A 115343-nucleotide genomic window follows, 5' to 3' on the forward strand; every position below is an offset into this window, starting at 1 on the left:
AGGCGCGTGACTATCACATCAACCCGTTCGATCTGACCAAGATCTGGCCGCATGCCGACTTCCCGCTGATGGAAATTGGTCAGCTTGAGCTCAATCGCAACCCCGACAACTATTTTGCAGAGGTCGAGCAGCTGGCGTTCAGTCCGTCGAACTTCGTGCCAGGCGTGAGTGCCTCACCCGATCGCGTACTGCAGTCGCGTCTTTGGTCGTATGCCGATGCGCACCGCTATCGTCTGACGGTCAACTATCAACAGATTCCGGTGAACCAGCCGCGCTGCCCGGTCAACAACTACCAGCGCGACGGTTTCATGGCCGGTACCCTGCGTGACAATGGCCAGGGCGGGCAGTACTCGACGACCAACTTCTATCCCAATGACCGTGTGGCCCAGGGCGCACCGGCACCGGACGTGCGCGTAGGCGAGCCGCCGATGCCGCTGGAAGCGGATGCGTGGGTGGGATACTACGACAACACTGATGAAGACAACTTCTCTCAGGCCGGCAACCTGTATCGCCTGTTTGATGAGGGCGAGCGTGATCGTCTGACCAGCACGATCGCTGCCGATCTGACCGAGGTGGATCAGCGTGTTCGCGAACGCATTGTCGCGCAGTGTCATGCTGCCGATCATGATTACGGTGAACGTGTCGAGAACCGTCTCAAGGCACTGCTGGGCGAATAACCGCCATCCAGCAGGCAGGATTAAAAGGCTGTAGGGCATTGCCCGACAGCCTTTTTTACTGCCCATGGTTCGTCAGGGAAAAAGGGCTTACATCAGTAAGCCCTTTTTTATCAGTGGCTTGAGAGAAAACAATTATCAGAACGATCAGGGATTCTCTTTTGGCGTGAGAAAAAAAATACACCTACGCTAATTAACGGCTAGCGGCCAGTAATTCATTTGACCAGTGCCCTGACAATCACTGATCAAGCAGGATGTCGAGCGTTTTCGTGAGAGGCGCCGCCAATGGATAGGCAGGTCGGCCATTGAAGATTGCCGAATTCGATAAGGAGAATACCGTGGCGAACAATCCCTACAGTGCATCCAATACAGATGGTCCGCACGATACCGATTTCAAAACGAGCGAGCAGAGCAAGGACGAGAGCCTTGAGCAGTTCCGCAATGATGCCGAAGGCCATGATCTGCGCACCAACAACGGTGTGCGCATTGCCGACAACCATAACTCGCTGAAGGCCGGTGAGCGTGGTCCGACGCTGATGGAGGATTTCATCTTCCGCGAGAAGATGAACCACTTTGACCATGAGCGTATTCCCGAGCGCATCGTGCATGCCCGTGGTGCTGCCGCTCACGGCGTGTTCGAAGCCTATCCCGAGGCTGAAAAGTACTCAAAGGCGGCTGTTTTCAGATCCGGTCAGCAAACCCCGACCTTTGTGCGCTTTTCTACCGTGCAGGGCTCGCGTGGTTCCAACGACACCGTGCGTGACGTGCGCGGGTTTGCGACCAAGTTTTATACCGAAGAGGGCAACTGGGATCTGGTCGGCAACGACATGCCGGTCTTCTTTATCCAGGATGCCATCAAGTTTCCCGACTTCGTGCATGCCGTAAAGCCCGAGCCGCACAACGAGATTCCGCAGGGACAGTCTGCGCACGATACCTTCTGGGATTTTGTCTCCCTGATGCCGGAGTCGGCACACATGGTGCTCTGGACCATGTCGGATCGCGCCTTCCCGCGTAGTTATCGTTCCATGGAAGGTTTTGGCGTGCATACCTTCCGTCTGGTCGACAAGCAGGGCAAGTCACGTTTTGTGAAGTTTCACTGGAAGCCAATGGCCGGTACCTGGTCCTTGATCTGGGACGAAGCGCAGCTGCTGTGGGGGCGTGATCCGGACTTTAACCGCCGCGAGATGGCTACCGACATCAGCAACGGCGACTACCTCGAGTGGGAACTGGGTGCACAGATCATTGAGGAAGAAGACGAGCACAAGTTCGACTTCGATATTCTGGATGCCACAAAGATCATCCCTGAAGAGCAGGTGCCGGTCACGCCGCTGGGCAAGATGACGCTCAACCGCAATCCGGACAACTACTTCGCTGAAACCGAGCAGGTGGCCTTTAACCCGGGCCATATCGTACCGGGGATCGACTTTACCAACGACCCGCTGCTTCAGGGCCGTCTGTTCTCCTATCTCGATACCCAGATGCTGCGTCTGGGCGGGCCCAACTTCAAGGAAATTCCGATCAACCGTCCGGTCACGCCGGTCCATAACAACCAGCGTGACAGCTTCCATCGCATGACCATCAACAAGGGTCAGGCCTCCTACGAGCCCAACTCGATTGATGATGGCTGGCCGCGTGAAACGCCGCCGGCGGCGGAAAATGGCGGTTTTGAATCGGTCAATGAGCGCGTTGATGCGCACAAGGTTCGCGGTCGCAGCGCTTCCTTTGCCGATCACTACTCGCAGGCCACGCTGTTTTGGAACAGCCAGACAGACGTGGAAAAGGAGCACATCGTTCAGGCGTATGCGTTTGAGCTTTCCAAGGTCGAACGCCCCTGGATCCGTGAACGCATGATCCAGCAGATCCTGCCCAACATTGACCTGGACCTGGCCCGCCGCGTTGGCGAGATTCATGGCATTGAAACGCCCAACGAGAAGCCGGCCTCGGCCGAGGAACTGGGCAAGAGCAGCCAGACCGAGTCGCCCGCGCTGAGCCTGATGGCGCGTCTGCCCGGCAATATCAAATACCGCAAGGTGGCCATTCTGGTCGCAGATGGGGTAGATCTTGATCAGGTCACGGCGCTGCAGTCGAAGCTCAAGGCCGAAGGCGCCCAGGGCATGGTCATTGCGCCGACCATGGCACCGGTCAAGGCGAGCAATGGCAATACCATTACGCCGGACGCCATGCTTAATGGTCTGCCGTCAGTCACGATGGATGCCGTGCTGATCGCCGGCGGTGCCCAGAGTATCGAAACGCTCAAGGCCAGCGGGCAGGGCCGTTACTATCCGCAGGAAGCCTGGAAGCATCTGAAGGTGATTGCCGCAGTTGGAGAAGGCAAGGGCCTGCTGGAAGCGGCCAACATCAAGATGGATGAAGGCGTACTGACCGGTGACAGCGTCGATGCCATCTTTGATGACTTCAAAAAGGCACTGGGGCAGCACCGGGTATGGAGCCGCAACCCGGAGGCCAATACTCAGCCAGCCTGATGATGGCCATTGAGCCTATCGTTTGATGATCAACAACCCCGGCCCTGCCGGGGTTTTTCATATCCGGCGATGGTTAACATAATATGACCATTCGATGTAGACGCATGCTCAAGAGCTGCGTATGTTGCTTGCCAAACCGGCAGCGATCAGTCATCTGCCAAAAGGCATGGCGGGTTTGCCTCGCTTACGTCAGTGCTTTGAGTGAATATCATGGCCTCTTCCAAAGAGCGATTTATTGGACTTGAGTGGCTGAGATTCTTTCTCGGTCTCTATATCGTTATTTTCCATACCCTGCATAACTATCCGTCCATCAGAAGCTGGTCGGGCTATGTCACGGATCTGGGATTTTTCTCGACCAGCACCTTTTTTATCCTGTCAGGCTTTTTGCTGGCGCACGTATATCTCAACGATCAACACGAGATGCGTGAGCCGGCCAAAAGCTTCCTGACCAAGCGTTTTGCCAATCTTTATCCGATTCATATCGGCTCATGCCTTCTGGCCATGGCGGTCTCGGCAGGCGTTGGCTATCTGGCCCTGACGGCGCAGGATGCCGGCACGTCGCTGCGCTTTGTCCTGTATGACGTCAACAATGACACCGGTATTGTCAATCCCGAGGCCCTGCGCCACACCATGGGTGACGTGGAGCTCTGGTTCAATGTCGTGCTCAATGTGTTCATGCTGCACGCATGGAATCCCTACTACCTGACGTTCAATCCGCCGTCCTGGTCCATTTCGGCGCTGTTTTTCTTTTATCTGACCTTTCCCTTCATTGCGCCTCGGCTCATGAAGATCAAAAGGACGCGTCTGGCCCTCCTTGCCACCAACCTGATTTATCTGGTGCCGCCGCTGCTGGTTGTGGCCTTTACGCCCTATGACATGCCGGAAACAGGGATTCTGCATCGCAACCCGATCATTCGACTGCCGGAATTTGTGGCCGGTATTTTGCTATGCGCCTTCTATATGCAGCAGAAAAATGCCGGCAGGCTGCTGGCGCTGCGCGGCAAGCTGGCGCTGGTGTTCTACATTGTGGTGTGCTGTCTGGTGGCCATCTGGCTGCTCGAACAGGGCAGGGCCTGGTACTATCTACTGCATAACGGACTGCTGCTGACCGCCGAAATGGCGCTCATCTATCTATGTGTGCACATCTCCACGCCTGACAGTGCGCGGCTGACGAAATTTGCCGGGCGTCTGGGCGGTGCCTCGCTGCCCATGTTTGCCCTGCATGTGCCGCTTTATGTCATATTTACGCGCAGTGAACAGATCCTGAAGGGCGAGCCTTCCTTGTGTGCTGATAACCTGCGCCTGTGTCTGGCGGCGGCCGGCGAGAGTTCCATATGGCTCTATCCGGTCTATCTGCTGATGACTGTCATCCTTTGTATTCTCTTTCAGGAACAGTTCGTTGTTCGGATACGTCGCTGGATTCTGAGCTGGATGCTGCCCGCCGCCCCGGCCCGCAACAAGACGCATGCCGAGCGAATGGCGGATCCGCAGGAACCCCGCTGAGAAAGAAGGGCGGTCCGGGTTACAATGGGCCGCCCCCCGCGATGGCGTGACCGAATATTTTCCCATGAGGTATTTTTTGAAAGAGAGCCTGCAGAACTGGTGCGCCCAGCGTCTGGCCAGCCATGGCTGGCACCGTGAGGTGCCCCCCCAGCGTGCCATGAGCGTCTCGCGCGCACTTTCTCGCCTGCGCAGCATGGATATCGAGGAGCCCGGCGCGCTGGGCTGGCAGATGGTGGGACGTCTTGATCAGGCGCAGCGTGATGAAGCCGTCACCATGCTGGTACTGGCCTTCAATGCCCAGTGGCTCGATGAACACGCACTGTCACAGTGGTTGAGCTGGCTTCAGGACGCCGACACACAGCCGCCCTGGCCTGATCAGGGAGATAGTGCCATATGGCGTGCTCGCGCCCCCTTTGCTCCCATCATGATCGACACCATGGCGGCAGCTGCGCTGGAGCGCGAGCGCACCGAACATTTCCTGCGCCAGGTCTGGTCTGTACATGAGCGCGATGAGCTGATCCGCATGCTGCTATGGCTGGCGGGTCAGGGGCACCGGCATGGATGGGAGCTTGATCATCTGCGTTTCAGGGCCATGACCACGGCACAGCGCCTGCAATGGCACGCGCGCATGGCGCCACAGGCGACCTATGCTGCCACGCTCGAGGCCTTTGTCGTGCAGGATCAGCCCCGGGATGTGGCCGCATGGGACTGGTTGCGTGTGGTGGATCTGGCCTGGGCCGGGATGGCCATGGGGTGGCTTGATCAGGATGAAGCCAGAGGCTTTGCTGCTCACGGTGTTGATCTTCTCACGCGCCGATATGACAGCTGGCATGAGGTGGCACTGGCCTGGCAGCGTGGCCGCAGTCTGCATGAAGGGCTCGATCTCATGGAGAACTTCACGATTGACTGGCAATTGCTGCTGGAGGCGCCCGACAGTCCATGGCGGCGGCCATTGCATCAGCTGCTTGATGATGATCTTCGTGAACGCTCGCGGGCAATGATCCGCAGGCTTCGCAGCAGCCCACGTCACTGGGCGCTTGCGGTGGCCTCGATCAGGGAATCGGATCTTTTGTATCGTCAGTCAGTACCGCCTGGCGTTGACAGCGAGCAGCGCCGACAGAGTCGGGAATATCTCCATGACGTGCTGGACTGGCGCCCGGAAGAGGGCGTGGCAGGACTATCACGCTTCTGGATGCCGGGTCAGGTGCACCACCTCAATCAGCTGGCATCCGATGCGCTGCATGGGCGGCTACCGGAGGCGGCTACTCCCTTTGGTACGCCGTCGCCCGAACTGCTGGCATATCGCCAGCAGCTGGCAAGCTGCGCCTCGGTTTCTGCCACGATCATCATGGCTGAAAAATACGCCTTTCATCTTCAGATGTTTGAAAACGCCGACCATGGAGAAAGCGAGCTGCTGGCGCGTTATTACACAAGACTGGCGGCGACCCTGGATCGTCACTATCTCTGTGTGGATACCATGCTGGAAGCCTGGGTGCGATGGGAGCAAACCCTGCCCGAGGACAGCACGCAGGAGTCTCTGGTCGAGGATATTGAATGGCATCGTCATGATCCCGGTAGCCCTTTTCACTGGCTGACTGCTCCTGTCGGGTTTCAAAGGGAGCCGGGCAGGCGGCCTTCGCTGTCGCGCTTTACTGCACTGTCATTGTCAGGGCCGCTCAATACTGTCCTGTGGGGTGAGCCTGAAAGGCAGTATGGCGTGCAGGCCACCGAAATTCGTGAATGGCTTGATAGCCATTACGGGCTTGGGGGAACAGCGGCGCTGATACGCTTTCTCGACTTTCTGGTCGAAGCCGGTGACCGCCAGGAGTACCTGATCAACTACGCCCCCTACACGCTGAATCAACGACGCCTCCAGCAGGAAATTGCCGTGCTCGAGTCCGCTGATTGCAGCGAGGATGAAAGGGTGCACCTGGAAAGATTGCGTCGCGTGCTGAAAAACGATCATCAATGTAACGATATCGATATGGCGGCGTGGGATATCGCACAGCTGGTGGACCTTGCTGCCGCGGGGCGTCAGCTGGGCTGGCTGAGCGCGGACAAGCTCCATTACTATCTGGATCAGGCCCTGGTGCTGGCATCCCGGCACTACAGCGACTGGTGGGCCTACGGAAAGGGAATGCTGGCAGGCTACAGTTTTTTCATGGTGGATACGCCCGAACGAGACCATTTTCTGGCCGAGTTCAATCAAGCCATGACAGCCTGGCAAACGGGGCTGCCGCCGCTGGCAGGCAGCTGGGCCAGCCTCGATTTTCCGGGTGCTCAGGCGCGCCGCTGGCCGCCCCTGCATGCCGATACACTACCGGGCGATGCCCGCGTGCTGCACTAACGCAACGTCAGGTAGTGAAGGGTATCTTTTTGTTACCTTTGAATGACTTTCGATTAATACTTTGGTCATAACAAGAGTGGTTTGATTAATTTTTAATACTCGCCACGCTTGATCAAATTCCTTAACATCCTGAAGGCGTTGTGTTCGACGCCTCGACTTCAACTGTTACCTGCCAATTTCAGGATGCTTCCAGTGTTTGATCAACAAAAAGGGCCGTATGCATGCGGCGAATAATCATTGGTAGTCTGGTATGTCTTGCGTTGGGAGGGTGTGCGGCTTCGCAACCCGGTTCACAGGATGGTGCTCAGGACATGGCGATGCTTTCGCTTTCGACGATGAAAACGTCGAAAGCGAAAGCAGGCAGAAATACTCGCTCGGCATCGGAATATGACTATACCTCTCCCGAGAATGCCTACCCGGTTGATATCGAGGCGACCCTGATGGCCGAATACGATACCTGGCAGGGGACACCCTACAGGTTCGGCGGCGAGAGCAGCAGCGGTATCGACTGCTCGGCACTGGTACAACAGATCTTTCGGGACAGCTTCAACTTTGATCTGCCGCGAACCACGGCCGGCCAGGTGCTGATCGGCCGCCGCATCGACAAGACGTCGCTCAAGGCCGGTGATCTGGTCTTTTTCAGGCCCTGGCGCGGTGATCGCCATGTTGGCATCTATGTCGGCGATGGCCGCTTCATGCATGCCTCAAGCTCGCGCGGTGTCAAGATTTCCCGGCTGGATAACCCCTACTGGAGCCGCCACTACTGGCAGTCGCGTCGAACGCTGGACACCAACGCACTTGCCATGCGTACCCCCTGACAAACACGCTGTCTCAAGACCTGAACATCAGAATGGGCCGATATTGTAACAATATCGGCCCGTTTTCATGCTGGTCTGTCCCCCTGATCACGATGGCAGCACGCGCTTGCCCGTGGGCTTCTTTTTATATTGCTAACGCCTGATGATTCGCGTTCGGCCACTTTGGCGCACTTTTTTTGGTGACTGTTGATTTGCCATTTCTTGTACAATACATGTAGAAATGTTGTACGATTGAATGAGCAAGCGGCTGGCAGGATGCCGGCCTGAATGTTGACTTCAGGATTTGTCAGGTATGGATACCCAATATTTCCGGTCTTCAGCGCACTCCGCTGAAACAATTCCCCCCTCGTTGGCTGCGGCCGCGCTTGATGGCGTGTCGCCGTCTCGCTCGGCATGCGAGCTATCGCATGGTCATGGAATATCACTTCTGGATATGGCGCCTCATCATCGTGTGCTGGACATGTATGGCTCCAGTCAGGCGCGCATGCATTTGATGGCCAGTGAACTTGATGAACGAGGCGAGCTGGTCGCCAATATCATGGGCGCGCTTTCACTGGAAAGTGTTGGCCTTCGGCAAACACCCGACAATGTGATCATGACGCGGCTTGGCGATGATCGGCTGTCCCGGGAAGAGATGGGGTCCTTTGATCGCGTGCTGTTGGATATTCCAGCCCTGATCGGGCGGCATCTGACGGCGCGGCAGCGTTCCGAACGGCTTGTGTCACTGCTTCTTCGCGCTATCGAGCTATGCCGTGACGGTGGCCGTGTGGTGTACATGACCCATGATCATCTGGCGCAGAACAATGAAATGGTGATCGATCAGGTAATCAATGATGCCCACAAGGGCATTGCCCTTCGCGGTATCGCGCTTGCCGATATCGTCAGCAGTCCGGGTAATACCGCCTGCAGCGGCCAGCAGCTGGATCCCAGGATTGCCAGAACCCTTCACGTCAATGACAGCACGGGCAGCGATCATCGTTTCCTGGCGGTTTTCGAGTGCGGCCATTCGTAAATCTGACACTGTCAGAAAATACCGGCATCGACGTCGACACAACCCATCACTACAATGATGTCTCTCATGCTGCCGGTGCCGAGGATGTCTCACCTGACCTTTCGCTTGCGCCGTGCCTGCAGCATTGCCATGGCATGGACGGCGCATCAGCTTGTCGTCTGGCGTATCTCGCCGGCCGGACTTGCCCTTGTAGCCACCGCGCTGGCGCTGGCCACAGTGCCACTGTTGTATGTGCATCAACATCTGCTGGCAGTGCTGTCTGTCATTCTGTACCGACTGCTGAGCATGCTGTCCGGCTGGGTCTCCAGAGCGCTGGGGCATCATGGCGACCGACAGCGCTATCTGCGCCCCTTCATGGAAATGATCCTCATGCTTTCAGTCATGGGCGGGCTGTCGCTTTATTCGCCCGAACGGCTTTTCTGGCCGGCCTTCACCCTGATCATTGTGGTGTTTGTGCTTGACCTTGAAAGACGACTGGCCGGGCAGTTTCAAAAGGCCGGGGAGATTGGCACAACATCGGGAACTATCGGGCGTCTGGTGGATACCGCGACGGGCAGGGCAGGGCGCACCATTGTTCTGATGGCAGCCTGTTACTGGTCTGGGGCCTTTTTCTGGAGCGGATTCACCTTTGCAGGTATTTGCCTGCTGGCGCTGCTCTGGCGGTTGGTCGCCAATTATCGGCAGCTGGGCGTGCGATCAGGGCAGGCCGTGTCGACGATGTCTGTCAGGCAGACCGCCTCTGGCATGATCTGACATAAACGTCGGGCACAAAAAAGGCAGCTCAATGGCTGCCTTTTGAAGCGCTGGGCATTGTCCATCAGTGTTGATGGCCGCCTTCGCCGTGTACATGACCATGCTCGATTTCTTCGGCACTGGCTTCGCGTACGGATTCAACGCTGACGTCAAAGTTCAGGGTTTCGCCGGCCAGCGGATGGTTGCCATCGACAGTAACCGTATCACCTTCCAGCTTGGTGACCGTTACCAGCAGCGGGCCGCCTTCAGTCTGCGCCTGGAACTGCATGCCGGGCTGAATGTCTTCAACGCCCTGGAATGCATCACGCGGTACTTCCTGCACCAGAGAGGGCTGGACTTCACCATAGCCTTCACCGGGTTCAACGCGCGCCTGAAGGGTATCGCCTGTGGTCTTGCCAGACAGTTCCTTTTCAAGGCCGGGAATAATGTTGCCTGAACCGTGCAGATAGGAAAGCGGATCACGACCTTCAGAGCTGTCGAGGACTTCCCCGGCATCGTTTTTCAGAGTGTAATGAAACGCTACTACCGTGTTCTCTGCGATCTGCATGATAAGGATCCTTTTGCGTCGGTACGTGTTGGTTGCTCTATAACTGTCGGGGCATTGTCTCCATGGATGGCCTCCATGAATGCGTGCCGACGTGCTAACTCATCAAGATGGCGACGGCCATGTTTTTTTCAACCCCGGGCAGTCCATCAATTGCGCTTTTTTTGCGATATCATGCCAGCATGGTGCTGCCCTGCGTGCGGGCCGGCGTCATGAAGGCCCTGTGGCACGGGCATTGTGTCCGGGGTCAGACTAGATTATAGACATTCAAATATTCGCGCAGGAGAGCTTATGACCATTGCTGTCATCTGGATTGTTGTCTTTGCCATCGTTGCGGCGCTGGCCTGGAAAAGCTGGGAAAACGGCTTTGGCAAAATGGTCAAGCGCTGGGTGCCTGTCATATTGCGCCTTGATGATGACCGGGGAGACCGTATTACCTGGTGCGTCGTGGCAGGTGTACTGGTTGCCACGCTGATGACCAACCCCGCTTCCATGCTGCTGACCCTGTTGCTGATCGGTCTGATCGTTTTGATCGTCCTTGCCGTTGTGCGCTTTGTGCTCAGCAAGGTCCACTGAAGTAGCGTAAGGTCGCTCAGCAGGGCCCGGCGGATAGTCAATCCATCCGGGTCGCTGACGAGACGCCATTTCGCAAGCGTTACAAAAAAAGGGCTCCCGAAGGAGCCCTTTGTATATCCAGCATGCGTGAGCGTGCTTTTAATGCGAGATTTTTCTGTACTCGCCCGCGTCACTGGTCGCCATGCTGACCACCACGATGGCGATAAAGGAGGCGATGAAGCCGGGAATGATTTCATAGATCCCGGGCCCCCCCATGAATTCGCCGCTCCAGCCCAGCGAAATCCAGATCATGACGGTGGCCGCACCCACGATCATTCCTGCAATGGCGCCGGCACCGTTGGTGCGCGACCACATCAGGGACAGCAAAATCAATGGACCAAACGCTGCACCAAAACCTGCCCAGGCGTTACTTACCAGTCCCAGCACCTGTGAACCCGGGTCGGAGGCAATAACGGCGGCCACAATACCCACCAGCAAAACGCTGAATCGACCGACAGTGACGACTTCCTTCTCCGTGGCCTCCTTGCGCAGGAACAGCCGGTAGAAGTCTTCGGTCAGCGAGGAAGAGGCCACCAGCAGCTGGCTGGAAATGGTACTCATGATGGCTGCCAGCAGTGCCGCATAGAGGAAACCGGTCACCAGCGGATGGAACAGCAGGTTCGCCAGAATGATAAAGATCGTTTCCGGGTCCTGAACATCCATGCCGTTGCGAATGGCATAGGCCCGGCCGAACAGACCCAGCGAGACCGCACCGATCATGGAAATGAGCATCCAGCTCATGCCGATGTTGCGGGCCACGGGCACATCCTTCAGGGATCGAATGGCCATGAAGCGCACGATGATATGTGGCTGGCCAAAATACCCCAGCCCCCAGGTGATGGCAGAGAGCCAGCCGATAAAGGTCAGCCCACTTGTCCAGGACAGCAGCGTGGGGTCGACTTCGTTGAGCGTCTGTGACGCCTGGGAAAAGCCACCGCCGCCTTCGCCGAACAGCACCACCGCCGGCATGATCACCAGTGCCAGCATCATGATGCAGCCCTGAACGAAGTCCGTCAGGCTCACCGCCAGAAAGCCGCCAACGATCGTATAGACCAGTACCACCCCCAGGGTGATGATCACGCCTGTGGCGTAATCGCTGAGCCCGCCAATGTTGACCATGCCCGAAAAGGCGCTGTCAAACAGCTTGCCACCGGCTACCAGGCCAGAAGCCGTGTAGATGGAAAAGAAGACCACGATGACGATGGCAGACACCACTCGTAACGACATTGCCCGGGTGGGGAACCGGTTGGCCAGAAACGCAGGAATGGTGATGGCATTGCCATAGTGAACCGTTTGTTCACGAAGGCGCGGGGCGACCAGTACCCAGTTGAAGAAGGCGCCCAGAAGAAGGCCGATACCGATCCAGGCCGATCCAAGACCGGAAATAAACATTGCCCCGGGCAGGCCCAGCAGCAACCAGCCGCTCATGTCCGACGCCCCGGCCGACAGGGCCGCCACCTGCGGGCTGAGCGTTCGGCCACCCAGCATGTAATCCTCGGATGTAGAGGTAGACGTGCGCATGGCATACAAACCAATGCCGATCATGAGCGCAAAATAAGCAAAAAGGCTGATCCAGACACCGATAGCCATAAACCTCTCCTGTTTTCTGATTGTTGGACCGGCATGTTACCTGCAAGCATCATGAGCAGGGCGCAGGAATGGGAAACCCTTTTTGATGTTGTTTTCAATCACAAATGGTTTCCCGGCCCGTGTTGGCCTCATGACGCAGGGATCAATCGTCGCCCATGGCCAGCAGGGACGCATTGCCCCCCAGGGCTGCGGTGTTGATCGTACGTGTTTTTTCGTTGGCAAAGCGCAGCAGATAGTGAGGGCCGCCGGCCTTGGGGCCGGTGCCTGAAAATCCTTGCCCACCAAAGGGTTGTACGCCCACCACGGCGCCTATGATATTACGATTGACGTAGACATTGCCGACTCTGATGCGACTGGCCACATGGTTGGTGAAGGTCTCGTTACGACTGTGTACGCCAAAGGTCAGACCGTAACCGCGCTCGTTGATGATATCGATGACCTGATCGATCTCATTGGCCTTGAAGGTAGCCACATGCAGAATGGGCCCGAACTGTTCGGTGTCCAGCGCATCAATGCCATCGATCCTGAAGGCCGTCGGGGCAATAAAGGTGCCGCTGGCGGCTGTATCGGCGTCAATGGCGGTTTCGGCAATCAGACGGCCTTCACTCTTGAGTCGGTCGATGTGCGCTTGCAGCCCCTTTCGTGCCTCCTCATCAATGACCGGGCCCACATCGGTGGCCAGACGGGTCGGGTCGCCAATGTTGAGCTCGACCATGGCCCCCTTGAGGGTCTCGATCACGCGCTCGGCAATGTCTTCCTGAACATAAAGTACGCGCAGCGCCGAGCAGCGCTGGCCGGCACTCTGATAGCTTGACTCCACCACATCGGCCACGACCTGTTCGGGCAGGGCGGTGGAGTCCACGATCATGGCGTTCAGGCCACCGGTTTCTGCAATCAATGTCGGCAGGGCGGCATTGTCACGCGCGGCGAGCGAGCGGTTGATCAACTGCGCCGTCTGGGTTGAACCGGTAAAGGCGACCCCGGTAATACGACGGTCACTGGAAAGCACCGACCCCACGGTGGCGCCATCGCCCGGCAACAGCTGTACCACTTCCCGCGGCATGCCCGCTTCATATAACAGCTCGATGACGCGATGAGCGATCAATGAGGTCTGCTCGGCCGGCTTGGCCAGTACGGTGTTGCCTGCCACGGCGGCGGCCACGGTCTGGCCGCAGAAGATCGCGATCGGGAAGTTCCACGGACTGATGGTGGTAAACACACCCTTGCCCTGCATGATGAGTTCGTTGGACTCACCGGTCGGCCCGGGCAGGGGCGTCGGTGCGCCGAAGATTTCCCGTGCACGGGCAGCGTAGTAACGACAGAAATCCACCGCTTCACGCACCTCGGCCACACCGTCGGGCAGCAGCTTGCCACCTTCCATGCAGCACATGGCCATCAGCTCCGCCATGTGTTTTTCCATCAAATCGGCAAAGCGTTCCAGAATGGCGGCGCGCTTTTCCACCGGCGTGTCGTTCCAGTCCGGAAAGGCCTTCCAGGCTACATCGATCGCACGTGAGGTTTCCTCGGCACTGCTCCAGCGCACGCTTCCGATCGTACGCCCATGATCCCAGGGGCAGATGACGTCATGACGCTCGCTGCTCTCATGATCAAGCTCAAACCCGACCAGCGGCCCCGCGCTATAGGTGCGCTCGAGAAAGGGCTTCATCTCATTGAGCAGTGGCTGGAACTGACTGTTGATGTTGAGGTTGATCCCTTTTGAATTGCGGCGACCATCGGTATAGATCTCGCTCGGCATCGGGATGTTGGCGTTGAAGTATTGGCCGACGCCAATGAGATTCTCGACCGGGTGAACGCACAGGGATTCCACCGGTACACGCGGGTCAACCAGCTGATGCACGAATGAGGAGTTGGCGCCGTTTTCCAGCAGGCGGCGTACCAGGTAGGGCAGCAGATCCTTGTGTGCGCCTACAGGTGCGTAGATACGACACCAGGTCCCTGTCGGGGCCTGCTTGAGCGCGGCCTCATAGAGCGCCTCGCCCATGCCATGCAGACGCTGGAATTCAAAAGCGCGATCGCCCTGTTGGGCCAGATCGATAAGGGTCGAGATGGTATGGGCATTATGCGTCGCAAACTGGGGAAAAAGGCGGCCGCGCGTATTGTCCGACAGCAGATAGGTCGCACAGGCCAGATAGGAGACATCGGTGCAGGCCTTGCGGGTGAAGACCGGATAGCCGTCCACGCCGAGCTGCTGCGATTCCTTGATCTCGCTGTCCCAATAGGCGCCCTTGACCAGACGCACCGGAATTTCATCGCTCTGATCGTCCGCAATGCGTGTCAGCCACTGAAGCGCCGGCAGGGCGCGCTTGGAGTAGGCCTGGATGACCAGACCGAATTTCCCCCAGCCCCGGCAGGCACTGGAGGTATATACCGCCTTGAAGACTTCAAGGGACAGTTCGAGTCGATCCACCTCTTCGGCATCAATGGTCAGGGCGACATCGAGCCCGCGTGCCAGCTCGACAAGCTGGCAGACCGTATCGACCAGCTCCTTCAACACCTGGTCACGCCGCCCTGATTCATAGCGCGGATGCAGGGCCGAAAGCTTGATGGAGATCGACGGCGCCGGCGTACTTGAAGAGAGCTTCTGGCTGGTTTTGCCCACGGCGCGAATGGCGCTGGCGTAGTCATCGAAGTAGCGCGTGGCGTCCTGACGGGTCAGCGCGGCCTCGCCCAGCATGTCATACGAGTAGGTGTAGCCCTTGTCAAAAAGCGGTTTTGATCGCTTGAGCGCCTCATCGATGTCACGACCCAGCACGAACTGGCGGCCCATGATTTTCATGGCCTGGCGCATGGCCTGGCGAATCACCGGTTCACCCATGCGGTTGACCATTCGGTTGATAAAGCCGGCCGGACGGCCATCGCGGGGCTGATCCAGCTTGATCACACGGCCTGTGGTCAAAAGCCCCCAGGTGGAGGCATTCACGAACCAGGATTCGCTCTGGCCGGCGTATCTTTCCCATTCACCCACGCTCAGGCGATCCTCGATCAAGGCATCGGTCGTGGCGCTATCGGGCACCCGCAGCAGGGCTTCTGCCAGGCACATGAGCATCAGGCCTTCCTGGGTACCCAGGCTGTACTGCTGCAACAGCTCATCGATGGAATCCACCGCGGTATCCATTGCGCGCACTTCTCGTACCAGGGCCGCCGTCTTGTCAGCGATACGCTTGAAATCCTTGTCATCGGTCTGCAGCAGATCGATGAATTCACGCACCATGTCGTTTTCATTGACGATGTAGTGATCGCTGATGCGGTCAAAGAGGGTTTCAGGGTTCTGCTGCCAGGTGTTGGCATCCAGTATCTGTTGGCTGTTGAGCATGTTGAATTTCCTTGCCGCAATGGACGGCCAGCGCCGCTTTCAAACGCGTACACGAATGATGCACCGATGGCGGGCGGTTAAGAGAGGATGGTCATTTTTTCGACTGTAGGCCGTGACATACGACGCCGTCTTGTCGATTTAACGGGAAGGATTGTCAGATTGGCGGGAGTTGCAGGTACCGGTGGCCAGGGCAAAAAGCAGGCGTTCGGGCAATACACCTTTGGTCTTGAGGGGCTGTCAGAAAAATGACGTTACGGCTGATCCGATCCGGCCGTGCTGACGGCGCTTTGCCGCAATGCACCGGGGGAGTGACCAAAATGGCGTCGGAAGGCATGAGACAGCGCGCTTTGATTGGCAAAGCCCGACCGCTCGGCAATGGTAATCAGCGGCAGCCGCGTCTCCAGCAGCAGGGTTCTGGCTGCCCGAAGCCGCTTGCGCAGTATGTACTGGTAGGGCGGCAGGCCCGTACGGATGCGAAAAAGCTCGGTGAAGTGGGCGCTGGACAGATGCGCCAGTCCGGCCAGGTCTTCCACGCGGATGCCCCGAGCCAGATGTTGCTCGATGTAGTGATCAAGCATGACCAGGTCGAGCCGCGACTGTGGTGTCGTCTGACGGTCGAGCAGGCGATGGGACAAAATCGAGAGCAGGGTAGTCACCAGAAGGTCGCGGTCTACCTCTGGCTGATGCGTGATCTCATCCACCATGAAGTTGAGGTAGGCACGCGCTGCGCTGTCGAGCGCAAAGTGCAGGGGCAGGGAGAAAAGCTGAAAGTGATGGCGATAGATACCGGAAAGGCCCGGCGCGTCATCGAAAAGATCCAGCAGCAGTTGCGAGTTGTCACCGATGCCTCGGTAACAGTGTTCCCGATCGCCTGGAATGGTACAGCCGTGAAAGGGGGAAATATGCAGCGGACGGCCATCAATGATGATTTCGGCCTCGCCTGCCAGACCAATCACGATCTGATGAAAGGGATGGGAATGTGCCTGGGAGATTTCCTCCAGCGGTGCGCGGCGGATGACATTGGTACTGGTCAGCGCGATGGTCATGGCAAGTTGATATCCAGACGGGAAATGCTCATCGGCCTGTATCAGAAGGTACGTCTGTCATCGAGTGACAGACGCGCCGTCAGGTGCTGGCGCAGTGCATGTATTTCTTCCAGCCCCGGCTTTGAAAACAGGGCACCGCCCTGCTCAAAACGCCAGGGCTGACCGTACTCATCCATGATGGCCTGGCAGCGCCGGCGCACATTTTCCAGATAAGGGTCGTGGCGGATCGGATAGCCGATGACGGTATGCCAGCGCGCTTCGGAGACACGGTTTTCCAGCGTCTCATCCAGCAGGGTCAGCAGATCGTTGGCGCTGGTGCGGTATCGCGGGGTTCGCGACAGCATCAGGGCCACTACCATGAAAGAGCAGATCAGCAGACAGACGGCAAAGGTCAGCAAAAAGGTAGCCATGGGGGTCATCGGTTGCCGGGTCAGGCCGTCATTCTAGCATGCCCTGTCAGATGACCGAGAGCGTCAACGACCGGATGGCATGTCGTTAATGGCGGCTTCTCGGCTGTGGCGAATGCGTTTGAGCCATAGCTGTCTGGCGTGGTGCCTGAGGTTGGAGACATCATCGGTTTCATCCACGATGTCCTGTCCCAGAATGGTTTCAAGAATGTCTTCCATGGTCAGTACGCCTACCCAGGTGCCGTGGTCGTCATGGACCACACACAGATGGTGGTGATCACTGAGCATGCGAATGAATACCTGCTCGACACTGTCCTTGCCATTGACCGACTCGATGGGGTGCATGATCGATGCAAGGGTAGCGCCATCGTCGGCGTGATAGGCGTCCATCTTGTGCACATAGCCTACGGTCTGCTCCGGCGGTGCCATGACAGGGTAGCGGGTAAAGGGCAGGTGGCTGCAGTCGGCATCGAACTCGGCCACGGTCATGTCGGGTGTCACCGTCTGACAGACCGTGCGCGGCGTCATGACATCGCGCACGTTAATATCATGCAGGTTGAGGATATTAACGATGGTTCTGCTTTCATCAACATCCACGACACCTCTTTCCTGACCCAGCCTCGCCAGCGCCTTGATCTCTTCACGAACATCGACATCATCTTCCTTGCTGCCCCCGATGCGGCGCGTGATCTGCTCTGACAGCCATATAAAGGGCAGCAGCATCCAGATCATGACCTTGAGCGTTGGTGCCAGTAGCGGTGCCAGTTCGCGCCAGTAACGTGCGCCGATGGTCTTGGGCAGGATTTCCGATAGCACCAGAATCAGCAGTGTCATGACCGCCGAGGCTACACCGATCCATGTGTCGCCGAAGACAACGGACACCTGAGCGCCCACGCCTGTTGCTCCGGCCGTATGAGCAATGGTGTTGAGGGTCAGGATGGCGGCCAGAGGACGGTCGACATTGTCCTTGAGATGACTCAGGGAACGATGCAGCGCCGGGCGTGATTCATGCAGACGTGCGATATAACTGGGGGTCAGGGAGAGTAGTGCGGCTTCAAGCACCGAACAGATAAAGGAAATGCCAATGGCAGCAAGTGCAAAGGCGATTAGAAGGATCATGGGCGCTCAATATGGCTTCAAGAGGCTTATTAATGACATTTCTACTGAGGTGATTGATTAAGAAAGGGTTAAAAAAGAAAAAAAGATGTGAGCGCTCGGAAATATTAAGTCTGAACACAAGATGCGGACTTCATGACAGTAACGCCGACGTTAACAGATGGTGTCGCCATTTTGCGACACATATTAATTATGCTTAATATGAATGCCAACAAAATAAAATAAAATGATCACAAGATTTATATTTTTAATACTTTAGTCACCAATAGTGATGGGTATAATCCCCGCCGGTAGCAAAACCTTAATCCATGTAATGTTAAAAAGGCTTACGCGCTCGGCATGCAATCCCTTGATTCACTTGAACTGACCATTTTGACTCGCCTGCTCAACACAGGCCGATACCAGTGTGTCTATGTCAAGGCAATCGAATTTGGCGTACCGAGTAACGAATTTGCGCGTGCCATACGCTATCTCGACAGGCGGGGGCTCATTGACGTGGTCTGGCAGGATCAGACATCACCTCACCTGCTGCACCGTCTTTTTCGAAAACCCTGTTTTGATCAGTGTTTTGGACGTATTACCGAATACGGCCTGCAGGTCGTCATGACCGGTTGAAAGGGCATGTCGTTATTGACTGCATCCTGCCTGTCTTTTGTATCCAGTGTTTGAAGCGCCATGCCGATACGGCGCCCATCACGGGCATAAAAAAACCGCCACAACGAGGTGGCGGCCATGCAAGGAACAGTTAAACCAAAACGCATTCCTCAGCGACTGAAGAAGAACGTCTTGCTTACTATGACCACCGTGTTGCCGGTTTGATTCCCTGAAATCAAAATTTTTTTTACTCAATGCCTTTTTGCCACAAAAACAGCGCTTTGGATGGCGATGCTTGTGTTTGCCGATGGGGGCTTTTATGATGAGCGCCATGCGGGTATAGCTCAGTTGGTAGAGCGTCAGCTTCCCAAGCTGAATGTCGTGGGTTCGAGTCCCATTGCCCGCTCCATTTCTTCCTGTTGTCCTTCCTGCTGTATCACCCGACATGCCCCCCGGCTAACATGGGCCGGCCTGTAGACTGCCATGTATCTTGCTGGCTCGACTTCTGCGCTGTCCGGTATCAGACATGACTGAAAAACTGAAGTACCTGATTCACACCCAGGCTATCTGACCAGGCCGCCGGTGTCTGGATCGTGGCAATGAACATCTGATCGTCCCTGTCCACATACTGTTCGAGATCGGCGAGTATGCGGTCAGGCGTGGCGGTCGTTCTGACCAGCCAGGTCGTTTCAAGGACATGCAGGCTATCGGGATACAGTGCCAGTGCCCTGAGAAGATGACGATACTCCTGGCCCGGACGCTTCAGATCACAGGTAATCATGTAGTCAGCCATGCCTGACTCCTGAGGTGCTGCCAGGCCTTTGGCCTGACAGGTGGCAAGGACTGTTGCGAAAGATCATGCGCCAGCCCGTGCCGGAATGAGGGGTGAGCCGGCATTAACTGCCCGGTCCGGATTCCATCCCATGACGGGATATCATGGGCCCCTGTTTGAGAGCCGTATTGAGATCACGCAGTGCACTGCGCAGTCCCTCTTCGATGCAGGGGTGATAGAAGGGCATGTCGAGCATCTGTGTCACCGTCATGCGCTGCTGGTGACACCATGCCAGTAAATGGGCCAGGTGCTCGACGCGCGGGCCGAATATTTCAGCGCCCAGAAAAAGCCCTGAACCCTGTTCGCCATACACGCGCATCAGACCATGGTTCTGGCGCATGACGCGAGCGCGGCCCTGGTCTTCGAAACTGGCCTCTCCAGTGGCGTAGCTGTCGTGATGGTGTTTTTCGACCTCGGACCACGTCTTTCCGACCGTGGCAATCTGTGGTTCGGTAAAGACCACCAGAAGCATGGAGCGACGATGGCTGGCGCGAATATCCGGATAGCGCCCGGCGTTATCACCGGCAATACGTCCTTCATCGGAAGCTTCATGCAGCAGCGGCAGCTCGGCGCTGGCATCGCCTGCGATAAAGACAGGCGCAGGTGTGCCGTCCTGGTGCTGGCACTGCATGGTGTAGCGATCAAAGACCGGCACGCCTTCATTCATCGCAAGATGGGCCTGATCAATCTCAAGCCCTTCAATGTTGGGAGGACGCCCCGTGGTGGCAAGCAGGTAGTCGAACTGTTCGGTTACCTCATGCTCACTGCCGCGCTCGACAAAGGTCACTTCGACCCGATCATTGACGAGTGCCACGTTACGCGTATCGGCTTCGGGATCGAGATGGAACTCCGTATTGAAATGCTGATCGGCATATTCAAGAACGCTGGGGTCGGTAATGGGGCCGATCGCGCCGTCCACGCCAAACATGCGAACCCGAACCCCCAGGCGTGATAAAGCCTGCCCCACCTCCAGACCGACCACGCCGGGCCCAAACAGGGCGACCGACTCGGGCAGGTCTTCCCAGTAAAAGATATCGTCGCTGGTCACCAGACGATGGCCGGCGGCCTTTAGAAAATCGGGCTGATCGGGGCTTGAACCGGTTGCAATGACAATGCGCTCGGCATGGATGCGGGTATGGTCATCGACGAGCAGGGTGTTGGGACCCTCAAATATTGCATGACCCCGAATGCGTTGTTCAGCATCGATGTCTTCCACCGATTCAATGACATTATCGACAAACCGGTCACGCTCCTGCCTGACACGCGCCATGACGTCGCGTCCATTGATCTCGATGCGGCCATCAACATGTATGCCAAAGGCACTGGCATCACGGACGCTGTGCGCGGTTTCAGCCGCCGCAATCAATAGCTTGCCGGGCATGCAACCTACCCGCGCGCAGGTTGTTCCGTAGGGACCGCCCTCGATCATGACGATACTGTCGGTATGTGCACGGGCCGCACTATAGGCGCTCAGACCGGCGCTTCCTGCGCCAATGATGGCAACATCTACACGTCTTTCCTGCATGTCGGTTCTCCAGTATCAGGGCGTACGGTTGGGTCGTGCACGTACAAAAACGGCCACCCTGAGGTGGCCGCTATCATCAATCAGGCGATGAACGCGTCAGGCAACAGCCTTGTCGAGATGAGCCTTCAAATCTTCGGCGCCGCCGATATGCCGGCCATCGATCCAGACCTGCGGCACGGTGGCCTGCCCGGTCATGGCGCGCAGTGAGCGACTGGTAATGTCACGGTTGCCAATGGCGATATCTTCATAGGCAATGCGATTGTCTGCCAGTGCCTGTTTGGCGCGTGCACAGTGCGGGCAGCCGGGCTTGCTGATAATGGTAGCAAAGCTGGGGCGTTCTGCCTGGGGATTGAGGTAATCGAGCATGGTGTCGGCGTCAGACACCTCGAAGGGGTCGCCCGGGTTTTGCGGCTCGATGAACATTTTTTCGATTTTGCCGTCCCGTACCACCATCGAATAGCGCCAGCTTCGCTTGCCAAAGCCCAGATCCGACTTGTCCACCAGCATACCCATGCCTTGCGTGAACTCACCGTTGCCGTCAGCCAGCAGTGTCAGGTTTTCGGCTTCCTGGTGCTCGCCCCAGGCTTCCATGACAAAGGCGTCATTGACAGACAGGCAAACGATTTCATCGATGCCGCTGGTGAAAAGCTGTTCTGCCAGTTCGTTGTAGCGCGGCAGGTGGGTGGAAGAACAGGTTGGCGTGTAGGCGCCCGGAAGCGAGAAAACGGCAACGGTGCGATTGCTGAAGATATCCTTGGTCTGGACATCAACCAGCTCACCACCCTTGCGCTGTTTAAGGGTCACGTTCGGGACATGCTGTCCTTCACGGTTTTGCAGCTCCATTATGTACTCCATCTATTATTGAAATATCGCGGTGTCGAGCACCGCTGCCAGAAACCACCCTCCAGTATACGTATTTGGCGTTTGCCATGGTATTTGAATCATCCAAAGGTCGTAATAGCAAAGGATAATTGAAAAGCCGTGGCTAATATGAAGCGTTGACTAAAATGCCAGTGTGCTTACCGATAGCAGTAGTGAATGTGTTCCTGCTTGCGTGGCCCGTTAACGGTCCAGGTCAGATCAAACCCATCGTCTTTCATGATCAGTTCGCCACTATAAAGATCCCTCACGCACAGGTGAGGAGACAGGCTCTTGAGGCGATGTTCTTCCACGACAATCAGGGGAAACAGAAAGACGGCATCCTCGGGCCCCCGGCGCTCGTGATAAAGCTCAACGCGATCTTCCATCACTTCAAAACGATAAACGTTGTTGAAGGCCATCCTGCGACCATTGGCATGGGTAAAGTGGCCCTGTTCATGAAATCGAAGAACGGGGTAGTCATCGCTGACAAGGACTTCTCCATTGCCCTGGCCTGCCCAGTCGCTGGAGGACCGGGGGCCGGGGGTGGCGGTAAAGGTGAGTTGCCGGGTTGCCTTGAGGCACTCGGTCAGGCGTATAATTGTTGTTAACCTTAAAAATCTATCTGGTTGACAAAGCATATGGGCTATCTACTCGGGGTCACACTCTTGTGGTCCTTCTCGTTCAGTCTGATCGGTGTCTATCTGGCCGGTCAGGTTGACAGCTATTTTGCCGTATTAACGCGCGTTTCGCTTGCCTGCCTGGTATTTCTGCCCTGGCTTCGTCCGCGGCTTCTGGATCGACGCCGAACGCTTGGATTGATGGGCGTGGGTGCCATACAGCTTGGGCTGATGTATGTGTGCTACTACCAGTCCTTTGTACTGCTCAGCGTGCCCGAGATTTTGCTCTTTACCATTTTTACGCCGATCTATATTGCGCTGCTGGATAACCTCATGTGTCGACGGCTGGATCTCTTTCAACTGGCGATGGCGCTGCTTGCCGTGGTAGGGGCGGCACTGATTCGTTATCAGGCGGTCGGCGAGGCTTTCTGGACCGGTTTTCTCATGGTGCAGGGCGCCAATCTGTGCTTTGCCATTGGGCAGGTGGGCTACAGGCACCTCATGCGCGGCTTGGAAGGCACGTTTCCGGCTCTTAACGTCTTTGGTTGGTTCTACATCGGCGCGCTGCTGGTGGCTGTGCCCGCCTGGTGGTGGCTGGGTGATGCCACGCGCCTGCCTACCACGTCGGTGCAGTGGGGGGTGCTGGCGTGGCTGGGCATGGTGGCCTCGGGGGCGGGCTACTTTTTCTGGAACCAGGGCGCGCGACGCGTCGACGCCGGAACGCTTGCTGTCATGAACAATCTTTTGATTCCCACAGGGCTTCTGGTGAATCTGTTGATCTGGAATCGCGAGGCGGATCTGTCACGCATTGCCCTGGGGGGGACTGTCATGCTGCTGGCCCTTCTGGGCAGTGAGTGGTGGCGCCGGCGTTTGATACATCGCTCGGACGCGTCAGCCCAATTTTCCTGATGGCGTGGTTTACCCCCCTGCATGGCTGAACGCATAATGCCGGCTCGATGAAACAGTCTGGACACGGCATGACACAGTTCAACCGGGTAGGGTTGGTGGGGCGACCTGACAGTGACAAGGTCGTTGAAACACTTGAGCGTCTGACGGTGTTTCTGGAATCGCGCGGCCTTGAGGTGCATCTCGAGGCCGAAACGGCCAGAACCTGTTCCATCCGACAGGGCCTGGGGATTACGCTTGAGGAAATCGGTCGACAGTGTGATCTGGCCATTGTGGTGGGCGGTGACGGCAGCCTGCTGGGCGCCGGACGCATGCTGTGTCGCTTCAATACGCCGGTACTGGGTGTCAATCGCGGCCGGCTGGGATTTTTGACCGACATTACGCCCGATGAGGTTGAGCATCGTATCGATGAGGTACTCAACGGGCACTACGAGGTGGAACGGCGCTTTCTGCTCGATACCGAGGTCAGTCGCGATGGCGTCGTCATCGGGACGGCCTCCAGCCTCAATGATGTCGTGCTGCATCCGGCCGCTGCCGTGCGCATGATCGAGTTTGAACTTTATATCGATCAGCAGTTTGTCTACCGTCAGCGCTCTGATGGGCTGATCGTGGCGACCCCCACTGGCTCCACCGCCTATGCGCTCTCCGGGGGTGGCCCCATCCTGCACCCGCGGCTGGAAGCCATTGTGCTGGTGCCAATGTTCCCTCATACCCTGTCGAGTCGACCCATTGTGGTCGATGCCGCCAGCGATATCCTGCTGGAAGTGGTGGACAGCCATGATGCCGAGCTGCAGGTCAGCTGTGACGGGCAGATGAAGGTGGTCGTACAGCCTGGCGACATGATCTCCATTCGACGCAAGCCCGAGCAGTTGAAGCTGCTCCACCCCCCCGGGTACAGCTATTTCGAGGCTTGCCGCAGCAAGCTGGGCTGGAGCAGTGGCCTTGTCGGTTAATGCAGCGCCTGTCTCAAGGGCATCCCGCAATGATGGGGAAGGCTTCGATCTGATCGGTGATGTGCATGGCTGCGGTGACATGCTCGAATGCCTGCTTGAAAAAATGGGGTATGAGTCGCGTGCCGGGGTGTACGCTCACGCAACCCGACGCGCCATATTTCTGGGGGATCTGATCGATCGCGGCCCTCATGTTCAAAAGGCGCTTGAGATCGTGCGGCGCATGGTGGAGGCGGGCACCGCACTGGTGGTCATGGGCAATCATGAGGCGCATGCCCTGAAGCAGTGCCTGGGGCAAGGGGGGCGCAGCTTTACCATGCCGCGCGCTGGCGGGCGCAGTGAACGGGTGATGCATGAAACGCTGGCCCAGTTCGAGCGGGCGCCGGCGCTTTGGGCATCGTATCTTGAGTGGTTTCTCGAGATGCCGCTATGTCTTGAGTTCGAGCATTTTCGCGTGGCGCATGCCTGCTGGGACGAGTCGCTGCTGCGCCCCTTTCTGGCGGATCGTCCGGATGGCCGGATCGATCGGGCATTCCTGGCGGCTGCCGAGGTGCAGGGCAGTCCGGAGCATCGTGTGCTGGATCGCACCACGCGTGGTACACAGTTGCGTCTTCCTCATGGGAAGGTCATCCGCTCACTCGATGGCGCCAGACGCAGCGTGTTTCGTACCCATTTCTGGGCGCGCTCGCCGCAGACCCACGGTGATGTAGTCTTCCAGCCCGACCCGTTGCCTCCCGAGCTCGAAGATTACCCGCTTCGCGACGACGAGCGGCGCAAACTGGTACATTATCCACTGTCACAGCGACCGCTTTTTGTAGGTCACTACTGGTGTGAGGGGATCCCGAGTCTGCCGGCTGCCAATATTGCCTGTCTTGATTATAGTGCTGTCAGAGGGGGGCGGCTGGTCGCCTATCGCTTTGATGGAGAAGCAACGCTTGATGCCGAGCGTTTTTGCTGGGTCCGCGCCTAGTTGGTGAAGGTACGAAAGCGATCATGAAATAAAATTCGGGTTTTTTTGAATGCGTCCGGAACTTTTGCGTCACGCTGTCGTCAGAGTAAGTGTTCCCTTGAATGATCCCTTGCTCTTGTCCGGCGGACCCTCTCCGCCGGACTTCTTTTTTTGTGGCGTATTCAACACCCGATCCCATGAGCATGACCGGCTGGCAGGTCCCAGCCTCAAATGGAGTCAGCATGCCTCAGGCGCTGCGTTTTCCTCTTGATGCCGATATCGATGGGCTGCGTCACGCACTCTGGAAACATCGTATCGGTCATCATTACTCGCGCGACCATGAAGGACAGGTGCTCTGGTTGATCGAGGATGTCCAGCTCGACCGGGCGCATGAACTTGTCGAGCAGTGGCGCCAGGGGGAGTCCATGGTGCTGGATGAGTCTCAAACGCCGGTAGTGCGTGCAGGATCGCCATGGGGCGCCCTGCGTGCGGCACCGGTGACCACCCTGATCATTGTCATGTGCCTGGCGGTTTTTGCCTGGCAGGGCGTCGACGATATTCAGGCGCTCACGGCGCTGGCCATTGCTCCCATTGCCATTGAAGGGCAGCAGCTTTATGCCGCAACGCTTGGGTATGCGCTGTCGCAGGCGGAAATCTGGCGTCTGTTCTCGCCGGCCTTTTTGCATTTCAGCCTGATGCATCTGGTCTTCAACCTGCTCTGGCTCTGGTATTTTGGCCGTCAGGTTGAAGCGTTGCAGGGGCGCTGGCGGCTGTTGGCACTTCTGATATCGGCCATGCTGGTCTCCAATCTGGCCCAGTACGCCACCGGCACGGTGCTGTTTGGCGGTATGTCCGGCGTGGTTTATGCACTGGTCGGCTTTGTCTGGCTCTACTCACGGCTGGTGCCGGACAGCGGTTTTCAGTTTCCCACTATGCTGATGGTGTTCATGGTGGGCTGGCTGGTGCTGTGCATGACGCCGGCAGCCGGCTGGCTTGGCTTTGGCAACGTCGCCAACGAGGCACATCTGGGCGGGCTGCTGTTGGGGCTGGCAGCCGGACTGCTGGGGTCTCGCTTTCATCCGCATCAAACAGTGGCTGAAGACAGACACGAGGATATCGACAGGTAAACCATGAGCGATATGAACTTTGAACGCATGATCGAACAGTTGACCCCGCAGATGTATGAAGGTCTCAAGCGGGGCGTTGAGTTGGGGAAGTGGCCCGATGGTCGGGCGTTGAGCGCTGAGCAGCGCGAGCTGTGCCTTGAGGCGATACTGCGTTTTGAGGCAAGGCATAACGTTGCGCCCGAGCAGCGCACCGGGCACATCGACCGGCACGGCTGCGGCAGTGACCAGCATGGCGAGGCCAGCGGCGACACCATCAAATGGGTCAACTAGACCTCGAGCAGCTCTGGTGTATGGAAAGGGCCCCCGAAGCGACATTGATGCGCGCCGGGGGCCTTTCCCGAATGGCCATTACGGCAGATGCCTCGGGCAACGCGCACTATCATCTGCGTATCGGGGAGCACAGCGAACCGCTCAACGCCTGGCTGGGCCACAACATTGCACTGCAGTTTGCCGGCAGCATCCACTGTGTTCACTGTCAGCGTCTGACGCGCAAGAGCTTTGGTCAGGGGCACTGCTACGCCTGCTTTCGACGCCTGGCGCGCTGCGATACCTGCATGATGGCGCCCGAGCGCTGTCACTATTTTCAGGGCACCTGCCGCGAGCCCGAGTGGGGTGAACGCCACTGCTTTGCGCCTCACGTGGTGTATCTGGCCAGCAGCTCCGGGGCCAAGGTCGGCATTACCAAACCCTCGCAGATGCCCACGCGCTGGCTGGATCAGGGTGCCGTTCAGGCGCTGCCGATCCTGTCGGTGGCGTCGCGTCGCCAATCCGGCATGGTGGAGGCGCTGTTTCGCAGTGAAATCAGCGATCGTACCCACTGGCAGCGCATGCTCAAGGGGGAAACGTCTGATGTCGATCTCATCGAGCTGCGCGATGAGTTGATGACGCGGCTGGCTCCAGGGCTTGCCGCCCTCAGGGCAGAGTTTGGCGAGGACAACATTCAGGCGCATGCCGAGCAAAGGGTCGCCCGCTTTGACTACCCGGTGCTGGCCTGGCCCACCCGGGTCAGCGCCTTCAATCTGGATCGCACTGCGAAGGTTGAAGGGCGTCTGATGGGCCTCAAGGGCCAGTACCTGATCCTGGACAGCGGTGTGATCAACCTGCGCAAATACGCAGGCTATCAGGTCAGCGTGACGCTTTCGGCGCACTCATGACGCTGGGGGCTGGCGCGTACTCGTTTGTCTGGGCTGGCGTTTGCGTTCCATCTGCGCCAGAAACCAGGCCATGACGCGCCGATAAAGCTCGGGCCCCAGCACGACGTCTTCCACGCCCACATCCAGATTGGGATTGTCGTTGACCTCGATGACCACCACTCGCTCACCGCTTTGCTTGAGATCCACCCCATAAAGCCCATTGCCGATCAGGCGTGTTGCCTTGAGCGCCGTCCTGATCACCTTCTCGGGCGCCTTCGCTGGATCCATTGTTTCAAACCCGCCGCTGCGCACCCGTCCGCCGCTATGGTCATAGATCTGCCAGTGGCCGCGGGCCATGTAGTAGCGGCTGGCAAACAGCACCTGGCCATCCAGAATGCCGATGCGCCAGTCATACTCGGTGGGCATCCACTCCTGTAACAGCAAAAGCGCCGAATCCTCGAACAGCCGTCTTGCTTCTTCGATCAACTGCGCTTTGGAACTGATCTTGACCACCCCGCGTGAAAAGGCGCCATCGGGAATTTTCAATACCTGCGGGAAGGTAAGGGTGTCGGCCAGTGAATCCAGTCGATCAAGATCGCCCCGGTTCAGCAAATGCCCTTCGGGCGCCGGGATCCCCCTGGCGCGCAACAAGGCATGCAGATAGACCTTGTTGGTGCAGCGCAGAATCGATTGAGGGTCATCAATAACCACCAGCCCCTCGTGCTCGGCGCGACGCGCCATACGCCAGGTATGGTGATCAAGCTGGGTGGTTTCACGAATGAACAGGGCATCGAATTCGGCCAGCCTGCCTTCATCGCGTCGGGTGATCAGACTGACGTCGATGCCCATTGAACGGCCGGCACGGATGAACTGCTTGATCGCACTCTTGTTGCTCGGTGGCATCGCCTCTGCGGGGTCGACCAGAATGGCCAGATCAAAGCGATAGCGTCGTTTGGCTGCCGGCGTGCGCCATACCTGACGGGAATGACCGTTAAGGGCACGCGCAAAACGATCTTCTTCCTCCGGGGCGATATCCCTGAGTGAGAGCGCTTTCAGGCGCGCCAGCCGCCAGTCGCCGTGGCGTCTGGTGAAGCGCGCTTCCATGATCGGACAGGGCAGGTGGGAAAAGAGTCGGCGCCCGAGTTTCGCCAGCGCCTCGCTGCCGGTATCACCAAAGAAAAGCCGCAGATCAAGGCGCTCACCCTGCAGAGCGCCGCGTCGGTCAAGCTCGGCCATCATGTCGTTGAGGCCATCAAGCTGCAGATCGATCAGTGCCTTGCGCTTGAGCTGATTGAGTGTTTCCACATCCGGCTGTACACGCTGGCCGCGCGCCTGGGCCAGCAGCGAGACGTAGTAGCCGGTTTCCAGGTAATCGAGGCCGCTGCACAGATTGATGACATGGGTCGCCCGATCCTGATCGGCATTTTCTTCCAGCGCCAGAAAGTCATCGGCGCTGACAAGATCATCGCTGGGATAGTAGGGGCGCCAGTCGCTGGGGTGATCCACAACAATACGCAAACGTGACATGGCGCGCTCCGCAGCCCGAGGGGAAATATGCGCATCATAGGACGCCATCGGGCATCGTGGAATAGCGCCGAGTGTTCATGAACGGCTGTCGTCATCCTGATGGCGCGCATAGGCCCGGGCCGACACGATACTGGAGCTGCCATGGATTACCACCGAGGCCACCACGACCAGCGTGACGAACGGCCAGGCCATGTCGAGATCGGCCTTATCGCGCACCTCCAGGGCATACAGCAGGGCCGCCACGCCCAGTGGGCCGATCCATCCCAGCCATGCTGCAGTCCTGATGCCCTTGAGTGGCCCCAGCAACGGTGACAGCAGCAGCAGGGCCGGCAGGCGCCGCAAAAACACGATCAAAACGGCGGCCAGCAGTGCCAGCCAGCCCAGCGATAGCCACCCCTGCCAGGGCAGGACGATCCCCAGCAGGAAAAACACCGGAATGGTGAAAAGACGCTCAAGGGTAGACTGCATCTCCTCCTGCTTCAGATCCTCATTTTCGGTCACCGTATGAGACAGGCCCAGATTACCGATGAAGACACCGATAATGGCGTTCATGCCGGCCATATGCAGGGCGAAGAGCAGCAGCAGGGTAAAGGCCAGCGAAAAAGGCAGCAGGGTACTCTGCGACATCCAGCCGGCGCTGTGAGCCTTTTGCAGTGCCCGCCCGGCGAGAAGCCCGAGCGCATACGACAGGACCGCACACAGCACGTTTTCATACCCGACCGTCATCAAGAGCCAGTGCATGCTTTCCAGCGGCGCGCCCTGGGTCAGGCTCAGCCAGAGCGCCATCGCCAGCATGACCATGGGTGAGGCCAGGCCATCGTTGATGCCGGATTCGTAGGTAATGGCGTGACGCATGGGTGCGGGAATCAGCTTTTGGGCCTGATTGCCCTGTACGACGGTTGCTGTCACGACCGGGTCGGTGGGGGTGAGTATCCAGCCCAGCAGAAAGGCCAGCGCCCAGCCTGTGGCCATGGTGATCTGGATCAGTACGGTGGTGAACGTGGCCATCAACACCATGCCACCGATCACAATGACGACAAGCGCTCGCCAGTAGGTTTCAAGAAAGCGCCGCTCCATCTGCAGGGCCGCCGAACTCAGGGCCATGGCCATCGTGATCCGGCAGGCCCACTCCATGAGCGTGGTGACATCGCCCAGCGAGTCGATCGTCACCAGGTGGGTGACAGGACCCACCATGACGCCGCCCAGCAGGGCAAACTGGACTTCCGTGGCATACCACTGGCGAATTTTCTGGATCATCAGGCCATTGATGAGCCACAGACAGGAGATGCAAACGGCAATGATCAAAACGGTGTGAGTCATGCAGGTAATACCGAACGGGTTCACAAGAGGGAAAATGCGTTCCAAGTGTAGTCACTGCACGGGTTTCCTGCGGTGGATGCACTACATGGCAGAGTCCCGGGCGCAAGGAAATGATAGGATTGCGGCCTTTTTTATCCTGACCTGGAGAAGATCGCATGGCTTTCACGCTGCGTGCAGCACAGGGTGGGGATGCAGCAGCACTCAACGCCCTGGAGCGCACCTGTTTCGGTGACGATGAAGACAGTTTCAGCCCTTCGCAGCTGAAGTATCTGGTCACGAAGGCCAACGCACAGACGCGGCTGGTCGTGGATGATGACGGTGCCCTGATGGGATACGGCACGCTATTGTTTCGTCGCAACGAGAAAAAGGCACGCCTTTACTCCTTTTGCCTGCATCCCGAGGTGCGCGGGCAGGGGCTGGGCCAGCGGCTATTGCTGGCGCTGGAGGCCGTGGCCCTGGCGCGCGGCTGCGACAGCATCTATCTGGAGGTGCGGGCCGATAATCGTTCGGCCATATCGCTGTATCGGCGCATGGGTTATGAGGTGCTGCACTGGATGGAAGATTATTATCACGATGGCTGTGCGGCCTGGAAAATGATTCGTTCGCTGGGGGAGAGTGCCAGCACGGCGCCATAGTCGTTCATCGGCCTGAAGGCCTGTCGCTCAGGGTTGGTGGCAGGCGTCTCGGGCGCTATGATCGGCAGTTCACGTTTTCGCGGGAGTGTGGCATGTCGAGTCTTCCTCCGGATCCTGCCACGGATGATCGCGTGCGCTCTCCGGTCAAGCGTGCCTTCTGGATCGTACTGGCAGCGCTTTGTTTCGGAATCGGAATCGTGGGTATTTTCCTGCCCCTGCTGCCGGCGACCGATTTCATGCTGCTGGCGGTCATCTGCGCCTCAAAGGGTTCAAAACGCTTCGAGCGCTGGATTCGGCGCAACCGCTTCGCAGGGCCGTTGATTCGGGCCTGGGAAGAGGAGCGCGCCATTCCCTTGCCTGCCAAGATCATCTCGATCGGCATGATGTTTTTCAGTGCCTGGGTGATCTGGGTGCATACCGGATTCAACTGGATTTTCTGGGCGCTATTGATGGTGTTAATCATTGTGGGCACCTTCGTGGCCACGCGGCCGTTACCGTCCGGCAAGGCCCGCACCTCAAACGAATGATCGTTCGGGTGCTCCATACGCCTTCATGACCATCGACAGGCGTCGTATCACCCCGGAGCGCATGGCTGCCGCCACTCTGCTGACCGGAAAAGACACTCGGGAGAGGCGCCATGCGCTACATCTGGATGGGCCTTGCCGGGCTCTGCTTCGTGCTGGGGGCAATAGGCGTCATCGTTCCTCTGTTACCGACCACACCCTTCATGCTGGCTGCCGTGGCACTGGCCTCGAAAGGTTCTCCGCGATTTGCCCGCTGGATTCGACAGCACCGGCTGGCGGGTCCCGCCATACAAGACTGGGAGCACGAGCGTGCCATTTCACCGCGCGCCAAGGTGCTGGCAGTGGCTACCCTGATCTTCAGTGTTGTGGTGATCTGGCTGACCATCCCTGCCCTGGCCGTGCGCATTGGCGTCACCGTGCTATTGATCGGGATCGGCAGCTGGATCGTGACCCGGGCCACCCCCTCGCAGGGTCAGAAACCATAACCCCCCTGGTGGTAAGCGTGCGCTTTGAGCTGCTAATGACTTGCGGCGTACACTAAGGCCACGATCGATCAATTTCAGGAGCCCTTCATGGCCGAGCCGCAAGCCATTTATTTAAGCGATTACCGCCCCCCGGCCTACACCGTGGACAAAACCGAGCTGACCTTTGATCTTGATCCCGCTGCCACACGGGTCAGGGCGCGCCTTCACATGCAGCGCCACCCAGAGCATGACGCGCAGTCGGCACTGACACTTTACGGTCACGGACTCACCACCGAACGTATTGCCATCGATGGCCAGACGCTGCTGGAAAGCGAATATCGTATTGAAGACGAACAGCTGGTGATCGATCGGGTGCCGGCAGCCTTTGTGCTGGATACTGAAGTGGTCATCGATCCTTCAAACAACACCGCGCTGGAAGGGCTTTACGTCTCGGGGCCGATATTTTGCACCCAGTGCGAGCCTGAAGGTTTTCGTCGCATTACCTGGTATCCCGATCGGCCCGATGTGATGGCCGTGTTTACCACGACGGTCATTGGCGACCAGCAAAGCCAGCCGGTGCTGCTTTCCAACGGCAATCCCACCGAGCGCGGCGAGTTGCCCAATGGCCGTCACTTCGTCACCTGGGAAGACCCGCACCCGAAGCCTTCCTATCTCTTTGCGCTGGTGGCCGGCTCGCTTGAATGCGTGCGTGACAGCTTTACCACCATGAGCGGGCGTGAAGTGGCGCTTGAACTATGGGTCGAGGCGCAGAATCTGGAAAAGACCGACTGGGCGATGGCCTCGCTCAAGCGCGCCATGACGTGGGATGAGCAGGCCTACGGGCGCGAGTACGATCTGGATCTGTTCATGATTGTGGCCGTGGATGACTTCAACATGGGCGCCATGGAAAACAAGGGGCTCAACATCTTCAATAGTGCGGCGGTACTGGCCAACCCGCAGACCACCACGGACGCTGCCTTCCAGCGCATCGAGGGGATCGTTGCACACGAGTATTTTCACAACTGGTCGGGCAATCGCGTCACCTGCCGCGACTGGTTCCAGCTGGCACTCAAGGAAGGCTTCACTGTCTTTCGCGATCAGAGTTTCTCATCAGACATCAATTCGGCGCCGGTCAAGCGCATCGAGGATGCGGCGCTAATGCGTACGCTGCAGTTTGCCGAGGATGCCGGTCCTACCGCACATCCGGTGCGTCCTGACCACTTTATCGAGATCTCGAACTTTTACACCCTGACCATCTATGAAAAGGGTGCCGAGATCGTGCGTATGCTCAGCAACCTGCTGGGCGAGGAAACGTTCCGTCGTGGCAGCGACCTCTACTTTGAGCGCTTTGACGGTCAGGCGGTGCGGGTCGAGGACTTTGTCGATGTGATGGCAGAGGTATCCGGTGAGGATCTGACCCAGTTCATGCGCTGGTACGCTCAGGCGGGCACGCCGCAGCTCACGGCACGCAGTGACTACAGCGACGAACAGCGCCAGCTGACCCTGACCGTCACCCAGCAGACGCCACCCACGCTGGGGCAGGAGGACAAGCAGCCGTTGCATGTACCGGTGCGAATGGGCCTTCTGAGCGCTGAAGGGCAGCCGATTGAACTGGTGATCAACGGCGAAGCGCTGGGCACGGACACTGTGCTGCACCTGCGCGAGGCCGAGCAGCGCTGGGTGTTCGACAACGTCGATGAGGGCGCGGTGCCGTCGCTGTTGCGCGGCTTCTCGGCGCCGGTACGTCTTGATTACCCCTGGTCGCGCGATGAGCTCTCGCACCTGATGCGCTTTGATGAGGATGGCTTCAACCGTTGGGACGCCACCCAGCGTCTGGCGCTGATCGCGATCGAAGAGATGATGGTGGCCCATCAGCGCGGTGAACTCATGGCGCTCGATGCGCGCCTGATCGAGGCCTTTCGTCATCTGCTGCGTGAGCCCACGGATGACAAGGCCGTGCTGGCCGAAATGCTGCGCCTGCCCAGCGAGGCGTGGATTGCCGAACAGCAGAGTCGGGTCGATATCGACGCCATTCATGGTGCAAGACGCGCGGCGATCGAGCAGCTGGCGGATAATCTTTTTGCCGAGTTTGAAAGCGTCTATCACGCCAATCAGCAGACCGATGCATACGCTCCGACGCCGGAACAGATTGCCTCGCGCAGCCTGAAGAACGTGGCGCTCTCCTATCTGGTCGCCAACGGCGAGCCCGAGGCGCTCAACATGGCCCGCGCCCAGTATGAGGCCGATCACAACATGACGGACGTGCGCGCAGCACTGACGCTGCTGGCGCATTCCGATCGTGCCGATCTGGGGGATCCGGCCATTCGCGCCTTTGGCGAGCGCTGGGCCCATGATTCACTGGTGATGGATCAGTGGTTTGCCACCCAGGTGACGCGTCCGCAGGCGGATGCGCTGGAGCGTGTGCGCTTTCTGATGCAGCATCCGGCCTTTTCGATCAAAAATCCCAACCGGGTGCGCGCGTTGATCGGTGCCTTCACCCAGCAGAACCGGGTCAATTTTCACCGTCTGGATGGCGAGGGATACCGACTGCTGGCGGATGTGGTGATCGAGCTCAACCGGCTCAATCCGGAAATTGCCGCACGCATGATCGTGCCGCTGACGCGCTATCACCGCCTGGACGAGCAGCGACAAAAGCTGATGCGCGGCGAGCTTGAACGCATTCGCGGCGAGAAGCTCTCGCGTAACGTGTATGAGGTGGTGGAAAAGGCGCTGGCCTGAGCCCGGTCTGATCCCCACGCAAAACGGCGCCCGATGGGGCGCCGTTTTTTTTGATGCCAACCATCAGGCCTGGCCGGGTATCACAACAGGTTGCCTGTACGCCTCAGGGGGCGATGGCACGCGTGGCATCAGTGAAGCCCAGCAGCGAAATATTGGTATCCAGGCGCTGGCCGTTGGGATCAAAGAGACTCAGCGTTGCCTTTGAGCCGCCACGCAGTTTGCTGAGCAGCTGGCCCTGCAGGGGCAGGTCGGCGCGACAGGCATCTTCCATGCAGACCTGGTAGGGGAAGGGAATCTCTTCGCCATTGTCGACCTGTAGCTGCAGGCCCGGCGCAAGGCGTACGCCCAGCGGCAGCAAAAAGACCATGACCGGATCACTGCTTTGTGGTGGGTAGGCCACCACGGCTCGCATGACCGGGCGGTCGCTGTTGGGGCTATTGACCAGCTGCGTCATGGTGCAGCGTGCGTCATTGCCGCCGCCCTTCGGGCAGCGCACTTCCCAGTCCCTGAACTGTTGAATATCGGCATCGGGCACCTGCTGGGGCTGCGCCTGGGCAGCGGGCACCATGTAAAGGGAAAATAGCGTCGTCAGCAGGGCCAGAATCCCTGAAGCCGACATACGGCGTAACGGCATATGCAGTCTCTCCTGTCAAAATGGACGCAGGTTGTCGATGGCAAACGCAGGTAGTGCCACGCAAGCAGTACTCGAAGCGGTACACACTAAGCCCTGAGACCTGCTTTATAAAGCGCTATTCGCCTTCTTGCACCTTGCCTCGAGATACCCGGTAGCTGAAACGGTTGTAGAGCAGAATGACCGGGATCAGCGCCAGATAGATGATCAGAACGAACGGGTAAGGGCTGCATGAAAGGATGACAGGTGCCGGAAGCCAGCCCGGCGCGCGAGTGGGCGCCGGGCCAGGCTTTCAGGGGCTGTCCTTTGAAGGGTCAGGCGCTGGTCGATTTGCCGGTGAAGTGGGATACCGGCTTGTCGATATCCTGATCCATGCCGCGGCCAAAGGCCTTGAGCGCTTCCATCAGTGGCGTAATGGCGCGCCACAGCTCATCGTCATGCAGGAGTTTCCAGGTCCCTGACATGCCGGGGGCTTCTTCTTCACTGGTATGCTCACGTTTTCGGCCGGCGGCTTCCACCGCATCCTTTAGTGAAAAGGCCACCTTGTAGAACTGGCCCGGCTCGATGCGTGACAGCACCATCGCCAGCACCGACAGGTTCTGGATGACGTTGAGCGAGCCTTCCTTGTTCAACCCCTTGATCAGCACTTCTGCCACGTCGTTATTGGCTGCCACAAGATCATTGGCAAAGCGCAGCACGCCATGTTCATGCAGCGTTTGCAAAAGCCGCTCAAGCTCTTCATGAGCATCCGGCCCGATCTTTGGCGGTGTGACGTCGTGCGAGATACGCTCGGCCATTACATTTGCTCCGGATGTTGAATGTGTTCAGGGGGCTCGACATAGTCCTTGCGCGCCCATTTGACGGCAGGGTCCGGCCCTTCATTGGGTGTGGGGTGCCCGTAGCGGAAGTTGTTGTGCGGCAGCGGTGGGGCACCCTTCTCGCGGGGCAGCACCTCAAGGCGTACCGCGGTTTCCTTGTAGGCCGGGGTGTCGACCACCGGATCATGATGTTCACCGGTCAGGCCGTTGACGCCCGGCTTGCCCTGGTGAATGGGCAGAAACAGATTGTTGCCGCGAACGCGATCGGTGACCACGGCGCGAATCTCTTCGACCTCGCCACGCCGCGAGACAAGGCGCACCCAGGTGCCATCCTCAATACCCCTCTTGCCTGCGAGTTCCGGACTGACTTCAACAAACCAGTTGGGCACCTGACTCCAGATGCGCGGGCCACGCCCGGTCTGGTTGGTAGCCTGGAAATGCTCCAGCAGCCGACCGTTATCGAGCATCAGGTCAAACTCGTCATCCTCTGCTTCCTGCGGGGACTGCCATTCCAGCGGGAAGAGTACCGCGCGCTTGTCCTCGAAGTTGAAGCCATCGGTATACAGCAGCGGTGTGCTGGTGCCATCGGCCTTCACCGGCCAGAGCTGTGAGTTCCAGCCTTCCAGGCGCTCGTAGCTGACGCCGGCAAACAGTGGTGCAATGCTGGCGCACTCGGCCATGATGTCGCTGGGGTGGGTGTAGCCCCAGTCATGGCCCATGCGCGCGGCCAGGTCGGTCAGAATGCGCCAGTCCGGGCGGCTGTCACCCAGCGGCGGCATGACTTCATAAAAGCGCTGAATCCGTCGCTCGGTATTCACGAACGTGCCTTCCTTTTCAACGCTGGGGCAGGCGGGCAGTACGACATCGGCAAATTCGGCAGTGCGGCTTAAAAAGATGTCCTGCACCACCATGAAATCGAGTTTTGTAAAGGCGTCATGCACGTTATGGGCATCGGCGTCTGCAAAGGCGGTTTCTTCACCAATGATGAACATGGCCTTGAGATCTTTGCTTTCAGCCGATTGCACCATCTTGAAGTTGCCTTCCCCCACCTGATCGGAAAGCTGCTCCTTGTCGACACCCCAGCCCCTGGCCCAGCGTTCGCGGGCAGCGTCATCGGTCACCAGTTCATAGCCCGGGTAGAAATTGCGCAGACAGCCGAAATCACTCGCACCCTGTACGTTGTTATGCCCACGCATGGGATAGCCGCCGGTGCCCGGCCTGCCGTAGTTGCCCGTGACCAGCAGCAGGTTGGAGAGGGCCGTACTGGTATCCGAGCCGTGTGTGTGCTGGGTGATGCCCATCGCCCAAAGAAGGCAGACACGCTCGGCGCGGCCAATCATTTCGGCGGCATCAATGAGTTGCTGGCGGGGAATGCCGGTCATTTCCTCGGCATATTCCAGCGTGAAGGGGGCAAGCGAGCGGCGATATTCCTCGACCTGATTGACGTGCTGCTCGAGAAATTCGGTATCCGCCAGATCATGATCGAACATGTAGCGCGACAGCGCGGAGGCCCAGATCAGGTCAGTGCTGATGCGGCCCTGCAGGAAGATATCAGCACGGTCGGCCATTTCGTGCTTGCGGGGGTCCGATACGATCAGCTTCTGTCCGTGCAGCTTTTGCGCTGCCTTGATTTTCGAGGCAATCACCGGGTGGCATTCGGCGGTGTTGCTGCCCACGATCACGACCACGTCGGCTTTCTGAATATCTTCAATCGTGCCGGCATCGCCACCATAGCCCACGGTGCGCATGAGGCCCTTGGTGGCGGGGTTCTGACAGTAGCGTGAGGAGTTGTCGACGCTGTTGGTACCAATGATGGCGCGTGCGATCTTCTGGGTCAGGTAGGCCTCTTCATTACTGGCCTTGCTGGAGCCGATAAAACCGATGCTTTGCGGTCCGTGGGTCTTGCGAATCTCCAGCAGGCGCCTGGCGACCAGATCCAGCGCTTCATCCCAGCCGGCCTCGCGGAATTTACCGTTCTCGCGAATCAGCGGCATGGTCAGACGGTGCTTGTCGTTGACGAAATCCCAGGCAAACCTGCCCTTGATGCAGGTCGAGATGCCGTTGGCAGGGGCGTCAGCAACCGGCTGTACCTTGAGAATGTGTCGGTCGCGGGTCCACATTTCAAACGAGCAGCCCACGCCGCAGTAGGTGCAGACTGTCTTGGTGCGCTTGATCTCGGGCTGGCGCCAGGCCATGTCCATCATCGAAATACCGGTGATGGGTGAGGCGCCGATGGTCTCTTCGACCGTCTTGATCATGTCGATCATCGGGCGTTTGAGTTTTTCCGGCATGGCTGTCAGGGGGCCGGCATCGGGCTGCATGGTCTTTTCCAGCAGCGCATTGCAGGGGCATACGGTGACGCAGTGGCCGCAGTGTACGCAGCTGGAGTCATCGATGTCGCGGCCGCCATCCCAGAGCACGCGCGGATGCTCCATCGAATAGTCGATCGAGAGTGTCTCGTTGACTTCCACGTTCTGACAGGCCTCGACGCAGCGACCGCAGAGAATGCACTGGTCGGGGTCATAGGTATAAAAGGGGCCGGAGGTGTCCTTGTCGTGGGGTTTTCGGGTGAAGGCGTAGCGCTGGATGGGAATATCCATGTCCGCGACGGTATTGTGCAGCGTGCAGTCACCGGTATTGTGTTCACAGACCGTGCAGTAGAGTTCGTGCTTGCCCAACAGCCGATCCATGCCTTCTTCGCGCGCAGCGCGGGCCCGGTCGGTGTCGCTTCTGAGTTCAAGGCCTTCCTCACTTCTCAGGGTACAGCCTCGCACCAGTTCGCCATTGTGCTCCACCCAGCAGGTGTCACAGGTTTCAAGCGGCCCCAGTGAGGGGTGATAACAGACATGGGGCAGATCAATGCCCTGTTCGGTCAGGAAATCGATCAATGGCGCATCCCGGGGGCCGGTCAGGCGCTTCTGATCGTATGAAATCGTACAGTCCGTTGTCTGTTTCATTGTGGCGTGCGTCCCCGATCCTTGAGGAAGGTGATCAAGCGTGCAGCAGGACGGAACCGTGAGGAGATCTGTCGGTCCCGGGCAGCGTCGATGTGCGCATGAAGGCAGGCAGGTGTCAGGCCTGCCTTGCTTCAGGTTAGCCACGCCCCGGGCGGGCGGCAAAAGCAGTTTGATAACCTGGTTTAAGTATTTCCGGCCCAATGAAGCACTGGATAGTGGCAGGCGATGTTCGGCGACCCTCAGGCCTCCGGAATGGGGGTGCCACGATCACCAAATACCGGACGCAGGACAAAGTTGGAGTGCACGCCGGTCACCCCTTCGATGGGGGTAATGTGCTCCAGCAGCAGGCGCTGGTAGTCTTCCATGTCTTCAACGCGAATCTTGAGCTGGTAGTCGACTTCCTGGCCGGTGATCATCAGACACTCGATGACTTCGGGCAGGGCGGCAACCCGCTGTTCAAAATTGGCAAAGCGCTCGGGGGTATGGCGATCCATGGAGATGTGGACCAGCGCCATCAGGCGATACCCCAGCCTTCGAGCATCAACCTGAGCCTGATAGCCAGTAATCAGGCCGCTCTCCTCAAGGGCACGCACGCGTCTCAGACAGGGGGACGGTGACAGGCCCACGCGGTCGGCCAGTGCCTGGTTGCTGATACGGCCATCCGTCTGCAGTATTTCAAGAATATGCCGATCATAGCGATCAATCGCAATATTGAGTTGCCTGTCGGACATTTTTTAGCACCTTGTTTCAATTTTTAAACATAAGTTGGCATTATATTGCGTCAGCGGGGTGGTTTGCCACGATATTCGCAAGGACCTGTCGAGTGGGCAGCGTTATACTTTGTTGACTGCCACAAGCAGTGCCGATTCGGCGCATGGGTCCGCTTCACGAGAGCAGGCATCAATGACGTCCCTGTTCAGGCATGAAACATCCCTTCAGCGCTTACCAGAGGTCAACATGACTGCTTTCAACCATCGCAAGTACAGCCCGGCGCCACGTGTGCCTGCCTTTAACCGCCAGTGGCCGGATCGTGATCTGGAATCCGCGCCAATCTGGGTCAGTGAAGACCTTCGCGATGGCAACCAGGCGCTACTGGAGCCGATGAGCGTGGCGCAGAAAAAGCGCTTCTGGAAGCAGATCATTCGGGTCGGCATCAAGGAAGTCATGGTCGGGTTTCCGTCCGCCAGTCAGCCCGACTATGACTTCGTGCGCTGGCTGATCGAGGAAGACCAGATCCCCGAGGATGTGACCATTGCGGTGCTGGTACAGTGTCGTGAACATTTGATTGAAAAGACGTTTGAAGCCCTGGTGGGCGTCAAGCGCGCCATTATCCATCTTTATAACTCCACCTCGACCACTCAACGCGAGCGCGTGTTCGAGATGGACCGTGACGGTATCACCAACATTGCAGTCAGCGGTGCACAGTGGGTGAAAAAGCATGCCGACCGCTACCCCCAGGTCAACTGGCGCTTTCAGTATTCTCCGGAAAGCTTTTCCAGCACCGAGATCGACTTTTCGCTGGCCATCTGTGAGGCCGTCATGGATGTCTGGCAGCCTACACCGGACAACAAGTGCATCCTGAACCTGCCCAATACGGTAGAAGTGGCAGGACCTCATCATCATGCCGACCAGATCGAATATTTCTGTCAGAACATCAGCCGACGCGACAGCGTGATCATCTCGGTGCATACCCATAATGACCGCGGCGGCGCCGTGGCGGCCGCCGAGCTTGCGCTGCTGGCGGGCGCCGAGCGCGTTGAAGGGACGCTGCTGGGCAACGGCGAGCGCACCGGCAACATGGATATCGTCACGCTGGCGATGAATCTTTACAGCCAGGGTATCGACCCGGGTCTGGACCTGTCGCGACCGGACGAAATCATTCAGGTAGTGACCGAGTGCACCGGCATTACCATGCACCCGCGCCACCCCTGGGTGGGCGAGATGGTTTATACCGCCTTTTCGGGCAGTCATCAGGACGCTATTCGCAAGTCGCTCAAAAAGCAGGGCGATGATGAGCCCTGGCAGGTGGCGTATCTGCCGATCGACCCGCGCGATATCGGTCGCGATTATCAGGCCGTCATTCGCGTCAACAGTCAGTCGGGCAAGGGTGGCATGGCCTTTTTGCTGGAGCGCGATTACGGCATCAGCCTGCCGCGCTGGATGATGCTGGCGCTGGCGCCTCATGTGCAAAAGGAAAGCGAGCGCCTCAGCGGTGAGCTTTCAAGCGACTCCATCCGTCGACTGCTGTTTGCCACCTTCATGCGGGAAGGGCCGTTGTCACTGGTGGACTATCGCCTGTCACGTGCCAGCGAAGAGGGACTGTCGATCACGCTTGAGCAGGACGGCGAGCGCCTGACGCTGGAAGGCAGCGGCAACGGCGCCATGTCGGCATTCATGAACGCCTGGCAGCGTCACAGCGGCCAGCAGGTCGGTATTCTTGATTACAGCGAGCACTCGCTGGGTGAAGACAGTGAGGCCAACGCCATTGCCTTTGTGCAGCTCAACGTGGATGGTCAGCGTGTCTGCGCGGTCGCCGAGGACAGTGATACCGTCAGCGCCTCGCTCAAGGCCGTAATTTCGGGGATCAACCTGTGCAACGAGGCAAGCGGCCGTCGGGACGGGCTGACGGCCCTGACGGATAACGCCACCGCCTGAGTGTTCGGCTCAATGCGTTAAAAAAAGGCCTGCTGCCATCGTGGCAACAGGCCTTTTGTGTATCGGGTTGAAATTGACGATTCTTCAATAGGGTGAGGCCAGCAGCATCTGGACATTCACATCCATGGGCACCCGGAAGCTGGTAGCACCCAGCACCAGCTGATCGGCCAGCCGCACGAGTCGGGCATTGACGATCACCTCTCCACGAGCCACGGCATAGGTGCCCAGCAAAACGGCGCTGGCATTGTAGTTGTTGCCCAGGCGCTGGACATTGCGGGACAGAATCATCTCGCCGGCGTACTCCTCGATATAAAGACTGTCGCGCAGCTTGACTTCGATGACGTTGAGGCCATTTTCGACCAGTTTGGAGGTCATCGCCTCGGTCAGTGTGCGTCCCAGTGTCGAAGAGCGTCCGAGCTGATCCACGTCTACGAAGGTGGTGGCAATAATGGTGTCGCGGGTAGAGAGGCGGCCGTGGGCGTTCTTGACCATCCGTTCGGCGGCAGTATCGACCTGCGAGAGCAGCGTAGGCTGCACAGGCGCCGTATGGTTACCTGGCAGGGCAGAACAGCCCGTGATCAGCACCGACAGCAACAAGGCAGCGCACAGGTACAGTCGAGACAATCGTTTGCTTACCATTGCGATGAGACCCTCAGCCCGTTCTGAGCTTCATAGTGATTGCTGTCACCGGCATTGACGTAATAGATGTTGGATGACGAGTAAAGCAGGGTGTCAAACTCGCTCGCCCGGGTCGTAATGATGACTTCCGTGTTGCCTACCTCTGTCATATTGCCGCTGAAGGCATCAAACGCCGCGGCGCCCGGAATCAGCGCCAGAGCAGGCTCCGACCAGTGATTGAGCGGCTGAAAGGCCCATGCCACACCGGCAGCCAGCATGGTCAGGGTACCCGGCGGGCGGCGAATAAAACCGCGGTCACTGTGCCTTACGACCTGAACCGCAGGGCTGATGAGGACGGAGCCTTCGGGTTGCGTGCTGACAAGCGCGCCCTGCTGTACCAGCTGGCTTTCCAGCAGCGAATGGAAACCACGGGCGAAGGGTGTCGCCGGCTGGGGCGAAAAGACATACAGGGGCCTGCCGCGCAGACGCTGATTGGCCATGATGTTGCGCGCTTCGTTGCGGGCGAGCACGTCCCAGTGGTGAGCAGCCTGCATGCGCTGTTGGTCACTGCTCTCCCAGGTCGTGGCCATGGGGGCCTGGGAGGTGTTGACTTTGAGACAGCCGCTCAACGTGGCCGCAAGGCAGACGACGCCCCAGATCCTTAATGACATCAGTACCCTTCCCTTGACAGCGCAGGCCTTGCTGGCCTGCGCCATGGTTGATCAGGAAGGTCTTATCGGCACCAGTGGGCATGGCTTGAGGCCGGCCATACCACTTATCGATATCCTGGTGTATGGCGATCCATGACGTGACCTGCCGGCCACTATGCCCTGGTGGTATCAGGGAATCAGCCAGGACAATACGAGAAGGCCCAGTACCAGCCAGATCAGCCCGCCGATGATACCGCCGCGCAACATGGCGCGAACGCCGTTGATCAACAGCATCAGACCAATCACCAGAATGGCCAGGCTGAACATTGACGGGCTGATGCCCAGAGACCGGGTCAGCCCATCGATGAAGCCTCCCATGGCGCCAAAAAGATTGGCAAAAATGGAGGCGAGAAATTCGACGATCGCGCGAATGATGTTACCCAGCGTTTCGCCGATCCAGCTGAAAGTTCCATCTGACTGCATTAAAGGGTTCCTGCGATTGGGTTGATGGCGTCACACCAGCGGTGACACGCATTGCGCGCGCAGCCAGGCGATCTCCTGATCCCAGATGGCAGGCTCAATGGTTTCCAGAATCATCGGGATACCATCCGTGCGTGCATCCTGCATGATAGCGACAAATGCTTCACTGCCGATATTGCCCTGTCCCAGGCTGTGATGACGATCCACCCGGCTGCCCAGGGTGCTTTTGGCGTCGTTGAGATGCATGCCGCGCAGATATTCAAAGCCGACCACATCGCCGAACTCATCGAGTACCGCCTGCGTCGATTCGCCGGTGCGCAGGTCATAACCGCCGGCAAAGGCGTGACAGGTGTCGATACACACGCCCACCCGTGACTTGTCATCCACCTGCTCGATGATCTCGGCCAGCTGCTCGAAACGATAGCCCAGATTGCTGCCCTGACCGGCGGTGTTTTCAATGACGGCTGTGACGCCTTGCGTTTGTGACAGCGCCTCGTTGATGGATTCGGCAATGATCTTCAGGCACTCGCTTTCACTGATCCTGCGCAGGTGGCTGCCCGGATGGAAATTCAAGAGTGTCAGCCCGAGCTGCTCACAGCGCTGCATCTCATCGAGGAAGGCAGCGCGTGATTTGGCCAGCCCTTCAGCCTCCGGGTGACCGAGATTGATCAGATAGCTGTCATGGGGAAGCATCTGCTCGGGTTTGAACCCATGGTGCTGGCATGCCTTCTTGAAGGCGGCAATGACTTTCTCATCCAGCGGTTTGGCCTTCCACTGACGCTGGTTTTTGGTAAACAGGGCAAAGGCATTGGCCCCGATGTCTACCGCGCGTCCCACGGCCTGATCCACACCACCTGCTGCGCTGACATGTGCTCCGATATATTTCATGTGCGACCTGACACTGCCTTGCTGTTTTCTGAAAGGGCGCCATGGTACGCAATCCTGCCCATGAGCGCTTGAATGGCGCTGATAGGCAGTCCTGGCATACGAGCAATAAAAAGGCGGGCCTGAGCCCGCCTGTTCGATGTGTCTGTTTCTTCAGTGCCGGATGGTCGGATCAATCACGCGCTTTTCTTGTCCTGATCCTCTTCCTGCCTTTCTTCATGATGGCGCTGAATCAGACCCTGCTTGTGCTCACGCTGGGCCTCAAGATCGCCGCGAATCTGGGCATGGCTGATCAGGGCAAAGATAAAGGTGCCGCCGACCACGTTACCGGCAAGCGTTGGCAGGCCAAAGTGAAAGAGAAACTCACTCCAGCTGGCATCACCCGAGAACACCAGATACAGCACTTCACTGGCTCCCACGATGATATGGGTAAACTCGCCAATGCCCATGACATAGGTAATGATCAAAATGATCCATACCTTGGCCTGATCGGCCGCCGGTATCAGCCAGACCAGTGTGGCTATCATCCAGCCGGCCACAATGCCCTTGGCAAACATTTCACCGGTGGTGTTTTCCATCACATGCTCGGCCAGGGTGGTAAAGGCTGCCTGGGTAGGAGCGTCAAAGATGGGCATGTTCAAAAAGGTCCACGCAGAAATACCGGCACCCACCATGTTGCCCACCAGTACGACGCCCCACAGGCGACTCAGAGCCCCGAAATTGGAAAGCGTTGGGTGACTCATGACCGGTAGCACGGCGGTGACGGTATTTTCGGTGAACAATTGCTGGCGGGCCAGAATCACGACGATAAATCCTACCGTGTAGCCCAGACACTCGATCAGAAAACCGGTGCCGTTCTCCGGCAGGTTGGCATGCATGAGGCCACGGGCCACCATGGAAAAGCTCATCGAGATGCCGGCGGCGATGGCTGACCACAAAAGCGCCATGGAGTCCCGCGCCAGTTCCTTTTGACCATCCTTGCGAAGCCGCTGGTGGACGGCTGCCGCCTGAGAGGGCAGCTCACGGGCCTGCTTGTTTTCAGCCTCACGACGTTTTTCGGAAGGATCTTCTGACGATGCCGCCTGTTGCTCTTCCTGCTCCTCCTGTTCTTCCTGGCCTGAAGACTCGTCATCCAGACCCCCTTCAAAGTCATCTTCTGCCTGCTTGTTCTGATCCTGGCTCATGTGGCGTGCCTGCCTTTCATCACGGTGGTCATTGAGCTTAGCGTAGTTACCCCCGATTTGAATCGACAGGATGTATTGGCCGGGCAGGATGCAGTCTGTACAGTGCCGGCTCATGTTCCAGAAGAGTCTGATAATGGGCAGCCCCTCCGGCAACCGGCGTTTGATCGCCATGATGATGGCACTGATTGTGCTTACCCCCATGGGTGTCGATATCTTTTTGCCTTCGCTGCCCATGCTGGCGCAGGATTTTGCACGTGATACCGCGGCCATCAAGTGGTCCATTACGCTGTATCTGATCAGCATGGGCGCGGGACAGCTGATAGCGGGGCCACTGGTGGATGCGCTCGGGCGACGACCCATGGCTGTCACGGGTGCGCTCATCTATGGGCTGGCTGCAGCGCTGTGTCTGATGGCCAATCACATCACGCTTTTTTATGTTGGGCGCCTGATGCAGGGGCTGGGAGCTTCCCTGGCCACCGTTGTGGCATTTTCCTGTGTGCGTGATCGCTTCGAGGGTGATCGCCGCGCCGGTATTTACAGTTTTCTCAATGCCGCCGTTTGTGTGGTGCCGGCGCTGGCACCGCTGCTGGGCAGCCTGCTGGCCGCCTTCTGGCACTGGCGCGCCAGTTTTGTGTTCATGGTGGCGTTTGCACTGGGGGTGGCCCTGTTCTGTCTCTGGGGGCTGGAAGAAACCAGGCCGGCAGGCGAGCAGAAGCCCCGCCTGTCCCATTACGGCCATGACGTTTTAACCATTCTGCGCGATGGGCAGTTTGTCTTTCATGTCTTGATTGCCATGACCGGAATGACGGTCATCCTCATTTATGTCACGACCGCGCCGATATTGTTGATGGATCAGGCCGGATTGAGCGAGCTGGCCTTTGGCAGCTGGTTTGGCGCCGTGGCGGCCATCAACGTGGTTGCCTACTTTCTGGCACCCCGATTGATTGCCTGGCTGGGACAGCATCATGCCATCCATGCAGGGCTTGCCATCATGGCGATCGGCGGTGTTTCTCACGCCTTTTTTTATAGTGTTTCAGGGGCAGGCGTGGCCAGTTTCATGCTGTCCAATGCCGTCATGGTGACCGGGTTTTCATTAACGCTTGGCGCTGCGTTAAGTCTGGCGCTTGAACCCTATGCTGACAGGGCGGGCCTTGCCTCATCGCTGGCCGGATGTTGCCAGATGGGTGGCGGGGCGCTGCTGGCGTCGCTTTTGACGCTATTGCCGATGCCGATGCAATGGGTGCTGGCCCTGACCGGTATGCTGGGCGCGGGCGGGCTTTTGTTGATGGCGGTTGTGGCATTTCATCGGCGTGAAGCGCTGACGTGACCGGTTAAGTCTATTGTCGACATGTCACCGGCAGGTAAAAAAAGACAGCGTTTCATTATGACTACTGAGAAAAAGACCCGCCGGCGCTAGAATGTCGCTTGCCCGTTCATCCAGCCATGAACATGTTTTGTGTTGCTGCGGCATTTTAAAGCGTATTACCCGGTAGAAAGTGACGTAAAATGCGGCCCTTGTACTGCTGGTATAAAGGTGCAGTGCCGTGGTAAACAGGCCTGCTCAATTCGATAAAGCATACGCTGTCATGCATGGTTGCCCTGAGCTTTTATCCTGCATGGCAGTAACCGTATGAACCATACCTTTTGTATATATCAGGGCGCTTCAAGGATGCTTATGAGGAATGTTGCTGTGACGTCTTATCTGAAAACCTCCGGTAGTCCCGCGGTCTACGCTACCCTGAAAAAAAGTGCCATGCTGGCGTTTGGAGTGGCTTCGCTGTTTTCCGCCCAGGCCGTGCTCGCATTTGACTTCAATGATGTCAGTCAGGAGGCTCAGGAGCTTGCACAGCGCGGCTACAGTGCTCCCCAGAGTAATCTTCCTGGCTCACTTGCCGGCCTGAACTTTCAGCAGTATCAACAGATTCAGTACAAGCCTGCCCAGTCACACTGGCGCAGCGAGAACCTGCGATTTGATCTGGGCTTTTTCCACGAAGGCATGCACTACAACACGCCCGTGACCATCAGCGAAGTCAACGGCGATGATGTGCAGGAGCTGAAATTTTCTCCGGAGAATTTCAACTACGGCAATCTTGATGTCGACAAGTCGAAGTTCAAGGATCTCGGGTTTGCCGGCTTCAAGATCAACTATGGCGATACCCCCGACAGAAAAAACGAGTCGATGGTGTTTCTGGGCGCCAGCTACTTCCGGGTGGCCGGCAAGAATCAGCGTTATGGGTTGTCAAGCCGCGGCCTGGCCGTGGATACCGGACTCAACTCGGGGGAAGAGTTTCCGCGCTTCAAGGAGTTCTGGGTCGTCAAGCCACAGGGTGATGATCGCTATCTGACCATCTATGCGCTGCTGGATTCACCCAGCGCGACCGGCGCCTACCGCTTTATCCTGCGTCCGGGGCAGGACAGTGTTGTCGATGTGCAGTCGCGTCTGTTCCTGCGTCGTCAGGTCACCAAGCTGGGCATCGCGCCGCTGACCAGCATGTATCTGTTTGGCCCCGAGCAGCCCGCGGGCAGCAGCAATTATCGGCCTGCCATTCATGATTCCAACGGCCTGCAGCTGGCGACCAGTGATGGCCAGTGGTTGTGGCGCCCGCTGGCCAATCCCAAGCGTCTTTCCGTGGATACCTTTGCAGCCAACAATCCGCGCGGCATGGGGCTTTTGCAGCGTAATCACGACTTTGACGGTTACCAGGACGTCGAAAATCGCTATGAAATGCGTCCCAGTGCGTGGGTTGAGCCGCAAAACAGCTGGGGCGACGGTCAGGTAGAGCTTATTCAGATCCCGACGCCTGATGAAACCAACGACAACATTGTCAGCTTCTGGCGTCCGACGCAGGAACTGCCGACCAATCAGGCGCTGGATTTCAACTACACCATCAACTGGACGTCCAACGAGTCGCGCTACCACACGCCTGATCTGGGCTGGGTCGCACAGACCCGTCGTGCGCGCGGTGAAGTGACCCAGGACAACATGGTGCGCAAAAGCGATGACAGCACACTTTACGTGGTCGACTTCGTAGGCCCCAATCTCAAGTCGCCGGGCAGCGATGCCAACATTCAGGCAGACGTGAACCTTGGTGACAACGGTCAGGTGGTCCGCAGTGAAGTGATCCGTAATCCTGCCATGGGTGGGTATCGCCTTAAATTGAGCGTCAAGGCCAACGACACCTCAAAGCCGATCAACATGAAGGCTTTTCTTAAAAACGGTGATTCGCGCCTGACGGAAACCTGGAACTACGTGCTGCCTGCCAATGAGTGATGATGCCTACTCAAGCCCGGCCCGGGCGTATCTCGAGCGCCTGGCGCTCGGGACCCGGGAGCTGGGTAATCGTCGAGAGCTGCTGGACCTGGCGTCCCAGGATACGCCCCTGTTTCAGGTGCATGAGGAGCTGGGAAAGCAGCGTCTTCTTCAGGATGATCCTTCCAGTGCCTCGGTACTCAGACGCCTGGAACTTGCCTATGGTACTGCGCCGCTGGCACCGCCCGAGGTGCTCGGGTCGGACAAGGTGGGACGCGTGTGTCTCAAGACCATGCCGCCCATCGAGCGCACATCGATAGCGCCTCACCCCTGGACGACCAGTCCGATCAAGCGTCTGAAAAAGGGCTATCACCTGCGGCGCGGTAATTTAAAGCCGCGGACACGCAAGACCCAGGCGCCCGCGGCGCCCACGGCGCCGCGCTGGAAGATGGTGGGAACCATGCGGCGCTGGACGCTATTGCTGCTGGTCATGGTGCAAAGTGCGGTCGCCGTCTGGTACATGAGTACCGTACTGCCCTATCAGGGGGCACAGTGGCTCGAAGTGGCCGAACTGGTCCTGTTTGCGCTGCTGTTCTGCTGGGTGTCGGCCGGTTTCTGGACGGCACTGATGGGCTTTTTCCAGCTTTTGAAGGGGCGGGACAAATACAGTATTTCGGCCAGCAGCGCCGGTGATGAGCCGATCGATCCCTCGGCCAGAACCGCCATTGTCATGCCAATCTGTAACGAGGACGTCAATCGTGTGTTTGCCGGGCTCAAGGCGACCTATGAGTCCGTGCAGCGCAGCGGCAATATCGAGCATTTCGATTTCTACGTGCTCAGCGACAGCTACGACCCTGACACCTGCGTGGCCGAGAACCATGCCTGGCTGCGGCTTTGCCGCGAAGTCGGTGGGTTCGGGCGCATTTTTTATCGACGTCGCTCACGCCGGGTCAAGAAAAAGAGCGGCAATATCGATGACTTCTGCCGTCGCTTTGGCGCCAAATATCGCTACATGCTGGTCATGGACGCCGACAGCGTCATGAGCGGTCGCTGTCTGACCCGGCTGGTCCAGCTGATGGAGGCCAATCCGGACGCCGGTATCATCCAGTCGGCGCCTCTGGCCGCCGGCAGTAACAATCTCTATGCCCGATTGCAGCAGTTTGCCACCAGGGTATATGGACCATTGTTCACGGCGGGTCTGCACTTCTGGCAGTTGGGTGAATCCCATTACTGGGGACACAACGCGATTATCCGGGTTGAGCCCTTCATGTATTACTGCTCGCTGGCACCGCTGCCGGGCAAGGGGGCGCTGTCGGGTGAAATCCTGTCTCACGACTTTGTCGAGGCAGCGCTGATGCGCCGTGCCGGCTGGGGCGTGTGGATCGCCTACGATATGCCGGGCAGCTACGAGGAGATGCCGCCCAATCTGCTTGACGAACTGCAGCGCGATCGTCGCTGGTGTCAGGGCAACATCATGAACTTCCGCCTGTTTCTGGTACGCGGCATGCATCCGGTACACCGTGCGGTATTTTTGACCGGTGTCATGTCCTATCTATCGGCGCCGCTCTGGTTCCTGTTTTTGATGTTGTCCACGGCGCTTCTGGCGGTGCACACGCTGACCACGCCGGAGTATTTTACCGAGCCGATGCAGCTGTTCCCGCGCTGGCCCGAATGGCATCCGGGCAGGGCCGTGGCGCTTTTTTCCACTACGCTGACGCTGCTCTTTTTGCCCAAGATCCTGAGTGTCATCGTGATCTGGGCCAAGGGACCCCGTTACTATGGGGGTGCGATGCGTCTCGGGCTTTCAATGATCATCGAGTCGCTGATCTCGATGCTGCTGGCCCCGGTGCGCATGCTCTTTCATACGCGCTTCGTGCTGGCGGCCCTGATGGGAATCGAGGTCAAGTGGAAGTCACCGCAGCGTGACTTCAGTGAAACGACCTGGAAGGACGCCTTCATGCGTCACGGCGGCCAGACCGTGTTCGGCATTATCTGGACACTGTTTGTCCTGTGGCTTGATCCGCTGTTTCTGCTGTGGCTCTGGCCTATTGTCGGCGCGCTGATGCTATCGATTCCGGTATCGGTCATCACCAGCAAGGTCGGGCTCGGACGTGCCTCCTTCAGAGGGCGCATGTTCCTGATTCCGGAAGAGTCCAATCCTCCAAGGGAACTGCGGGCGACCTGGCGATTTGTGCGTAATGCGCGCCATCAGCCACCGGCGCCGACCTTTGTACAGACCGTGGTCGATCCGATCGATAACGCACTGGGTTGTGCCATGGGTGTGGCAAGGCATAACAAGTCCGAGGCGATCGAATCACAGCGTCAGACAATGGTGCGACAGGCCCTGGTGGGCGGGCCGGGCAAGATGCCCAACAAGGACAAGCTGTTGGTGCTGGATGACCCGGTCATGCTTTCAAGGCTCCATTACCAGGTATGGGATCGAAGTCATCAGTACCCGGCCTGGATTGATGAAGCCTATGCTGGTGATCCGCCGCCGCGCTTTATCTAGGCGCTGACCTTTGAGGTCTGATCCAGAAGGCCCTGCCATTGGCAGGGCCTTTTTTGTAGCCATGAAGCCAGCATGATGAGGAGAAAAAGCGACAATAAAAAAAGGGCCCGGCAGTTGCCGAGCCCTTTTAGCGCTACAGGACACCCATCAGGCAGTGTGGAAATCCAGCCCGTTCTCGGTGGCCTTGATGATACCGACACGTACGACGTAGTCACCAAAGTGTTCGCCGGCTTCACGCTCTTTGGCGTAGCGATGAATCATGGGTGTCAGCTCCTCGAGAATGGTCTTCTCGTCGATGTTCTCACGATACATCTTGTTGAGCCGGGTACCGGTGAAATCGCCGCCCAGGTAAAGGTTGTAGCGGCCGATGGCCTTGCCGACAAAACCGATCTCGGCCATGAAGGGCCGGCCGCAGCCGTTGGGGCAGCCGGTCATGCGCACGATGATGGGATCGTTTTCAAGCCCGGCGTCTTTCATGATGGCATCGAACCTGTCCAGCAGGGTGGGCAGATAGCGCTCGCTTTCTGCCATCGCCAGACCGCAGGTGGGGAAGGCCACACAGGCGATCGAATGCTGACGCAGGGGCGTGACGTCCTTGAGCATCCGGTAGCGATCGATAATGGCATCGATCTGCTCACGAAGCTCGGGCTTCACATTGGTGATGATCAGATTCTGATTGCAGCTCAGCACGATATCGCCGTCGTGAATCCTGGCGATTTCACGCATCCCGCTCATGATCTGCATGCCGGCATGAATGGGGTTGTCATCGGGATAGTCGCGAATACGACCGTTCTCGACGAAAAGCCCGTAATGCCACTGACCATCTTCACCCTGGTACCAGCCGAGAATGTCGCCGGTAGTGGTGAATTCAAACGCACGCTCTTCGCCCAGCGTGTAGCCCAGGTATTTCTCGAGCTCGGCCCTGAAGCCTTCAACACCCATGGTGTCGACGGTGTACTTGAGACGCGCATGCTTGCGGTTTTTACGATCACCGTTGTCACGCTGCACCAGCATGATCTTTTCGGCAACATCGACGGTCTGATCGACATCGCAGTAACCGATAATGGAGCCGCGACGCGGATAGGTATCCGGCTCGCCGTGCGTCGATCCCATGCCACCGCCGACTGCCACGTTGAAACCCTTGAGTTCGCCGTTTTCAACAATGGCGATAAAGGCGACATCGTTGGTCAGTACGTCGGTTTCATTATCCGGCGGTACGGCCAGACCGATCTTGAACTTTCGCGGCAGGTAATGCTTGGTATAAAGCGGCTCGTCCTGGTCAGGGCCACCGGCGACACGCTCTTCACCCAGAAAGATCTCATGATAGGCGCGGGTGCGCGGCAGCAGATGATCGCTGATCGCGGCGGCCAGATCATAGACCTGACGATGAATGGCGGAGCGATGCGGGTTGGCTGTGGAGGTCACGTTACGATTGACGTCGCCGCAGGCGGCGATGGTGTCAATCATGGCGTCATTGACCGTTTTCAGATGCGCGCGCAGATTGCTCTTGAACACACCATGGTACTGAAAGGTCTGACGCGTGGTGATGCGCAGCGTATTGTTGGCATAACGCTGGGCCACATCATCAAGCGTCAGCCACTGCTGGCTGCTCATGCGGCCACCTGCGATGCGCAGGCGCACCATGAAGGAGTACAGCGGTTCCAGCTTTTTCTTGCGGCGCTGATCGCGAACGTCACGATCGTCCTGCATATAAAAGCCATGAAACTTGGTCAGCTGGGTATCGTCAGGGCTGACGGCGCCAGTGGCATTGTCTGCCATGTCGTCCATCAGCTTGCCGCGCAGAAAGTCGCTGTTGACCTTGAGACTTTCATTGGCGGCGTAGTCGTCAAGCGACTCGTCACGGAGTTTGGCAATAATATCGGTCATGTTCAGTATACGTCCCGCTGGTAGCGTTTGGACTGCTGAAGTTCGCGGATATACTGGGCCGCGGCGTCCTCATCAAGACCACCGTGCTCCTTTGCAATATCCAGCAGTGCCTGGTGTACGTCGGCCGCCATGCGATCGCCATCACCACAGACATAAAAATGGGCGCCACGCTCAAGCCATGCGTAGATATCCTCCCCCTTTTCCCGCATGCGATCCTGTACGTAGACCTTTTCAGCCTGATCGCGCGAGAAGGCCACATCCAGACGGGTCAGCAGTCCTTTCTCTCGCCAGTTCAGCCATTCGGCCTGATAGAGAAAGTCGGTGTGAAAATGCTGATCGCCAAAGAAGAGCCAGTTGTCGCCTTCAGCGCCGGCATCGTCACGTTCCTGCATGAAGGCGCGGAAGGGTGCCACACCCGTACCCGGACCTACCATGATAATCGGTGTGTTGGCGTCGTGCGGCAGCTTGAAGTTCTTGTTGCGGTCGACATAGATCGGAATCGTGTCGCCAGGCTGTACATGGTCGGACAGATAGCCGGTGGTCACCCCGTTGCGTGCGCGGCCATGGGCTTCATAACGCACGACACCAACGGTCAGGTGAACTTCGTCGGGATCGGCATTATAGCTCGAGGCGATCGAATAAAGCCTCGGTGGCAGCTTGCGCAGTGCCTGGGTGAAGGTGGCAGCGTCAAGGTTCTCAACCGGGAACTGCTCGATCACATCAATGATGTGACGACCGTAGACCCACTCCTTGAACTCATCACGTGCCTCGTCACTCAGGATACGTTGCAGTTCGGCATCATTGCTGAGTTCTGCCCATTTCTCGAGAAACGGACGTGTCAGCGTGGTGACTTCAAACTCGGCCAGCAGGGCATCGCGTATCCTGCTGCCGGTATCAAGTTCGGTGTCATGGCTGATTTTGAGCTTTTCCAAAAGCTCATCCACGTAGGCGGGATCGTTTTGTGGCACGACACCCAGTGCGTCACCGGGTTCGTAAACAAGCCCTGAGCCTTCCAGCGACAGTTCAATGTGACGGGTTTCCTTGCTGGAACCGTCGTCATTAAGGATCACCGTGTCGAGGATTTCGGCATGGAAGGGGTTTTTCTTTGACCACTGGCTTTCGCTGGCCTGGGTGGCAGGTCCATCCTGCTCGGCCGCCGCCGTTGTGGCGCCGGAGAGTTCGGCGTAGCGTGCAAGCACGGTCTCAATCCATGCTTCAGCCGGCTCTTCATAGTCAACATCGCAATCGACACGATCGCCAATGCGCTCGGCGCCAAGCTCGGCCAGCCGAGCGTCGAACTCCTTGCCCATCTGACAGAACTGGTCGTAGCTTGAGTCGCCCAGTCCCAGTACGGCAAAGCGATGACCATCAAGTTTGGGTGCCTTGCGGCCATTGATCAGCTCGTAAAAGCCGATAGCCGTATCCGGTGGATCACCTTCGCCCTGGGTGCTGACCACGACCATCAGGTTGGTGGGATCCTTGAGATCCTTTTTGGTCACGTCTGCCATGTCGAGCAGACGGACATTAAAGCCATGTGCCTTGGCGCGATCACGCGCCTGCTCGGCTACGCCTTCTGCGTTGCCGGTCTGGCTGCCATACAATACGGTGATTTCGGGTAATGCAGAGACGGTCTGTGTTGCACCTGCAGGTGACGCAGCGCTCAGCTGGCCGCCGGACGCGTTGAGTCCGGCGAGATACCCACTCAGCCAGGTCATCTGATCGCGATTCATGCCGCCCAGAACGTCATTGAGACGCTGGGCCTGATCGCCATTCAGAGGACTGTTGGTATCGAGCAGGGGGCCTTGTGACATCGTGGATATCCTCATCTGTCCCCGGGGGAGGAAGGCGAATGCTAGCGACCTCCCCAATGAATTAAAAGGTATAAATTATAATGCTTTTATACTTTAAAGGAATTAAAAGCAGGTCAGGACTGCTGTCATCGTCATGTTGTTGCCTCGGCTTTCCTGAACGCCATGCCGCCACTCTTTTTATCGGGCGTCTGCAAAAGCGATGCTGAATGTAGCATGTCTGGTGCCGCTGTTATCAGGCTGTTGCGACCGTTCATGCCATCGGCCACCCGGATAGTAAAAACGACGGAGTATACCTGCATCGGTTCGGGTACACGAACTGTGTCAGGCAATGATGTCCGTGGGGCAAAACCGTCCGGTCAGGACAGCAGGGCTTCCTGACAGGTCTGCGACGCCGCACTGCCTTGCGTGTTCATGGATATCATCACCGGAGAGATGAAGTACGCTTGATGGCATGGTAGTTTCCATGGCCCTTTTTGAGCGCAGCGATGCTTGTATGTATCACGCCAGAAGTCTCTTCTCGCCATGGCGAGAAGCACACAACGTGATATATCTCTCACCATGGCGCGCGGACAACACGTTAGCGGCTATCCCGATATTGCGCCGGGATTTACCAACCCGATAGAACAGGAGTGTGATCTTGAATTTCTGGCTAATTGTAAATGGCAAGGGCGTCGGAAATCCTGAACTGCGCGAGGCAGTGGATCGCATTCGCGAGGAGGGGGTGAATCTTTCGGTCCGGGTGACGTGGGAAAGTGGCGATATTGCGCGCTTTCTGGCCGAGGCAGTGGAGCAGAAGCTTGATCGCATCATTGTCGCCGGCGGTGACGGCACGCTCCATGAAGCCACCAATGCTCTCATGAGCATTGATGCTGCAATACGTCCTGCGCTGGGCATCATTCCCATGGGCACGGCAAACGATTTTGCCACTGCCACGGAGATTCCGGAGCCCCCTCTTGATGCACTGTCGCTTGCGGTTCACGGCACGCCGCGTGCCATCGATGTTGCCCGTATCAACGATCTTTACTTCCTCAACATGGCCTCCGGTGGTTTTGGTGCCAAGGTCACCAGTGATACACCGCCGGCCCTGAAAAAGCTGCTGGGCGGGGGCGCCTATTCGCTGGTAGGTATCATGCAGGCCTGGCGCTTTGAGCCTTTTCGTTGCCAGCTCCAGACAAGCGATGGCAATTATGAGCGTGACCTGATCGTACTGGCGATCGGTAATGGCTGTCAGGCGGGCGGCGGGCAGGAGTTGACGCCGCGAGCCCTGCTCAATGATGGCCTGCTGGATGTGTTGACAGTGGAGGCCTTTTCACTGGGCGCCGTGGGCAGCGCCATTCAGGAGCTGCGGGAACTGCCCACTGATGGCAAGCTGGTGCGTTACCATCAGCTGACGTCCATGGATTTTCAGAGCAAGACGCCGCTGCCCATCAATCTGGATGGCGAGTTTCATGAGTTTACGCAGGCCAGAGTGGAAGTCTGTCCGGGGGCCCTGTCCATTGTTCTTCCTGATGAATGCCGACTCATGTACACAGGAAAACCCCGAAGCCGGCATGGGCGCAGCAGCTAGTACGGTGTCGACAGGTGTGCGATGACGGCTGGCATTAACCTGAATGTTACAAAATGACGACGGCATGACATTATCGACACGGCTATAAGTAGTAGGCACGTCATGTTGCGCATCAATGTGAATACGTTTGAAGGCATGGACTGGTCTACGCTTTTCTGGCGTATGCAAAACGTGTTGCACCGAAGCGGGAGCCATGTCCGCTTGTGTTTCGGTTCCATGTCCATTGGCGCGATTTTTATTTGAAGTTATCAGGGAGGTATTCATGAAAGGGAAAACAATTGCGGCAGCGAGCCTTGCCTTTGTCATGGCGCTCGGTTTGAGTGCCTGTAATCAGGACGATCCGGCCGATGAGGCAGGTGATCAGGCCCAGGAAGCCAATCAGAGCAGCCAGTACATGGACGGTGAGGGTGCCAATGCGACATCCGACGGCGCCGCCGAGCAGGCCGGTACTGACAACGGCACCATGGATCCGGAAAGTGGCGGCACTACCGCCATGCCGGAAGATGACGATATGGATGACGATTCAGGCACCATGCAGGGCATGAACGAAGCCCAGGAAAGCACGGATGAAAGCACCGGTGCGCGTGAAGGTGGTACGGGTCACTCCGCCACCAATGCCGGCTCCTCGGGTGCCATGAGTCAAGCGGGCGAGGCTGATCAGTTCAACAACTCGTCCAGCAATAATACGCAGTAAACTGCCAGGGTGGGCCGCCATGCGGCCCGCCAGTGCGACGAACGGTCGTTCTGGTCAAACATAAAAAAGCCCGCGCCATGGCGCGGGCTTTTTGCAAGGCGAGTATGCTGATGCCGGGATCAGTCAATAGCCTTGATATTAGCGGCCTGAAGGCCTTTCTTGCCCTGAGTGACTTCAAAGGAGACCTTCTGGCCATCCTGAAGCGACTTGAAGCCTTCAGCCTGAATCTCGGAGAAGTGTGCGAAGAGATCGTCACCACCGTCATCGGGAGAGATAAAGCCATATCCCTTTGTGTCGTTAAACCACTTGACAGTACCGGTTGCCATCTTTGATGTCCTTGCTTTATTTGCAGTGATACCGAGCCGCAGCCCGTTTTTGCGTTGGGCTTTCAGGGATAAGGATGATGCCGGGGTCTGCCACATCATCCCTCCATAAAGCCACCTCTGGAAGCATGATTCAGGATCCTGAGAAAGGTCAAGTGCAATTTGCCAAACGGCAATGGCGTGCCATTATGCATGGATTGATGACTTCTGGAGGCAGGGTAAATGCACGTTCAAAACGTCGATTATCAAAATTCTCAGGCAGCACAACAGTTTACCCAATCGCTACGTGAGACCGGCTTTGGTGTGGTGCGCAATCACCCCGTGCCGCAGGCACTCGTTGAGCGAATTTACGCTGGCTGGGCTGCCTTTTTTGAAGATGAAGACAAGCACCAGTGGCGTTTTGACCCTGAAACCCATGCCGGCTTTTTCCCCGCCAGTGTGTCCGAGACGGCGAAGGGGCAAACGCAAAAGGATCTCAAGGAGTACTTTCATATCTATCCCGGGACGAAAGTGCCCGCCAGCCTGCAGGAAGATATTGACGAGTACTATAAAATTGCACAGGACGTGGCCACCACGCTGCTGGGCTGGATTGAAGCCAACACGCCACAAGAGGTCTCGAGCCGTTTCAGCGAAGCGCTGTCCAGCATGATTCGGGACAGTCAGCAGACACTCTTGCGCGTGCTTTACTATCCGCCCCTTGAAGGCGGGGAGGCCAGCGGCGCCGTACGCGCAGGCGCTCATGAAGACATCAACCTGATTACCGTGTTGCCTGCCTCCAATGAAGCGGGGCTTGAGGTCAAGGGTCGCGATGGACAGTGGTTGCCCGTGCCCTGTGATCCGGGTCAGCTGGTGATCAACGTCGGTGACATGCTGCAGGAAGCCTCCGGCGGGTATTTCCCCTCGACCACGCATCGGGTGGTCAATCCCGAAGGCGGCTCGCGCCAGCGTGCGCGCCTGTCCCTGCCGCTGTTTCTGCACCCCCGGCCGGATGTTGTCCTCTCCAGCCGTTATAGTGCCGATGCCTATCTCAAGGAAAGGCTCAAGGAACTGGGCGTATCATGAATGCCGTTACTTCACAGTCGCAGTGGCCACTGGACTGGCGGCCCGGTAACCATACCGATGATCTGCGCTTTGCTCAGCAGCTGGTAGAGGAGACCATGTCGCCCTACTGGCAAAAACGTCGCATGGTCTTTAGCCGACAGCTTTTCAAGGATCAGTGGGTGCGTCTGGAAACCGCCATCATCATGCGTGATGGGCAAAGGGCAGGGCTGATTGCCTGGGATGTGGTGGAAGGCATTCATCACCTTCGTGAGCTGCATCTGGTGGCGCAGTGGCGCGGGCAGGGGATCGGTGCTGAGGTGCTGACACACTGGATCGCGCGACAGGAAGCACAGGGGGCCAGAAAAATGCGCCTCAAGGTCTTTGCCGAAAATCCCGCGCGCCGCCTTTATGAACGCATGGGTTTTCAGCCCATGCCGAACTCGGGCGATATATCGGGGCTTTTGAACATGGAAAGGCGCACATGAGCTTCTGCGATCGCACTTCCCGGCATTGACTGTATCCTCGCCTGCCACCATATCGGGTGCAGTACCACTTCCCTGAAAGGCAATGCCATGTCTGCACCCGAACACGCTTCAGTACGCGCCACCGCTGCCACGCAGGGTACCCACAACATGTTCATGGGGTATCTGCTGTGGCTTTTTGGTTTTACCGGCGCACACCGCTTCTACTACGGCAAACCCGTTACCGGCACGATCTGGTTTTTTACCTTTGGCCTTTTTTTAATCGGATGGATCGTCGATCTCTTTCTCATTCCGCTCATGGATCGTCAGGCGGATCTTCGTTTTAGGCGTGGCAGCAGAAGCTATACGATCACATGGATACTGCTGACCTTTCTGGGAGTGCTGGGTATCCATCGCATGTACATGGACAAATGGATTACGGGCGTGATCTATTTGCTGACCGGGGGGCTTTTTCTGCTGGGCATCCTCTATGATTTCTGGACACTCAACGATCAGCTGTCGATAAAACACGAGCGCGAGCGCTAGTGTTCGAAGCAGGAATCCTGTAATGGCCTCTGAATCAAAAGCCGTTATCTATGCAGCGATGGCTGGCAACCTGGCCGTTGCCGTGACCAAGTTCGTTGCTGCCGCGCTAACGGGCAGTTCGGCCATGCTGTCTGAAGGCATTCATTCGGTGGTCGATACCGGCAATCAGGTCCTGCTGCTGCTGGGCATGCATCGTGCCCAAAAGCCACCGGATCGGGATTTTCCGTTTGGCTATGGCAAGGAGGTCTACTTCTGGAGCTTCGTGGTCGCCATTTTGATTTTTGCGATCGGCGCAGGCGTCTCGTTTTACGAAGGGGTAATCCATGTTCAATCCCCCGAGCCCATGTCATCGCCCCTGATCAACTACATTGTGCTGGGCCTGGCGATTCTCTTTGAGGGGGCATCATGGCTATTTGCCCTGCACGGTTTTCGCAAGACCAAGGGCAAGTGGGGGTATGTTGAAGCCGTGCAGCGGGGCAAGGACCCTTCACTGTTCATGGTGCTTTTTGAGGATTCGGCGGCGATGCTGGGGCTTTTTGTTGCGCTGGCGGGTGTCTGGCTGAGTCAGGTTACCGGCAACCCGATATTCGATGGCATGGCCTCCATCGTGATCGGATTGATACTGGCAGGTACTGCCATATGGCTTGCCATCGAGACGAAGGGGCTTTTGATTGGAGAAAGTGCAAACCGCCGCGTGGTGGACGATATTCGCGATACGGTGGGGCGTCATGCTCAGGTCGAGGCCGTCAATGAAGTCCTGACCATGCATATGGGACCGGATTTTATCCTGGTCAATCTGAGCGTACGCTTTGATCGGAGCATGCCGGCTGAAAGGCTGGAACGGGTCATTGCAGAGCTTGATCAAGGCCTCAAGCAGCAGCACAGCGAGATCAAGCGGGTGTTTATCGAGGCCGAGTCAAGTCTTGAGGACAATGGATTATCACGTCGAACGGTAACCTGAAGCCGCTCGTTTCATGCACGCAGAATATTTGGATATTCATGGCGCAAACCCAAAAGCTTAGTGATCTGCTGACATCACTGGACGATGAGCACGAAGGCAGCGATGTCAGCATCAACGATATTCTGGAAACCTTTCACTCGCGCAGTTTCGGCCCGCTGCTGGTCATGCCACCACTGATTGCGCTGGTGCTGCCGGTGTTTGGGCTGCCATCGGTGTGCGGTGTCATCACGGCGCTGGTGGCCATTCAGCTGGTCATGGGGCGCAACAATCCATGGCTGCCCAAACGCATACGTCATCTCTCCATCGATGGTCAGCGCTATCATCGCGTGGTGGAAAAGGCACAACCCTGGGTAAAGCGTCTGGAACGACTCTTCAAGCCGCGGCTGTCCTTCATGAACAACGCCGCTGCCCATCGCATTACGGCTCTGCTGATCGTTTTGATCAGCCTTTGCATCCCCTTTGTCGAGCCACTGCCGCTGGCGCCAGCATTGCCCTGTTCCATGCTGCTATTGATTGCACTGGGCATGATGGCGCGTGATGGACTGGTCATGCTGATTGGCCTGACAGTGGCACTGGCGGGGATGATTTCGCTGTTTCTGATGCTATAAAAGCTGTTCTTTCATATAAAAAAGGGCCCTGCAACAGGGCCCTTTTATTGAATACAGCATTTCAGCGCTGCAGTGCGCCGCTATAGCGTGTCGTGCGTTCGTGCTCTGTCATCATGTGAACCCCCTCGGTGGAGCCTTTTGCCAGCCCTTCAAAAATGGCGCGATAGGTCAGCACTGCCTGAACGTATTCGCGCGTTTCACGAAAGGGAATCTCCTCGATAAAGAGATCAAAGGGTTCGTCACTCTGCGCCAGCCAGCGATCCACACGGCCGGGGCCTGCATTGTAGGCAGCGGATGCCGCAATGCGATTGCCGCTGTAGCGTGCTGCCATGTCCCGGATGTAGGCGCTGCCCAGCATGACGTTGGTCTCCGGATCCTCAAGACTGGAGACGCCCTGCCATGGCACGCCAAGCTGCTGGCTGACATGCTGCCCTGTGCCGGGCATCAGCTGCATCAAACCGCGTGCGCCGACCGGTGACTGTGCCTGCGGGTTAAAGGAGCTTTCACGCCGTGCCAGTGCCATGAGAAGCCACGGGTCAATATTGCGTGACCGGCCCCACTTCTGGAAAAGCTCGGCATAGCCCTGCGGGAATCGCCAGTTGAGCGCATTCCAGTGGTCGCCGCGAATGGCGGCATAAATGGTCAGGTCATACCACTGCTGGGTAAGAGCATATTGCGTCAGGGTCGGGCGTTGCGCGCTGGGTAAATGACGCATCAGATAGTACCACTCGGCGCGTGCCAGCCCCGGCTCGTTGATGCGATACAACGCAGCAATCCGACGCATCGAGGGCAGGGCAGCGGCGTCCTTCAGATCATGTTCAGCGATCGTGACCCTTTCATTTTCAAGTGCGTAGGGCTGATTAATACGATCGGCCGCGGCGAAACCGAAGAAGCTGCGTTGTCCGGCCGCGATCTGCCATGCCTGGCGGGCCTCTGCCTCGTTGCCCAGCTGCTGGCGGGCGCGGCCCAGCCAGTATTGCCAGTGGGCATCATGACGATCGTCTTCCTCCATGCGCTCGATCCAGGTCGCAACCTCGTTCCACTGGCGATGCTCAAGCGCCTTGCGCGTGCGCAGCTCCAGCAGGTCCTGATCGCCCAGCTCGGCGGCAGCAGCATCGGCCCACTGGGCGTTGGCACTGATATCACGCACCAGCGAATAGAACGCCAGGTCGTGTTCGATGTCGTGTTGCTGTTCATCGGTCAGCGGTGCACGAGATTTGATCTCGCGCCAGGCTATCAGTGCCTGAGCCGTGTTCTGTCGGGTGAGGCGTGCCATGGCGGTGCTGTAGAGTGAGGAGACGCCCTGGGCATTGTTGTTGACGAGTCCCGGCAGTTCAGTGATGCGTCCGGGATCCCCCTGCAGGCGTTCAAGTGCGGTGCGCTGGGGCTGCCAGTCAGTTGGCAGTTCGCCGGGCAGATAGCGCATCATGGCGTCGTCTCCTGCGCGCCAGGCGAGCATGGTTCGCGCCCAGACATCGGCGCCGGTAATGGCGCCATTGGCGCGCAGGCGCTCAAACAGCGGATCGCAGGCGGCAGGTTGTGAATGACCGACCAGCCATAGCTCGCGCCCGCCAATGGCGGCACGCTGTGGCGCCTGGTTCAAAAGGGCGCGATAGTACCAGCACTGGCGAGTGGTACCTTGCGGCACGCCATCGCTGATCGCCAGGAAATCGTCAAACTGCTGACGAGACCCCCAGGCATCCTGTGCCACACCCCGCATCCACTCGGAAAGTACCGAGTCCTGATGGCGCTTGAGGTAGTCATTGATGACCGACGGTGATACACCCGGCAGGCGCGACTTGAGTTCGTGATATTCGACATAGCCTTCCAGCACGTGGCCGCGAATACCGTCATGGTCGATTTGTTGCCACTGCTGGGCGCGAGCGGCCTCAAAGGACCGGTTAAAGCTTTCGTCACTGGCCAGCGCCGGCGCGGCAAGACCGGCTGCAAGGATGACGCCCAGCCAGCGTCTGGATAATGTCTGCGTGAACCCCACCCGCACAACTCCTGTCAGCCATCAATATGAACATGCCTTTGACAGGCATACTGCGTCTCTGGGGCCTAGACTAATCCAGGTGGCTGGATTTAACGATCCCGTCATGACGATCTTTGGTTCCTGCAGCGTTAAGCGGATATGGCTTCATGCAGTGAACGGTCTTTCCGACACCACATTTTTATCTGGAGCATCCATCCATGGCAAAAGGTCGACTCAACCCCATTGGTCTGATTCGCGGCCGTGGTCGCATCTACCTGCGCATATTCAAGGCGCTGCGCACGTTTTTTCCGATGATGAACGACTGGCGCAAGGGCCGTTATCGACCGCTGCCCAAAAAGGCAGTAGGACTGATGGCGCTGGCCGTCGTCTATGTGGCCAACCCGATTGATCTGATTCCGAACTTCATTCCCTTCTGGGGACTGCTGGATGATCTCATCATCGGTGGCTGGCTGCTGGCCAAGCTTGATGAGGAGCTTGACGACTATCGGCAATGGCGCGAGACCCAGGCTACCCCCACCACATGATGTCGGATCACATCCGAATACTCGCAGCGCGTTGATGGATGTCGAGCGGTTTCTCTTGAAAAACCGGTAACTTCCCCCATAACGGGTAACACACCGCACGGCGGGGCCTGCCCGGGTGGCAGGCTGCACCCTGTGTTTCACCCTGTTGGTTATTGTCAGAAGAGAAATGTTGCCATGACGAGTGCGCAAGAGCAGACGCTCGGTTTTCAGACCGAAGTCAAACAGCTTCTTCACCTGATGATTCATTCCCTGTACTCCAATCGGGAAATCTTTCTGCGTGAGCTGATCTCCAACAGTGCCGATGCCTGCGACAAGCTGCGCTACCGCGCACTGGAAAACGATGGCCTGTATGAAAATGATCCGGAACTGCGTGTCGAGATCGAATTTGATCACGATGGCAAAACGGTCACGATCCGGGACAACGGTATCGGCATGAATCGCGAGGATGTGATTGCCAATCTGGGCACCATCGCGCGCTCGGGCACGGCCGAGTTTCTCAAGCAGATGTCCGGCGAGCAGCAAAAGGACGCCCGCCTGATCGGTCAGTTCGGGGTCGGTTTCTATTCGGGCTTTATCGTGGCCGATGAAGTCGTGGTGCGCACGCGTCTGGCCGGCACGCCGCATGAGCAGGGCGTGGAATGGCGCTCGAAGGGCGAGGGTGAATTTACCATCGTCGATATCGAGCGCGAAAAGCACGGCACCGAAATCGTGCTGCATCTCAAGGAAGATGCGCTCGAGTTTGCCGACGAGCATCGCTTGAAGTCACTGGTGCGCAAGTACTCCGACCATATCGAAGTGCCGGTGCGCATGCCGACCGTTCAGGAAGGTGAGGGTGACGCCGAGGCGACCGTTACCTGGGAAACCGTCAACGAAGCGCAGGCACTGTGGGTTCGTCCCAAAAGCGACGTCAGCGACGACGAGTACAAGGCGTTTTACAAGCATGTGGCGCATGATTTCAGCGATCCGCTGACCTGGAGCCATAACCGGGTCGAAGGCAAGCTTGAGTACACCAGTCTTCTCTATGTGCCTGCACGTGCACCGTTTGATCTTTATCAGCGTGAGGGGGCTCGCGGCCTCAAGCTCTATGTACAGCGGGTATTCATCATTGATGATGCCGAGCAGTTCCTGCCGCTCTATCTGCGCTTTATCAAGGGCGTGGTCGACTCCAACGATCTGTCGCTGAACGTTTCGCGCGAAATCCTCCAGCAGGACCCGCAGGTCGAGAAGATGAAGGGAGCGCTGACCAAGCGCGCGCTCGATATGCTCAGCAAGCTGTCAAAGGACAGCGAGACCTATCAGAACTTCTGGAACCAGTTTGGCGGTGTGCTCAAGGAAGGCCCGGCGGAAGACCACAGCAACCGTGAAAAGATCGGTGGTCTGCTGCGCTTTGCCAGTACGCATACGGACAGCAGCGTGCAGGATCAGTCGCTGTCTGACTATATCGCCCGCATGAAGGACAATCAGAAGGCGATCTATTACATCATCGCCGACAGCTTCAATGCTGCGCGTCACAGCCCGCACCTCGAGATTTTCCGCAAAAAGGGCATCGAGGTACTGCTGCTGTCCGACCGCATTGATGAATGGCTGATGACCCATCTCACCGAGTTCGACGGCAAGTCAATGGTCGATATTACGCGCGGTGATCTGGATCTGGGCGAGATTGATAGCGAAGAAGAGAAGCAGGCGCAGCAGGAAAGTGCGAAGGCCAAGGAAGGACTGGCCGAGCGTTTCCGTGAGGCGCTGGGCGATCAGGTACAGGAAGTGCGGGTCACGCATCGTCTGACCGAGTCACCGGCCTGTGTCGTACTGCCGGAAAACGAAATGGGCTATCAGATGCGCCGTCTGATGGAGGCCGCCGGTCAGCCGGTGCCCGAGGTCAAGCCGATCCTTGAGTTCAACCCGGATCATGCACTGATCTCAAGGCTTGAAGGTAGTAACGGTGAAGCCTTTACGGATCTGGCGCATGTGCTCTTTGATCAGGCCGTGATCGCTGAAGGTGGTCAGCTCGATGATCCTGCCGCCTATGTGCGTCGTCTCAATGCCATGTTGACCCACTGACAGACATTGATAACAGCGATGGTGGCCTTTTGGCTGCCATCGCCTGTTAGCCTCAACTTTCCTGCAATTGCCCGGTAATACTCGTCTTTTAGATATTCGAGAATTTGCATGATTGTGCAAATTTACGGATTTTCGCCTCAGATTGTTGCTTATGGCGACGCAGCAGCCAAATTATGTTAGCCTGCAGTCTTGTCCTGATACCGAGCCCTGTCACATGACACGAACGCATCGCCCGTTAAAGACGTTGACGCTCGTGCTTGCACTCTCCGTTTTCAGCGTGTTCAACGTCTCTCACGCTGATGCCAGCAAGCCCAGTTTCCAGATGCCGGACCTGCGTGAACATCCCGCAGGCACCGACCGCAAGATCGCCTTTTTCAACCTCATGATCCCGCTCATCGAGAAAGCCAACGATGAGATTCAAAATGATCGTGAATGGCTATCGCACATGCGTGAGCAAAAACGCTGGACTGCCGATTCGCGAAAGCGCCTGACTGAAATCTGCAAGGATTATGGTCTGAGCTGTAAAAACGAAAAGGACGTCAACTGGTCCAGGTTGTTTGCCCGCGTTGATACTGTACCGATCCAGCTGGTTCTGATTCAGGCCGTGGAAGAGTCCGGCTGGGGAACCTCCCGCTTTGCCCGTGAAGGCAATAATCTCTTCGGCATGCGCTGCTTTGGCAGCAACTGCGGTCTTGAGCAGACCGGCACCGGCAGCGGTTATCAAAGCTTTGCCACCGTTTATGACGGGATCGAAGCCTACATGCGCAACCTCAATACCCATCGTGCCTATGGGCATCTGCGCGAGCGCCGCGCCGCGTTGCGTGACAAGGGTAAAAACGTCAATGCCCTGGCATTGATTCCCTCGCTGCAGAACTACTCCATCCGTGGCGATGCCTATCTGGCCGCGCTTCAGTCACTGTTAAATACCAATGCGCCGTTGATTGAAGAGATGCGCGTGCAGGACAGTGACGATCCCGCCTGATCGTATCTACCGCCCATGAAAAAGTCGCCTCACGGCGACTTTTTCATTTTCAGGGATGGTGCGTGTTCATTGCCAGAGGTCATGGCTCAGTGTGGCTGTAGCGGTGGCCAGGTCACGGTCACGATCAGCCCATGCGGCTCACGGTTATGGATAACGAGCGTGGCCTGTTGCCGCTGGGTCAGCTGTTTGACGATGGAAAGTCCAAGACCGCTGCCGGTCATGCGCTGATTGGCGCGATGAAAGCGCTCGGTGATCTTCTCGAGTGACTCAGCAGGAACGCCTGGGCCATCATCGATGACCTGAATCATCGGTTGGCCTTGTATCCTGTCCAGATGCAGCATGACCGTGCCGCCATCGGGGGTGTAGCGCAGAGCGTTATCCAGCAGATTGCGCAGCAGCACCCCCAGCTCTGTTGGGTCGGCACGCACTTCAAGAGCGGACAGTCCGCTCATCTCCAGCTGCTGCTGACGATGACTGGCCAGCGGCCACATCTCACCGGCCAGCTGCGACGCAATGGGATAGAGATCCACGACATCCTGCTGGCGCTGTGGTGATCGTTCCACGCGCGCCAGGGTCAGAAGCTGATCCACCACCCGCTGCAAACGCTCGATGCCCTGGCGTGCCTTGTCCAGTGAGCTCTGATAGTCCTGCTCGCTGGCGCGAGCGTTATCCAGATGAATCTTGAGACCCGCCAGTGGTGTGCGCAGCTCATGCGCGGCATCGGCCGTGAAGCGCCTTTCCCGGTCAAGCGCCATGCGAAGCCTTTCGATAAAGGCATTGAGGGAATCGCGAAGCCCCCACAGTTCCTGAGGCGGGGCCTGCTCGATGGGGGTAAGGTCCTGGTGATAACGCCGGGCGACTTCGGCAGACAGATTGTCGATGGGACGCAGGCCGCGACGAATGACCCACCAGAGCGCGAAGCCCAGAAGGGGCAGTATCAACAGGAAGGGAATGCTGTTGCCCAGCAGAATCTTGCTGACCAGTTCCTGCTGAAAATCCTCGCGCAGCCCCGTGGAAACCCAGACACCATGCTGCTCGTCGTAGATGCTGAACACGCGCCAGTTTTCACTGTCATAGGTGACCCAGCGATAGCCGGTCTCCTTGGGAGGCGGGAAGGGGCCGTTATCATTCCACTCGGCACTGAGCATGCGCGGCGAGCGGTCACTGTTCCAGAAACCCAGCGACAGGAGGCGTTCTTCCTCCCGAAATCGCTGTGGCGTGTTCACGGAGTGGGTATCCATGACGATACCCGAGGTGTCATCTTCTTCCATGCTATAAAAGCGCGCCGCATGGCCGGGCTGGGTCAGGCGATCCGCCAAGGCCTGGTAGTCCTGCGAATCCATGTTGATATCGATCATGCCGGTCACGATGCGCCCGAACTGGGAGAGCTGCGCGTCAAACATCTCTTCAAGCTCATGCCTGGTGATCAGCCACGCCGCCAGACCCGAGAGGATAGCGCCCAGCAGTACCAGTCCCATGACGGCCCGTGTCAGGTAGCGACGAATCGAGGTCATTCGATCTTGTCGTCCAGGCGGTAGCCGATCCCCCGCAGGGTCACGATCAGGTTGCTGTCCAGCTTCTTGCGCAGGTGGTGAATGTGCACCTCCAGCGCATTGGATTCGATCTCGTCACAGCAGCCGTACAGCAGCTTTTCCAGATGGGGGCGTGTGAACACCTGGCCGGGATGCTGGGCCAGCTCATGCAGGAGGGTATATTCACGCCGACTGAGCTTGACCAGTCGCTCCTTCCAGCTGACCTCGTGGCGGGCGTGATCGATATGCAGCGGACCGATCCTGATACTCTGCTGTGTGCGACCACCCTGACGGCGGCTGATGGCGCGCAGTCTGGCCTGCAGCTCATCCACATCAAAGGGCTTGAGGACGTAGTCGTCGGCGCCGGCATCAAGCCCCTGAATACGGTCTTCCAGACTGTCGCGAGCCGTCAGGATCAATACCGGAACATCGTGGGCAGCGCGAATCCGACGCAGCACTTCCATGCCATCAATGCCGGGAAGCCCCAGGTCAAGAATGACGGCATCGATCTGGCCGCGTTCAACATGCTCAAGCACACCTTCACCTTCGGTCAGCCATGTGACCTGATGACCCTCACGACGCAGCGCCGTCTCGATACCATCGCCCAGCAATACATCATCTTCGACAAATAATACCTGCATGTTGAGAGAGTCCTGATCAGAACGTTGCATGGCTGGCATAGCGCCACCCGGATGCAATGATGAATGATGGTGTAATGTTCTCATGATCCTTGTCCCTTGTGTTGATGCAAGCCATTGATTCTGCTTTCTGACCTCGAAAGCGGCCATTGGTGCCCGCAGGCGTTGTCGAACGGGCATGACGCTGCGTTACGTCTGTGGCCGGTCAGGGGTTACACTAAAGCCTGCCTATCGTCGATCAACAAGGATTATCCATGGCAGCCGAGCATCAGTCGCAGGCCAGTACAGATGATATTCGTGTGCCTCCGGTGGCCGTGCTGGGGGGCGGCAGTTTTGGCACCGCACTGGCCAGTATTGCCGCCACTGGTGGCGCCAGAGTACGCCAGTGGATGCGCGACGCAGATCTTGTCGAGCATGTGAATACCCATCATGTCAATCATCGCTATCTGCCTGACTTCAGCATTCATCCTGATGTTGTGGCTTCTACCGATCTCGCCTGGGTGCTTGAAGAGGCGCTGCTGGTGCTGGTGGCCATCCCTTCCGGCGGCTTTCGCCAGGTCGTGCGTCAGGCGTCGCCCTATCTGGCCCCTGATGCCATCGTGGTCAGTACCACCAAGGGCATCGAAACCGACAGCTTCCTCCTGATGAGTCAGATTCTGGAGCAGGAAACCCACAGTGCGCACATCGGCGTGCTTTCGGGGCCGAACCTGGCGGCTGAAATTGCGCAGGGACATCTGAGTGCCAGTGTCGTGGCCAGCAACGATGAGCAGACCCGTTCGCGGGTGCAGGCAGCGCTTTCGTGTGATCATTTTCGTGTCTATGCCAGCAATGACCGCTATGGTGTTGAAATGGGTGGTGCGCTCAAAAACATCTATGCCATTGCCGTGGGCATGGCGGCAGCGCTTGGCATGGGCGAAAACACCCGCAGCATGCTGATCACTCGGGCGCTGGCCGAGATGAGCCGCTTTGCGGTGGCGCAGGGCGCCAATCCGATGACCTTTCTGGGGCTGGCCGGGGTCGGCGATCTGATCGTGACCTGCTCCTCGAACCTGTCACGTAATTACCGGGTAGGTTATGCAATGGGCGAAGGGCGAACGCTGGATGAGGCCGTCGCGGCGCTGGGTCAGGTCGCCGAAGGCGTCAATACGGTATCGCTGATTGTCAGGCGGGCCAGCGAGGAGAATATCTACATGCCGCTGGCCACCGGGCTTTATCGGGTCATGTTTGAAGGCGTCGCACCGCGGGAAATGGCCACGGCGCTCATGCGCAGTGAACAGAGTAGTGACGTTGAATTTACGCTGCCGCGAGAGGATACGCGGCGTGCTCAGCAGCAAACTGCAGCCAGGGATATTTCATCATGAAGATCTATGTAATGCGCCATGGGGAAGCCGCTTCCGGAACGCCCGACGCGCACCGGCCATTGGACACTACCGGGCAGAAGGAAGTTGCCAGTATTGCTGACTGGTTTGTCTCGCAGCTGGGCGACAGGGGGCGTCAGCTCAGGATTGTGGCCAGTCCCTATGACCGTGCCCAGCAGAGTGCCAGCATTATCGCCCGGGCGCTGCAGGTGGATGACATCATGACGCTGCCCATCATGACACCGGATGTGCCGCCCCAGACGCTGATCGAGTGGCTGACACACAATGTCGATCCACAACATGATGATACGCCCTGGCTGTTTGTCAGCCACATGCCGCTGGTGGCAGAGCTGGTGGGCCAGCTGGTGGATGGTGGGCCCAACGCGCGCCTGCCCATGGGCACGGCGGATGTGATCGAGCTGGACGCGCAGGTATGGGCGGCCGGATGCGCGACGCTGGTACGCCATGTCACGCCGGCGACCGCCGCACTCGATAACGGCGCCTGAACCAGGATGATGGCGGGCGTGTCAGCCCGCCATACCACTGATCTGTAGAATAAAAATGCCCAGTGTGATGGTGACACTGCTGGCAAGTGTCGTAATGGCCACTGTGTTGGCGGCAAGCCTTGCATTGCCGCCCATGGCTCTGGCCATCACAAAGCTGGCGGCCGCTGAGGGGCTGCCCAGAAACAAAAAGAGCAGCACCAGTTCCCGCCCCTCAAACCCTGCCAGCCAGGCGATGAGTACCGTCGCTGTCGGCATCCATACCATCTTCATCAGACTGGCGCCAAGCGCTACGCCGCTGGCCTCGCGAATGGCCGTCATCGACATGGTACCGCCAATGCTGATCAGCGCCAGCGGCAACGTCATGTTGGCAAAGTACTCGCCCGAGGTGTGCAGCCAGCTCGGTAGGGCAAGGCCACTGGCCGCAAAGGAAAGCCCCGCCACCACGGAAAGGATCAGCGGATTTTTAAGGATCTTGAGTCCGATGCTGCGCCAGCTGGTCTTGGCCTGTGGCTGATACCAGGCCAGCACAATGACGGCCAGTACGTTATAGAGCGGGATGAGGGTGGCCACCAGCACGCTGCCGGCAGATAGACCAAACTGCCCATACATGCTGCCTGCCAGCGCCAGCCCTATGATGCCGCCATTGCCCCGAAAGGCCGCCTGTACATAGACACCGCGGTCTTCAGGAACGACGACTCGTCGGGTGGCCCACCACCAGATCAGCAGAAAACTTGCCACTGTTGCCAGTGCCAGATAGGCCATCAGGCTCGGTATCAGTGCCTGCGACATGTCGGCATCGATCAGGGATAAAAAGAGCAGGGTGGGCATGGCGCCACGGAAAACCAGCGCCGAACTGGTATTGATAAAGGCAGTGTCGATCCATTTGAGACGCTTGAGGGCCACGCCCAGAAGCACCATGGCAAAGACAGGAAACGTCACGTTCAGGGTTTCAGCAAAAATGGCTGACGGGTTCATGCAGACATACCATATGGCGACAGGGCGCCATGACATTGTGGCGCTTCCACGAATCCGGCCCGAGAGAGGCCGATCATGAAAAGGACCGGTGGGGAAGTCGTATCAAAAGCGCTAGAGCGTTAGAAAGCCCGTGATCAGGCCGGCCAGCACGACTGCAAAAAAGAGACGGTTGCGCAGACGGCGGGAGGCATCAGACATGCACGACTCCAAAGCAGATGAGCCAAAGGGAGCGCCATCATACGCGTCAGGGGTAGGTGGAGCGACCCGAAATTCCTGTGACACTCGGTCGCGATATGGCGTGTCCTTGTCGGATACGCCTTCGGGCACGTTGCTCGATTCGCCGGGCACGACACAAAAAGTGCATCGCATCCCTGGTCGTCGTATTGTTTCGGGTTTGATGACGATGGAGCGAGCAGGATGAGTGCAAGACCGCGAGAGTGCCGTTTGGCCGATAACCGCCTGGCCGGTCTGGTATGGGAGCGGGAAGGTCTGTCAGTGGAGGCACCGACCTGGGTGGCCCTGCATGGCTGGCTGGACAATGCCGCAAGCTTCACACGACTGGCACCACTGCTGGTGGAAAGACTCGATATTCGTATCGTCGCCATCGACTTTGCAGGTCACGGCAAGTCCCAATGGCTGGGCAAGGGGACCGATTACGCGCTGTGGGACTATATCCACGATGTGCTGGATACGCTCGATGATCTGGGGATCGAGCGGGCCACGCTGCTGGCCCATTCGCTGGGCGCCTGTGTGTCATGTCTGCTGGCTGCAGCGCTGCCCGAGCGCATTGAGCGTCTATGGCTGATTGATGGCATCGGCGCATTGACCACGCCGGTCGAGCAATCGACACGTCAGCTGCGCAACGGTGTGCTGGGCGTGCGTCGTCCACTCTCACCGCCGCCGTCCTACTCGAGTCTTGAAGCAGCGCTTGAGGCGCGCGTAGCCGGGGCCATCACGCCACTGGATCACGATACCGCCGAGCCCTTGATCGCCCGCAGTCTGGTGCAGGATGACACGCGAATGCGCTATCGCACCGATCCGCGGCTGCTGCGCCCCTCGCAGGTCAAGCTGACGCCCGAGCAGTCACGCGACATGCTGCTGGCCATCCAGGCGCCGGTTGATCTGATCGAGGCGGAAAACGGCATTATCGGCAATCATCTGGATCGTGAAGGGGTGCGTCACGAGATGGGCACCCTGACCACCCACCACGTGCCCGGCGGGCATCATCTTCATCTTGAGCCGCAAAGCGTGGTGGGGGTGGCTGACGTGATCCTCAGGGTCTACGGCGTGGCGTAATCCTCACGCGTGCGGCGCAGCAATACATAGACGGCACCGGTGCCGCCGTCCCGGTCCTGCGCCGAGCAGAAGGCCAGCACTTCGGGGAGTTCACGCAGCCAGGCATTGACGTGACTCTTGATAACAGGGTAGCGCGCCGCGCCTGACCATGCCTTGCCGTGCACGATCAGCACGCAGCGCGCCCGGTTGGCCCGCGATTCGTGCAGAAAGGCCTCAAGTTCAGTGCGAGCCTGCTCAAGGTCGTAACCATGAAGATCCAGGCCCGCCTGCCAGGCAATCGTCCCGCGTTTGAGCTGGGCAAGCGTTCGATGGGGCAGGTCGCTCAGGGCAAACATGAGCGCCTCCGAGGGACGGACCGGATCGACACGCCCGTCGGAGGTGCGAGAAGAGGTTGCCGTTACCGTATTACCGTTGCTGGCCGCTGCCTCGCGGCGATGGCGCAGCTCGCCGTGTCGTGGCGTGCGGCCGATATCGGCGCGATCGTGACGAACAGGGCGAATATCGCTGCCCTGCATGGCCTCGCGAAAGGCTGCCCGGTCGTCATCGTCAGGTTGGCGGTTACCGGCCATGCCTTCTCTCCGCTGGAAGTTTTTGTCCGTCATGTTGATCGGGGCGTCGACATCATGGATTCAGGTCGGTGAGTATAGGGAATCGGCTGCCAATGTGCAGGCATCCGGCGATGCGCCGATACGGGATAACGGGTACACTTTCGACCTTTGTCCCTTTCACTACCACTCGACAAGGCCGCCGCATTCATGAGCGACGTTTCTGCCCGCATGCCTGTACCCGCCGCCGCGCCACTCTCTCTGGATGATGACACCCTGATCGATGAGCTGGTCACCGTGCGTGATTATCTGCGTCTGGCGGTCAGTGTCTTCAACGCGCACGATCTGTATTACGGACATGGCACTGACAGCGCCTGGGATGAAGCCGTGGCGCTGGTGCTGGGCGCGCTGCGTCTGCCCCATGATGTTGACCCTGCCATTATCGATGCCCGCGTCCTTCGTATCGAGCGCGCCCGCATTATTACGCTGTTGCGTGCCCGTGCGCTGGAGCGTCGCCCGCTGCCGTATCTGCTGGGGGAGGCCTTCTATGCCGGTTTCCCCTTCAATGTCGATGAGCGCGTGCTGATCCCGCGCTCGCCGATCGCCGAGCTGATCGAGTCGGGCTTTGATCTGTGGTTTGAGACGCGCGATCCGGCGCATATGCTTGATCTTTGCACCGGTTCGGGCTGTATCGGCATTGCTGCAGCCCTGATGATGCCCACGACCCATGTCATGCTCGCCGACATCAGCGAAGACGCCATTGATGTGGCGCGGGCCAATATTACCCGCCACGACGTCGGTGCCCGCGTGAAGGCGGTGGCCGGTGATCTCTTTGCCCCGGTGGCCGGCCAGCGCTTTGATCTGATTGTCAGCAACCCGCCCTATGTGGACGCCGGGGATCTGGGCGGCATGCCGGCCGAGTTCGGTCATGAGCCGGCGCTGGCGCTGGGCGCCGGCGACGATGGGCTGGATATCGTTCGACGCATGCTGCGCGAGGCGCGCGATTACCTGACCGACGATGGCGTGCTGCTTGTCGAGGTCGGCAATTCCGAGCGCCACGTGATCGAGACCTGGCCCGAAGTGCCTTTCCTGTGGCTCGAATTCGCCCGTGGCGGGCACGGCGTATTTGCACTGACGGCCGCACAGCTGGATGAATGGGCGCCGACGCTGTCGCGCTGAACTGTCGGATGTGACAGGCCCCGGTTTGAATTTTGATCTGTCGTGCGGCCAGGTGATCGGCCCACACGACGCAATGTCAGGAATACAACATGTCCGGTAATACCTTCGGCAAACTCTTTACGCTGACCACTTTCGGGGAAAGCCATGGCCCGGCACTGGGCGCCATTGTCGATGGCTGCCCGCCGGGCCTGCCGCTTTGTGAGGCGGATCTGCAGGGTGATCTGGATCGTCGCCGTCCTGGCAGCTCCCGTCATACGACCCAGCGGCGCGAAGCCGATGAGGTGCGCATTCTTTCAGGGGTGTTCGAGGGGGTAACCACCGGTACACCGATCGGCCTCATGATCGAAAATACCGATCAGCGCTCGAAGGATTACTCGAAGATCAAGGATCAGTTCCGCCCGGCGCACGCCGACTATACCTATCACCACAAGTACGGCGTTCGCGACTATCGCGGCGGCGGACGCTCCAGCGCGCGCGAGACTGCCATGCGCGTGGCCGCGGGGGCGATTGCCAAGAAGTATCTGGCAGGGCGGGGCATCACTGTGCGCGGCTACATGAGCCAGCTCGGTCCGATCAGGATTGATTTCAAAGGCTGGGAAGGGGTCGATGACAATCCCTTTTTCTGTCCCGACCCTGAGCGCGTGCCGGAGCTTGAAGCCTACATGGATCAGCTCAGGCGTGACCAGGACAGCGTCGGCGCCCGCATTACCGTGGTTGCCGAAGGCGTGCCGGTCGGGCTGGGCGAGCCGGTGTTTGATCGCCTTGATGCCGAACTGGCGCACGGCCTGATGAGCATTAACGCGGTCAAGGGCGTTGAAATCGGCACAGGATTTGACAGCATTGCCCAGCGTGGCAGTGAGCACCGCGATGAGATGACGCCCGAGGGCTTTCTCTCCAACCACGCCGGCGGCGTGCTGGGCGGCATCTCCACCGGTCAGCCGATCGTGGCGCATCTGGCACTCAAGCCGACCTCCAGCATTACCACACCCGGTCGGTCGATCAACGTGCATGGCGAGCCGGTCGAGGTCATTACGAAGGGGCGTCATGACCCCTGTGTCGGTATTCGTGCCACGCCAATTGCCGAGGCCATGATGGCGCTGACGCTAATGGATCATCTACTGCGCCAGCGCGGGCAAAACGGTGAGGTCAGCGTCGAGACGCCTCGACTCACACAGCGCTAGCGCTGTGTGGCAGCTACTACTTCTCCTGTTGCTCCCTTGCCTTTTCGGCAAGCTCTCGGGCCCGCTTCTGGCGGGCCTTTTGCCGGTAGCCATAAGTGGCGCTGCGCACCGTCTCATCACTTTCAAGGCCGGCACCGAGTGCGCCGGCAACCGTGGCCACCGAGGTCGTAAGCCAGGCCAGTGACAGATAATCCATCAGACCGATGTCGTGCTCCAGGGTGGATGCCAGAAGGCTTGAGGGAACAAACAGAGCGACCGCGCCCAGAAACAGTACCAGCAACGAGACGTAATAAAACACTACGCCCATGCTCAGGGTAATCAGTGTCGTGAGGTTATAAAGGCGCGCCATGGGGAAGGCCTGCGGATGACGCTGTGGTTCCCAGAGGCCGTGATCAAGAATGATCCAGCCAACCATGGCGATCATGGCGGCCATCATAAGGGCGGCGAACCGCAGCGGTTCATAGGCATCGCTCAGCCGCCACAGGGTGGGGAAGATCAACCCGTAGGCACCAGTGGCAAAGGCCACGGCAATAATCTTTCGAAAGGTGGGAAAGATGGTCCATGGCCGATTGGCCCTGACCATGCCGCCCAGCAGCTTGCAGGCACCGGGCAGTCGTCTGGCGGATACGAACCGTACATCGATGTCCTGCTGGTCATCGTGGACGTTGACCCGTTTGATGGGTGCCACGCGTTCGGACAGGCGCAGCCTCATCAGGTCACGGGCATTGTGCCTGCGCCACCAGTTCAGGAGCCCGCGCCCTTTGTTGTCCTGGCGCTTTTGCTCCCGGTCGCGCGCGTCCTCGGAGCTGCCGTGATGGAGTTCACTGACCAGTTGCACAATGGACTCTGCCATCCGACGGCGCAGCGGCGAGGCGCCCAGTGCCGGCTGTGAAATGATGCCCATGCCGCGGGCTTCACAGACTTCCGCCACGACGATCTGGCGGTTGCGAAAAATGGGCAGGTCGGTAATGCAGATGATGTAGTCCCAGTGTCGCGACTCGCTGAGTTCGCGCGCCTTGGAAAGAATGTCACGGGTATTGTCTTCGGCACCGATCAGTGGATCGGTGACGCTGTCCAGCTGCCACTGGCAGGTATCGTCAACATCGTTTGAAAGCTGATCGCTCAGCTCTTCAATGATCAGCGATACCAGTAATTCGGGCAGTTCGGGCGCCGGTATCAGACCCACCGTCAGTGAGGAATCAGTGCGAGGGTCATGAGATTCTGATGAATCGCGCGAGTGCTGAGAAGCCTGGCGGTTATTGTCTGATGACATGTGTCGAGAATGTCCCGGAAAAAATTGAAGCCGTTGCGAAGGCAGGAGTCTGGCGCAAAAGAAGGCTTTCATCACAGAATTGTGTTGAAACGCGCGTCGCCATAAACGCTGCAAGCACAAAAAATTACGCTGCGTTACTCTGTGCGCCATCGACAGGGCCCAGAATGGGAGAGTGACGGTATGTCCTCGGTGGATACAATATCTTCGATGGGAAGCAATATGTTGCATGACATTGGCGCACGGTCTCGCGTGTTCGGTCTGTTGCATCAGGAAGCGCTTGTGGCCGCGCAGGCCGAGCCCCTGCTGGCGGATATGCTGAACACCTACGTGTTGTCGCAGCACCATCTTGAAGGATGTTTGACCACCGTCATGGCCTCAACACTGGCCAACAGGACGCTCTCGATCGAGGCGTTGACGCACTGTTTTCAGGGGCTTTATCAGGAAAATCCGGTGCTGGTGGATATCGCCGCACAGGATATGACTGCAGTGTTTGAGCGTGATGCGGCAAGCAGTGACTATCTGCCCATTTTACTGTATCTCAAGGGCTTTCAGGCGCTACAGGCGCATCGTCTTGCCCATGCCCTGTGGTGTGACGACCGGCGCATGCTGGCTCGCGCGTTGCATGATCGCACGACGCGCGTCTTTGGTATCGACATTCATCCGGCCTGTCGAGTAGGCCACGGTGTGATGCTTGATCATGGCACCGGGATTGTCATCGGCGAGACCGCCGAGATCGGCGATAACGTCTCCATCATGCAGGGTGTCACGCTTGGCGGTACCGGCAAGGAAAGTGGCGACCGGCATCCCAAGGTGCGCAGCGGCGTATTGATTGGTGCCGGGGCCACTGTACTGGGCAATATCGAAATTGGTTACGGCGCGCAGATCGGCGCCGGCAGCGTGGTGCTGGCAAGCGTTGCCGAGCACACGACGGCAGTGGGCATACCCGCGCGCCAGGTCGGCCGGCCACGCTGCCCGAGCCCGTCGGTGACCATGGAGCACGGCAGCTTTCAGCATGTCACAAGCCCCCAGTGGTACCAGCAGGGTCCCTGAGGCAGTAAACAGGCGGAAGCAGGATAGGCAAAAGGGCCGGTCACATGACCGGCCCTTTTTCATTATGATCGCCCGAAAAACTAGAACTGCCAGCCGACGCCCAGGTAGTACCCCCAGCCGGTACTGCGCACGCTGAAATCGCCATCGCCGAAATTCAGCTCACTGCCGTCATTCCACTGGCCGCCGTTATGGAAATAGCGGGCCACGGCCAGAAAGCGCAGATGGGTGAAGGAATAGACAAAGGCGTTGGTGGCCACGACCGATTCGTTGGTACGCGTTGTGTCACCGTCCCCCAGATCAGAGCCGAAATCGTAGTTGGTGAAACCGGCGTAAAACAGACTGGCGCCGTTATCAAAGCTTGCCAGCGGGTAGCTGTACTCGAGCTGCGCGCGGTAGCCATCCCAGCTGTTTTCATTGTCAGCGCCGTAATTCTCCCACTGGTATTTGCCATAAAAATTGAACGAGACATCCAGCGGTGTGCCGGTATCAATATCCGTGCCCAGGCCGGTATAGAGCGTGTTCTGGCGATTATCGCTGTTGCGCCCCCAGTCATAAATCCAGTTGGCCGCCAGATACCATTCGCTGATGGGCCCCAGGCGCAGATCACGACCGCTGAGTTCGTTGATTGATAGCCGTGGCTTGATCTCGGCAAAGATCGGCGAGCCGTTATCGAAAATGCCACTGTCGGCAGCGTTGCCGATGCCAAAGAATTTGGGCATGTCGATATAGCCGTAGAGATCCAGCGGCCCCTTGCGACCGAAGAACTCATACTCCAGGTAGATGTCATCGATCTGCTGCGGGCCGAAGCGGATGTTCTTGCTGCCGATGACGGTCACATTCTGGTTGTACCAGTCCGAGAGATAGGCACTGCGGGGGGCATCCTCGGTTGTTTCGTAGCTGGCGGTCTCACCCGAGGCGGCAGGGGTATCAAGGGGCTCCTGATCGGCGTGGGCCAACAGCGGCAGCAGCAGGGCGGTCGCCAACAGGGCATGAGGGACGCCGCGACAGGCGCACAGAGCCATTTGGCATGGTCGGGGCATGCACGAAGGGTTGAGCATGATCATTCCTTGCAGGACGTTATGTTGTTATTGGTCGGATTATCGTTGTGTTCGACAGGGTAATCTGCCGGCTGCGATGGCACCACGCCGGGCTTCATGATGCAACTTCCGTGTTGTTGCCGGATGCTTTTTCAGCCGTCCTTTTAGTCAGTCCGGGCCGGATAACGGGACGCTTCAAGCAGTTTGATCATGGCGCGCGCAGCATTGGAAAGCGTTCGATTCTCATGAAAGAGATAGCCCAGCGGGCGCTGGATCGGCGGATGGTCGACCTCAAGCCGATGCACGCTGCCATCCAGCAGGGTTTCGGGTAGAACGCTCCACCCAAGCCCGATACTGACCATCATCTTGAGCGTTTCCATATAGTTGGTGGACATGGATACGCTGACGTCGAGTCCTTTACGGGCAAAGGCGCTCATGACCATGGCACGGGTAAAGGTCTGCTCACCGGGCAATACGGCGTCCACATGGCTGAGCTCGGCCAGCGTCAGCGCGTGCTGGTGCGCCAGCGGATGGTCTGGAGCGCAGACAAAATGCAGCTGATCCATCCATAAGGGCGTGGCGATAATGGGCTTTGCCGTCTGCGGCGCAAGCGTTGCCAGTGCCAGCTCAAGCGAGCCATCCAGTACGCCCTGATAGGCTTGCTCGGAATCCAGAAATTGCATGTCCAGTCGTACGTCCGGCCAGCACCGGGTGTAATCCCGCAGCACCGGCGGCAGGCGGTGCAGGCCGATATGATGGCTGGTGGCCAGGCTCAGCCGACCGCGCACCGCGCCACTCAGATTGGTTAACGCCCGCTGGGTGTCCTCGAAAAGCCCCAGAATCTCCCGGGCGCGGGGCAGTAGCGTATGTCCGGCCTCGGTCAGGGCGATGCGGCGACCGATGCGATCAAAAAGGCGCGCATCAATCTGGGATTCCAGCGTAGCAATGCGCTTGCTGACAGCGGATTGCGTCAAGTGAATCTCGTCGGCGGCCAGTGAAAAGGAGCCACATTCGGCCACCGCCACAAAGGCACGCAGGCTTTCGGTTTCCATGGATTCCCCTGTGGAATGCATGTCATGAATAGGATGAATTGCTTTCATGGTATATCGCGGCGTAGTGTAGACGCCATACAGGTGCTGATGAGCCGTCATGACAATGGCCCACCACAAGAGCTCCAGAGCACCCTGGACCGTGAACGCGCCTCTGGCGCAAGGAGAGACGACATGGCAGGACAGACGCTTTATGACAAGCTCTGGGCATCGCATCTGGTGTCCAGTCGCGATGACGGTACCTCACTGATCTATATCGACCGTCATTTGCTGCATGAGGTGACTTCACCGCAGGCCTTTGAAGGACTGCGTCTGGCCGACCGTCGCCCCTGGCGCATCGATGCCAATATCGCCACGGCCGATCACAATGTGCCGACGTCGCTCAAGGAACGCAGTGCCGGGATTGCCGGAATTGAGGACAACGTCTCGCGCATTCAGGTGCAGACGCTGGATGACAACACCACCAGCTTTGGCATCGAGACCTTTGGCATCAACGACGTGCGCCAGGGCATCGTGCACATCATCGGCCCCGAGCAGGGCGCGACGCTGCCGGGCATGACCGTGGTCTGTGGCGACTCGCATACCGCCACCCATGGCGCCTTCGGCGCGCTGGCTCATGGTATCGGCACATCCGAAGTCGAGCATGTGCTGGCCACCCAGTGTCTGATTCAGCGCAAGATGAAGAACATGCAGGTACGTGTGGAAGGCCAGCTTGGCCCCCATGTCACCGCCAAGGACATCGTGCTGGCCATTATCGGCAGGATTGGTACAGCAGGCGGTACCGGCTATGCCATCGAATTTGCCGGCAGTGCCATTCGCGACCTGTCCATGGAAGGTCGCATGACGATCTGTAACATGGCGATCGAGGCGGGTGCTCGCGTGGGCCTGGTGGCGGTCGATCAGACCACCATCGATTACGTCAAGGGGCGTCCCTTTGCGCCGACGCCCGAACAGTGGGACGCCGCCGTGGAAAACTGGCGCTCGCTGGTGTCCGATGATGACGCTGTCTTTGACAAGGTCGTGACGCTGGACGCTGCGGCCATCGAGCCGCAGGTCAGCTGGGGCACCAGTCCCGAAATGGTCGTCGGTATTCATGACAGCGTGCCTGACCCGGCACAGGCCACCGATGACACCACGCGTCGCGGCATTACCCGGGCGCTGGAATACATGGGGCTGCACGCCGGGCAGAAGATGACCGACATTCAGCTGGATCGCGTGTTCATCGGCTCCTGCACCAATGCACGTATCGAGGATCTGCGGGCCGCAGCCGCCGTGGTGGAAGGCCGTCAGGTGGCCGGCAGCATCAAGCAGGCGATGGTGGTGCCGGGGTCGGGGCTGGTGAAGCGCCAGGCCGAGCAGGAAGGACTTGATCAGGTCTTTCGTGACGCCGGTTTTGAATGGCGCGAGGCGGGCTGTTCAATGTGTCTGGCCATGAACGCCGACAAGCTCGGCGCCGGCGAGCACTGCGCCTCGACCTCGAATCGTAACTTCGAGGGACGTCAGGGATATGGTGGGCGCACCCATCTGGTCAGCCCGGCCATGGCGGCGGCCGCGGCCATTGCCGGCCACTTTGTCGATGTCCGTGAGTTTGTGGGCACGCCGGCGCCGACCAGACGCGCTGTCGGTCTTTAAGCCTTCGCGCCATTTTCAGGGAGAACATCATGAAATCCTTTGTACGCCAGAAGGGTCTGGTCGCGCCGCTGGATCGCGCCAATGTCGACACTGACCTGATTATTCCAAAGCAGTTTCTCAAGTCGATCAAGCGCACCGGCTTTGGCCCCAATCTCTTTGATGAGCTGCGCTATCTGGATGAGGGGTATCCGGGACAGGATTGCGCAAACCGCCCGATCAATCCGGAGTTCGTGCTTAATCAGCCTCGTTACGAGGGTGCCAGCGTGCTGCTGGCCCGCAAGAACTTTGGCTGCGGCAGTTCGCGCGAGCACGCGCCCTGGGCGCTGGAAGACTTCGGCTTTCGCGTCATCATCGCGCCGAGCTTTGCCGATATCTTTTTCAACAACGCCTTCAAAAACGGACTTTTGTTGATCCAGCTTGATGAAGCCACGGTGGATCAACTCTTTGACGCCGTCGACAAAACGCCCGGTTATCGCCTGGATGTGGATCTGGTCAACCAGCAGATTCTTACGCCCGAAGGCGAGTCCATCGCTTTCGAGGTCGATGCGTTTCGCAAGTACTGTCTGGAAAACGGGCTGGATGATATCGGCCTGACCCTGACCGATAACAGCGAGGCCATTCGCGAGTTTGAGACGCGTCATCGCGCCGCGCAGCCGTGGCTTTTCCGTGATGGGGCGGTCCGACAGGCCTGAGGCCTTGCCCCTTGTCGTTTTTCGGGTGCTGCGGCGCTGACGCCCGTTATATCTTTCATGCAGGAAAACGCCATGCCCGGGCAGGGGTGGCGTCAATGGAATATGGGTCATGACACAACGCATTCTTGTACTGCCGGGCGATGGTATCGGGCCGGAAATTACCCGTCAGGCACGCCGTGTGCTCGAAGCCTGTCGCGAAGCAGGTCTTGATATCGAGATTGAAGAGGCGCCGGTCGGTGGTGCCGAGATCGACCGCTCGGGCGTGCCGCTGGCGCCGGAGACACTGGAGAAGGCAAGGGCTTCTGATGCCATTTTGCTGGGCGCCGTGGGCGGGCCGAAGTGGGACACCATGCCTGACATCGCCAATCGTCCGGAAAAAGGGCTGCTGGCATTGCGCAAGGAGCTCAATCTCTTTGGCAATTTGCGTCCGGCGCTCTTGTACCCGCAGCTGGTCGAAGCCTCGAGTCTCAAGCCGGAAGTGGTGTCGGGGCTCGATATCATGATCGTGCGTGAACTGACCGGCGGTATCTATTTCGGTCAGCCACGCGGGCGTGAGACCCGCGAAGACGGCACGCGCTACGGCTACAATACCTACATCTATGACGAGCACGAGATTCGCCGCATCGGGCGAGTCGCGTTCGAGATGGCGCAAAAGCGCAACAAGAAGCTGTGCAGCGTTGACAAGGCCAACGTACTGGAAGTCACCATCCTGTGGCGCGACATCATGAACGAGCTGGCGCCGGAATACCCGGATGTCGAGCTTTCCCACATGTACGTGGATAACGCTGCCATGCAGCTGGTGCGCGCGCCGAAGCAGTTTGATGTGATCGTCACCGGCAACATGTTCGGTGACATTCTCTCCGATGCTGCCGCCATGCTGACCGGCTCGATCGGCATGCTGCCGTCGGCCTCACTCAATGAGAGTGGTCAGGGCATGTTCGAACCCTGTCATGGCAGCGCGCCGGACATCGCCGGTCAGGGGCTGGCCAACCCGCTGGCGACCATCCTGTCGGTAGCGATGATGCTGCGTTATTCCCTGGATGCGCCCGCACTGGCTGATCGCATCGAGCGTGCCGTGGGGTCAGTGCTGGATCAGAACCTGCGCACGGCGGATATTGCCTATGAAGGGACGCGCCAGGTCACGACCGAGGAAATGGGCGACGCCGTCGTATCCGCGTTTCTGCAGCAGTAGGCCATTGTCAGTCACAAGAGAAGACAGCGCCCACTGCGGCGCTGTCTTTCTTATGACGGATCAATTTCTCGGTATGTCCCCTCTGACATCTCCTGATAGCGCACTAGATTGAAGGTACTGCCTCCAGGGCATGCCTTTTCCTATCATTGTCAGGGTCATGGATTATGAGAGTTTCACTGAAGCCGCTTGATCGGCAGGTCATGGTCATTACCGGTGCTTCCAGCGGCATCGGCCTGGTCACGGCCAGGATGGCTGCAAAAAAGGGAGCCAGACTGGTACTCGCGGCACGCAATGAAGAAGCACTTCAAAAGCTCTGCGAAGAGATCCAGGGGCAGGGTGGCAAGGCCATCTACGTGGTGGCCGATGTCGGCAGCGAAAGCGATGTGGCCCGCATCGGCGAGTCGGCCATCGAGGCCTTCGGACGTTTTGATACCTGGGTCAATGTGGCCGGCGTCTCGATTTTCGGACGCTGCATGGAGGTGTCCATTGAGGACATGCAGCGCATGTTCGATACCAACTTCTGGGGCGTGGTGTACGGCTCACGTGCGGCCGTAGCGCACTTTCAGGAGCGAAACGTGGGCGCGGCACTGATCAATGTAGGCAGTTTCTTTGGCAATCGTGCCACGCCCCTGCAATCGACCTATGCCGCGTCAAAGCACGCCGTGCATGGCTGGACTGATGCACTGCGCATGGAACTTGAGCATGACCATGTGCCCGTCTCGGTGACGCTGATTCATCCGGGGCGTATCGATACGCCCTACAACGACCATGCGCAGAACTACGAGCAGTATCAGCCGGCCCATCACGACATGATCTACGCACCCGAAACGGTAGCCGAGGCCATTGTGCATGCTGCCCAGCACCCCAGGCGCGACATGTTCGTGGGGTTTCAGTCCAAACTCCTTACCGTGCTGGGCGGGCTGTCACCAAGGCTGGCGGACAGGTTCATGGAAGGCTACATGTTCCGCTCGCAGCTGTCGCATCGACCGGCCCGCGCCAACAAGGGACTTCATGAGCACGGCTATGGTTTGCATGAGCGCGGAACCCATGAAGGGCGCTGGTATCGGGATACCAGCCTTTATGTCAAGGCGTCCAAACATCCGGCACTGGCAGCAGCGACAGTGGCAACCCTCGGAATCGGGGCCATCAGGCTGCTGTCCAAAAGACGCTAGGCGGGCCGGATACCCATTGCTGCAGTAACGATCCTGTTGAAAGATCGTTATATGTGTGGTGATGAAGCTTTCGCGGTAACGGATGTGCTGCCCGTTACCGCTTTTTCATGTCTGATGGCCGGATATGGGAGGCTGGCGGGGCATCCCCGTAGCTGGTCCCTGCAATGCCTGGTAGACTGGCAGAAGAGCATTTCGGGCATGGGGGGAGCGTGTCAGCAGAAGATGAAAAACCACAATGGTTGATCCGCCAGGCGAATGTGAATGACGCCGAGGCAGTCTGGCGTATGTTCAGTCATGAGGCGGTCTATCCCAATACGATGCAGCTGCCCTTTACATCACTGTCACGCTGGCAACGGCGTCTGGATACTGCCAACGGTCATCATATGCTGGCGGCATGTGATCCTGGCAGGCCCGACGTGCTGCTGGGACTGATCGGCCTGCATCCGGTGGCGGATTCACCGCGTGTGGCCCACGTGCGTACGCTGGGATTGTCCGTGCATCCTGACTATGCAGGTCAGGGTATGGGCAGTCAGCTTTTAAGAGCGGCCATCAATCTTGCAGACAACTGGCTCAACGTGACCCGCTTGAGCCTTGGCGTATACAGCCACAACCAGCGTGCCATCGCGCTTTATGAACGCCACGGTTTTGTGCGCGAAGGCCTCAGCCGCGGTATGGCCTTTGGGCAGGGCCGTTATCTGGACAGTCTTGAAATGGCGCGTCTGCATCCACGGCTTATGCGTGAGCTCGAGGCACAGGGCGAGTTTGAGGCGACGCTCTCCAATCATTGATTACTACAGGGGAACAGAAGATGTTGAGAACCGGATTTGTCGGCTGGCGCGGTATGGTGGGGTCCGTGCTGCTGCAGCGCATGCTGGAAGAAGACGGATTCAAACAGATCGAGCCGGTCTTTTTTACAACCTCTCAGGCGGGCAAGCCCGGACCTGACGTGGGCGTTGATGTGCCGCCGCTCAAGGATGCCTTTGACATTCAGGCGTTGGCCGAGCTGGACGTGATCGTCACCTGCCAGGGCGGGGATTACACCTCGCAGGTGTATTCGAAGCTGCGCGAATCCGGCTGGAAGGGCTACTGGATCGATGCTGCCAGCACCCTGCGCATGAATGATGACACGGTCATCGTACTGGATCCGGTCAATCGGCATGTCATCGATCAGCGCCTGGATGATGGCTTTAAAACGTTTGCCGGTGGCAACTGTACGGTCAGCCTGATGCTGATGGGACTTGGCGGTCTTTATGAGGCCGGGCTCATCGAGTGGATGACCTCCATGAGCTATCAGGCAGCCTCCGGGGCCGGCGCGCAGAACATGCGCGAGCTGCTCAACCAGATGACACTGGTGGGTAATGCCGCCCGCGCCGAGCTGGATGATCCGGCCTCCGCGATTCTGGATATCGATCGCAAGGTCATTGAAGCCATGCGCGATGGGGATTTCCCGATCGAGCATTTTGGCGCGCCGCTGGGCGGCAGCCTGCTGCCCTGGATCGACAAGAAGATGGATAACGGCCAGAGCAAGGAAGAATGGAAGGGTGGCGTCGAAAGCAACAAGATCCTGGGGCTGGCGCCCAATACGATCCCGGTCGATGGTCTTTGCGTTCGAATCGGCTCGATGCGCTCTCACGCGCAGGCCTTCACGATCAAGTTGACACGCGATGTGCCGATAGACGAGATCGAGGATCGAATTGCACGTCATAACGATTGGGTCAGTGTTGTCCCCAATGACAAGGACGCCACGCTTGCGCGCCTGACGCCTTCGGCCGTGACCGGAACACTCGATGTACCGGTGGGTCGTCTGCGCAAGATGGCCATGGGCGGTGAATATCTCTCTGCCTTCACGGTGGGTGATCAGCTGCTGTGGGGTGCCGCGGAGCCGCTGCGACGCATGCTGGCCCTGCTGGTCGAGCGCCACTGACGCATCTGCCATCGTTATGCAATACAAGGCGCCTCATTGAGGCGCCTTTTTTGTTGACTGCTCTGGAGAATGTAATGGCCGATTGGCCCTGTGGTTTGCGTTTGCGGGACTGCCTGCTGACGGCGCTGCTGCTGTCTGTCTCGGCAACGGCACATGCCGTGGGCATTGCCACGCCGCAGGTCATGTCCGGCTTCAATGAACCGTTGAAGGCGCGCGTGGCGCTGCTCGATACCGGCGCTCTGCGTGCCGGTGACATTCGGGTCAGTCTGGCAGACAGTGAACGCTGGCAGGCCATGGACATCATGCGAAGCGCCGATACTGACACCCTGCAGCTGGCAGTCAACGGCACGCCCGGCCATCTTTATCTGGATCTTCAGGGCAGCCGGGCGCTCGTGACACCTTGGCTTGATGTGGTGCTCACGATCCGCTGGCCACAGGGAGAGCTGACGCCACAGCTGACCCTGCTGCCTGCTACCAGGGCTTCTCCTTCCGGAGACATGGCCACTGCTGGCACATCTGCCAGGCGCAGCACCATGAACAGTATTCCTGCAGCCTCCGCCCCTGTACCGAGTAATACAGACCGTGCGGGCGCTCCGGAGCGCTCGGTGCGTGAGGCGCCGGTCCAGGATAACCGACGTGTTGCCGCGCTTGAGGCAAGACTCGAGCGCCTGGAGCAACAGCTGCGTACCAGCCAGGAGGCGCAGACCGCGCTGATGGCGGGCCTCGAGTCGGTCAGGGCGCAGTCACTTGAGCGTCAGAGCACGCCGGACACCGCCGGGATGGAAGCACTGGCATTGAGCCAGCAGGCGCTGGAAACCCGGCTGGATCAGCTGGAGCAGACCAACGTATCTGCCTCTGCCGCCGTGTCTGTCTCTGATACCTCTGACGCTATCTCACAGCCTGCTGTGCCGTTACAGGAGGCCTCGCTTCAGGAAGCAGCAGCCGTTCCCGAGCAGTCCGATGTTGATCGGGATAACAGCTTTATCTGGGTCTATGGGCTGGCGGCGCTGCTATTGATGTCGGCAGGTCTCTGGGCGCTGGTACGCCGCTTGCAGCAGCGGCGTTATCGCCTGGTCAGCGCCGCGGAGCTTTCCCCGCTGGGAGAAGCATCTCTTCATTCAGAGGAAGCACTGGTGGCTGACAAGGGCAGCGAAAACCAGCAGGTGGCGGTCGGTACCGAGCAGAGTGCGGCCTGGACGGCGCATCGAGATCACATTGATGCCATCTGCAATGAAGCAGAGGTGTTTTACCGTCATGGTCGGCGCGATCATGCCATTACCATGCTCCGGGAAGGACTTGAGCACTATCCGAACGATTTTCACCTGATACGCGCGCTGGCGGCGCTGGAGGTGGGTGGGGCGTACGATGAGATAAGCCACGACGCTAACGATGGCCAGCAACAGAGCGCAGCAGCAGCGCTGATCGACGAGACACCGGCTCTTGCGCCGCGCTGGTCGCTACAGCCTGATGCCATCCATCACGAGGGCCTCGATGCAATGCAGGACATCCCGCTGAATATTGCCAACGACAGGGGCGCAGATTTTTCCCCGACGCCGGCGATAGATTTTCCTCGGGACTGGACGCTGGAAGAGGTGGCATTCGAGAGCGTCGATACGGATAATGAGCGCCCCAATGCAGATCGTCTCTCTGGCCATGCCTGAAAGGGTGGGTGGCGGTGTCGATGTGCCAATCCCTTACATAAGGGGTGCCGGCCGGGGAAAGCATGCCTGCCACGGCCGGGCACCCTCGCATTACCGAGTCACATGTCCCTTTTTACACGACTGGATGAAAAAGAACGCGTCAGTGGACGTATCGCGCTGGGCCTTGAATACCGTGGCACGGCCTATCAGGGCTGGCAGCGCCTGAGTCATGGACCTTCCCTTCAGGCGTGTCTCGAGACGGCCCTGTCGCGCATCGCACAATCGCCCATTGAGGTCATGTGTAGCGGACGCACTGACAGCGGCGTGCATGCCACTCGCCAGATCGTGCATTTTGATACGACCAGTGCCCGCACGCTGAAGGCCTGGGTCATGGGTACCAATGTCAATCTGCCGCGCGACATGTCCGTGCGCTGGGCATGTGCCATGCCACACGATTTTCATGCCCGCTTCTCAAGTCTTGCCCGCCGCTATCGCTATGTCATTCTCAATCAGCCCATGCCGCCGGCGCTTGAAGCCGAGCACATGACCTGGCATCGAACCCTGCTGGATGAAAGGCGCATGCATCAGGCCGCGCAGGTGCTGGTCGGCGAGCATGACTTTTCGGGCTATCGCGCCGCCGGCTGTCAGTCGAGTACGCCCTGGCGTCACGTACACTTCGTTGAAGTCACGCGGGTGGGGCCCATGGTGGTCATCGATATTCAGGCCAATGCCTTTTTGCATCATATGGTGCGCAATATCGCGGGTGTTTTGATCGCCATCGGGGACGGGCGCCGCGATATCTCCCTGGCGCGTGACATTCTAAAGGGGAGGGATCGCACGGTTTCCGAGGCGACCGCACCGGCGCAGGGGTTGCACTTTGTGGATGTGTACTATGATCCACGGTTCAATCTGCCGACCGAGCCGCTGGGCCCGGCTGAGCTTTACTTCAGCGGTGAATGGACCGGTGCGCGTGCGCTGCCCGTTTCCAACTACCAGCGTCCGGTCTATCGCGGTGAACCGGCAGGACACCTGTAATCGTCAGGGCACTTGTACATGCGAACCAGAATCAAGATTTGTGGACTGACCCGTGAGGCGGATGTCGATGCGGCAGTCAACGCCGGTGCCGATGCGCTGGGCTTTGTCATGTGGCCCGGCAGCAAGCGGGCCCTGACGATTGAACAGCTCGAGCGCCTGTCCGCCCGGGTGCCGCCCTTTGTGACCCGGGTCGGGCTTTTTGTCGATCAGGACCCCGATCTCATTACCGACTGCGCGCCCTGGCTTGACATGCTTCAGTTTCATGGCAACGAGCCGCCCGAGGCCTGCGATCTTTACGGCATGAGCTGGCTCAAGGCGCTGCGCATGCGCGATGATATTGACCTTTATCAGGAAGCCGAGCGCTATCATCAGGCGCGTGGCCTGCTGCTGGATGCCTACCGGCCCGGCGTGCCAGGCGGTACCGGTGAAACCTTTGACTGGTCTCGCGTGCCACGTGATCTGGCGTTACCGATCATACTGGCCGGTGGCCTGACGCCGGATAACGTTGCCGATGCCATTCATCAGGTGGCGCCCCACGGACTGGACGTCTCCGGTGGCGTGGAAGCCGGCTTTGGTGCCAAGGATCATGACCTGATCAGGCGCTTCATTGATCGGGCGCAGGGCGCTGACGGTTCCCCGGCCGCGCCCTGAGCCTGATGCTGACAGGCGGTAGCAGAAGGTTATGCAGGTGTCCCTGTACGCCGGGCTGGCCCTCGCTACCGTCGATGATTGATAATGGGAACATGCGCCACACGATTTTTTCGGCGCGCCCATTTTAAAAGACTGACCATCAACGATATGGAAGCCCTTTCTCGATGAGCTGGCTCGACAAGATTGTTCCTTCAATGGGGCGTACTGCCCGTACCGATCGTCGCAACAACATCCCCGACGGCCTGTGGCGTAAATGTCCCAATTGTGAGGCTGTCCTTTATCGGCCCGAGCTTGAGCGGCATCACAATGTCTGCCCCAAGTGTGACCACCATCTGCGTCTGAACGCCCGTCGTCGCCTTTCCTGGTTTCTGGATAGCGAAGGACGCGAAGAGGTCGCGGCTCAGCTTGAGCCAGTAGATCGCCTCAAGTTTCGTGATTCCAAGAAGTACAAGGATCGTCTGGCCGGTGCGCAGAAAGCCACCGAAGAAAAGGATGCCCTGGTCGTCATGAAGGGCACGCTGGATGGCCTGCCGGTGGTGGCCGTGGCGTTCGAGTTCGAGTTCATGGGCGGTTCCATGGGCAGCGTGGTCGGTGAGAAGTTCGTACGTGCCGCCACCATCGCGCGTGAAGAGAAGCGTCCGCTGGTCTGCTTCGCTGCCTCCGGCGGCGCGCGCATGCAGGAAGCCCTTTTCTCGCTAATGCAGATGGCCAAGACCTCGGCGGCGCTGGAGCGCCTGCGTGAAGCCGGTACTCCCTACATCTCGGTGCTGACGGATCCGGTCTTTGGCGGCGTGTCGGCCTCACTGGCGATGCTGGGTGATCTCAACGTGGCCGAACCCAATGCACTGATCGGTTTTGCCGGTCCGCGCGTCATCGAGCAGACCGTACGTGAAAAGCTGCCCGAGGGCTTCCAGCGCAGTGAGTTTCTGCTGGAGCACGGCACGGTCGACATGATCATTCACCGCAGCGAGATGCGCACCCGTCTGGGACGCATTCTGCGTACGCTGACCGATCGCCCCTCTGAACCTGCCGTCACCATGTTTGAAGACGTGGAAGGTGACGACGGGGCGCCGTACAGCGCCGAGACCGCGCGCTGATTGCCATGTCGCGCACATTGACACAGTGGCTTGCCCACCTCGAAAAATTGCACCCGGTTGCCATTGATCTGGGGCTTGAGCGCATTCGTATCGTGGCCGAGCGACTGGGACTGCTGGACGGCCCCATTGCACGGCAGGTAGTGACCGTAGCCGGTACCAACGGCAAGGGGTCAACCGTGGCCATGCTGGACGCCGTGACACGAGCCCATGGCTTGAGTACTGCCAGCTATACCTCGCCGCATTTGCTGCGCTATAACGAACGTCTGCGGCTGAATGGCGAAGAGGTCAGCGATGAGTCGTTGATTGATGCCTTTGAGCGCATCGAGGCCGTACGCGCTGATACCGGGCTGACCTATTTCGAGATGGGCACGCTGGCCGCACTTGTCATCATTCGGGATCGCGCACCGGATATCGCCATTCTGGAAGTCGGACTCGGCGGGCAGCTGGATGCCACCAATATCATCGATGCCAATGTCGGCATCGTGACCAGCGTAGCACTCGATCATGCCGATTTTCTCGGCACCGATATCGAAAGGATCGGGGTCGAGAAGGCCGGCATTCTGCGTGCCGGCCGACCGGCCATTCTGGGCAGTCGCCAGATGGTCGCCAGTGTCGCGGCTCATGCCGCTGCGCTGCCCGTTTCCCGCGCGCTGGTGCTGGGGCAGGACTTTGACTGGCAGCGCGAGGCAGACGGCTGCTGGCAGTGGCATCGCGCCGGCGATGAGACAGCGCCGGTGTGGCAGCATCTGCCAGACCCGGGGCTGCCGCTGGATAATGCCGCCAGTGTGCTGGCAGCGCTCGAGGCACTGGGCATGACGCTTGAAGCCCCGAGTCTGGCGCAGGCATTTTCCGGCATTTGCCTGGCAGGGCGGATGCAGCGCATCGACCGTTACTGTCTGGATGTCGCCCACAACCCACACGCGGCCACGTACGTAGCCGCTCAGCTGTCACGAAGGCCTGTGACGCGGCGCGTAGCGCTGCTGGGGATGCTGGGCGACAAGGATGCCGAAGGCGTGATCGAAGCGCTCTGGCCGGTCGTGGATGACTGGCTGCCGGTGACGCTGTCGGGCACACGTGCGCGGGGTGGTGAGACGCTGGCGGACATCATTCGTGCCCGTGGCGGGCAGGTCATTGCCGTGGCCGAGAGCCCGACAGCGGGTATCGACTGGCTTGAACAACATTCACAACATGATGACGTACTGGTTTGCGGCTCCTTTTTTACCGTGGCAGAAGTACTGGCTCGGCTCGAAAGGGGTGAGGGAACCGCGTAACAAGGAGAGAGTCGCATGAAATACGGCATGCGTGAGCGCATCAGCGGTATCGTCATTATCGTGGCCCTGGCCCTTATCCTGCTGCCGATCCTGTTTGGTGGCTCAAGCGATGAGGAAAAGCGCGCCGATGATTCATCAATGATCATCGAACAGCCCATCGAAATGCCGCAGCGCAACGTGGAGGCCCCGCGGTCACCGCTGCCTGCCAGTGAAGACAGCAACGCTGAGGTCAGCGATCGCCCGGAACAGGCCAATCAAAGCAATCAGCTGTTCCCGGATCGTCAACGTGAATCGGCACCGGCACGCAGTGAGCCGTCATCGCCGCAGACTGCCACACGTGACACCAGCGCCCCCCGCAACAATGACAGCACTGCCGCATCGTCCAGCAGTAGCCGTGCGACATCGTCTCAGGGTACTTCCAGCAGTACTCAGCGACAGACGCCGGCGCGCAGCGATGATTCTTCGGGCGACCCGATCATGGCGGCGGCCAACCGTAACAGCACCAGTGCATCACAGCCTTCCGGCAGCGGTGGCTGGGCCGTACAGGCCGGCAGCTTCGGTCAGCCCGAAAATGCCGATCGTCTGATCGAACAGCTCAAGGCGCAGGGCTTTGCGGCCTATAAGCAGCCGCGTGGCGAGCTCAACACGGTCTATGTTGGCCCGTACGGCTCAACCGAAGAAAGTGAGCGGGCCCGTGCCCAGCTTCAGGAAAAGGCCAACATCAAGGGACTGATCGTACGCCGTGAGGGTGGTCAGTGAGCTGGACCTGGATTGACTGGGCCTTTGTCATCATTCTGGGCTTTTCCGTCCTGTCAGGATTTGCACGCGGATTCATTCGTGAGGGGCTTGGACTGGCAGCATGGATTGCTGCCCTGCTGGCAGCCCGCGCTCTGGCAGCGCCTGCCGCCGGTCTTTTTGCCGACTATATCGATAGTCAACAGGTTCGATTGGTCGTTGGGTTCGTGCTGGTGATATTTGTGGTGCTGTTGCTCGCCAATATAGTGATCAGGCTGCTTCATGCGATGATCGAATGGGTGGGCATGGGATTTTTCAATCGACTCCTGGGGGCCGGGTTTGGCCTGCTGCGAGGCGGTTTCGTTCTCATTTTGATTGTGGCCGTGGTCGGTCTGACGCCGTTGAGTCAGACCGCCGACTGGCAACAGTCGACATTTTTACCCTGGGTTGAGCAGGGGCGTGATATGGCCATTCGCCAGTATCAGCAGCTCGACAGGGATCAGACCCTCATGGATGAAGCATCGCAGCGCGCTCGAGAACTGCAGGGACATCTGCCAAGGCAGATGTCGCAATGATCAAGCGATCAGTATCGCCGGCAACATGCCGGCAGTCACCGACAGCGAGGATGTAACGCATGTGCGGTATCGTGGGCCTGATGGCCAACTCGATGGTAAACCAGGCAGTCTATGATGCGCTGACGGTGCAGCAGCACCGGGGGCAGGATGCTGCCGGCATGATGACCTGGGATAACGGACGCTTTTTGCTGCGTAAAAGCAATGGTCTGGTGCGCGATGTCTTTCATACGCGTCACATGCAAAGACTCAAGGGCAACATCGGCATCGGCCATGTGCGTTATCCTACCGCCGGTTCTGCCAGTGAATCGGAATCCCAGCCGTTTTATGTCAACTCTCCCTTTGGCATCGCGCTGGTACACAACGGCAATCTGACCAACTCCGAGCAGCTTGTCGCGGAGCTTTTCAATACTGACCTGCGCCATATCAACACCAGCTCGGATTCCGAGGTGTTGCTCAATGTCTTTGCCCACGAGCTGGGCAAGCAGGGGCATCATCTGGAGCCAGAAGACATCTTCGATGCCATCCGCCGGGTGCACCGTCGCTGCAAGGGCGGTTATGCGGCAGTTTCGATCATCAATGGCAAGGGGCTGGTCGCCTTTCGCGATCCCCACGGTATTCGCCCGATCGTGTTCGGTCGTCGCGACACGCCTGAAGGCCCGGAGTACATGATCGCCTCCGAGTCGGTAGCCCTTGATGTGGCAGGCTTTGAACTGATTCGTGACCTGGCGCCGGGTGAGGCGCTCTATATCGATATGGCGCGCAATCTGCATACGCAAAAGTGCATCGAAAATGCCCGGCTCACGCCCTGCATTTTTGAATACGTTTATCTTTCCCGCCCGGATTCGATCATCGATGGCGCCAATGTCTATGCCACACGCATGCGCATGGGCCAAAAGCTGGCCGAAAAGATCAAGCGTGACTGGCCCGATCACGATATTGATGTCGTCATTCCCATTCCCGATACCAGTCGCACGGCGGCACTGGAGCTGGCGCTGCATCTGAACGTGGCGTACCGCGAAGGCTTCATGAAAAACCGCTATATCGGGCGTACCTTCATCATGCCGGGGCAAACCCAGCGTCAGAAGTCGGTGCGGCAAAAGCTCAATGCCATCGATATCGAATTTGCCGGCAAGAACGTGCTGCTGGTGGATGATTCCATCGTGCGGGGCACGACCTGCAACGAAATCATTCAGATGGCGCGCGAGGCCGGGGCCAAAAATGTCTACTTTGCCTCCGCAGCGCCAGCAGTACGCTACCCCAATGTCTATGGCATTGATATGCCGGTGGCCATGGAGCTGATTGCCTTTGATCGCACGACCGAGGATGTCGCCGAACTGATCGGGGCCGACCGGCTGGTCTATCAGGATCTTGACGATCTCAAGGAAGCCGTCAGGGAGATCAATCCCGGGCTTTCCGAGTTCGATTGCTCGGTCTTTGACGGTCGCTATGTCACAGGAGATATCGATCCGGACTATCTGGCCCGGCTTGAAATCGCTCGTAACGATGCTGCCAAGCAGCAGTCCAGCGGGGGGCATGCGCAGGTGGATCTGCATAACGATGTCGAGGAAGTTGACTGATCCCCGTACCCGCGGCAGGGTAAGACAACGCTGAAGGGTATTCATTGAATGACCGGGCCACGCGCCCGGTCATTTTGTTCATGACGATGACGGGCATGCCTGTCCCGGGCATTTGTCGTTGATGTCACGGTCTTCGACCATTCAAGGAAGCCACCATGTTCGAAAAAGACGCCCAGGGCGATCATCTGCATCCGGATACGCTGGCCATTCGCGCCGGTCATCAGCGTACTCACGAGCAGGAGCACAGCGAGCCGATCTTTCCCACCTCAAGCTTTGTCTATGACAGTGCAGCCGAGGCGGCGCGCAAGTTTTCCGGCGAAGAGCCGGGCAATGTCTACTCGCGCTTTACCAACCCCAGCGTACAGACGTTTGAAGCGCGTCTGGCGGCGATGGAAGGAGCCGAGGCCTGTGTGGCCACGTCTTCGGGAATGGCTGCCATCATGTCAACCGTGCTCGGGCTTCTGGAAGCCGGCGACGAGATTGTCGCCTCAAGGGCGCTGTTTGGCTCCACGGTCAGCCTGTTTGCCAAATACTTTGGCAAGTTCGGCGTGGTGACACACTTTGTAGAGCTCTCCGATCTGGAGGCCTGGAAAGCGGCCATGACGCCGCGCACCAAACTGCTCTTTGCCGAGACGCCTTCCAACCCGCTCTCGGAGATCGCCGATATTCGCGCGCTGGCCGATATCGCGCATGAACATGGGGCCTGGCTTGCCATCGACAACTGCTTTTGTACGCCGGCGCTGCTGCGCCCGATGGAGCATGGTGCGGATCTGATCATCCACTCGGCCACCAAGTATCTGGACGGGCAGGGGCGCGCCATCGGCGGCGCCGTGGCCGGTCGCGCCGACCTCGTGAAGGAAGTGCACGGGGTAGTACGCACCTGTGGCCCGAGCATGAGCCCGTTCAATGCCTGGATTTTCACCAAGGGACTGGAAACCCTGGGGCTTCGCATGCGCGCGCACTGTGACAACGCCCTGGCGCTGGCGCAGTGGCTCGAGGCACACCCCGGTGTTGAAAAGGTGCATTACAGCGGCCTGACCTCTCATCCACAGCATGAGCTGGCTGCACGCCAGCAGAGTGGCTTTGGCGCCGTGCTGGGTGTAGAAGTGAAAGGCGGTCGTAAGGGGGCCTGGTCGGTCATTGATGCCACACGGCTTTTGTCGATTACCGGCAACCTGGGCGATTTGAAGACCACCATCACCCATCCGGCGACCACAACTCATGGCAGGCTGAGCGATGAGCAGCGCGCCACGGCCGGTATTACGGAAGGGTTGATCCGTATTGCGGTCGGGCTTGAGCATCTTGAAGACATCAAACAGGATCTGGCGCGCGGGCTGGATGCGCTGTAAATGATGCGACGCTGTCAGGGCTTCGGGGCCTTTCCAAAGCCCTGACAGACAGGCTCAGGCCATGGGATTGTATCCCTGCAACATGCTGATGCTGGGCATGTTGCGCTCCCAGACCGGCGGCGCGCCGACGACTTCCTGCAGACACTCAATGAAGCGTCGGGTCTTGAGCGTCAGGAATTCGCGATGGGGGTAGACCATATAAATGTCGGGGCTGGGGGCCAGACGCAGCTCCGGCAGAATCGGAAATAGTCTGCCGTCCTTGAAGGCCTCTTCGAGCATGAAGGCCGACATGACGCCATAGCAGAGTCCCACCAGCATGGCCCTGACCATGACTTCGGGGTCATTGGCACGAAAGCGTGCGTTCAGCGCGCCGCGTACGATATGGTCGTGCTCGTTATAGTAGTGAAGGTAATCCAGCGATAGATCGTCGCGTGAATAGGTCACGGCCGGCAGCAGAAGCAGGTCATCGACACTTTCAGGCAGGCCATGTCTTTGAATAAATTCAGGGCTGGCGCAGATGACCTGATGATTGCGCGCCAGCGAACGTGCAATCAGCGAGGAATCCTGCGGCTCACTGATGCGTATGACCAGATCGTAGCCGCCGGCAATAACGTCTACATAGGCATTATCAAGCTGTAGCTCGACACGCATATCCTTGAAGCGTCGCATGAAAAGCCCAACGGCCGGCGCCACGTAACGTCTACCGAAATCCGTTGGCGCATTGATACGCAGCACACCTCGCGGCGCACTCTGGTAGGCCTCTGCCACGTGTCGGGCATCTTCGAGTGCCTCGCGCAGCCGCAGGGCGCGCTGATAGATCTCCCGACCGGCATCTGTCAGGTGCACCACGCGGGTTGAACGGTTGAAAAGCCTTACTTCCAGCTCGTTTTCCAGCTGTCGAATCTGTCTTGAGATGACCGAACGGTCAACATGGCGAAGGTCGGCGGCGCGAGTAAAGCTTCCGGCATCAACAACCTCGGCCAAAAGCAAAAGACGGCTGGATAGATCCATGAACGCTTACGGCCTCCCGACGGGAATGTTGCGTCTGGCACAACACAAAGTTGTTATAGGGTGCATCGATCAGAAGTGTTTTCAGGTGGAGAATAACGCTATCGATACGGGCGATGCCGAACACAGCCCGAGATATACCACACTGAAAAGGGACATGACATGACACGCACACTTCTGATCGCTGCACTCTCACTGACTACCCTGATGGCCCAGCAGAGCATGGCCTCTACCACTGAAGGCCAATTCATGACAGCCAACAATGGCGCTGCTCTCAATACTGATGGTAGTGCACTGTCAGCACAGGCAGTCGCTACTGCTCAGGGGCTGACCGGCACCCACTACGCTGCACAGGGGGCACCGCATCGTTTTACCTTCAACCTGGAAAACGACGGCAATGTGCAATTGGCCAGCCGGCATTTTGCAGGGTCGGTCAATCCTTCCTATCGTCTCAATGCGATGGTGCTGGATGAGCAGGGCCAGGTCGTGGCCAGCAGCGCCAGTGACGTAAAGGGCGACTTCAATATTGATAGCACCCTTGCCGCCGGACAATACACGCTGGTGGTGGACGGCAATACCACTCAAAGCCCCTCAAGCTCGGACACCAGCTACGAGATTTTGACCTCCATGTAACACACATGCTTCTGACGTCCTGTTGACCGATCAGGAGCGATGATCCGAAAAGCAGGCTCAGCCTGCTTTTTTTTGTGCATAAGGTTAGACTGCGCGGCGCATTCACTTTCACCCATCACCTCTGGAGGTGCCGTGGCATCGCCTCAAACCCGAGAAATGGGTAAAACCCTCTGGCGTCAGACGCTTCCCATGGCCGTAGGCGTCATGGCGCTTCTGGGCTTCAATCTGATCGACAGTATTTTCATTGCCCGACTGGGTACCCAGCCGCTGGCGGCGCAGTCCTTCACCTTTCCGGTAGTCACGGTCATTATCGGTGTACAGGTCGGTTTCGGCATTGCCATTGCGGCCCTGATATCGCGTGCGCTGGGGGCCGGTGAGCAGGCCCGTGCCCGGCGGCTGGGCAGTCTGGTACTGCTGGGCGGCAGCGCTGCCATGCTGTTGCTGCTGTTGGTGCTCTGGCTACTGGAGCCCATCATCTTCCGCCTGCTGGGCGCCAATGACGCGACGCTGGTATTGATCCACCAGTACTGGGGCCCCTGGCTTCTGGCCAGCTGGATAGGCGCACTGCTGTATCTGGGTTACAGCCTTTTTCGCGCTCATGGAGAGACACGTCTGCCTGGGCGCATGATGGTGCTGACAAGCCTTCTCAATCTGGTGCTGGACCCGATGTTGATCTTCGGTGTGGGTCCCTTTGACGGCTGGGGGCTGGCGGGCGCTGCCTGGGCGACATTGATTGCCTTTGCCATCGGGCTTGTGGTTCTGGCGCGAAGCCTTGCCCAGCGCGACTGGCTGGCTGGTACCGGCCTTCGTCAGGAAGGGCGTGACTCCCTTGGGCGCTTTATGGGCATTGCGCTGCCGGCCATGGCCTCCCAGCTATTGCCGGCGGTATCGGCACTGGCGGCCACCGGGATCGTTGCCCGACTCGGTGAAGCCGCCGTGGCGGCCTGGGGGCTTGCCGCGCGCCTGGAAACCTTTGTCATTCTGGTGGTGCTGGGATTGACCATGTCCTTGCCCCCCTGGCTTGGGCGCAGCTTTGGCGCGGGGCGCTGGCAGGAAATTCGTGCCCTGATGAATCTGGCAGCGCGCGTGGTGCTGGTCTGGCAGCTGGTACTTGGCATTGTGCTCAGCGCTGCTGCGATGCCGCTGGCAGGGCTTCTGGCCGGTAACGAAGAGGTGCGCGGCATGCTCGCGACACTGTTGTATTTCATGCTGCCCAGCTACGCCTTTTTGGGCATCTGCATGCTGGTCGTATCAGCCTGCAATGCCCTGGGCTGGCCGCGTCGGGCCGTAACGGTCTCTTTCATGCGCCTTTTTGTCTGCTATTTGCCCTGTCTGAGCCTGGGGGCCTGGCTGGGCGGCTTCATGGGCCTGGGCATTGGCGCTGCGGTAGGCAATGTCATGGCCGGGGTACTGGCCTGGTGGAGCTATCGCCGCATACTGGGAGACAAGGGGCGCGGACAGGACAGTGTGGTATCTGGCTGAAGTCATGACCGTCTTGCGTGAAGATTGCCAACGTTGTGTTTATAGTATTAGCACTATTTCATGATCGATGGTGCGGAGGCGGGCATGCGCAGGAATTCAGTGTGGCATCGCAACAGGTTGTCAGGGATTGTCATCATGGTAGTGCTGGCAGGGTGCGCTCAGCACACGAGCCAGAGTACTGACGTTACTGACAAGGATGCCGACAGGGTCTTCGATCAGGCCAATAGTGATCCGCGCAGTGGTCTCGGTGCGCTGGATATTGAGCGCATCGGTCTGGGTAGTTACTGGAATACGCTGGATAAAAACGGCGACGGCCAGGTGTCGCGAAAGGAGTTTCGACAGCGGTTCAGAGAGCCTGCCTTTCAGCGTCAGGTGTTAGAGAAAGCGCAGGCTTCAAATATCGCCACGTCGGAGGAAGCCGTCTCTTCTTCATGGCGCCTGCCGCCACAGCCGCCTTCTCAAATATGGCGATCAGGAGCCACCACGCCCCCTGCGACATTGAGCACGCCCTCGGCTGCGGCATGGGGAGTGGCCCCATCAGTTGATTCTTCCGAACAAGAGGCGTCTGATAGGCAAGATACGCAGGAAAATCCAGCCGACGACAGTGTTCAGGATGTGATGTCACCCTGACATGTTCAGGCATGAAAAAAGCGAGCCATCAGGCTCGCTTTTTTTATGGACGCCTGAGCGTTATTTCACGACCGTGGCAATGGCGCGCGCCACGTATTCCAGCGAATCACCGGAAAGCCCGGCAATATTGGCACGCCCCGAGCCGACCATGTAGATACTGAACTCGTCACGCAGCCGCTTGACCTGTGCCTGCGTCAGTCCGGTGTAGGAGAACATGCCACGCTGCTCGGCAATAAAGGCAAAGCGCTCTTCAAGACCATGCGGGCGGAAGGCGGCCACGAAATCACTGCGCAGGTCATTGATACGACCGCGCATCTCCGCAAGCTCCTGCTTCCACTGTTCGGTCAGCGTCTGCGAGTTCAGGATCTCGGCGACAACCGCGGCGCCGTGAGAGGGCGGTGTGGAATAGTTCTCGCGGGCTGCAATGGCGACCTGGGTGCGTACGTTTTGCATCTGCTCTTCATTGGCGGCCAGCACCATCAGGGAGCCGGTGCGCTCACGATAGAGACCGAAATTTTTCGAGCAGGATGTCGTGATCAGCATTTCATCGAGTGCTTCGACGAAAAGGCGTACGCCAAAGGCATCCTGATCCAGCCCGTCACCAAAGCCCTGATAGGCGAAGTCGATCAGCGGCAGCAGTCCGCGCGTTTTGACCACCTCCAGAATCTCGCGCCACTGATCTTCGGACAGGTCAAAGCCGGTCGGGTTATGACAGCAGGCATGCAGCAGGACGATATCGCCTTCGGGGACTTCCCTGAGAGCGGCCAGCATGGCGTCAAAATCCAGGCGATTGTCGGCATTGACGTAAGGATAGCGTTTGACCTCGATGCCGGCTGCTTCAAAGATGGCCGGATGATTGGGCCAGGTGGGATCGCTCAGCCAGATGGCACGGCCTGACAGGTGGGACTTTAAAAAATCCGCCGCCAGACGCAGGGCGCCGGTACCACCAGGCGTCTGAGTCGTGCTGATACGCTGGTCGTTCAGCGCCGCAGAGTCTTCACCAACCACCATTCGGGTGACCGCCTGGGTGTAGCGCGTATCGCCGTGGGAGCCAATGTAGCTTTTGGTGGCTTCCTGCTGATAAAGCTGCTCTTCTGCTTTCTTGACCGTCGCCAGTACAGGCGTGCGGCCCTTGTCATCACGATAGACACCGACCCCGAGATCGACCTTGTTGGGGTTGGAATCCTGTTGATAGGCTTCGATCAGACCGAGGATGGCGTCCCCGGGAACTCGCTCGATACGCTCGAACATCTTGAATGACTACCTCGTCGGGTTGGCGGTCATGAATGAATAGGCATGTAGGTGGTACAGGAGAAATAATGCCACTGCAGGGCCGCCACTGCTACCGCCGATAATATATCCCTGTGCGCGCTTGAGCTGGAACATCTCAGGACCAGAATGACCTTACTGCAGTGCCCCCTCGTTTGCCCGGGCAGCAGTTCTCAAAACTGTTCGGCTAAAATCCTCAAGCGATAAGCTACCTTGCAGGTTTGCGTTCACCTGGCCAAGGGTGTGTCTTATCCCATGACCATTCAAGGAGAAACTTACATGCATGTCATGATTGATCTATGCGTGGTACCACTGGGTGTGGGTGTATCGGTAGGCGCCTATGTATCAGCCTGTCAGGAAGTGATCGAGCAGGCAGGGCTTGAGCATCAGATGCACGCCTACGGTACCAATATCGAAGGTGAGTGGGACGCCGTGTTCGAGGTGGTCAAACGCTGTCACGAAGTTGTGCATGACATGGGGGCGCCCCGGATCACGACCTCCATGCGCATTGGGACGCGCACGGATCGTGAGCAGAGCATGACGGACAAGATCGAAAGCGTGCAGCGTCTGCGCCAGGGCAGGGAGAAAGGAATCAGCGGCAGCGAAGGGTCAGCGTAGCGTGCCAGGCATCGCCTTCCGATGTGGCAGCTTCCAGGGCGCCCGTGGTGGAGCTGGCATTGGCGTCGTCGTCCATGGTGGCCATGGCAGGCGGCGTGACCTGCATGTCGATGAGACTGGCATGGCCACCGTTGGCCGCCTGACACTGTTGCTGCCCGGCCGCCATGGCACTGGCCCGAGCCGTGGCTTCATCAATGGCACTGGCCTGGGCCACCAGGGTGTCCTGTGCCGGCCTGTCCTGTCGCGTATTGCTGCAGCCAGAGAGCAGCAACGCGCCAAGACAGGCAGCGGTCAACGTCAGGGCAGGCCAGGCTCGCATGGTTACAGCGCTCCCGTAGGGTTGTCAAAGCCGTCAAGGTCAGTCAGCCAGCGCCGTGCATGCTGGGTCAGGTGTTGTGTCAGCGCTTCCAGTATATTGCCCCCCTGGCGCCAATAGTGCCAGTACAGCGGTACGATGACATCAGCGGTGCTTTCAAGATCAACCAGTTCGCCGCGCTCGATGGCCTCTCGAGCCTGAATTTCGGGTACCAGGCCATAGCCGATGCCGGAACGAATCATCTGATAAAACCCTTCGGAAGAAGGGCACAGATGATGCGGAAAAGGCACGGTCACGCCATGGTTGGCAATGTAGCGCTGCTGCAGTCGATCATCGGGTCCAAAGACCACCGCAGGCGCTTCGGCCAGAGAAATGCGATCCAGACCGTTGGGAAAGTAGCGATTCACAAATCCGGGCGTGGCCAGCGGCCGGTAACGCATCCCGCCAAGCGGACGCGCGCGGGCGCCCTGAATCGAGCGTGGCGTCATGCACAGGCAGGCAGCGACCTCGCCATCACGCATACGCTTGAGTGCCGTTTCCTGATCCTCGACGACCAGATCAAACAGCACGCTATGCTCACGAAAAAAGTCCTCGACCGCCTCGGCCCACCAGGTGGCCAGGCTGTCGGCATTGAGCGCGATGCGAAGACGCTGTTCGCGATCGCCCAGTGAGGGCACGTAATCAAGCAGATCATGCTCCAGCAGTCTTACCTGCTGAATATGGTTGAGAAGCCTTTTGCCCAGATCGGTGGGAGCAATGCGTGGCGCACGAATCAGGACCGGCTGGCCCAGACGCGCCTCCAGAAGCTTGATCCTTTGTGATACCGCGGACTGGGTAAGTCCCAATACCTGAGCGCCGCGCTCAAAGCCTGCCTGGTCCACAACGGCGCCAAGCGCCTCAAGAAGTTTATAGTCGAGCATAACGCCTGCTAGCCGCTTTATATGATGGTTCCATCCAACAGCCCTATAGAATAGGGCATGTAATATGCCGACGTGCCGTCATGACCATGATTCAAAAGTGCCAGTCTCGAGGCCGCCATGGCAGCATCCTCGAGAAGGCACCTGAAGGGCCTGGCATGAGTATCCGACATATTTCCCTGGGTGTATCAGTGTCTGATGACAGATCCTGTAGCCGGTTGGTCCAGTGCTGTCAGGGCAAGGGACCCCCGGGGGTCAGTGTGTATTCGTCGAGGATGCCTCAAGTGACCAGTTGACCATGACACCTGCATCCACGCTAATGGTGCCCGGAGCATAAGTGGCACTGTCAGCCTGCTCGCTGCGCGCCGCGGCCATCATCATCGGACGAAATACCGGTGACTGGGTTTCCTGAATACGTGTAACGTCGCCCAGAGGTACGGACAGGGTCTCAGCCATCAGTTCTGCCTTTTGTCGAGCACGGGCCAGTGCCTGTCGCAGCGCCTGGTTTTCTACGCTTTCGCGGTCCTTGACGTCATAGCGAATGCCGGCAAGACGATCGATGCCGTTGGCAAACAGGGCATCAATGACATCGGGTAGCGTTGTCAGATCGCTGATGTCGATATCAAGATTGCGCTCGATGACCATGCGCTCAAGCAGGGGAGCATTCTGATCGTGTTGCTGCAGCTGCTGTTCGTTGCGCACGCTCAGGTTGCCGGCATGAAGGTGATCATTATCAATACCCAGCTTTCGCAGCGCCTTGATCAGGGCGGTGCTGCGTTTTTCCAACTGTTCACGCGCCTTGATCGTGGTATCACCATCGCGCTCGGTGCCCATCTCGACAAGCGGCGTTGCTTCGGTCAGAACGGCATTCAGCGTGGCACGGTCAGGCGCCACATCAATGCTGGCGCTGGCCTGCACCTCGATCTGACGGGGTGTTGGCGTCTCTGCTGCCAGAGCGGGCAGCATTGGCAGGCTCATGAGCACCAGAGCCAGAAGCGTGTGGGAACGCAGCAGGACAGGCATTTGATTGAGGCTCCACAAAAGGCGCAGTCTGCGCGGTAAAAGGGCGATGACGGGGTCAGGACAGACCTGAAATGACCTCAGGGGACAATACTGTCCGAGATAGTAAAGAGGCTGTGGCATGAAGTACAACGCTCTTTGCGCAACATTGCTCACTGTATACAGGGCGTGCAATGTACAAAAGAGGCACACGGAGAAAACAGACCGGCGATTGGCGGCGATATTTGCCTCACCGAACACGCAGGATCATGATGAGCGCTGCGGGCGCTGCCCCGGAGAAACCGTTTTTTGATCAGTCAGGACAATACATCAGGATGCATGTGAGTAAACGATGGCTTGCAGGTCTTGCGCTGGGCGTATGTTCATTGTCAGCGCAGGCAGATATTACGGTACATGACATTGAAGGCCGGGACATCACGCTTGAAAAACCGGCGGAACATATTGTGCTGGCGGAAGGACGTCAGCTGATCGCATTGTCGCTGCTCGACAAGGATCCGGCGAACTGGCTGCTCGGCTGGGGCAGCGACATGAAGCGCTCCCCCGAGCTCTATGAGATCTACCACCAGCGAGCCCCGCAGCTTGATGCGCTGCCGATTGTCGGGGATGGTCCCGGGCCCGGTGGTATCTCGGTGGAGAAGATCATTTCGATGAATCCCGACGCTGTCGTATTGAGCCGCTCGCAGGTGCCGGCGTCTCAGGGGCAGGAGCTCATGCATCAACTGGATGCAGCCGGCATTCCCGTCGTGTTCATCGACTTCGCAACGGATCCGCTGGATGACACCGTGCCCAGCCTGCGCGCGCTGGGAACCCTGCTCGGTCGGGAGGATCAGGCCGAGCGCTTTATCAGCTTTTATGAGCAAAAGCGCCAGGCCGTGCTGGATCGGATTGAAGAGGGTTCAAACACCACCAGGCCCACGGTCATGATCGAAGCCCATGCCGGCATGAACGAGTGCTGCAACTCGCCCGGGCAGGGCAGCTTTGATCATTTCGCCAGACGGCTGAACGTGGATAACATCGGTGCCGATGTGCTCAAGGGCAAGAGCGGTCGCATCGACCCCGAGTACGTACTGACCCGTGATCCCGATGTCTATATTGCTACCGGTGGCGGCTATCTGCGCCGCGTTAACGGCCTGGTCCTGGGGCCGGATGTGGATGGCGCAGAGGCTCTCGGTTCCCTGAAGCGCATTCTGGAGCGGCCTTTGATCGGCCATTTGAGCGCCGTGGAAAACGGCCGGGTGCACGGGCTGTATCATCACCTGATCAATACGCCGCTCAATATTCTGGTGCTGGAGCAGATGGCCAAATGGGCCTACCCCGATGAGTTTCAGGATATCGATGCCCATCAGACGCTTGACGAGATCAACGAGCACTACATCAGCGATCCTTTCAAGGGCACGCTCTGGGTTGACCTGAAGAAGTAACACGGTGCCCGTGAGCGGACACCGTGGCGGGGGAGAAGATCAGTAATCGATGCCGCGTCGTGCCTTCAGTCCATTGTTGAAGGCATGGCGGGTTTCCTGCATCTCGGTGATGGTATCGGCCATGGCCATCAGCTCGCGATGGGCGTTGCGCCCGGTCACGATCACGGTCTGTTCGACCGGGCGCGCATCAATGGCCTGCTTGACCGTATCGATATCGAGATAGCCGAATTTCAGCATATAAGTGATCTCATCGAGCACGACCAGATAGATTGCCGGGTCACTGAGCATCCTTTCAGCGTCCTGCCATACCGCTTCGCAGGCCTGACGGTCGGTCTCGCGGTTTTGTGTCTCCCAGGTAAACCCGGTACCCATGGTGACCACCTGTAAATGCGGATCATCCTGCAGGCGCTCACGCTCACCGCATTCCCATTCGCCCTTGATGAACTGAATGACCCCCACGCCATAGCCATAGCCCAGCGCCCGGGTCACTGTCCCCCAGGCCGCGGTAGTCTTGCCCTTGCCATTGCCGGTCAATATCAGCAGCTGCCCACGCTCCTCGTTGGCATTGGCTACCCGTTCATCCACGTGGCTTTTCAGTTTTTCCATGGCGCGCTGGTGGCGCGCCTGACGCTGGTCGTCGTTGCTCATGTCAGGCTATCCCGTTTGAAAACGTTGTGGCGTTGGTCATGCGCTTACAGCGACAGAAAAAGCCCGGCAAGCGAGGCGCTCATCAGGTTGGACAGTGTGCCGGCAAGAATCGCTTTTGGCCCCAGCCGGGCCACATCACCACGCCGTGACGGTGCCATGACAGCCAGGCCCCCCATCAGGATGGCAATGGAGGAGATATTGGCAAAGCCACACAGCGCAAAGGTAATGATGGCGCGCGTGTGCTCGCTCAGACTGCCCTCAAAGCCGGTAAACGAGGCAAAGGCCACGAATTCGTTGAGAATCGTTTTCTGACCGATGAAGTTGCCGGCTGCCACCGCTTCCGACCACGGTACGCCAATCAGCCATGCCACCGGAGAGAAGGCGTAGCCCAGCAGCAGCTGCATGGAGAGGTCGTCAAAACCAAAAAGCCCACCGACGCCTGACAGTATGGCGTTAAGCAGGGCAATCAGGCTGACAAACGCCAGCAGCATGCCGCCGACATTAAGCGCCAGCTGCACCCCGGTACTGGCGCCCGTGGCTGCAGCGTCGATGACGTTGGCCAGTTTTTCCTCGTTTTCGGCGGTCGATATGTTGGTGTCATGCTGCGGCGTTTCGGTTTCTGGCAGCATCATCTTGGCCATCAGAAGACCACCGGGGGCCGACATGAAGGACGCCGCAATCAGGTATTGAAGGTCCACACCCATCGCGGCGTAACCGGCCAGTACGCCACCGGCCACGCTGGCAAGCCCGCCGACCATGACGGCAAAAAGCTCCGAGCGGGTCATGTTGGCAATAAAGGGGCGAATCACCAGCGGCGCCTCGGTCTGACCGACAAAGATGTTGGCAGCAGCTGACAGGGATTCAGGCCGACTGGTACCCATCAGCTTTTGAATGCCGCCGCCGAGGATGTTGATGATCCAGCGCATGATGCCCAGGTAATACAGTACCGAGACCAATGATGAGAAAAAGACGATGACCGAGAGCACCTGTATGGCAAAGATGAAGCCATTGTTGCCACCGGCCAGCGAGCCGAAGAGAAACTCGATGCCATCGCCGGCGCTGTCGATGACGGCCTGAACGCCGCCGGACATGCCCAGCAGGATGCTCTGGCCCACCGGCACATAAAGCACAAACAGGGCAAACCCCGCCTGCAGGACAAACGCCCAGAAGACGGTGCGTAAACGAATGGCGCGGCGGTTTTCGGAAAAGACAAAGGCGACTGCCAGCACGAACACGATGCCGACCAGTCCCATCAGAATTTGCATGCTCAGCAACTCCCGGTATGTATTGTTGATTGTTCCAGGGAACAACGCTCTCTCGTATCGCCCGGACGCTTTCGTATTGCCCGAACGCTTTGGCGCACACCTTACCAGATTGAAGCCTGAGCGCACGGGCAGTCACCGGCAGGGCAGCGGACCCGCACAAGGGCGCCAATTTTATGGCCGGATTTAAAATTTGAATATACCTGAAGATCGCGGATTGGTAGGGTGAGCGCCTTTGCTTACAACGGTGAACCTCCTTCATGTCATCCTCCGACTCCGCTCGAGTGCGCGGTCAACGTATCGTATTTGCACTCAGTGGCGGCCTGCTTGTGCTGTTCGTGGTCGCTGCCCTGATCGATATCAATACGGTCAGTGGCTGGATCAACACAGCCTTTGGCTGGTCAACCTACTGGTTTGGTGCCTACTGGCAGCTGTGGATGCTGCTCAATCTCGTGATCGCCCTGGCCCTGGCCCTGACGCGCTATGGCGATGTGCGTCTGGGTGGTAACGAAAGCGAAATCACCATGTCGACCTTCAACTGGCATGCCGTGATTCTCTGTGCCCTGCTGGGCGGCGGCGGCGTGTTCTGGTCAACCGCCGAGCCCATCTATCATTTCATGTCGACGCCGCCCGCCTTTGACGGTGTGGAAAGCGGAACGCCTGCTGCCGTTGGCCCTGCGCTGGCGCAGGGCTTTTTTCACTGGGGCTTCAGCGCCTGGGCCTGTCTGGGCACGCTGTCGGCGCTGGTCATGATCCATGCCCACTACCACGGTGGCATTCGACTGCGCCCGCGGGCACTGCTGTATCCCTTTCTGGGACAGAAGGTGGAAACGCACTGGCTGGGCGTGGTGGCCGATGTCGTCTGCATTCTGGGTGTCGCGGCCGGCACCATCGGGCCCATTGGTTTTCTGGCCACCCAGCTTGCCTATTCGTTCAACACGCTGTTTGGCTGGGCCGACAGCTATAGTCTGCAACTGGCCATTCTGGGCGGGCTGGTCGTCATCTACACGCTGTCAGCGGCTACCGGGCTGTCTCGCGGCATTCAGTGGCTTTCCAACTGCAACGTCTGGATCGTGCTGACACTGTTTGTGCTGATCATGGTGGCGGGACCCGGTACGTTTATCGTTCACTCCATGATGGAAGGCTTTGCCAGCTACCTGCACAACTTCATTGGTATGTCGCTGGCGCGGGGTAGTGAGAATGAAGCCTGGCTGGGGCAGTGGACGCTCTTTTTCTGGGGCTGGTTTATCAGCTTTGTGCCGTCGATGGCCATGTTCGTGGCCCGCATTTCGAAGGGGCGTACCCTGCGGGAACTGGTCATTGCACTGGCCATTACTGCACCGATCGCCACCAATATCTGGTTTGCCACCCTGGGTGGCTCGGGCATCTTCTATGAGCTGCAAAATCCCGGCAGTGTCTCGGATTCCCTGAACGCCGGTGGCCTGCCTGCTGCGCTGCTGGCGGTGACCAGTCAACTGCCGCTGTCATTTATCATCGTGCCGGCCTTTCTGGTATTGACCACCATCTTTGTCGCCACGACCGGTGATTCGATGGCCTACGCCATCTCAATGGCGGTGACCGGCGACGCCAGGCCATCGGCGTTTGTCAGGATTTTCTGGGCCATCTCCTTTGGCGTGGTCGCAGCGCTGCTGCTGATGATGGGCGAAGGCGGTATCGATGCACTGCAATCAGTGATCGTGATTGCAGCCGTTCCGGTATCCATATTGTTGTTGCCACTGCTCTGGACCGGTCCAAGAGCGGCCTATGCCATGGCACGTGAGCAGGGCATTGCCACCGAGAAGCGGCCCATCAATATGTAATCCTTCGATGGGTCCTTCCCGGGCATCAATAAAAAAAGCCTCGCAATCGCGAGGCTTTTTCATGTCACATCAGCGTGTCATGGGTCATGCATGATCACGAGGGCAGTCGACCGGGATTGCTGCTGTCGCTGCGCACCGGTGCGACACGCTGCTCTTCGCGAGCGCGTTCTTCCCGCTCGCCGGGCTGCATTTCCGGAGAGTCCGGATAGATCATGCTGATCACACGTTCGCCCGGCCGTGGCGCCAGGGGGGCATCGGTATGAGCTACACGCAGGCGGCCGTTGGCGGCGATGCAAAACAGCGGCATCAGTCGGCCATCATGAATGCGGCGATACTCTTCGAGCCCGAAGTTTTCGGTCATTTTCGCGACCCGAATTTCAGCACCATTGGCCACAAGGCTTGCAAGCTTGGCAAAGGTGGCATCGTCATTGAAAAGACGCGGCAGATGACCCAGTGCCCGGTCCTGCTGGCGCTTGGCGTGCTTGCCTGACTCTTCCGACAGCCGAAAGACATTGCCATGGCCCAGGATGTGCTCAAAGTGCAGGGCCGCCAGATTGTTGAGCTCGCGGTAAGGCGACAGCGGCAGCAGGCGGCCAATGCCGGTCAGCTCCAGGTGCTGGGTGGCATGTTCCGACAGCGGATTGCCGTAATAGACCGGCAGACCGGCCATGCGGGCTTCCTGAACGGCGTCCCAGCTGGTATCGGTCAGCCGGACGGTCCAGCCCAGCGTCATCAGTTCGCTGGCAATGGCGCGAGCAACCGGGTTGGCGCCCAGAATGAGAAAGCCGGTGGGCTCCGGCTCATTGACCTTCAGCGCTCTGACGATCGGCTTGGAAAAGAGGCTCTGGATGACCACGGTGCCGATAATGACCAGGAAGGTGATCGGTACCAGCATCTCGGCGCCTTCAACGCCTGCCTGCTCAAGCTTGATGGCAAACAGTGAGGCCACGGCGGCGGCCACGATACCGCGGGGCGAGAGCCATGCCAGCAGGGCCTTTTCGCGCCAGTGAAGTTCGGTACCAATGGTGCAGATCCAGACGGTAATCGGGCGGGCCACAAACATGAGCACGCCCAGAAACACCCAGGCCGGCCAGTTCAGGGTCATCAGCTGCTCGGTCGAGATGCGTGCCGCGAGCAGGATGAATAGCCCCGACACCAGCAAAACGGTCAGCGTTTCCTTGAATTCGATGATCGGGCGCACCGGAATGCCACGCATGTTGGCAAGCCAGATGCCCATGACGGTCACGGTCAGAAGCCCTGACTCTTCAAACAGCGCGTTGGAGCCGGCAAAGAGCGTCAGCATGATCATCAGGGTGCCGAAGTTATGCAGCCGCTGCGGCAGCCAGTGATGACGCAGAATAAGACCCCAGAGCCAGCCGCCCAGCGCGCCAAGCCCGAACCCCAGGCCGACGGTCTGGCCAAACAGCAGTATGGTATGGGACGCCGCACCGTTTTCCTGCCCCAGCGCCACGAATTCATAAATCAAAACGGCCAGCAGGGCGCCTACCGGGTCCACCAGAATGCCTTCCCAGCGCAGGATCTGGGACAGATTGGCCTTGGCGCGCAATGTCTGCAGCAGCGGGATGACCACGGTAGGGCCGGTCACGACCAGCAGGCCGCCCAGAACGGCGGCGATCTCGAGCGGCATGTTCAAAAGCCACCAGGCCGCCAGCGTACCGATCAATCCCGTAATCACCACCCCCCAGGTGATCAGACGAATCACGGTGCGGCCATGGCCCCGCAGATCCTCGTAATTGAGCGTGAGACTGCCTTCAAAGAGGATCACCGCCACGGACAGCGAGACCAGCGGGAAGAGCAGGTCGCCCAGAATGGCATCGGGATTCAGCCAGCCGGTCACGGGGCCGGCAATCAGGCCGACAATCAAAAGAGGCAGAATGGCAGGCAGGTGGACCCGCCACGCGGCCCACTGACACATCAGGGACAGCAGGCCGATCAAGGCCAGATAAAGCGCAGCGTTTTCCATGCAGGAAGATTCCGGTAGGGACTGATAATGGGTGCGCAGCCTAGACGCAGGCACTGGCCGTTGCAACGGCCAGCGAAAGCGGCCGCCTTAAGCTGGCGGCCGTTGATCCGTTACTGCGTGGCTCTTTGCTGGCGCAAATGCGTTAGCAGTGCCTGTAACGGATGCTGGAGGGTCACACTTGAGAAGCGCTTGACCTGGCTGCGACAGGAGTAGCCGGTGGCCAGCAGTTGAGTGTTGTCATCAGCATCTTCCACCAGCGGCTGCCAGGACTGGCTGTAAATCACGCGCGATGTCTCAAGATTGCGCGCCTCGTGGCCATAGGTGCCGGACATGCCACAGCAGCCCGTGGGTATCAGTTCAAGCTCAAGGCCAAAGGCGCTGAAGACCTGCTGCCAGGCCTTCGCACTGCCCGGCGCATTGGTCTTCTCCGTGCAGTGGCTCAAAAGTTGATAGCGGACGTTTGAGCCGGCCTGGGGGCTGTTCGAGGCCGAAGTCGGCGCCAGCGTGCCTGCCATGGAGAGCAGCCACTCCTGGGCCAGCAGTATCTCGGGCACCGCGTCCCTGCCCAGGGCTTCGACATACTCCTGACGGTAGGTCAGGGTCATGGCCGGATCGAGTCCGACCATTGGCACTTCAAGACGCGCCAGCGCCCGAAGCTGCGCGGCCTGTTTGCGCGCGGCCTTGTCGAATGCGCCCATGAATCCCTGTACATGCATGGGCTTGCCGTTGGGCAGATAGGGCGCCACGAACACGCGAATGCCCATAAGGCTCAGGCACTCGACAAATTCACGGGCAACATCGGCATCAAACCAGGAGGTGAAGGCGTCCTGAATCAGCACGACGCTGCGCGCCTTTTGCTGTTCACTTAAAAGCCCGAGCGCCACTGGCGTTGCCTCGGCGATTCCCCAGGCACCCAGCTGCTTGTGAAAGTCGCTGTGCGAAAAGCTCGGGGCATCCACCATGCCGATACCGCGCGCCATGACGTATTGGATCGGCTTCTGACGCAGCAGGAAATTATACAGCGGTGCCACGCGCTTGAGCCGCGGCATCAGGATTTCCATGCGGGCGATGAGATGATCGCGCAGGGGTCTGATGCGCCGGCCATGGTAAAGCTCCAGAAAACGACTGCGAAAATCCGGAACGTTGACCCGAACCGGACACTGTCCGGCGCAGGACTTGCATGCCAGACAGCCGGCCATGGCCTCGTGGACTTCATCGGAAAAGCGATCCTCATTGCCCAGTGTGCGACGAAGCCGTGCCGGCAGCGTCTTGAGTCGCTGGATCATGCCGGCCTGGCGCAGCTCGTGTGCTTCAGCCAGCACATCGTGACCGGCGTTTTGTTCGCGGCGCAGCCATTCGCGCATCAGGCTGGCGCGTCCCTTGGGAGAATGGATGCGTTCGCGCGTGGCCTTCCACGACGGACACATGGCGTCATTGGGATCGTAGTTGTAGCAGGCGCCATTGCCGTTGCAATACACCGCACTTTGATAACTTTGCCAGACCCGCTCATCAATCGTGCGATCAAGCTCACCGCGAGTGGTGACGCCATCCACGCCAAGAAGCGGGGCATTGCTTGACGGCGGCGCGGCGATCTTGCCGGGATTGAGCTGGTTGTGCGGATCGAAGGCACCCTTGAGCTGCTGAAGGGCCGGATAGAGATCACCAAAAAATGCCGGCGTGTACTCCGAGCGAATGCCCTTGCCATGCTCACCCCATAACAGCCCGCCGTAGCGCTGGGTCAGCGCGACGACCTCATCGGAGAGCGGGCGAATCAGGGCCGCCTGCTTGGGGTCCTTCATGTCGATGGCCGGACGGACGTGCAGCACGCCGGCATCCACATGACCGAACATGCCGTACTCGAGACCGTAACCATCGAGCAGGGCGCGAAACTCGGCAATGTAGTCGGCAAGCTGCTCGGGCGGGACGGCCGTGTCCTCGATAAAGGGGATCGGTCGTTTCTCGCCGCGGGCGTTGCCCAACAGGCCAACAGCGCGCTTTCGCATCCCGTAGACCGTCGTAATGCGCTCACGGCCCCAGGCGATTGTATGGCCCAGGCGCTCAACGCTGGTGTCGTGACCCAGTGCCTCTATAAAGTGCTCGACGCGCTTTTTGAGTGATGCCTCGTTGCTGTCGTTGAACTCGACGAGGTTGATGCCGCGTACCGGGGCAGCGCCTTTCTCACCGTCAGGGAAGTATTCCGCCACGCCCTCCCAGATGATGTCTTCCATGGCAAGCATCAGCACGCGGTCGTCAATGGTTTCAATCGACGTGGGCGCGTCCGTGCTGTCATCGCTGCCCATCAGGGCGCGCGCGTCGCGCAGGGCGTCCATGAAGCCCGGATAGCGTACGTTGATCAGCGCCGAATACTCGGGCAACGGCAGCACGTTGAGCGTGGCTTCGATCAGAAAGCCCAGCGAACCCTCACTGCCACACAGCACGCTGTTGAGATCAAAAAGACCTTCCTCGGTGCACAGGTGCGCCAGATCGTAGCCGGTCAGGCTGCGGTTGAGCGGTGGAAAGACGCGTTGGATCTGTTCCTGACGCGTATCGATGATATCGCGGGCACAGCGATGTACTTCACCAATACGATCAGGGCGTTCGCACTGCGCCTCAAGCGCAGTGTCATCAAGCGGCCGGCTGATAAAACGCTCGCCGCCCAGCAGGGCTACATCAAGTTCGAGCACGTGATGGCGTGTCTTGCCATAGGCACGCGAGCCCTGACCGCAGGCGTCGGTACTGATCATGCCGCCGATGGTGGCGCGATTGGAGGTCGAAAGCTCGGGCGCAAAGAAAAGCCCATGGGGCTTGAGAGCGGCATTGAGCTGGTCCTTGACCACACCGGCCTGAACGCGCACGCGGCGGTTTTCCACATCGATATCGATGATGTGATGCATGTAGCGGGTCACATCCACCACCAGACCGTCGGTCAGGGACTGCCCGTTGGTACCCGTGCCGCCACCGCGTGGCGCCAGTACCACTTCTGTAAAGGCCGCTTCACCGGCGAGGCTGGCCAGCAGGGTAACGTCATTCCCATCGCGGGGGTAAATCACGGCCCGGGGCAGGCGCTGATAGATCGAGTTGTCGGTGGCCAGCACGACGCGGTTGGCATCGTC

At 58.7% G+C, this 115343-nt stretch carries 101 protein-coding genes and 1 tRNA gene (2 of these 102 only partly in view); 61 read left to right on the plus strand and 41 right to left on the minus strand.

Translation table 11 applies throughout. The features are described from left to right. The 7 genes from IE123_RS03350 to IE123_RS03380 form a co-directional block, all read left to right on the plus strand. A protein-coding gene (locus IE123_RS03350) for a catalase (RefSeq protein ID WP_189515061.1) crosses the window boundary here: on the plus strand, positions 1 to 677 show its 3' portion. The gene continues 799 nt to the left of window position 1, outside the view; 677 of the gene's 1476 nt are visible here — the last part of the coding sequence; its start codon lies off the left edge, out of view; the stop codon is at positions 675 to 677. Between the two features lie 335 nt (positions 678 to 1012). Next, positions 1013 to 3157 carry a catalase HPII gene (gene katE, locus IE123_RS03355; RefSeq protein ID WP_189515063.1) on the plus strand — a complete coding sequence of 715 codons (2145 nt, stop codon included), beginning with the start codon at positions 1013 to 1015 and terminating at the stop codon, positions 3155 to 3157. Between the two features lie 210 nt (positions 3158 to 3367). Further along, complete coding sequence (locus IE123_RS03360) at positions 3368 to 4660, plus strand: acyltransferase family protein (protein WP_189515066.1); 1293 nt, start codon at positions 3368 to 3370, stop codon at positions 4658 to 4660. 76 nt (positions 4661 to 4736) lie between these two features. Then, positions 4737 to 7007: a YbeU/YbeR family protein gene (locus IE123_RS03365; RefSeq protein WP_189515068.1), complete on the plus strand. Its 2271-nt coding sequence runs from the start codon at positions 4737 to 4739 to the stop codon at positions 7005 to 7007. Positions 7008 to 7318: 311 nt separating this feature from the next. Further along, positions 7319 to 7825, plus strand: a complete 507-nt coding sequence (locus IE123_RS03370; RefSeq protein ID WP_189515070.1) for an NlpC/P60 family protein — start codon at positions 7319 to 7321, stop codon at positions 7823 to 7825. Between the two features lie 433 nt (positions 7826 to 8258). Beyond that, the gene (locus IE123_RS03375; RefSeq protein ID WP_189515072.1) at positions 8259 to 8837 is read left to right on the plus strand and encodes a class I SAM-dependent methyltransferase; all 579 of its coding nucleotides are present in this window, start codon (positions 8259 to 8261) and stop codon (positions 8835 to 8837) included. Between the two features lie 84 nt (positions 8838 to 8921). After that, positions 8922 to 9590 (plus strand): hypothetical protein, encoded by a 669-nt coding sequence (locus IE123_RS03380; RefSeq protein WP_189515073.1) that lies wholly within the window; start codon positions 8922 to 8924, stop codon positions 9588 to 9590. A 64-nt stretch (positions 9591 to 9654) separates the two neighbouring features. On the opposite strand, the gene IE123_RS03385 is transcribed toward IE123_RS03380, so the two are convergent. Beyond that, positions 9655 to 10137, minus strand: coding sequence for an FKBP-type peptidyl-prolyl cis-trans isomerase (locus tag IE123_RS03385; protein WP_189515075.1), 483 nt, complete (start codon positions 10135 to 10137; stop codon positions 9655 to 9657). Positions 10138 to 10425: 288 nt separating this feature from the next. Here IE123_RS03385 and IE123_RS03390 point away from each other — a divergent pair, with 288 nt between their 5' ends. Next, positions 10426 to 10710: a hypothetical protein gene (locus IE123_RS03390; RefSeq protein ID WP_189515083.1), complete on the plus strand. Its 285-nt coding sequence runs from the start codon at positions 10426 to 10428 to the stop codon at positions 10708 to 10710. Positions 10711 to 10848: 138 nt separating this feature from the next. Here the strand turns inward: IE123_RS03390 and putP are convergent, their stop codons facing one another. The 5 genes from putP to IE123_RS03415 all read right to left on the minus strand — a co-directional run bounded on the left by putP (position 10849) and on the right by IE123_RS03415 (position 18245). Beyond that, complete coding sequence (putP, locus tag IE123_RS03395) at positions 10849 to 12339, minus strand: sodium/proline symporter PutP (RefSeq protein WP_189515085.1); 1491 nt, start codon at positions 12337 to 12339, stop codon at positions 10849 to 10851. A gap of 142 nt (positions 12340 to 12481) precedes the next feature. Continuing rightward, the gene (gene putA, locus IE123_RS03400; RefSeq protein WP_189515087.1) at positions 12482 to 15673 is read right to left on the minus strand and encodes a bifunctional proline dehydrogenase/L-glutamate gamma-semialdehyde dehydrogenase PutA; all 3192 of its coding nucleotides are present in this window, start codon (positions 15671 to 15673) and stop codon (positions 12482 to 12484) included. Between the two features lie 251 nt (positions 15674 to 15924). After that, positions 15925 to 16719 carry an AraC family transcriptional regulator gene (locus IE123_RS03405; RefSeq protein ID WP_189515089.1) on the minus strand — a complete coding sequence of 265 codons (795 nt, stop codon included), beginning with the start codon at positions 16717 to 16719 and terminating at the stop codon, positions 15925 to 15927. A gap of 41 nt (positions 16720 to 16760) precedes the next feature. Then, positions 16761 to 17129, minus strand: coding sequence for a hypothetical protein (locus IE123_RS03410; protein WP_189515091.1), 369 nt, complete (start codon positions 17127 to 17129; stop codon positions 16761 to 16763). Between the two features lie 63 nt (positions 17130 to 17192). Next, positions 17193 to 18245 (minus strand): CNNM domain-containing protein, encoded by a 1053-nt coding sequence (locus IE123_RS03415; protein WP_189515093.1) that lies wholly within the window; start codon positions 18243 to 18245, stop codon positions 17193 to 17195. 336 nt (positions 18246 to 18581) lie between these two features. Between IE123_RS03415 and IE123_RS03420 the strand changes: the two genes are divergently transcribed. Beyond that, complete coding sequence (locus IE123_RS03420) at positions 18582 to 18857, plus strand: hypothetical protein (RefSeq protein WP_189515095.1); 276 nt, start codon at positions 18582 to 18584, stop codon at positions 18855 to 18857. 312 nt (positions 18858 to 19169) lie between these two features. Next, a tRNA-Gly gene (locus IE123_RS03425) sits at positions 19170 to 19245 on the plus strand. Positions 19246 to 19356: 111 nt separating this feature from the next. On the opposite strand, the gene IE123_RS03430 is transcribed toward IE123_RS03425, so the two are convergent. From IE123_RS03430 to IE123_RS03445, 4 genes are all read right to left on the minus strand, one after another. Further along, positions 19357 to 19629 (minus strand): hypothetical protein, encoded by a 273-nt coding sequence (locus tag IE123_RS03430; RefSeq protein ID WP_189515097.1) that lies wholly within the window; start codon positions 19627 to 19629, stop codon positions 19357 to 19359. A gap of 103 nt (positions 19630 to 19732) precedes the next feature. Continuing rightward, positions 19733 to 21193, minus strand: coding sequence for a dihydrolipoyl dehydrogenase (locus IE123_RS03435; RefSeq protein ID WP_189515099.1), 1461 nt, complete (start codon positions 21191 to 21193; stop codon positions 19733 to 19735). Positions 21194 to 21289: 96 nt separating this feature from the next. Continuing rightward, positions 21290 to 22036, minus strand: a complete 747-nt coding sequence (locus tag IE123_RS03440; RefSeq protein WP_189515102.1) for a glutathione peroxidase — start codon at positions 22034 to 22036, stop codon at positions 21290 to 21292. Between the two features lie 176 nt (positions 22037 to 22212). After that, a complete protein-coding gene (locus IE123_RS03445) occupies positions 22213 to 22692 on the minus strand; it encodes a DUF6314 family protein (RefSeq protein WP_189515105.1) in 480 nt (159 codons plus the stop codon). Here IE123_RS03445 and IE123_RS03450 point away from each other — a divergent pair, their 5' ends adjacent. The 6 genes from IE123_RS03450 to IE123_RS03475 all read left to right on the plus strand — a co-directional run bounded on the left by IE123_RS03450 (position 22693) and on the right by IE123_RS03475 (position 27757). Then, positions 22693 to 23580, plus strand: coding sequence for a carboxylate/amino acid/amine transporter (locus tag IE123_RS03450; RefSeq protein ID WP_189515107.1), 888 nt, complete (start codon positions 22693 to 22695; stop codon positions 23578 to 23580). A gap of 68 nt (positions 23581 to 23648) precedes the next feature. Continuing rightward, on the plus strand, positions 23649 to 24530 hold the full coding sequence (locus IE123_RS03455) for an NAD(+) kinase (RefSeq protein ID WP_189515109.1): 882 nt from the start codon (positions 23649 to 23651) through the stop codon (positions 24528 to 24530). After that, entirely contained in the window at positions 24520 to 25497 is a 978-nt protein-coding gene (locus tag IE123_RS03460) for a metallophosphoesterase (protein WP_308430182.1), read from the plus strand. The genes IE123_RS03455 and IE123_RS03460 overlap by 11 nt, the downstream gene beginning before the upstream one ends. A gap of 221 nt (positions 25498 to 25718) precedes the next feature. Beyond that, positions 25719 to 26603, plus strand: a complete 885-nt coding sequence (locus IE123_RS03465; protein ID WP_189515111.1) for a rhomboid family intramembrane serine protease — start codon at positions 25719 to 25721, stop codon at positions 26601 to 26603. A 3-nt stretch (positions 26604 to 26606) separates the two neighbouring features. Continuing rightward, the gene (locus IE123_RS03470; protein ID WP_189515113.1) at positions 26607 to 26873 is read left to right on the plus strand and encodes a YeaC family protein; all 267 of its coding nucleotides are present in this window, start codon (positions 26607 to 26609) and stop codon (positions 26871 to 26873) included. Then, positions 26861 to 27757: a DUF2797 domain-containing protein gene (locus IE123_RS03475; RefSeq protein ID WP_229819563.1), complete on the plus strand. Its 897-nt coding sequence runs from the start codon at positions 26861 to 26863 to the stop codon at positions 27755 to 27757. Before IE123_RS03470 ends, IE123_RS03475 begins: the two co-directional genes overlap by 13 nt. Here the strand turns inward: IE123_RS03475 and IE123_RS03480 are convergent. Both IE123_RS03480 and IE123_RS03485 read right to left on the minus strand, forming a co-directional pair. Beyond that, positions 27752 to 29263, minus strand: coding sequence for a RimK family ATP-grasp domain-containing protein (locus tag IE123_RS03480; protein ID WP_189515115.1), 1512 nt, complete (start codon positions 29261 to 29263; stop codon positions 27752 to 27754). The two genes, IE123_RS03475 and IE123_RS03480, sit on opposite strands and share 6 nt — an antisense overlap. A 75-nt stretch (positions 29264 to 29338) precedes the next feature. Beyond that, a complete protein-coding gene (locus tag IE123_RS03485; RefSeq protein ID WP_189515117.1) occupies positions 29339 to 30583 on the minus strand; it encodes a cation:proton antiporter domain-containing protein in 1245 nt (414 codons plus the stop codon). Between the two features lie 155 nt (positions 30584 to 30738). On the opposite strand from IE123_RS03485, the gene IE123_RS03490 reads away from it, so the two are divergent. The 4 genes from IE123_RS03490 to pepN all read left to right on the plus strand — a co-directional run bounded on the left by IE123_RS03490 (position 30739) and on the right by pepN (position 34945). After that, a complete protein-coding gene (locus IE123_RS03490; protein ID WP_189515119.1) occupies positions 30739 to 31218 on the plus strand; it encodes a GNAT family N-acetyltransferase in 480 nt (159 codons plus the stop codon). 92 nt (positions 31219 to 31310) lie between these two features. Then, positions 31311 to 31745: a YbaN family protein gene (locus IE123_RS03495; protein ID WP_189515121.1), complete on the plus strand. Its 435-nt coding sequence runs from the start codon at positions 31311 to 31313 to the stop codon at positions 31743 to 31745. A gap of 110 nt (positions 31746 to 31855) precedes the next feature. Then, the gene (locus tag IE123_RS03500; protein WP_189515123.1) at positions 31856 to 32227 is read left to right on the plus strand and encodes a YbaN family protein; all 372 of its coding nucleotides are present in this window, start codon (positions 31856 to 31858) and stop codon (positions 32225 to 32227) included. Between the two features lie 87 nt (positions 32228 to 32314). Next, the gene (pepN, locus tag IE123_RS03505; protein WP_189515125.1) at positions 32315 to 34945 is read left to right on the plus strand and encodes an aminopeptidase N; all 2631 of its coding nucleotides are present in this window, start codon (positions 32315 to 32317) and stop codon (positions 34943 to 34945) included. A gap of 103 nt (positions 34946 to 35048) precedes the next feature. On the opposite strand, the gene IE123_RS03510 is transcribed toward pepN, so the two are convergent. The 4 genes from IE123_RS03510 to IE123_RS03525 all read right to left on the minus strand — a co-directional run bounded on the left by IE123_RS03510 (position 35049) and on the right by IE123_RS03525 (position 40082). After that, positions 35049 to 35579, minus strand: a complete 531-nt coding sequence (locus tag IE123_RS03510) for an invasion associated locus B family protein (RefSeq protein ID WP_229819564.1) — start codon at positions 35577 to 35579, stop codon at positions 35049 to 35051. 311 nt (positions 35580 to 35890) lie between these two features. Then, positions 35891 to 36373 carry a helical membrane plugin domain-containing protein gene (locus IE123_RS03515; RefSeq protein ID WP_189515127.1) on the minus strand — a complete coding sequence of 161 codons (483 nt, stop codon included), beginning with the start codon at positions 36371 to 36373 and terminating at the stop codon, positions 35891 to 35893. Next, positions 36373 to 39351, minus strand: coding sequence for a formate dehydrogenase subunit alpha (gene fdhF / locus IE123_RS03520; RefSeq protein ID WP_189515129.1), 2979 nt, complete (start codon positions 39349 to 39351; stop codon positions 36373 to 36375). Before fdhF ends, IE123_RS03515 begins: the two co-directional genes overlap by 1 nt. A gap of 239 nt (positions 39352 to 39590) precedes the next feature. Beyond that, entirely contained in the window at positions 39591 to 40082 is a 492-nt protein-coding gene (locus IE123_RS03525) for an Lrp/AsnC family transcriptional regulator (RefSeq protein WP_189515131.1), read from the minus strand. Positions 40083 to 40308: 226 nt separating this feature from the next. On the opposite strand from IE123_RS03525, the gene IE123_RS03530 reads away from it, so the two are divergent. After that, positions 40309 to 42006 (plus strand): 2-isopropylmalate synthase, encoded by a 1698-nt coding sequence (locus tag IE123_RS03530; protein WP_189515133.1) that lies wholly within the window; start codon positions 40309 to 40311, stop codon positions 42004 to 42006. A gap of 84 nt (positions 42007 to 42090) precedes the next feature. Here the strand turns inward: IE123_RS03530 and IE123_RS03535 are convergent, their stop codons facing one another. The 5 genes from IE123_RS03535 to IE123_RS03555 all read right to left on the minus strand — a co-directional run bounded on the left by IE123_RS03535 (position 42091) and on the right by IE123_RS03555 (position 45823). Further along, complete coding sequence (locus IE123_RS03535) at positions 42091 to 42630, minus strand: FlgO family outer membrane protein (RefSeq protein ID WP_229819565.1); 540 nt, start codon at positions 42628 to 42630, stop codon at positions 42091 to 42093. Between the two features lie 8 nt (positions 42631 to 42638). Next, positions 42639 to 43295: a hypothetical protein gene (locus IE123_RS03540; protein ID WP_189515137.1), complete on the minus strand. Its 657-nt coding sequence runs from the start codon at positions 43293 to 43295 to the stop codon at positions 42639 to 42641. Positions 43296 to 43463: 168 nt separating this feature from the next. Continuing rightward, positions 43464 to 43757, minus strand: coding sequence for a hypothetical protein (locus IE123_RS03545; RefSeq protein WP_189515139.1), 294 nt, complete (start codon positions 43755 to 43757; stop codon positions 43464 to 43466). Between the two features lie 30 nt (positions 43758 to 43787). Continuing rightward, a complete protein-coding gene (nfo, locus tag IE123_RS03550) occupies positions 43788 to 44642 on the minus strand; it encodes a deoxyribonuclease IV (RefSeq protein WP_189515141.1) in 855 nt (284 codons plus the stop codon). Between the two features lie 173 nt (positions 44643 to 44815). Continuing rightward, positions 44816 to 45823 carry a formate/nitrite transporter family protein gene (locus IE123_RS03555; protein ID WP_189515143.1) on the minus strand — a complete coding sequence of 336 codons (1008 nt, stop codon included), beginning with the start codon at positions 45821 to 45823 and terminating at the stop codon, positions 44816 to 44818. Positions 45824 to 45956: 133 nt separating this feature from the next. On the opposite strand from IE123_RS03555, the gene IE123_RS03560 reads away from it, so the two are divergent. The 3 genes from IE123_RS03560 to mdoH all read left to right on the plus strand — a co-directional run bounded on the left by IE123_RS03560 (position 45957) and on the right by mdoH (position 51582). Further along, the gene (locus tag IE123_RS03560) at positions 45957 to 47150 is read left to right on the plus strand and encodes a multidrug effflux MFS transporter (protein ID WP_189515145.1); all 1194 of its coding nucleotides are present in this window, start codon (positions 45957 to 45959) and stop codon (positions 47148 to 47150) included. A 363-nt stretch (positions 47151 to 47513) separates the two neighbouring features. Continuing rightward, on the plus strand, positions 47514 to 49094 hold the full coding sequence (locus IE123_RS03565; RefSeq protein ID WP_229819566.1) for a glucan biosynthesis protein G: 1581 nt from the start codon (positions 47514 to 47516) through the stop codon (positions 49092 to 49094). Continuing rightward, a complete protein-coding gene (gene mdoH, locus IE123_RS03570) occupies positions 49087 to 51582 on the plus strand; it encodes a glucans biosynthesis glucosyltransferase MdoH (protein ID WP_189515147.1) in 2496 nt (831 codons plus the stop codon). The genes IE123_RS03565 and mdoH overlap by 8 nt, the downstream gene beginning before the upstream one ends. Before the next feature lie 147 nt (positions 51583 to 51729). Here the strand turns inward: mdoH and IE123_RS03575 are convergent, their stop codons facing one another. Together IE123_RS03575 and IE123_RS03580 are read right to left on the minus strand one after the other, a co-directional pair. Then, positions 51730 to 53469, minus strand: a complete 1740-nt coding sequence (locus IE123_RS03575) for an NADPH-dependent assimilatory sulfite reductase hemoprotein subunit (RefSeq protein ID WP_229819567.1) — start codon at positions 53467 to 53469, stop codon at positions 51730 to 51732. 2 nt (positions 53470 to 53471) lie between these two features. Further along, a complete protein-coding gene (locus IE123_RS03580) occupies positions 53472 to 55280 on the minus strand; it encodes an assimilatory sulfite reductase (NADPH) flavoprotein subunit (protein ID WP_189515149.1) in 1809 nt (602 codons plus the stop codon). Between the two features lie 637 nt (positions 55281 to 55917). Between IE123_RS03580 and yegS the strand changes: the two genes are divergently transcribed. Both yegS and IE123_RS03590 read left to right on the plus strand, forming a co-directional pair. Beyond that, a complete protein-coding gene (gene yegS / locus IE123_RS03585; RefSeq protein ID WP_189515151.1) occupies positions 55918 to 56847 on the plus strand; it encodes a lipid kinase YegS in 930 nt (309 codons plus the stop codon). Between the two features lie 262 nt (positions 56848 to 57109). Then, positions 57110 to 57541, plus strand: coding sequence for a hypothetical protein (locus IE123_RS03590; RefSeq protein ID WP_189515153.1), 432 nt, complete (start codon positions 57110 to 57112; stop codon positions 57539 to 57541). Between the two features lie 119 nt (positions 57542 to 57660). On the opposite strand, the gene IE123_RS03595 is transcribed toward IE123_RS03590, so the two are convergent. After that, positions 57661 to 57867 carry a cold-shock protein gene (locus IE123_RS03595; RefSeq protein WP_189515155.1) on the minus strand — a complete coding sequence of 69 codons (207 nt, stop codon included), beginning with the start codon at positions 57865 to 57867 and terminating at the stop codon, positions 57661 to 57663. Between the two features lie 219 nt (positions 57868 to 58086). Here IE123_RS03595 and IE123_RS03600 point away from each other — a divergent pair, with 219 nt between their 5' ends. From IE123_RS03600 to IE123_RS03620, 5 genes are all read left to right on the plus strand, one after another. Beyond that, positions 58087 to 58926: an isopenicillin N synthase family dioxygenase gene (locus IE123_RS03600; RefSeq protein ID WP_189515157.1), complete on the plus strand. Its 840-nt coding sequence runs from the start codon at positions 58087 to 58089 to the stop codon at positions 58924 to 58926. Beyond that, positions 58923 to 59390 (plus strand): GNAT family N-acetyltransferase, encoded by a 468-nt coding sequence (locus IE123_RS03605; protein WP_189515159.1) that lies wholly within the window; start codon positions 58923 to 58925, stop codon positions 59388 to 59390. The genes IE123_RS03600 and IE123_RS03605 overlap by 4 nt, the downstream gene beginning before the upstream one ends. Positions 59391 to 59477: 87 nt before the next feature. Beyond that, positions 59478 to 59912: an NINE protein gene (locus IE123_RS03610; RefSeq protein WP_189515161.1), complete on the plus strand. Its 435-nt coding sequence runs from the start codon at positions 59478 to 59480 to the stop codon at positions 59910 to 59912. 22 nt (positions 59913 to 59934) lie between these two features. Beyond that, the gene (locus IE123_RS03615) at positions 59935 to 60873 is read left to right on the plus strand and encodes a cation diffusion facilitator family transporter (RefSeq protein ID WP_189515163.1); all 939 of its coding nucleotides are present in this window, start codon (positions 59935 to 59937) and stop codon (positions 60871 to 60873) included. A 38-nt stretch (positions 60874 to 60911) separates the two neighbouring features. Then, the gene (locus IE123_RS03620) at positions 60912 to 61481 is read left to right on the plus strand and encodes an exopolysaccharide biosynthesis protein (RefSeq protein ID WP_189515165.1); all 570 of its coding nucleotides are present in this window, start codon (positions 60912 to 60914) and stop codon (positions 61479 to 61481) included. Between the two features lie 61 nt (positions 61482 to 61542). Here the strand turns inward: IE123_RS03620 and IE123_RS03625 are convergent, their stop codons facing one another. Then, positions 61543 to 63477 carry a transglycosylase SLT domain-containing protein gene (locus tag IE123_RS03625; protein ID WP_229819568.1) on the minus strand — a complete coding sequence of 645 codons (1935 nt, stop codon included), beginning with the start codon at positions 63475 to 63477 and terminating at the stop codon, positions 61543 to 61545. 197 nt (positions 63478 to 63674) lie between these two features. Between IE123_RS03625 and IE123_RS03630 the strand changes: the two genes are divergently transcribed. The 3 genes from IE123_RS03630 (at position 63675) to IE123_RS03640 (ending at position 67041) form a co-directional block, all read left to right on the plus strand. Beyond that, positions 63675 to 64001, plus strand: a complete 327-nt coding sequence (locus tag IE123_RS03630) for a YkvA family protein (protein WP_229819569.1) — start codon at positions 63675 to 63677, stop codon at positions 63999 to 64001. Between the two features lie 174 nt (positions 64002 to 64175). After that, on the plus strand, positions 64176 to 66059 hold the full coding sequence (gene htpG, locus IE123_RS03635) for a molecular chaperone HtpG (protein WP_189515167.1): 1884 nt from the start codon (positions 64176 to 64178) through the stop codon (positions 66057 to 66059). A gap of 214 nt (positions 66060 to 66273) precedes the next feature. Further along, entirely contained in the window at positions 66274 to 67041 is a 768-nt protein-coding gene (locus IE123_RS03640) for a protein bax (protein WP_189515169.1), read from the plus strand. An 86-nt stretch (positions 67042 to 67127) separates the two neighbouring features. Here IE123_RS03640 and IE123_RS03645 read toward each other — a convergent pair whose 3' ends face one another. After that, the gene (locus IE123_RS03645) at positions 67128 to 68555 is read right to left on the minus strand and encodes an ATP-binding protein (protein WP_189515172.1); all 1428 of its coding nucleotides are present in this window, start codon (positions 68553 to 68555) and stop codon (positions 67128 to 67130) included. Further along, complete coding sequence (locus IE123_RS03650; RefSeq protein WP_189515174.1) at positions 68552 to 69214, minus strand: response regulator transcription factor; 663 nt, start codon at positions 69212 to 69214, stop codon at positions 68552 to 68554. The genes IE123_RS03645 and IE123_RS03650 overlap by 4 nt, the downstream gene beginning before the upstream one ends. A 251-nt stretch (positions 69215 to 69465) precedes the next feature. On the opposite strand from IE123_RS03650, the gene IE123_RS03655 reads away from it, so the two are divergent. Then, a complete protein-coding gene (locus tag IE123_RS03655) occupies positions 69466 to 70572 on the plus strand; it encodes an NAD(P)H-dependent glycerol-3-phosphate dehydrogenase (protein WP_189515176.1) in 1107 nt (368 codons plus the stop codon). Then, positions 70569 to 71075 carry a phosphohistidine phosphatase SixA gene (gene sixA, locus IE123_RS03660; protein ID WP_229819570.1) on the plus strand — a complete coding sequence of 169 codons (507 nt, stop codon included), beginning with the start codon at positions 70569 to 70571 and terminating at the stop codon, positions 71073 to 71075. Before IE123_RS03655 ends, sixA begins: the two co-directional genes overlap by 4 nt. Positions 71076 to 71096: 21 nt before the next feature. On the opposite strand, the gene IE123_RS03665 is transcribed toward sixA, so the two are convergent. Continuing rightward, a complete protein-coding gene (locus IE123_RS03665; protein WP_189515178.1) occupies positions 71097 to 72050 on the minus strand; it encodes an AEC family transporter in 954 nt (317 codons plus the stop codon). A 417-nt stretch (positions 72051 to 72467) separates the two neighbouring features. Here IE123_RS03665 and IE123_RS03670 point away from each other — a divergent pair, with 417 nt between their 5' ends. Further along, positions 72468 to 73346: an alpha/beta hydrolase gene (locus IE123_RS03670; RefSeq protein WP_189515180.1), complete on the plus strand. Its 879-nt coding sequence runs from the start codon at positions 72468 to 72470 to the stop codon at positions 73344 to 73346. Here the strand turns inward: IE123_RS03670 and IE123_RS03675 are convergent. After that, entirely contained in the window at positions 73331 to 73915 is a 585-nt protein-coding gene (locus tag IE123_RS03675) for a Smr/MutS family protein (protein WP_189515182.1), read from the minus strand. The genes IE123_RS03670 and IE123_RS03675 overlap by 16 nt on opposite strands. Before the next feature lie 186 nt (positions 73916 to 74101). Between IE123_RS03675 and prmB the strand changes: the two genes are divergently transcribed. Next, complete coding sequence (gene prmB, locus IE123_RS03680) at positions 74102 to 75070, plus strand: 50S ribosomal protein L3 N(5)-glutamine methyltransferase (RefSeq protein WP_189515184.1); 969 nt, start codon at positions 74102 to 74104, stop codon at positions 75068 to 75070. A gap of 89 nt (positions 75071 to 75159) precedes the next feature. After that, entirely contained in the window at positions 75160 to 76251 is a 1092-nt protein-coding gene (gene aroC / locus IE123_RS03685) for a chorismate synthase (protein ID WP_189515186.1), read from the plus strand. A gap of 16 nt (positions 76252 to 76267) precedes the next feature. On the opposite strand, the gene IE123_RS03690 is transcribed toward aroC, so the two are convergent. Further along, positions 76268 to 77524 carry a hypothetical protein gene (locus IE123_RS03690; RefSeq protein ID WP_189515188.1) on the minus strand — a complete coding sequence of 419 codons (1257 nt, stop codon included), beginning with the start codon at positions 77522 to 77524 and terminating at the stop codon, positions 76268 to 76270. A 219-nt stretch (positions 77525 to 77743) separates the two neighbouring features. Here IE123_RS03690 and cysE point away from each other — a divergent pair, with 219 nt between their 5' ends. After that, positions 77744 to 78574, plus strand: a complete 831-nt coding sequence (gene cysE / locus IE123_RS03695) for a serine O-acetyltransferase (protein WP_189515190.1) — start codon at positions 77744 to 77746, stop codon at positions 78572 to 78574. Between the two features lie 80 nt (positions 78575 to 78654). Here the strand turns inward: cysE and IE123_RS03700 are convergent, their stop codons facing one another. After that, positions 78655 to 79596 carry a nucleoside-specific channel-forming protein Tsx gene (locus IE123_RS03700; RefSeq protein WP_229819571.1) on the minus strand — a complete coding sequence of 314 codons (942 nt, stop codon included), beginning with the start codon at positions 79594 to 79596 and terminating at the stop codon, positions 78655 to 78657. Positions 79597 to 79775: 179 nt separating this feature from the next. Beyond that, positions 79776 to 80663 (minus strand): LysR family transcriptional regulator, encoded by an 888-nt coding sequence (locus IE123_RS03705; protein ID WP_189515192.1) that lies wholly within the window; start codon positions 80661 to 80663, stop codon positions 79776 to 79778. 171 nt (positions 80664 to 80834) lie between these two features. Between IE123_RS03705 and leuC the strand changes: the two genes are divergently transcribed. From leuC to IE123_RS03780, 15 genes are all read left to right on the plus strand, one after another. Further along, a complete protein-coding gene (leuC, locus tag IE123_RS03710; RefSeq protein ID WP_189515890.1) occupies positions 80835 to 82292 on the plus strand; it encodes a 3-isopropylmalate dehydratase large subunit in 1458 nt (485 codons plus the stop codon). A 29-nt stretch (positions 82293 to 82321) separates the two neighbouring features. After that, complete coding sequence (gene leuD / locus IE123_RS03715; protein WP_189515194.1) at positions 82322 to 82984, plus strand: 3-isopropylmalate dehydratase small subunit; 663 nt, start codon at positions 82322 to 82324, stop codon at positions 82982 to 82984. Between the two features lie 109 nt (positions 82985 to 83093). Next, positions 83094 to 84176: a 3-isopropylmalate dehydrogenase gene (leuB, locus tag IE123_RS03720; protein ID WP_189515196.1), complete on the plus strand. Its 1083-nt coding sequence runs from the start codon at positions 83094 to 83096 to the stop codon at positions 84174 to 84176. 164 nt (positions 84177 to 84340) lie between these two features. Next, positions 84341 to 85348, plus strand: coding sequence for an SDR family oxidoreductase (locus IE123_RS03725; RefSeq protein WP_189515198.1), 1008 nt, complete (start codon positions 84341 to 84343; stop codon positions 85346 to 85348). A gap of 164 nt (positions 85349 to 85512) precedes the next feature. Next, positions 85513 to 86136: a GNAT family N-acetyltransferase gene (locus IE123_RS03730; RefSeq protein ID WP_268246921.1), complete on the plus strand. Its 624-nt coding sequence runs from the start codon at positions 85513 to 85515 to the stop codon at positions 86134 to 86136. A gap of 20 nt (positions 86137 to 86156) precedes the next feature. Next, positions 86157 to 87272 carry an aspartate-semialdehyde dehydrogenase gene (gene asd, locus IE123_RS03735; RefSeq protein WP_189515203.1) on the plus strand — a complete coding sequence of 372 codons (1116 nt, stop codon included), beginning with the start codon at positions 86157 to 86159 and terminating at the stop codon, positions 87270 to 87272. 74 nt (positions 87273 to 87346) lie between these two features. Next, positions 87347 to 88933, plus strand: a complete 1587-nt coding sequence (locus tag IE123_RS03740; RefSeq protein WP_189515204.1) for a type IV pilus assembly protein FimV — start codon at positions 87347 to 87349, stop codon at positions 88931 to 88933. A 102-nt stretch (positions 88934 to 89035) separates the two neighbouring features. Next, positions 89036 to 89947: a tRNA pseudouridine(38-40) synthase TruA gene (gene truA, locus IE123_RS03745; RefSeq protein WP_189515206.1), complete on the plus strand. Its 912-nt coding sequence runs from the start codon at positions 89036 to 89038 to the stop codon at positions 89945 to 89947. 18 nt (positions 89948 to 89965) lie between these two features. Further along, complete coding sequence (locus IE123_RS03750) at positions 89966 to 90598, plus strand: phosphoribosylanthranilate isomerase (protein WP_189515208.1); 633 nt, start codon at positions 89966 to 89968, stop codon at positions 90596 to 90598. A gap of 164 nt (positions 90599 to 90762) precedes the next feature. Continuing rightward, positions 90763 to 91695, plus strand: a complete 933-nt coding sequence (accD, locus tag IE123_RS03755) for an acetyl-CoA carboxylase, carboxyltransferase subunit beta (RefSeq protein ID WP_189515211.1) — start codon at positions 90763 to 90765, stop codon at positions 91693 to 91695. 5 nt (positions 91696 to 91700) lie between these two features. After that, positions 91701 to 92966, plus strand: a complete 1266-nt coding sequence (folC, locus tag IE123_RS03760; RefSeq protein ID WP_189515213.1) for a bifunctional tetrahydrofolate synthase/dihydrofolate synthase — start codon at positions 91701 to 91703, stop codon at positions 92964 to 92966. Positions 92967 to 92981: 15 nt separating this feature from the next. Further along, a complete protein-coding gene (locus tag IE123_RS03765) occupies positions 92982 to 93725 on the plus strand; it encodes an SPOR domain-containing protein (protein WP_189515215.1) in 744 nt (247 codons plus the stop codon). Continuing rightward, positions 93722 to 94276, plus strand: a complete 555-nt coding sequence (locus tag IE123_RS03770; protein ID WP_189515217.1) for a CvpA family protein — start codon at positions 93722 to 93724, stop codon at positions 94274 to 94276. Before IE123_RS03765 ends, IE123_RS03770 begins: the two co-directional genes overlap by 4 nt. A gap of 59 nt (positions 94277 to 94335) precedes the next feature. After that, a complete protein-coding gene (purF, locus tag IE123_RS03775; protein ID WP_189515219.1) occupies positions 94336 to 95853 on the plus strand; it encodes an amidophosphoribosyltransferase in 1518 nt (505 codons plus the stop codon). A gap of 155 nt (positions 95854 to 96008) precedes the next feature. Continuing rightward, complete coding sequence (locus tag IE123_RS03780) at positions 96009 to 97202, plus strand: O-succinylhomoserine sulfhydrylase (protein ID WP_189515221.1); 1194 nt, start codon at positions 96009 to 96011, stop codon at positions 97200 to 97202. Between the two features lie 54 nt (positions 97203 to 97256). Here IE123_RS03780 and IE123_RS03785 read toward each other — a convergent pair whose 3' ends face one another. Further along, positions 97257 to 98213 (minus strand): LysR family transcriptional regulator, encoded by a 957-nt coding sequence (locus IE123_RS03785; RefSeq protein ID WP_189515223.1) that lies wholly within the window; start codon positions 98211 to 98213, stop codon positions 97257 to 97259. Positions 98214 to 98372: 159 nt separating this feature from the next. Here IE123_RS03785 and IE123_RS03790 point away from each other — a divergent pair, with 159 nt between their 5' ends. The 3 genes from IE123_RS03790 to IE123_RS03800 all read left to right on the plus strand — a co-directional run bounded on the left by IE123_RS03790 (position 98373) and on the right by IE123_RS03800 (position 100955). Beyond that, the gene (locus tag IE123_RS03790) at positions 98373 to 98843 is read left to right on the plus strand and encodes a hypothetical protein (RefSeq protein WP_189515225.1); all 471 of its coding nucleotides are present in this window, start codon (positions 98373 to 98375) and stop codon (positions 98841 to 98843) included. Between the two features lie 156 nt (positions 98844 to 98999). Next, the gene (locus IE123_RS03795; protein WP_189515892.1) at positions 99000 to 100325 is read left to right on the plus strand and encodes an MATE family efflux transporter; all 1326 of its coding nucleotides are present in this window, start codon (positions 99000 to 99002) and stop codon (positions 100323 to 100325) included. Between the two features lie 60 nt (positions 100326 to 100385). After that, on the plus strand, positions 100386 to 100955 hold the full coding sequence (locus IE123_RS03800) for an EF-hand domain-containing protein (protein WP_189515227.1): 570 nt from the start codon (positions 100386 to 100388) through the stop codon (positions 100953 to 100955). Positions 100956 to 101015: 60 nt separating this feature from the next. Here the strand turns inward: IE123_RS03800 and IE123_RS03805 are convergent, their stop codons facing one another. Then, complete coding sequence (locus tag IE123_RS03805) at positions 101016 to 102206, minus strand: amino acid aminotransferase (protein ID WP_189515229.1); 1191 nt, start codon at positions 102204 to 102206, stop codon at positions 101016 to 101018. A gap of 297 nt (positions 102207 to 102503) precedes the next feature. On the opposite strand from IE123_RS03805, the gene IE123_RS03810 reads away from it, so the two are divergent. Next, a complete protein-coding gene (locus tag IE123_RS03810; RefSeq protein WP_189515232.1) occupies positions 102504 to 102842 on the plus strand; it encodes an MTH1187 family thiamine-binding protein in 339 nt (112 codons plus the stop codon). On the opposite strand, the gene IE123_RS03815 is transcribed toward IE123_RS03810, so the two are convergent. From IE123_RS03815 to IE123_RS03825, 3 genes are all read right to left on the minus strand, one after another. After that, complete coding sequence (locus IE123_RS03815; protein ID WP_189515234.1) at positions 102817 to 103161, minus strand: hypothetical protein; 345 nt, start codon at positions 103159 to 103161, stop codon at positions 102817 to 102819. The two genes, IE123_RS03810 and IE123_RS03815, sit on opposite strands and share 26 nt — an antisense overlap. Positions 103162 to 103163: 2 nt before the next feature. Next, the gene (locus IE123_RS03820; protein WP_189515236.1) at positions 103164 to 104078 is read right to left on the minus strand and encodes a LysR family transcriptional regulator ArgP; all 915 of its coding nucleotides are present in this window, start codon (positions 104076 to 104078) and stop codon (positions 103164 to 103166) included. 252 nt (positions 104079 to 104330) lie between these two features. Next, positions 104331 to 105098, minus strand: coding sequence for an SIMPL domain-containing protein (locus IE123_RS03825; protein WP_189515238.1), 768 nt, complete (start codon positions 105096 to 105098; stop codon positions 104331 to 104333). 317 nt (positions 105099 to 105415) lie between these two features. On the opposite strand from IE123_RS03825, the gene IE123_RS03830 reads away from it, so the two are divergent. Further along, positions 105416 to 106516: an ABC transporter substrate-binding protein gene (locus IE123_RS03830; protein ID WP_189515240.1), complete on the plus strand. Its 1101-nt coding sequence runs from the start codon at positions 105416 to 105418 to the stop codon at positions 106514 to 106516. Positions 106517 to 106555: 39 nt separating this feature from the next. Here the strand turns inward: IE123_RS03830 and cobO are convergent, their stop codons facing one another. Next, positions 106556 to 107164 carry a cob(I)yrinic acid a,c-diamide adenosyltransferase gene (gene cobO / locus IE123_RS03835; RefSeq protein WP_189515242.1) on the minus strand — a complete coding sequence of 203 codons (609 nt, stop codon included), beginning with the start codon at positions 107162 to 107164 and terminating at the stop codon, positions 106556 to 106558. Between the two features lie 44 nt (positions 107165 to 107208). Continuing rightward, a complete protein-coding gene (locus IE123_RS03840; protein WP_189515244.1) occupies positions 107209 to 108429 on the minus strand; it encodes a NupC/NupG family nucleoside CNT transporter in 1221 nt (406 codons plus the stop codon). Positions 108430 to 108686: 257 nt separating this feature from the next. Between IE123_RS03840 and IE123_RS03845 the strand changes: the two genes are divergently transcribed. Next, the gene (locus IE123_RS03845) at positions 108687 to 110246 is read left to right on the plus strand and encodes a BCCT family transporter (protein ID WP_189515246.1); all 1560 of its coding nucleotides are present in this window, start codon (positions 108687 to 108689) and stop codon (positions 110244 to 110246) included. A 94-nt stretch (positions 110247 to 110340) separates the two neighbouring features. Here IE123_RS03845 and IE123_RS03850 read toward each other — a convergent pair whose 3' ends face one another. Together IE123_RS03850 and ydiJ are read right to left on the minus strand one after the other, a co-directional pair. Further along, the gene (locus IE123_RS03850) at positions 110341 to 112230 is read right to left on the minus strand and encodes a cation:proton antiporter (RefSeq protein ID WP_189515248.1); all 1890 of its coding nucleotides are present in this window, start codon (positions 112228 to 112230) and stop codon (positions 110341 to 110343) included. A gap of 110 nt (positions 112231 to 112340) precedes the next feature. Then, positions 112341 to 115343: the 3' portion of a D-2-hydroxyglutarate dehydrogenase YdiJ gene (gene ydiJ / locus IE123_RS03855; protein WP_189515250.1), read on the minus strand. 96 nt of this gene lie beyond the right edge of the window; 3003 of the gene's 3099 nt are visible here — the last part of the coding sequence; its start codon lies beyond the right edge, outside the window — the gene reads right to left on this strand; it ends in the stop codon at positions 112341 to 112343.

This window comes from Kushneria pakistanensis (genome assembly GCF_014652795.1).
Lineage (GTDB): Bacteria > Pseudomonadota > Gammaproteobacteria > Pseudomonadales > Halomonadaceae > Kushneria > Kushneria pakistanensis.

Excerpts from the sequence above, each read along its gene's own strand:
- IE123_RS03360 (WP_189515066.1), top strand. The coding sequence starts at position 3,368 with ATGGCCTCTTCCAAAGAGCGATTTATTGGACTTGAGTGGCTGAGATTC.
- IE123_RS03370 (WP_189515070.1), top strand. The coding sequence starts at position 7,319 with ATGGCGATGCTTTCGCTTTCGACGATGAAAACGTCGAAAGCGAAAGCA.
- IE123_RS03375 (WP_189515072.1), top strand. The coding sequence starts at position 8,259 with ATGGCGCCTCATCATCGTGTGCTGGACATGTATGGCTCCAGTCAGGCG.
- IE123_RS03380 (WP_189515073.1), top strand. The coding sequence starts at position 8,922 with ATGTCTCACCTGACCTTTCGCTTGCGCCGTGCCTGCAGCATTGCCATG.
- IE123_RS03385 (WP_189515075.1), bottom strand. The coding sequence starts at position 10,137 with ATGCAGATCGCAGAGAACACGGTAGTAGCGTTTCATTACACTCTGAAA.
- IE123_RS03390 (WP_189515083.1), top strand. The coding sequence starts at position 10,426 with ATGACCATTGCTGTCATCTGGATTGTTGTCTTTGCCATCGTTGCGGCG.
- putP (WP_189515085.1), bottom strand. The coding sequence starts at position 12,339 with ATGGCTATCGGTGTCTGGATCAGCCTTTTTGCTTATTTTGCGCTCATG.
- putA (WP_189515087.1), bottom strand. The coding sequence starts at position 15,673 with ATGCTCAACAGCCAACAGATACTGGATGCCAACACCTGGCAGCAGAAC.
- IE123_RS03405 (WP_189515089.1), bottom strand. The coding sequence starts at position 16,719 with ATGACCATCGCGCTGACCAGTACCAATGTCATCCGCCGCGCACCGCTG.
- IE123_RS03410 (WP_189515091.1), bottom strand. The coding sequence starts at position 17,129 with ATGGCTACCTTTTTGCTGACCTTTGCCGTCTGTCTGCTGATCTGCTCT.
- IE123_RS03415 (WP_189515093.1), bottom strand. The coding sequence starts at position 18,245 with ATGATCCTTCTAATCGCCTTTGCACTTGCTGCCATTGGCATTTCCTTT.
- IE123_RS03420 (WP_189515095.1), top strand. The coding sequence starts at position 18,582 with ATGCAATCCCTTGATTCACTTGAACTGACCATTTTGACTCGCCTGCTC.
- IE123_RS03430 (WP_189515097.1), bottom strand. The coding sequence starts at position 19,629 with ATGGCTGACTACATGATTACCTGTGATCTGAAGCGTCCGGGCCAGGAG.
- IE123_RS03435 (WP_189515099.1), bottom strand. The coding sequence starts at position 21,193 with ATGCAGGAAAGACGTGTAGATGTTGCCATCATTGGCGCAGGAAGCGCC.
- IE123_RS03440 (WP_189515102.1), bottom strand. The coding sequence starts at position 22,036 with ATGGAGCTGCAAAACCGTGAAGGACAGCATGTCCCGAACGTGACCCTT.
- IE123_RS03445 (WP_189515105.1), bottom strand. The coding sequence starts at position 22,692 with ATGCTTTGTCAACCAGATAGATTTTTAAGGTTAACAACAATTATACGC.
- IE123_RS03450 (WP_189515107.1), top strand. The coding sequence starts at position 22,693 with ATGGGCTATCTACTCGGGGTCACACTCTTGTGGTCCTTCTCGTTCAGT.
- IE123_RS03455 (WP_189515109.1), top strand. The coding sequence starts at position 23,649 with ATGACACAGTTCAACCGGGTAGGGTTGGTGGGGCGACCTGACAGTGAC.
- IE123_RS03465 (WP_189515111.1), top strand. The coding sequence starts at position 25,719 with ATGCCTCAGGCGCTGCGTTTTCCTCTTGATGCCGATATCGATGGGCTG.
- IE123_RS03470 (WP_189515113.1), top strand. The coding sequence starts at position 26,607 with ATGAGCGATATGAACTTTGAACGCATGATCGAACAGTTGACCCCGCAG.
- IE123_RS03475 (WP_229819563.1), top strand. The coding sequence starts at position 26,861 with ATGGGTCAACTAGACCTCGAGCAGCTCTGGTGTATGGAAAGGGCCCCC.
- IE123_RS03480 (WP_189515115.1), bottom strand. The coding sequence starts at position 29,263 with ATGTCACGTTTGCGTATTGTTGTGGATCACCCCAGCGACTGGCGCCCC.
- IE123_RS03485 (WP_189515117.1), bottom strand. The coding sequence starts at position 30,583 with ATGACTCACACCGTTTTGATCATTGCCGTTTGCATCTCCTGTCTGTGG.
- IE123_RS03490 (WP_189515119.1), top strand. The coding sequence starts at position 30,739 with ATGGCTTTCACGCTGCGTGCAGCACAGGGTGGGGATGCAGCAGCACTC.
- IE123_RS03495 (WP_189515121.1), top strand. The coding sequence starts at position 31,311 with ATGTCGAGTCTTCCTCCGGATCCTGCCACGGATGATCGCGTGCGCTCT.
- IE123_RS03500 (WP_189515123.1), top strand. The coding sequence starts at position 31,856 with ATGCGCTACATCTGGATGGGCCTTGCCGGGCTCTGCTTCGTGCTGGGG.
- pepN (WP_189515125.1), top strand. The coding sequence starts at position 32,315 with ATGGCCGAGCCGCAAGCCATTTATTTAAGCGATTACCGCCCCCCGGCC.
- IE123_RS03510 (WP_229819564.1), bottom strand. The coding sequence starts at position 35,579 with ATGCCGTTACGCCGTATGTCGGCTTCAGGGATTCTGGCCCTGCTGACG.
- IE123_RS03515 (WP_189515127.1), bottom strand. The coding sequence starts at position 36,373 with ATGGCCGAGCGTATCTCGCACGACGTCACACCGCCAAAGATCGGGCCG.
- fdhF (WP_189515129.1), bottom strand. The coding sequence starts at position 39,351 with ATGAAACAGACAACGGACTGTACGATTTCATACGATCAGAAGCGCCTG.
- IE123_RS03525 (WP_189515131.1), bottom strand. The coding sequence starts at position 40,082 with ATGTCCGACAGGCAACTCAATATTGCGATTGATCGCTATGATCGGCAT.
- IE123_RS03530 (WP_189515133.1), top strand. The coding sequence starts at position 40,309 with ATGACTGCTTTCAACCATCGCAAGTACAGCCCGGCGCCACGTGTGCCT.
- IE123_RS03540 (WP_189515137.1), bottom strand. The coding sequence starts at position 43,295 with ATGTCATTAAGGATCTGGGGCGTCGTCTGCCTTGCGGCCACGTTGAGC.
- IE123_RS03545 (WP_189515139.1), bottom strand. The coding sequence starts at position 43,757 with ATGCAGTCAGATGGAACTTTCAGCTGGATCGGCGAAACGCTGGGTAAC.
- nfo (WP_189515141.1), bottom strand. The coding sequence starts at position 44,642 with ATGAAATATATCGGAGCACATGTCAGCGCAGCAGGTGGTGTGGATCAG.
- IE123_RS03555 (WP_189515143.1), bottom strand. The coding sequence starts at position 45,823 with ATGAGCCAGGATCAGAACAAGCAGGCAGAAGATGACTTTGAAGGGGGT.
- IE123_RS03560 (WP_189515145.1), top strand. The coding sequence starts at position 45,957 with ATGGGCAGCCCCTCCGGCAACCGGCGTTTGATCGCCATGATGATGGCA.
- mdoH (WP_189515147.1), top strand. The coding sequence starts at position 49,087 with ATGAGTGATGATGCCTACTCAAGCCCGGCCCGGGCGTATCTCGAGCGC.
- IE123_RS03575 (WP_229819567.1), bottom strand. The coding sequence starts at position 53,469 with ATGACCGATATTATTGCCAAACTCCGTGACGAGTCGCTTGACGACTAC.
- IE123_RS03580 (WP_189515149.1), bottom strand. The coding sequence starts at position 55,280 with ATGTCACAAGGCCCCCTGCTCGATACCAACAGTCCTCTGAATGGCGAT.
- IE123_RS03590 (WP_189515153.1), top strand. The coding sequence starts at position 57,110 with ATGAAAGGGAAAACAATTGCGGCAGCGAGCCTTGCCTTTGTCATGGCG.
- IE123_RS03595 (WP_189515155.1), bottom strand. The coding sequence starts at position 57,867 with ATGGCAACCGGTACTGTCAAGTGGTTTAACGACACAAAGGGATATGGC.
- IE123_RS03600 (WP_189515157.1), top strand. The coding sequence starts at position 58,087 with ATGCACGTTCAAAACGTCGATTATCAAAATTCTCAGGCAGCACAACAG.
- IE123_RS03605 (WP_189515159.1), top strand. The coding sequence starts at position 58,923 with ATGAATGCCGTTACTTCACAGTCGCAGTGGCCACTGGACTGGCGGCCC.
- IE123_RS03610 (WP_189515161.1), top strand. The coding sequence starts at position 59,478 with ATGTCTGCACCCGAACACGCTTCAGTACGCGCCACCGCTGCCACGCAG.
- IE123_RS03615 (WP_189515163.1), top strand. The coding sequence starts at position 59,935 with ATGGCCTCTGAATCAAAAGCCGTTATCTATGCAGCGATGGCTGGCAAC.
- IE123_RS03620 (WP_189515165.1), top strand. The coding sequence starts at position 60,912 with ATGGCGCAAACCCAAAAGCTTAGTGATCTGCTGACATCACTGGACGAT.
- IE123_RS03630 (WP_229819569.1), top strand. The coding sequence starts at position 63,675 with ATGGCAAAAGGTCGACTCAACCCCATTGGTCTGATTCGCGGCCGTGGT.
- htpG (WP_189515167.1), top strand. The coding sequence starts at position 64,176 with ATGACGAGTGCGCAAGAGCAGACGCTCGGTTTTCAGACCGAAGTCAAA.
- IE123_RS03640 (WP_189515169.1), top strand. The coding sequence starts at position 66,274 with ATGACACGAACGCATCGCCCGTTAAAGACGTTGACGCTCGTGCTTGCA.
- IE123_RS03645 (WP_189515172.1), bottom strand. The coding sequence starts at position 68,555 with ATGACCTCGATTCGTCGCTACCTGACACGGGCCGTCATGGGACTGGTA.
- IE123_RS03650 (WP_189515174.1), bottom strand. The coding sequence starts at position 69,214 with ATGCAGGTATTATTTGTCGAAGATGATGTATTGCTGGGCGATGGTATC.
- IE123_RS03655 (WP_189515176.1), top strand. The coding sequence starts at position 69,466 with ATGGCAGCCGAGCATCAGTCGCAGGCCAGTACAGATGATATTCGTGTG.
- sixA (WP_229819570.1), top strand. The coding sequence starts at position 70,569 with ATGAAGATCTATGTAATGCGCCATGGGGAAGCCGCTTCCGGAACGCCC.
- IE123_RS03665 (WP_189515178.1), bottom strand. The coding sequence starts at position 72,050 with ATGAACCCGTCAGCCATTTTTGCTGAAACCCTGAACGTGACGTTTCCT.
- IE123_RS03670 (WP_189515180.1), top strand. The coding sequence starts at position 72,468 with ATGAGTGCAAGACCGCGAGAGTGCCGTTTGGCCGATAACCGCCTGGCC.
- IE123_RS03675 (WP_189515182.1), bottom strand. The coding sequence starts at position 73,915 with ATGGCCGGTAACCGCCAACCTGACGATGACGACCGGGCAGCCTTTCGC.
- prmB (WP_189515184.1), top strand. The coding sequence starts at position 74,102 with ATGAGCGACGTTTCTGCCCGCATGCCTGTACCCGCCGCCGCGCCACTC.
- aroC (WP_189515186.1), top strand. The coding sequence starts at position 75,160 with ATGTCCGGTAATACCTTCGGCAAACTCTTTACGCTGACCACTTTCGGG.
- IE123_RS03690 (WP_189515188.1), bottom strand. The coding sequence starts at position 77,524 with ATGTCATCAGACAATAACCGCCAGGCTTCTCAGCACTCGCGCGATTCA.
- cysE (WP_189515190.1), top strand. The coding sequence starts at position 77,744 with ATGTTGCATGACATTGGCGCACGGTCTCGCGTGTTCGGTCTGTTGCAT.
- IE123_RS03700 (WP_229819571.1), bottom strand. The coding sequence starts at position 79,596 with ATGGCTCTGTGCGCCTGTCGCGGCGTCCCTCATGCCCTGTTGGCGACC.
- IE123_RS03705 (WP_189515192.1), bottom strand. The coding sequence starts at position 80,663 with ATGGAAACCGAAAGCCTGCGTGCCTTTGTGGCGGTGGCCGAATGTGGC.
- leuC (WP_189515890.1), top strand. The coding sequence starts at position 80,835 with ATGGCAGGACAGACGCTTTATGACAAGCTCTGGGCATCGCATCTGGTG.
- leuD (WP_189515194.1), top strand. The coding sequence starts at position 82,322 with ATGAAATCCTTTGTACGCCAGAAGGGTCTGGTCGCGCCGCTGGATCGC.
- leuB (WP_189515196.1), top strand. The coding sequence starts at position 83,094 with ATGACACAACGCATTCTTGTACTGCCGGGCGATGGTATCGGGCCGGAA.
- IE123_RS03725 (WP_189515198.1), top strand. The coding sequence starts at position 84,341 with ATGAGAGTTTCACTGAAGCCGCTTGATCGGCAGGTCATGGTCATTACC.
- IE123_RS03730 (WP_268246921.1), top strand. The coding sequence starts at position 85,513 with ATGCCTGGTAGACTGGCAGAAGAGCATTTCGGGCATGGGGGGAGCGTG.
- asd (WP_189515203.1), top strand. The coding sequence starts at position 86,157 with ATGTTGAGAACCGGATTTGTCGGCTGGCGCGGTATGGTGGGGTCCGTG.
- IE123_RS03740 (WP_189515204.1), top strand. The coding sequence starts at position 87,347 with ATGGCCGATTGGCCCTGTGGTTTGCGTTTGCGGGACTGCCTGCTGACG.
- truA (WP_189515206.1), top strand. The coding sequence starts at position 89,036 with ATGTCCCTTTTTACACGACTGGATGAAAAAGAACGCGTCAGTGGACGT.
- IE123_RS03750 (WP_189515208.1), top strand. The coding sequence starts at position 89,966 with ATGCGAACCAGAATCAAGATTTGTGGACTGACCCGTGAGGCGGATGTC.
- accD (WP_189515211.1), top strand. The coding sequence starts at position 90,763 with ATGAGCTGGCTCGACAAGATTGTTCCTTCAATGGGGCGTACTGCCCGT.
- folC (WP_189515213.1), top strand. The coding sequence starts at position 91,701 with ATGTCGCGCACATTGACACAGTGGCTTGCCCACCTCGAAAAATTGCAC.
- IE123_RS03765 (WP_189515215.1), top strand. The coding sequence starts at position 92,982 with ATGAAATACGGCATGCGTGAGCGCATCAGCGGTATCGTCATTATCGTG.
- purF (WP_189515219.1), top strand. The coding sequence starts at position 94,336 with ATGTGCGGTATCGTGGGCCTGATGGCCAACTCGATGGTAAACCAGGCA.
- IE123_RS03780 (WP_189515221.1), top strand. The coding sequence starts at position 96,009 with ATGTTCGAAAAAGACGCCCAGGGCGATCATCTGCATCCGGATACGCTG.
- IE123_RS03785 (WP_189515223.1), bottom strand. The coding sequence starts at position 98,213 with ATGGATCTATCCAGCCGTCTTTTGCTTTTGGCCGAGGTTGTTGATGCC.
- IE123_RS03790 (WP_189515225.1), top strand. The coding sequence starts at position 98,373 with ATGACACGCACACTTCTGATCGCTGCACTCTCACTGACTACCCTGATG.
- IE123_RS03795 (WP_189515892.1), top strand. The coding sequence starts at position 99,000 with ATGGGTAAAACCCTCTGGCGTCAGACGCTTCCCATGGCCGTAGGCGTC.
- IE123_RS03800 (WP_189515227.1), top strand. The coding sequence starts at position 100,386 with ATGATCGATGGTGCGGAGGCGGGCATGCGCAGGAATTCAGTGTGGCAT.
- IE123_RS03805 (WP_189515229.1), bottom strand. The coding sequence starts at position 102,206 with ATGTTCGAGCGTATCGAGCGAGTTCCCGGGGACGCCATCCTCGGTCTG.
- IE123_RS03810 (WP_189515232.1), top strand. The coding sequence starts at position 102,504 with ATGCATGTCATGATTGATCTATGCGTGGTACCACTGGGTGTGGGTGTA.
- IE123_RS03815 (WP_189515234.1), bottom strand. The coding sequence starts at position 103,161 with ATGCGAGCCTGGCCTGCCCTGACGTTGACCGCTGCCTGTCTTGGCGCG.
- IE123_RS03820 (WP_189515236.1), bottom strand. The coding sequence starts at position 104,078 with ATGCTCGACTATAAACTTCTTGAGGCGCTTGGCGCCGTTGTGGACCAG.
- IE123_RS03825 (WP_189515238.1), bottom strand. The coding sequence starts at position 105,098 with ATGCCTGTCCTGCTGCGTTCCCACACGCTTCTGGCTCTGGTGCTCATG.
- cobO (WP_189515242.1), bottom strand. The coding sequence starts at position 107,164 with ATGAGCAACGACGACCAGCGTCAGGCGCGCCACCAGCGCGCCATGGAA.
- IE123_RS03840 (WP_189515244.1), bottom strand. The coding sequence starts at position 108,429 with ATGCAAATTCTGATGGGACTGGTCGGCATCGTGTTCGTGCTGGCAGTC.
- IE123_RS03845 (WP_189515246.1), top strand. The coding sequence starts at position 108,687 with ATGTCATCCTCCGACTCCGCTCGAGTGCGCGGTCAACGTATCGTATTT.
- IE123_RS03850 (WP_189515248.1), bottom strand. The coding sequence starts at position 112,230 with ATGGAAAACGCTGCGCTTTATCTGGCCTTGATCGGCCTGCTGTCCCTG.